We start from the raw sequence: 113,955 nt of genomic DNA, 5'->3' as shown, positions 1-113,955 counted from the left end.
GGAGCAGAGGTATCCGTTACCATGGCCCTAGCGCGCCGGCGACCCGAAGGCCCCGTCCCTGATGGTCTGCTCACGCGCCTGCGCCTCCCGCGACCGCAGCCGCTCGAGGTTCTCGCGGTGCGAAGCCTCGGTAATCGGGTAGAACAGCAGGATCAGCGCGCCCACGATCCACAGGGCTGCCGAAGCCGGAATGTAGTGGATCAGCAGGCTCTTCTCCATTGCAGTCGTGACGTCCGATACCGCGACCTGCTCCGGGAACTGCGACAGTTCGAGGACGATACCCGCAACCAGAATGCCAAGCCCGGTGGAGCACTGCTGCATGAAGCTGGAGGCGGCGAAGAACACCCCGGCAGTGTGCTGGCCGGTACGTACCGCGTGGTCCTCCACCACATCGGCAAGCATTGACGAGGTGTTGATGAGCGAAATCGCGATCATCGCCCCGTACACCGCCCCGATGAGGAACAGCGTCGGCAGCAGCATCGGATCGCCGGGCGCGAAGAACGCGTCGAAATAGGTAAGTACCAGCGGTGACAATCCTAGGAGAATGCCGAAGATTGCCATGAGCATCGAAGTGTTGCGCTTGCCGAGCCAAGCCGAAAACTTCGGCGCAAGCGGCGCAGCGATTGTAGCCGCGACGAGGCTGTCGAAGGTAAGCAGGGCTAGCTGGTCAGCCTCCAGCTTGAAGACGTAAGTGCCGAAATACAGCGTCGTTGCGGCGTACAGCCCGATCGCGGTGTATTTCAGAACGCCGAAGCCAAAAATGGAGAGGAAGCCGCGGTTGCGGAATGCGCTGAACATCTCTTTCAGGTGCGAGGGCGGGGTGGCTCCTTCGCCTAACTCGTCGCGTTGGCGCAGGTAAGGAACGCGTTTCAGCGTGCCGAACCCGCAGACGAGGATCGCGATGAAGATCAGCACACCGCCGAGCCAAGCGAATTTGACGTAGCCTTCGGGGTTGAGCTGGCCGCGCTCGAATTCTGGCGTGGCGACGAAGAAGACGGCGAGCGAGAACGCCGTGAAGCCGAACGTGCCGACGTAGCCGAACCAGTATCGGAGGCCGAAGAGCTTCGTGCGTTCAGAATAGTCCTCGGTCAGTTCGGGATTCATGGCGCTCGAGGGTATCTCGAAGGCGCTAATGGACATTCGGGTCAGCGAGGCGATGGCGAAAATCCAGACGCCCATCTGCAAGTCGGACAGGCCCGCAGGAGGAAACCACGCCAGCACGAAGAACGCGGCCGTGGGTAGAGCAGACCCGAAAATGAAGGGGTGACGGCGGCCGATGGGCGAACGCGTCACATCCGACCAGCGCCCGATGAACGGATCGGCCACGGCATCGATCAGCAGGGTCAGTGCAATCGCTCCCGATACGATTGCGGCGGGAACGCCCAGCACCTGGTTGTAGAAAAGCAGGAGGTAGGTCGAAAAGGCGGCGTTCTTGATGCCGTTCGCTACCGCTCCGAAACCGTAGCTGATGCGTTGGCCGCGCGTGATCGGGGGCATGGCCACCGCGCTTACTCCGCCGCCTCCATAAAATCCTCGACAGGATCGTACATGTCTTTCGCGCGCGCGCGCCGTTCGATCAGCGAGTAGTCCGGGAACATCGCATCCTCGACATCGCGATACTGACGCAAGTGCTGCTTTGCGACCGTGACCTTGTGCACCTCGGTCGGGCCATCGGCGATGCCCATGACCATAGAGCCGATGAGGCTGCCGACGAAGGGCATCTCGTTCGACACGCCGAGCGAGCCGTGAATGTGGATGCAGCGGTGCGCGATGTCATGATAGACCTTGGGCATCAGCGCTTTGATGGCGGCGATGTCTTTCCGAACCTTTCGGTAGTCCTGATATTTATCGATCATCCATGCGGTCTTGAGGACGAACAGCTTGAACTGCTCGAGTTCGATGTAGCTGTCGGCGATATGCATCTGCACCGCCTGGTAATCGGCGATCGTTCCGGTGCGTGTCTTGCGGCTGACGGCGCGGCGGCTCATCGCGTCGAGCAGCCGCCGGCAGTTGCCGACCGTGCGCATCGCATGATGGACGCGGCCGCCGCCAAGACGGGTTTGCGAGATGGCGAAGGCGCCGCCGCGTTCGCCCAGGAGATGGTCCGCAGGGACTCGAACGCCGCTATAGCGGATGTAGCTTTCCGAGCCCTCTTCCTGTCCGTAGACGCCGACGTTGCGGATGATCTCGACGCCCGGCGTATCGACCGGGACGATGAACATGCTCATGCGTTCGTGACGCGGAGCGTCCGGATCGGTCACGGCCATTACAATGAGGAAATCGGCCCACTTGCCGTTGGTGGAGAACCACTTCTCGCCGTCGATCACCCATTCCTCGCCGTCCTGCCGGGCCGAGGTGACGAAACTGGTGGGGTCCGATCCGCCCTGCGGTTCGGTCATGGAGAAGGCAGAAACGATCTCGTTCTGGAGCAGCGGCTGCAGATACCGCGTTTTCTGTTCCGCAGTTCCGTAATGCGCAATGATCTCGGCATTGCCGGTGTCGGGAGCCTGACAGCCGAAAACGATCGGCGCGAAACTGGCGCCGCCCAAAATCTCGTTCATAAGGCCTAGCTTGACCTGGCCGTAGCCCTGTCCGCCGAGTTCGGGACCCAGGTGGCAGGCCCACAAACCGCGCGCCTTGACTTCTTCCTGCAATGGCCGGACCAGCGCGTTCCGGCGCGGATTCTTTACGTCGTACGGGTGAATGCCGAGAAGCCCGAGCGGTTCGACCTTTTCCCGGACGAACTCTTCCATCCAGTCGAGCTTTTCCTGAAATTTAGGGTCGGTCTCGAAATCCCATGCCATCGCAAACTCTCCACATCGGCACGGTTTTCCGCGCTCGCCAAAGGAGCATACCTAATTTTCAGAACAGCACAAGGGATAGCGACGTATGCTACGCGCCGAAACTGGGTTGGGCTTGGGATGGAAGCGTTCAGGGAGATCGTATGGAGAGTGCCAAACCGATCTGCTCCATTTCGGCTGCGAGCGAAGAATACAGTGCAGCTTCTTCGAGTTCGGCAAATGCGGTCACTTGCGGCATTGACAACCCGACACGCATTGTTCCGCCCCATTCTCCACTCTCCGTACGGATGCAGCGCACTGGCTGACCGAGCCGCAAGCCAGACAACGCCAGCTTGCGGTGGAGCGCTTGTGCCATCTCTAATGTCCGGGAATGCGCGCGTCCCGACAAATTAAGAGTGACCAGCGTCTGCATCGCAAGCATATGGCGATCGGCCGCATCAACGCGGGTATGTTCTACGGAAGCAACGAGGGGCAATCCGAAGCGCCCCACCAGAACGTAGTGAACGGCTTCCTGAAACGCGGCGATAACGCTGGCGACCTTCTCGAACGCCAAAGCCTGAAACCGCTCAAGTTCAAAAATCGATGCTTCGAGCCGAGCGAGAAGTCCCAAATTCGGCTCATCCGGCAATATCTGTAGTCCCTTCCATTCGGAAGGAAGCTCTGCACGCGCGAATATCGTCGCCAGTCCGGCCGGGAAGGCGGCGACCCTCGCAAGGAGGCCTAACGGGAAGATAGCGAACCCGCTGAACGGAGGACCACCCATGAATTTCGAACCGGTGAGGAGCACGATGGCTCCGCGCTGCAGATAGGTTTGCAGCGACGCGCTCGTAATGCGGGCTTGGCAGGCATCGACGACCACCGTCATCCGATCGCCCCAACGTTCCTGAAGCCCGCCAAGGCCCGCCGCATCGGGCAGTATTAGGCCGGTCTTCGATCCATGGACTACGTGAACCAGCGTGTGTCTGTTGTCTGCTACAGCGGAGGTGAGCTGTTCGTCGATCGCCGCAACAATCTCGTCGCTGGTGCGGACGGCACCCTTAGCGGTCCTGACGGGAATATCGGTAAGTGTGACGTCTTCCAGCCCCCGGACAGGGGATCCTGGACCGGTCGAAACGCCGCGCGGCGTGCACGATGCGAAATAGCGCCCGTGCGCGGAATGGATGCAGCCGCTGCCGACTTCGTCCGCTCCGAGAAGAACGTTATGCACTTTGCCCGCGTACTCCGCATGCACGGCTGCGAGAGCGAGATATTCCAGGTCGGTCCCCGAAGCTGCGAATGCGACCGGGTACTGCGCGCTGAGCCCGTATGCAGCACGAATACGGGCGCGCAGGTCTTCCAGCGCGGTAGCATAATCGGTTTTTCCATCCCATGTCTTAGAAAGGTGCCTGAAGGCCGGAAGAGACAGGTCGTTTGCCGTCGATGAAGCGTATGCAAGAACGCTGGACGGGTAGGGCGCGGAAAAGTACTTGTTCAACCCCGCCGCCCGGTCGAGCACTATCCGCTCGTCCCCGCCTGTCGTCAGGATATCCGCCACTGCCGCGACCGGTTCGTCAGCGGAAACGCGTGGGGAAAGGTAGGGAAACGGTTGATTCGGCGTCATGTAACTTCCATTGGCGAAGATAGCAGAAGCCCTATCGGTTTCTCGTCTAAAAATTGAAAGAGAAGCACTTGTATCCTTCCGCAATTACGCCGCGGCAAATCGACGATCAGACCCGCGAACGCGTTCGTTTGCTCTTCATTGCGAAGCACGCGCTGGGCGATGGGTCGCTGCATCCGGACGACGGCAATCACGCAATCTACCACAAGGAAATAAGGACGATCCTTGAGGGGCTGGGATTGAACCTCATGCTTGCCGACCGGTTCGAGGTGCTGTTCGACAAACCCGAAGTCGATTTCGTTTTTCCGCTGCTCAACCGGGCGGGTTTCTTCAACTCGGAAATGCTCGGTCCCCTTCTTTGCCAGCGGCACGGCATCCCATTTCTCGGCGGAAGCCCAATCATCCGGGGGTTGGGAGACGACAAGCACCTGACCAAGCTTGCCGTCAGCGCTCGCGGGGTTCCGACCGCGCCGTGGGCGATCTATCGCCGCGGGGCAAAAGTTCTGGAAGATTACTGCCCGCCCGCCGAGCGATGGGTGGTAAAACCAAATGCCTCCTCGGCAAGCTGGGGCGTGACCGATGCGACCGACTGGAAGGGAGTCGAGGCGGGCGTCGCGGGCATCCATGACCAGGGACATGACGCGATTGTCGAACCGTTCGTGTCCGGTAGTGATGTGGAAGTTCCCTGCATCACCATCGGCGAACCGGTCATCATGCCGATGATGATTTTCCGTCAAGGTGATCCCGATCACCTGCGGACCTACTATGAGAAGCGCGATCTCGTTGATCGTGCAGGAAAATATTCGCTCGACCCCTTCGAGAACGACGCTGTGGCGCAGAAGATCGCCGAATATACAAGTAAGCTGTTCCGCGAATTCCATCCGTTCGATTACGGGCGTTTCGAATTTCGGGTGAACGAGGAAACCAGCGCAGTGCAGTTTTTAGAAGTCAACTTGAACTGTAACCTTTGGTCGGAGAAAGTCTTCGGACGCTCCGCCAAGCTCGCCGGCCTAACGCATCCGCAGCTTATCGAGACGATCCTCGCCAACTCGCTCGAACGGAACGGGGTTATCGCGTCCTAACACCGCAGTTTGAGAAAAATGGCTGGGGTGGCAGGGATCGAACCTGCGAATGCCGATACCAAAAACCGGTGCCTTACCACTTGGCCACACCCCAGCATGCCCGAACCGTGTCCAGGCGCGCTCCATATAACGCGGCGGGAGCGCATGTGAAGGGGGTGTTTGGCAGGGCGGCCGATTAGCGCTCCCGGCGCGTCAGGTCAGACGTCCTTGCCGTCGAAATCGGCCGCGGAATGGCGTTCCTGCAGCTGCGCGTTTTCGTCGCCCCACGTCTTGTTGACGATGCGCCCACGCTTCACTGCCGGGCGTTTTGCGATCGTATCGGCCCAGCGTTTCACATTCTCGTATTCGTGGATCGATAGAAACGTCTTCGCATCGTTATAGATATCGCCCGTCGTGAACGGAGCCATCCATGGGAAGGCAGCAATGTCCGCGACCGTGTATTCGCTGCCTGCGAGATATTCGCTTTCGGCGAGGCGCTTGTCGGCGACATCGAACAGTCGCTTCGTTTCCATTGCGTAGCGGTTGATGGGATATTCGAATTTCTCCGGTGCGTAGGCGTAGAAATGGCCGAAGCCGCCGCCGATGAAAGGCGCGCTTCCGATCTGCCAGAACAGCCAGCTGAGCGCTTCGGCGCGGGTCTTGCCCGCCGGCATGAAGGCGCCGAATTTCTCGGACAGGTAGAGCAGGATCGCGCCGCTTTCGAAAATGCGCACCGGCTCTTCGCCGCTGCGATCGAGTAGGGCGGGTATCTTGGAGTTCGGATTGACCGCGACGAAGCCGCTCGAAAACTGCTCGCCTTCCCCGATGTTGATCGTCCAGGCATCATATTCCGCGCCCGTGTGGCCCGCCTCGAGCAGTTCCTCCAGCATGATGCCGGCCTTCACCCCGTTGGGGGTGGCAAGCGAGTAGAGCTGGAGGTCGTGCTCGCCAACGGGCAGTTCCTTCTCTTCGCGCGCACCCGCAGTAGGCCGGTTTATGTTCGCGAACTTGCCGCCGTTTTCCGCATCGTGGGTCCAGACTTCGGGCGGGGTATAGGTGCTATCGGACATTCGCGGTTCCTTCGTTTTGCCTGTGCCAGTGCAGGTGGGAGCGCGGCTCAAATCCGCAAGTCCCGCTATTTCTCGGGAGCCGAAAGGCTGGTGCGGCGTTCGCTCAACATGGCCAGTCATCCTCCCAAACTGATTTTCGTAGATGACGATCTGCCCGGAATTACGCGCAAGCGGTCTGGGAAGGGCTGGTCATATTACGACGTGGAAGGCTATCTCATCAGAGACGCGGCAGAACGCAAACGGCTGAACGCCATTGCGCTGCCGCCTGCCTATACCGACGCATGGTACTGTCCCGCTGATAATGGCCATATTCTTGCGACCGGCATCGATGCGAAAGGGCGCAAGCAATATCGCTACCACCCGGATTTTCGCAGCTGGAAAGAAAGCGAGAAGTTCGACGGTTGCGCGGTTTTCGGAAACCTGCTGCCGCTCGTGCGCAAGCGGGTGGAGCAGGATCTGGCCGGACGCCTGCTGACCCGCGAGCGTGCGATCGCGAGCGTCGTGCGGCTACTCGACCTCGGGGCGGTGCGGGTCGGTAACGAAGGCTATGCGAAGCGCAACAAGAGCTACGGCGCAACGACCCTCCGCCGCCGCCATGCCGAAGTGACGGGCAAGACGCTCAAGCTTCGCTTCAAGGGCAAGTCGGGCAAGATGCGCGAGATGACGCTGACCGACAGCGCGCTGGCCTCGGTCGTGCGCAAGATGGAGGATCTGCCGGGACAGAACCTGTTCCAGTACGTCGATGACGACGGCGAACTGCACAAGGTCTGCTCGAGCGACGTGAACGACTATCTGTGCGAGACGATGGGTCAGCACTTCACCGCTAAGAATTTCCGCACCTGGCACGCGACCGTGCTGGCGTTCGAGATGCTCGCGGAAGCCAAGGAAAAGCTGACGATCAAGGCGCTGCTCGAACGGGTGGCCGAGCACCTCGGCAATACGCCTGCGGTTACGCGCCGAAGCTATATTCATCCGGCGATTTTCGAACTTGTCGACAGTCAGGAGAGCTGGCGCGAAGGCCTCCGCCTGCCGCGCACGACCAAGTGGCGCACGCGGGCCGAACGCGGGCTGATCGATCATCTGGAAAGCGCCCCGCCGGCCGAAGAACTCCTTGCGGCCGCCTGATAACGCTTCAGCAGATTTGCTGGCATCGGCAACACGCGTTAGGTGAAAGCCGTTTCCTCTCTTGGCCAAGGATCTGCCGCGAACATGAGCGATACGAAGGGTCACCCCTTTTACGACCTGCACACCCACGGTTTCGTCCGGGTCGCGACGAGCACGCCGAAGGTGCGCACGGCGGATGTGCGCTACAATGCGGACGGGATCATAGAGGAAGCGAAGCGGGCCGATGCAAAGCACGTCGACCTGCTGCTTTATCCCGAACTGTGCTTGTCGTCCTACGCCATCGACGATCTTCATCTACAGGCGGCGCTGCTCGATGCGGTGGAGAACGAACTGACGCGAGTCGTGAAGGAAAGCGAGAATATCGCAGCCGTGCTCGTCATCGGGGCGCCGCTGCGTCACAAGGGCCGCATCTATAATTGCGCCGTCGCCATCAAGGCCGGCCGTATCCTCGGCATAATTCCGAAGAGCTTCCTGCCCAACTACCGCGAATTTTACGAGAAGCGCTGGTTCTCGCATGGCCGCCATTGCAAGGGACTGGTGATGGAGGTCGCCGGGACCGAGGCTCCGTTCGGCACAGACCTGATCTTTTCGGCGACGGGCCATGCGGGCTTCACTTTCGGAATGGAGATCTGCGAAGACTTCTGGTCGCCGGATCCGCCTTCGACCCGCGCCGCACTCGCCGGCGCGACGATCCTGCTGAACCTGTCGGCATCGAACATCACGATCGGCAAATCTGACGAGCGGCACATGCTTTGCCGCGCGCAATCGAGCCGAACAGTCTCGGCCTATGCCTATTCGGCGAGCGGTTACGGCGAAAGCACCACAGACCTGTCCTTTGACGGACAGGGCATGATCTACGAGCTTGGCGAACTCATGGTCGAATCGGTGCGCTTCGATCACCACGCCGAACTTTGCGTTAGCGACATCGACACCCACCGCATCCTCAACGAGCGGATGCGCATGCAGACGTTCGGAACTGCGGCAGAAGCGATCGGCCGGCCGGAAGACTGGTACCGGACCATCTCGTTCGAGCACGACGTGACCCGCGGTGATGTCGGACTGATCCGGCCGATCCGCCGATTCCCCTTCGTGCCCAACCGACCGGAAAAACTGGATGAGGACTGCTACGAGGCGTTCAACATCCAAGTCGATGCGCTCATGCGGCGGATCGAAGCGACAAATGCGCAATCGCTGGTCATCGGCGTATCGGGCGGGCTCGATTCCACCCATGCCCTGATCGTCGCGGCGAAGGCGTGCGACCGGCTGGGCAAGCCGCGCAGTTTCATTCGCGGCTATACCATGCCGGGGTTCGCGACGTCCGATCACACGAAGGGCAATGCGTGGGACCTGATGCGCGCGCTCAGGATCACGGCCGAGGAAATCGACATTCGTCCCGCAGCCGAGCAAATGCTGAAAGACATCGGCCACCCGTTCGCGGGCGGAGAGCCGGTATACGATACGACGTTCGAGAATGTGCAGGCCGGCCTTCGCACCGATTACCTGTTCCGGCTCGCGGGGCACCACGGGGGCTTCGTGCTCGGCACGGGCGACCTCAGCGAACTCGCGCTCGGCTGGTGCACGTACGGGGTCGGCGACCAGATGAGCCATTACGCGGTCAACGCCGGGGTCCCGAAGACGCTCATCCAGTATCTCATCCGCTGGACCGAGCGCACGAACCAGTTCGATCCGGAGGCCGACAAAGCCTTGGACGCGATCGTCGATACCGAGATTTCGCCCGAACTCGTACCGGCGGGCGAGGAAGGCGAGATACAATCGACGCAGAGCATTATCGGACCGTACGAACTCAACGATTTCTTCCTTCACCACACCATCCGTTGGGGGCAGAAGCCGAGCAAGATCGCCTTCCTCGCTTGGCATGCATGGAAAAATAAGGACACGGGCGAATGGCCGCTGGAATTTCCCGAAGCGGCGAAGAATGCCTACGATCTCGATACGATCGCGCATTGGCTGGAAAAATTCTGCCAGCGCTTCTTCACCTTCAGCCAGTTCAAGCGTTCGGCGCTGCCCAATGGACCCAAAGTGTCGAGCGGCGGCGCACTTTCTCCGAGAGGCGACTGGCGCGCGCCCAGTGACGCGGTCGCGGATGTGTGGATCGACGAACTACGTGCCAACCTTCCCTAGAAAGGCTACCGTCGTGCCATCGGGCCGTTTCGCGACTGCCTCGCGAACACGAAAGTCATCATGGCCCGTATAAATGCAATCTCGACTGCTCTGCCCGCGCTAGATTTCGAGCAGGACTACCGCCGCTGGGCGCTCACGCGCCTTCTCGGCACCCGTGAGGCCCGTTTGTATGCGCGTATGGCACAGCGTTCGGGTATCGAGCACCGCTGGTCCGTGCTGTCCGAAGAAGACGCGAAGCTCAACGAGGGGCGGGGTCTGTACGGCGGACCCGATGCGCCGGGCACGGCAAGGCGTATGCAGATTTACGAGAAGGAAGCGCCGGAACTCGCTCTGAAAGCGGTGGAGGGCCTTCCCGATCTGGGGGACGTGACGCATCTGGTAGTAGCAAGCTGCACCGGCTTTGTAGCTCCGGGGATCGATCAGATCGTCGCGCGCAGGCTAGGGCTTTCGGCGAGCATCGAGCGCGTTCTGATTGGCTTCATGGGCTGCTATGCCGCCGTAACTGCGCTCCGCACGGCGCGGCACATCGTGCGTAGCGAGCCGGGCGCGCGGGTCCTCGTCATCACGGTCGAACTCAGCACGTTGCACCACCAGGACACCGTCGATCTGGAGCCGCTGCTTGCCGGCGCGCAATTCGGCGACGGAGCGGCAGCGGCGATCGTGACTGCGGGCGGAGAGGGGCTTGCCTTGGGAGAAGGGATCTCCGCCGCGCTGGGCGATAGCGAAGACCTCATCACCTGGGACATAAGCGATCACGGCTTCGTCATGCGCCTGTCCGGCGAAGTGCCAGGACGAATCGCATCAGCGCTGGCCGATCCGACAGTTCGCGCGCGGATAACGGGCGGCGAGCCGGCCGAAAGCATCGACGGTTGGGCCGTTCACGCCGGCGGGCGATCGATCCTCGATGGGGTGCAACACGGTCTAAACCTTGCACCCGGCGCATTGGACGATTCGCGTGAAATCCTGCGTAGCTGCGGCAACATGTCGTCATCGACGCTCATGTTCGTTCTGGAACGGATGATGCATAGCAAACCCGAGCGCGGGGTCGCCATCGCCTTCGGACCGGGGCTGGCGATGGAAGGGCTGCATTTCGGCTGGACGGAGGCGGCCTAGATCATGCTCGCGAGCCGCACCATTGCCGAGGAGCTGATGGATGACCCGGCGCTCGATCCACAGGTTTACGAAGCGGTCTTGACCGACCTTGCGCGCGTGAACCGAGTGACGATGGCGGCGCGTCCTACGCTCGCCTTCCTAAAACGTGCGGTTGGCGGCAAACGAAGTTTCCGGCTTCTCGATGTCGGCTTCGGCAATGGTGATATGCTTCGCGCTATCGCGCAATGGTCGGCAGTGCGCGGCATCGCCGCGGACCTCGTCGGCGTCGATTTGAACGAAAAGAGCTGCGAGGTCGCACGAAAGGCGACATCCGCTTTGCTTCCAATCACATATAGGACCGGCGACTATGCCGAACTCGCCGGACACCGGTTCGATTGCGTTGTCTCGAGCCTCGTCGCACATCACATGACCCGCAAGCAGCTAGTCACCTTCCTCCAATTCATGGACCAGGAAGCGAGCGCCGGATGGTTCGTCAACGACCTGCATCGGCACGGCGTTGCCTATACCGGCTACCCCCTCCTCGCAGCTGTTATGGGGGCACACCCGATCGTTAAGCATGACGGAAAGCTCTCGATCGCGCGCTCTTACCGTGCTGGCGAGTGGCCGCCGCTTCTAACGGAGGCGGGTGTTCACGGGGCGCGGGTCTTCCGCGCGTTTCCATTCCGCTTGTGCGTCGAGAAAATCCGGTGAGCGGCGGTCAAACGCCGCTAATCGTTGGTGCCGGACCGGCGGGTAACATGGCGGCAATTACGCTCGGCAGAGCAGGCGTGCGCGCCACTGTCATCGATCGGCAGGCGGAGGCCGGAGACGCGCTATGCGGCGGCTTTCTCAGTTGGCGTAGCGCGAAGCGGCTTCGTGATGCGGGCATCGACTTGGCGCGCATCGGTGCTCATCCCGTGCATAGGCTCGCATTGTTTGCAGGAGACCGGAGCGCGACCGCCCCTTTACCGGAAACCGCGTTCGGCTTGTCCCGGCGCGCGCTCGATACGGCGATGCGCGAACGGGCAGCGGTACTCGGCGCGCGGTTCGCGGTCGATACCGTGCGTAGTATCGCCGTTGGAACGGTTCAGGGCGAGCGGCACGACTACCGGACAGACGCTATCTTCCTTGCGACGGGCAAGCACGACGTACGGGGATTGTCACGCCCGCGTATCGCGGAGGATCCGGCGCTCGGCTTGCGCATCCGGATCGCACCGTCCTCAGAACTTAGGCGCCTGCTCGAAGGCAGGATCGAATTGCACCTGTTCGACAGGGGCTATGCCGGCATCGTCATGCAGGAAGGCGGTAGCGCGAATATCTGCCTCGCGGTTCGCAAAAGCCTGCTCGCCGAAGCTGGGGGAAGCCCTTGGGAGCTTTTGCAAATGCTCGGATCGGAAAATGAGGCTTTCGCCAACAGGCTTTCCTTCGCATCGGGCTGCGAAAAGGTCGATACGATTGGCGCGGTCCCTTACGGTTGGATCGCCGCGAAAACCGAACCCGGACTGTATCGCCTGGGCGATCAAGGCGCCGTCATTCCCTCGCTGGCGGGCGAAGGGATGGGTATCGCGATGCAAAGCGGTGAGATGGCGGCGCGCTGCTGGGTCGCGCACGGTAGCGGCGGTGCTGCCGAGTTTCAGAAAGCCTTGCGCGAGCGCGCGCAGCGACCGGTCAGGGCAGCCAGGCTGATCTGGCAGATTGGAGAACACCGGCGGCGAGGCGGGTTGCTGGTGCGTGCAGCTGCATTCGCCCCAATGCTCGCGCGCCTCGCCATGCAGGCAAGCCGGATTTAACCGACCTTCATCACCCACCCGTACTTGTCTTCGACTGTGCCAAGCTGAATGCCGGTGAGGCGCTCGCGCATCTTCGTTGCGATCTGCCCCGGACCGCCCGAGCCGATGGTGAAGCTGCGGTCCTTCCCAGTGACCTCGCCCACCGGCGTGACTACTGCTGCGGTCCCGCAAGCGAGCGTTTCCAGCAGCTTTCCGCTGTCGGCGTCCGACTGCCATTGGTCGATGCTGTAGAGTTCTTCGGATACCGTCAGACCTTCTCCGCGCAGCAGTTCGATCAGGCTGTCGCGGGTAATTCCCGGAAGGATCGTACCGGTCAGCGGCGGTGTCACCACGCGCCCATTATCCATGACGAAGAACAGGTTCATGCCGCCCAATTCCTCGACCCATTTCTTTTCGACCGCGTCGAGGAAAACCACTTGGTCGCAGCCATTCTCAATCCCTTCGGCTTGCGGAACGAGGCTGGCAGCGTAATTGCCGCCCGTCTTGGCAGCACCCGTACCTCCCGGTGCGGCGCGCACGTAATCGCTACTGATCCAGATTTTCACGGACTTGCTACCGGATTTGAAGTAATTGCCGACCGGTGAGGCTATCAGGATGTATTTGTACTGGCGCGCGGGGCGCACGCCGAGAAAGGCCTCGCTCGCGAACATGAAAGGCCTCAGGTAGAGCGCGCCGCCCTCGACGGTCGGCGCCCAGTCTCTGTCTTTCGAAACAAGCTGCCGGATGGAATCGAGGAACAGTTCTTCAGGCATTTCCGGCATTGCCATACGCTTTGCCGAAGCGTTGAAGCGCCTCGCGTTCTGCTCGGGACGGAACAGCGCGAGGCTGCCGTCCGCATGCTTGTACGCTTTCATCCCCTCGAAGATTTCCTGCGCGTAATGGAGCACCGCCGCTGCCGGGTCGAGGCTGATCGGCTCGCGCGGACCGAGCGTCGCTTTGTGCCACCCGCCTTTGTCCGCATCGTAATCGATCACGACCATATGGTCGGTGAAAAGCGTGCCAAAACCGGGGTCGGCGATCGCCTGCTGACGGCTTTCGCCGGGGACCGGGGCCGGGTGGGGGAGGTGCTCGAAATCCATGAGCGACCGGTTAGTATGTCTCCCAATCTTCCGCAAGCGCGCTCGAAATGGTGCTTTTCGCAATACAAATGAGAAGGGCGGCCCTCGCATATGCGAGACGCCGCCCTAAACATGGTCAGCGGCCGGAAGTGCCGCCGACGGAAACCTCTACTGCGTCGTTATCCGCAATAGTGCTCCGTCCGGAACTTTACCGACCCCCTTGCTGAACCATGAGACATCGGATCACCTCCTTTCGCGCTATTTAGCCAGAGCCTGCCGTTCACCGGGAGACCCAAGACCGCGTTCGCCGCTGATCTTGATATGTAATCTGGTTCGCTGCGCGCATATTCGCAAGACTTGTATTTCAGTTTTTCCACGTCACAATTGACGGCCCGCGGAAGCGCTTGGCGCGAAGCACTCAGCGGCAATCCTCGATCACGCGCGTAACCTCGGCCCAAGCCGGTAGGTAGAGCGTGGTCTCGCCCGGTGTTTCGATCGCGAACCTTCCCTTGCTAAGAGCCATCGCATCAAGCAGGGGATCGCGCGCCTGCAAGGTGGCGACGATCTGCGGTCCCCGCATCTGCTGGGCCTGCAACGTGCGATCGGCCGTTTCAGTCCGAATGGTCATCGCGGTAGAACTGCCATTCTCGACCGAGCGCATCAGCGAAATCTGTCCGTTCGTCCGGTCGCAGCGCAACGTAACATTTGCTGGGTCGAAAGAAGCGAGCGAACTGCCGCTCTCGCTACGATAAGTCCAGTCGCCCGGTGTCTGCGGAGCGTCCATCCAGTTGTCGTAGACGGGCTGAACAACTGTCGGGGGCGGCGGCGGAGCAGGCGCCGGAGTGGGAGTAGGGGTCGGAACCGGAGCGGGTTCGGGAGCCGAAGGAATACAGGCTGCAAGCGTGAAACTCAGCGCGAGCGCACCGGTAAGATGTAGATATATCGGTTTCATGGCCTCTCAATGCCCGCTAACGGCTTTCGGGTCCATGACCAAGAAGATGCGCCTCGACCAGATGCTTGTGGACCGCGGACTTGTCGAAAGCCGCACCCGGGCACAGGCGCTCGTCATGGCGGGGCTCGTGTTTTCAGGTGAGCAGAAACTCGCCAAACCCGGCCAACAGATTGCCGCTGACGCGCCGCTTGACGTTCGCGGGCGCGACCATCCCTGGGTCAGCCGAGGCGGCATCAAGCTGGCGCATGCGCTTGAGCATTTCAGCCTCGATCCGGCGGGGGTGACGGCCATGGACATCGGCAGTTCGACCGGCGGATTCGCCGACGTTCTGCTGCAAGGCGGTGCTGCGCATCTGTTCGCGGTGGATTCGGGCACCAACCAACTCGCATGGAAGCTGCGGCAGGACGAGCGGGTTACGGTGCTTGAGCAGACGAGCGCGCGCATTCTTACTCCGGACCTCATCGACCGACCCGTTGGCTGGGTGGTGTGCGATGCAAGTTTCATATCGCTTAAGAAGGTACTCGAGGTCCCGCTGTCGCTCGCGCAGAGACAATGCCGGCTGATCGCGCTCATAAAGCCGCAATTCGAAGTGGAACGTCACGAGGTCGGCAAGAAAGGCGTCGTCAGCGACCCGGCGCTGCATCAACGTGTATGTGACGAAGTGCGCGACTGGGTGGAACGCAAAGACTTCGCCGTGCAAGGCATCGTTCCCAGCCCGATCACGGGACCGGAAGGCAATGTCGAATTCCTCATTTCCGCCCTACGCAGCTAGCGCGCAACATTGACCTTTGCCGCTCCCTCTGCCTAACCGCCGGTAACTGAAGACAAACGGAGAGAGTATGTCCGCCAACATCGCCGAGATGGAACGTCGCCGCGAAGCTGCCAAGATGGGCGGCGGCCAGAAGCGGATCGACGCGCAGCATGCGAAGGGCAAGCTGACTGCCCGCGAACGGCTCGAAATCCTGCTCGACGACGAAAGCTTCGAGGAACTCGACACCTATGTCGAGCACGACAGCCACGATTTCGGCATGGAGGATCAGGTCATTCCGGGCGACGGCGTGGTGACCGGAAGCGGCACGATAAACGGCCGCCTCGTCTTCGTGTTCAGCCAGGATTTCACCGTATTCGGCGGGAGCCTGTCGAAACGCCATGCGGAAAAGATCTGCAAGGTCATGGACATGGCTATGAAGGTCGGCGCCCCGGTTATCGGCCTTAACGATAGCGGCGGCGCGCGCATTCAGGAGGGCGTCGCCAGCCTCGGCGGATACGCCGAGGTCTTCCAACGCAACGTGCTCGCATCGGGCGTCATCCCACAAATCAGCCTGATCATGGGGCCGTGCGCGGGCGGCGCGGTCTACTCCCCGGCCATGACCGACTTCATCTTTATGGTGAAGGACAGCTCCTACATGTTCGTGACCGGCCCGGAAGTCGTGAAGACGGTTACGAACGAGGAGGTCACGCAGGAGGAACTAGGCGGCGCGGTGGTCCATACGACCAAGACCAGCGTTGCCGATCTGGCGTTCGAGAACGACATCGAGACCTTGCTTCAGACGCGCAATTTCTTCGACTTCCTGCCGCTATCGAACCGTGAGCAGGTGCCAGAGCGCCCGACCAGCGATCCGTGGGACCGCGAAGAGCATTCGCTCGACACGCTGATACCCGACAATGCGAACCAGCCCTACGACATGCATGAGGTCATTTGCAAAGTGCTGGACGAGGGCGACTTCTTCGAAGTGCAGCCCGCTCACGCCGCGAACATTCTCTGCGGTTTCGGCCGGGTCGAGGGACGGACGGTGGGCGTGGTCGCGAACCAGCCGATGGTGCTTGCCGGCGTGCTCGACATCAATTCGGCGAAGAAGGCCGCGCGCTTCGTGCGCTTCTGCGATGCGTTCGAAATTCCGATCCTGACTTTCGTCGATGTGCCCGGCTTCCTTCCCGGTACGAGCCAGGAATTGGGCGGTATTATCAAGCACGGCGCTAAGCTGCTGTTCGCCTATGCCGAGGCGACCGTGCCCAAGATCACCGTCATCACTCGTAAGGCCTATGGCGGGGCATACGACGTGATGGCGTCCAAGCACCTGCGCGGCGACCTCAATTACGCCTGGCCGACGGCAGAGATCGCGGTGATGGGCGCGAAGGGCGCGGTTGAGATCATCTTCCGGCAGGACCGCGACGATCCCGAGAAGATCGCCGAGAAAACGAAGGAATACGAGGATCGCTTCGCCAACCCCTTCGTGGCGGCCTCGCGCGGCTATATCGACGAGGTCATCTACCCGCACTCGACGCGGCGGCGAATTGCGCTTGGGTTACGCAAGCTGCGGACAAAGCAGCTCGAAAACCCGTGGAAGAAGCATGATAATATTCCGCTGTGAGTAGGCTAAAACGCTCCACTCTCAAATGAACCGAGAGCATTCTTTTTCGATGAGGTTCGCTTTCATATCAAAATTAAGATTTAGTGCGGGAAAAATAGGTGGAAGCATGAAACTCGGACGTCTCAACCACATCGGCGTCGCGACGCCCTCGATCGCGGACAGCGTTGCCTATTATCGCGACATCATGGGTGCGACCCAGATTACCGAGCCGTTCGACCTGCCCGAACAGGGCGTGAAAGTCTGCTTCGTCGATACGCCCGATACTGGCGGAACGACCGGCGAGGGGACGCAGATCGAGCTGATCGAGCCGCTCGGTGAAAAGTCCACGCTCAACACCTTCATGGAAAAAAACCCGCTCGGCGGGCAACACCACGTTTGCTACGAGGTCGCGGACATCGAGGAGGCGCGGCGCTGGTTCGAAGAGAAGGGCAAGCGTATCCTCGGGCCCACCCGTATTGGGGCGCATGGCACGCCTATCTTCTTCCTCCATCCGAAGGACATGATGGGCCAGCTCACAGAGATCATGGAAACGCCAACCGAAGGCGCGCAAGTATGAGCGACTACGAACATATACTGATAAGCAAGGACGCTGCGGTCACGACCATCACGCTTAACCAGCCAGAACGCCTAAACGCTTGTCCGCCCGACATGGCGAACGAGATACGCGATGTCCTGGCAGAGCCGAGGGACACGCGCTGCTTCCTCGTAACCGGAGCAGGGCGCGCGTTCTGCTCAGGCGCGGACCTCTCGGGACGCGACAACGCAAAAGGCATGGGCGGGCGCGGTGCCTACGATTCGCTCTCGATGCGCTACAATCCGCTGATGGTCGAAATGGCGGAATGCCCGGTTCCGATCGTCGCGGCGGTGAACGGTCCGGCGGCGGGCATCGGCTGCTCGATCGCGCTTGCCAGCGACTTCGTAATCGCGGGATCAAGCGCATATTTCCTGCAAGCATTCGTCAACATCGGCCTCGTGCCGGACGGCGGAGCAAGCTGGATGCTGCCGCGGCTCGTCGGCAAGGCGCGCGCCACCGAGATGATGCTGCTCGGCGAGAAGATCGGCGCGCAAAAGGCCCAGGAGTGGGGGCTGATCTACAAGGCGGTTGCGGACGAGGCCTTGCTGGACGAAGCGAAAGCGTTGGCGCAGCGGCTGGCGAACGGTCCGACGATGGCGCTTGGCATAATGCGCGCGAACCTCATGCAGGCGCTCCAGACCAATTACGCCGCCGCGCTTCATGGCGAAGCCAAGGGACAGCGCAAGGCAGGCAGCAGCGAGGATGCGCGCGAGGGGGCGGTGGCGTTCCTGCAGAAGCGCAAGGCCGAATTCAAAGGCAAATAACGATCAGCATCCGCCGCTACGAGCGGATTAGGCCTACGGGAGAAACGAAGCGATGCTCTTTTTCGATAGTCCGAACCCGGCGCCGAACCCGCGCCGCGTTCGCATCTTCGCTGCCGAGAAGGGTATCGACCTGCCGACGCAGACCATCTCGATCCCCGACCGCGAACAGAAGTCCGAAGAATACCTCAAGCTGAACCCGCGCGGACAGACTCCGGCTCTTCAACTGGGCAACGGGACGGTAATCGCAGAAAGCGTCGCGATCATGCGCTATCTCGAAGCGCTGCAGCCCGAGCCGCCGATGTTCGGGACTACGGCTGAGGAAGTCGCCTTAATCGAAATGTGGATGCGCCGCGTGGAAATGGTTCTGATGACGCCCATAGGCCAAGTCTGGGTCCACACTCATCCGTTCACGACCCGGCTGCCGATCCGTAACACCGAGTGGGGCGAGACGAACCGGCCGCTAGTCGATGCGGCTTTCCGGTTCTTCGACACGTCGCTCGAAGGGCGGGAGTTTCTAGCCGGCGACACCTTCAGCGCGGCCGACATACTACTACTGACGGCTTACGACTTCGCGGAATTCGCCGGGTGCGCCGCTCCTGATGATTGCGAAAACCTGCGCGGCTGGCACGAGCGCGTGTCTGTTCGTCCGAGCGCAAGCGCCTGAACCTTCGCAACAGACAAGGATATTCGCGACCTGGAGTACTCGCCGACCAATTCATGTTAAGTCCGGGACCGAATGGGTGGGTCGGGTCATTGAAACTGGTGCATGGACTGGAATTCGATCTTTTTCGGCGGCTGGCCGGGACTGCTGCGTACGGTAATCGCATCGGCGACCGCATACGTCGGTCTGATCATCGTGCTGCGCGTAAGCGGCAAGCGTTCCTTGTCGAAATTGAACGTCTTCGACTTCGTTGTCACCGTTGCGTTGGGTTCCACGCTGGCCACGATCCTTCTGTCGCAGGATGTCGCTCTATCCGAAGGCATGACGGCGTTCGTCATGCTTATCGGTTTGCAGTGGCTGGTGGCGCGATTGTCGGTTCGCTGGAAGCCTTTACGTAGGCTCATCCGCTCCGAACCGCGGCTGTTGCTGCAGCACGGAACCTATAACCATACGACCATGAAGGACGAACGCATTACCGAGGTCGAGGTGGACGCCGCAATCCGTAAACACGGGTTGGGGGACCGCTCGGCCGTGGCTTGGGTCGTTCTGGAGAGCGACGGTTCGTTTTCGATTATCAGCGAAGATTCTGCCGGAAACGGGTCGGCCCTTGCTAGCGTTCCTGACGAGCCTCCACCGAAGGGCTAGTGAGCGATCAGTTGTTCGTCGAGGAAGGCGGCGATGTCTTCGAGTTCGACCGATTTATCGAGATACGCATCGCCGATCCCGCGCAGCAGTACGAAAGGCAGGGTGCCGCCGGTCATCTTCTTGTCATGCAGCATATGCGCCGCCAGCCGTTCGCCGCTGCATGACAAACCGAGCGCGCTAATTTCCGACGGTAACCCAGCCATGTCGACTGCCCGCGTAATGCGCTGCGCATCGCCCGTTGTTACGTTGCCGATCCGCGCGGAGTAACGGGCCGCCAGCACCATTCCGAGTGCGACCGCCTCGCCGTGGAGCAGTCTATCGCCGAACCCCGTTTCCGCCTCGAGTGCATGGCCGAAGGTGTGCCCCAGGTTCAACAGCGCCCGCGTTCCGCTAGTCTCGCGCTCGTCCTCTGCCACGATCCGCGCTTTCGCCTGAACCGACCGGGTCACTGCTTCTTGCAGCAGGTTTTCATCGCCAGCTAGGAGAGCCTCGCCGTTGTTCTCGCACCAACTGAAGAACTCGCGGTCGCCAAGCACACCGTATTTCAGAACTTCTGCATAGCCCGCGCGCATTTCTCGCTGCGGCAAGGTCGTGAGGGCGGTGATATCGGCGAGCACCAAGGCTGCCTGATGGAACGCTCCTACCAGGTTCTTGCCCGCCGCGGTGTTGATCGCCGTCTTTCCGCCGACCGAACTGTCTACTTGGGCAAGCAGCGTCGTCGGCAGCTGCACGAAACCGCAGCCGCGCTTCAGTATGGCTGCGGCAAAGCCGGTCAGGTCGCCCACTACGCCGCCGCCCAGCGCGAAGACATGATCGCCGCGTTCGACGCCTTGATCGAGCAGCCAATCGGTAAGCCGCGCCAGACTTTCCCAGCTTTTTGAGCCTTCGCCCGGTTCGACCGTATACCAGCGGGTCTCGTAACCTGCGGTAGCGAGCGAGCGTGACAGTCGCTCGCCATGTGCATCTTTCGCGTTGCGATCGGCTACGATGGGAACCGTCTTTTTCCCGAAGAACTGCCGTGCGTGCGCGGCTGCATCGTCGAGCAGTCCGGTTCCGACAACGACTTCGTAGCTTCGACCGGCGAGCGAGACCTGAACGCGGTTCGTTACGTTTAAAGCCATCGGTCGATCGCTTCCAGAATGTTGAGTGCGGTTTTCGCGTGGGGGGCGTCCGAAGTTCTCACGTGAACCGGTGCCTCCGCATAGATCGGTGCTCGGTCCTCGTACAATTTGCGCAGGATCGCTTCGGGATCGCCATCTTTCAGAAGCGGGCGCGTATCGCGGCGCGCGGTCCGTTCGACCAGCGTCCTGATGTCGCAGTCGAGCCATACTGCAATGCCGCGTTCGAGTATCAATTCTCGGGTTTCGGCTTGCATGAATGCACCGCCTCCGGTGGCGATGACACCCGGCTCCTCCTCCATCAGCCGTGCGATGACCCGCCGCTCTCCGTCACGAAAATACGCTTCCCCGAACTCGGCGAAAATCTCGGAGATGGACATCTGCGAAGCCTCTTCGATTTCCGTATCGGCGTCGCAGAAAGTGCGTTCCATGAGATTTGCAAGGCGCTTTCCGACCGTGCTCTTACCCACCCCCATCAGGCCGATCAGGACAACAGGTTTGTCGATCCGGTCGCAGATTGCCGCGATTTCGCTCGGTCCCGGCGGCGCGACATGTAGGAATTCGTCTGGTTTGCGGGACTTGGACATTGCCCGTTCGCCTATAGATCGGCTAGACGCGGCGCAAGTGATGCATGGGTATGGTTGGCCGGGATGAGTAAGCGGATATGGTCCGGATGGACAGCCGGACGTATAGCGCTGGTTCTGACGGGTCTTGTGTTTCTGATACTGTTCCTTGCATGGCTCGACGGGGGACGGGAGCCAATCCGTCCGGTTGAAAGGACCCTTGAACTGCCTGAGCAAGACGGCACAGTTCCCGTCGTGCCGGGTGAGGGGCAGACTGCGCTTGGTCGAGCTGGTTAGGGAAGTTTGGAAATGATGCGGAAATGGCGAAGCTTTGCGATGATCGGCGCAGCCGGTGCTGCTTTGCTGGCTGCGAACGGCGGGCTGGTGATGGCGCAGGATGCGCCTACGTCGCTACTGCCGCCCGGTTTTGGAAATCCTTCGCCGAGCCCGACAGCCGCACCGGCACCAGCGCCGAGCCCATCGTCGCCCGAAGTGCAACGTTCGCCCGTTCCCTCGCAGGGCGGCGCGGTCGTCCAGCCGATACCGTCACAGCCGAACGAGGCGTCCCCGGCGCCTGCTCCTTCGCCACCGTCTACGGATATTCCGGACGACCTGCTGGACCGGTTACCGAGCGCTGCAGAACTCGAGAACCTGTCGACCGACGAGCTGGACGAATTGCTTGGCCTGAGGCCGAAGTTCGATATTCCGCCCGCTGCGCGCCGCTCGCTGACGCGCGTTGGCGTGACTGGAACTGATGCCGGCGGGCTGCCGAGCCAGACATTCGCAGGTCAATCGCCGGAGCTCGTAAGCGCAATCCTGACAGGCATTCGCGAACCGCTCGTATCGCGCTGGGGGCATATCTTGCTGCGGCGGGCTCTGACGAGCCGGCTGGCCGCGCCCCAAGAAATGGACCCCGTCCAGTTCGCCGCGCTGCGGGCGGGGGTCCTCAACCGCATTGGCGAGTTTGTTCCGGCACGTTCTCTCGTTCAGTCGGTCGATGCGGGTGAATGGAACGCAGCCATGACCGACGTCGCGATCGACGCCTATGTCGGCACCGCCGACCTGATCGGGATTTGCCCAGCCGTAACCCTTCAGGGCACCTCGCGCGAAGATGCGCAGTGGCGGATGCTCCAATCGATCTGCAACGCTTTCGCAGGCGAAGAAACCCGCGCGCAGACGGATTTGCAGCGCTTGATGCGGGGCGGCAACGCGGAACGTATCGATGCGTTGTTGGCGCAGCGTTATGCCGGTGCGGCGGGACGCTCGCGCCGCGCGGTCAATGTAGAGTGGGACGGCGTGGAGACCCTCACTCCGTTCCGTTATGCCCTGGCCGTCGCAGTCGGCGACGAAATACCCGAGGGGCTCGTCGAAGGTGCTGGTCCATATTATCAGCGCGTCGCGGCACGCGCACCGATGCTTCCCGCAGAACAGCGGCTGGCGGGTGCATCGCTGGCGGCAAAAGAGGGCATTCTTTCCTCGCAGGCTCTGATCGATCTGTATGCACAGGCCTATGCCTTCGGATTGACCGACGAGGGCGCGACCCAAACCGCGCAGACGCTTCGCAACGCCTACGTCGCTTCGGCACCTGCCGCAAGAATGGAGGCATTGCGAACGATTTGGACCAGCGACGCGGTCGGCATCGTGGACGACAGCTACGCGCGCTTCGTACTTACGGCGTACGCGGCGGCGCGCCTGCCGGTCTCGCCTGCCTTTGCTCAGGACGCCGGGTCGCTGATTGCAGCCATGCTGTCCGCGGGGCTCGACCGCAATGCGATCGCCTGGTCCGATGTCGTCGACGACGGGAGCCAAGCCTGGATGCTGCTCGCGGCAGGAGCGCCCGGCGACCGCTCTGTAAGCTCAGGCGATGTGGACAGCTTCCTAGACGAAGACGGAAGCGCTGCGCAGCGCAGATCGAAATTTGCCGTGGCCGCACTGGCAGGGCTGGGACGGCTTGACGAAGGCGATGCAGCTGACTTCGCCGAACGGCTCCAAATGACGCTGGGCGGCGATACGAAGTGGGTCCGCCTTATCCAGCAAGCAGCGGCGACCGATAACCGCGGAATGGTGATCTTGCTTGCCGCACTAGGAATGCAAGGGGAAAGCTGGGAACGGATGACGCCGCGTCACTTGTTTCATATCGTGCGCTCGCTCGATCAGGTCGGGCTCAATGCCGAGGCCCGGATGATCGCTGCCGAAGCGATTGCCCGCGCCTGAGCACTTCGTCTTGAAAGGTTGCCGGTGAGCACCGCGGCGATCGGCGATTTCCTCGCCATGCTTGCATCGGAACGCGGAGCGTCTGCCAATACGATCGCGGCCTACGGACGGGATTTATCGCAGGCAGCTGAAATCGTCGGTAATCTCAGGTCGGTCGATGCGAGAGAGCTGGGCGCGCTCCCTCACGCTTGGCGCGAACTGGCGCCGTCGAGTGTGGCACGCAAGATTTCTGCGCTTCGTCAGTTCTATGCCTTTCTTCAGGATGAAGGATACCGTGGCGATGACCCGAGCGCATCGTTGGAGCGCCCGCAAATGCGCCGATCGTTGCCAAAAATACTGTCGGTCGCGCAAGTCACTCGTCTCCTCGAACAGGCCGAGGCCGAGGCCGAAAGCGAGCAGCCGGCGAAGGTCCGGCAACTTGCCCTAATCGAACTGCTCTACGGTTCGGGTTTGCGCGCCAGCGAACTCGTTTCGCTTCCAGTATCGGCTGTACCGCGCGACGCTCCGCTGCTGACCGTGACCGGGAAGGGTGGACAGTCGCGGCTGGTGCCGGTCAGCAACCGCGCCGTGAAAGCCCTGTCGCGCTGGCTGGCGGTAAGAGAGGGAACGACGCGGTTCCTCTTTCCCTCGCGGAAGTCGCATCTGAGCCGCGTACGCCTGTTCCAGTTACTAAAGGAACTTGCGGTGCGCGCCGACCTTCCTCCGTCGAAGGTCAGCCCGCACGTTTTGCGACACGCTTTCGCCACCCATCTGCTGGAGGGCGGGGCGGATTTGCGCGCTCTGCAAGCCATGCTCGGACATGCAGATATCGCGACCACGCAAATCTACACCCATGTTGATTCGGCTCGTCTGGTCGCGATCGTAAACGAGCGCCATCCGCTGGCCGACCGGTCACTTGCGCAAAAAGATGCGAGGCCCTAGCGAGCGAGCGATGAACGGATATCTCGAATTCGAAAAGCCGGTCGCGCAGCTCGAAGCGCGTATCGCAGAACTTCGCAGCAGCGCCGAAGACGATAGCGTCGATATTTCCAGCGAGATCAGCCGCCTGGAAATCAAGAGCGCGGCTTTGCTCGCATCGACTTATGCTTCGCTCACCCCGTGGCAGAAAACGCAGGTTGCTCGGCATCCTAGGCGCCCGCATTTCCGCGACTATGTCGAGCATACGTTCGATGATTTCCTGCCGCTCGGCGGGGATCGTTACTACGGCGAGGACGAAGCGATTCTCGGCGGGTTCGCGAAGCTCGGCGATCGCCGCGTCATGCTGATCGGACACGAGAAGGGCCATGATACCGAAAGCCGTTTGAGGCATAATTTCGGGATGGGCAAACCCGAAGGCTACCGAAAAGCGATCAGGTTGATGGAACTAGCCGGACGGTTCGGCCTTCCGGTCATAACGCTGGTCGACACCTCGGGAGCCTTTCCGGGAATCGAAGCCGAGGAACGGGGGCAGGCCGAAGCGATCGCCCGCTCGACCGAAGCGTGCCTCGCTTTGCCGGTACCAATGGTGGCCGCAATCGTTGGCGAAGGCGGTTCGGGCGGAGCGGTTGCACTAGCCAGCGCGAACCGGGTCCTGATGCTGGAACACGCTGTCTATTCTGTCATATCGCCCGAAGGGTGCGCCTCGATCCTTTGGCGAACGGCGGAAAAGGCCTCGGACGCAGCACAGGCGATGAAAGTCACCTCGCACGATCTCGAAAAGCTCGGCGTGATCGATCGGATTGTGATGGAACCCTCGGGCGGAGCGCACCGAGACCATACGCTGGCCGGCGAGTTGCTGGGCGAAGCGTTGGAGACGGAGCTCGCCTCGCTCGCGGCCATGTCGAGCGAACAAGTGATACGGCAGCGCGAAGATCGTTTTCTGTCGATTTCCGGTTAGGTGAAAGCACCCGCCCGCGCGTCTCGCGGGAACCAAAAAGCGCGAGCGACACTGTTTCCCTAGACATTCTATGCGCCTAGGCGCGGGATTTGCCATGTCTGTTCATGGCGCGTTCCGGCGCTCTGCGCGAAACGGGAGATTGCCATGACCACTATCCGTAAAATTGCGCGCAAATCGACTATACTCGCGGCCGCTTCAGCCTTGCCGCTGGCACTTTCTGGATGCGCGATGGGCGGGCCGATCCCGGATTCCTCAGCACCGATCACCCAGAGCGAGGCGCAGCAGGGCGCCGAGTATCATCCGCAGCTACTTGCCGAGTTCGGCGGGCGCATGACAGGACCGCAGGCGGCCTATGTCGAACAGGTCGGGCAGAATATTGCGGTCGAATCCGGGCTTGCGAACGCGCGGACCGATTTTACGGTCTCACTCGTCAATAGCCCGATTAACAACGCTTTCGCGATACCTGGTGGTTACGTCTACACCACTCGCCAGCTCGTCACACTCATGAACAACGAGGCGGAACTTGCCGCGGTTCTCGGACATGAAGTCGGGCACGTCGCGGCACGCCATTCGCAGCGGCGACAGCAGCGCGCCCAGCGTAATTCATTGCTCGGAGCCGCGGGTGCAATCTTGTCGGGCGTCTTGCTCGGTAACAACCCGCTAGGCGACACGCTGTCGCGCGGTTTTCTCCAGGGTTCGCAACTGTTGACGCTCAGCTACTCGCGTAGCCAGGAACTCGAGGCCGATACGCTCGGCATCCAGTATCTCGACAGTGCGGGATACGATCCCAAGGCAATGAGCACCGTGCTGCGCTCGCTAGCGCTGCAAAATCAACTCGATGCGCAGCTTCAGGGCCGCGGCGATGCCACATTGCCCGAGTGGGCCTCGACGCACCCCGATCCGGCCAGCCGCGTGCAGTCCGCACTTCAGAAAGCGCAAGGGCTTGGCGACGGCATTACGAACCGCGACACGTTTCTGACCCGCATCGACGGACTCACTTATGGAGACGATCCGGACCAGGGCGTGATCGAGGGGCAGCGCTTCATTCACCCGGATTTGCGACTGACCTTCACTGCGCCGGACGGGTACTACATGGTCAACTCGACTACGGCGGTAGGTATCAACGGCCAGACCGGCCAAGCGCAGTTTACGCTCGCGCCTTACAACGGCAATCTCGAAAACTACGTTCGCTCGGTCTTCGCGAAGATCGGCGGCGAGCAGCAGCAGCTTGCCCCGCAGAGCATTCAGCGCACCACCGTCAACGGCTTGCCCGCGGCGTATGGTACCGCGCGTGTCAATAATGGTCAGACCCAAGTCGACCTCGTCGTTTTCGCCTATGAATTTTCGGACGATAGAGCCTATCACTTCCAGGCGGTCACGCCGGCGGGCCGCTCGAACGTGTTCGGATCACTGTTCAATTCGATGCGCCGCATCAGTCAGAACGAGGCGGCCGGTGTGATTCCACGCGTTCTCGACGTCTACACGGTGAAAGCGGGCGACACCGTCAGCGAATTGGCTCGGCGTATGGCATACGACCGTGGACAGGTAGAACGGTTCCGGGTCCTTAACGGTCTGACGGCGGACCAGCAATTGCAGGTCGGTCAGAAGGTCAAGCTGGTCGTCCGCGGCCAGTAATTTCCGGCAGCCTCGGGACCGGCAGCATGTTGCCGCCGGTCTTGAGCAATCTGAGTGCTCGCAATCGCCTCAGCTTCTTCGACTTCGAAGAAGGCAGGCTGCAGTCTTGGCGGTTCGTCTGCTGCGTATTTGCCGGTTTGCGCTTGAGCAATCGGCGCCAAACGTTCGCTAAGTAAGGTCTCTATGCTTTCCAACGCCGGCTGGAGCGACAGGGCGATGAATCCGATCAGGAGACCGAGCTCGTAAGCCGCTTGGCCGTTTTGGTCGCGAAGTAGCCTACCAAGTAAACTCATACCAATTTCCCAACTGCGATGATGATTACGTTGGGAATTGATTACCGGCGCAGCCCTGTCGAACGCGTAAGCAACGGGATACGTAAAATTACTTACCGCGCGTTTTTACGGGACACAAAAAAGCGGCCGGGGTTACCCCCGACCGCTCGGTGTTCGTATAAGCTAGACTTATGCGCCTTCGTCGCCGCTTTCGCCAGCGTTGTTAGCGGTTTCCATTTCACCCGAAACGGTGTTGAAGGTGTTGCTGAGGTTGTTGCCGAGAGCGCCCATGGCGGTGATGGCAGCGACTGCGATAAGGGCAGCGATCAGGCCGTATTCGATTGCCGTTGCGCCGTCTTCGTCGCGGATCAGTTTCTGAAAAATCGTCATATTTAGTCTCCTGGTTCTGGTCTTCTTACCCGGCTGTTTTCCGACTGGTCGGATCAAGCAAGATTCGTTCTAATTCGTACCCGTTTAGAAAATCCTAATTGCGAATCTTCGTTACGACTTTGCCTTTTCGGTCGCTGCGATGATGGTATTGCTGCTACCGTTCCACATATTGGCGGCGGCGGTTCCGGCGTTTGAAAACGCTACGAGTGCTGCGATACAGATCATCGCCAATATCAGCCCGTATTCGACTGCCGTCGCACCGGATTCGTCTTGGCGAAAACTCTTCAAAATTGTTTTCATGTGCCCGTTGCTCCAAACGTCCTCGAACTGACGAGAAGCAAATTACGGCTTGATCCGTTAAGAAAATCTTGAGCGAGTATGGTAAACTGGAAAATATTCCGACATTCCTGACTGTCGTCGCCGCAGCGCTGATAAGGCAAGACGGCAGGTTTCTCTTGCAGAAGCGGCCGCCCGGGAAAGATCATGCGGGGCTTTGGGAATTTCCCGGTGGGAAAGTGGAAGCTGGCGAAACGCCGGCAGGAGCGCTGGTCAGGGAGATTAAGGAAGAGCTCCAACTCGATCTCATTCGACACAATTCAATCCCAGCCGGCTTCGCGGAGAGTAACCGCGAGAACGTCCGAGTGCCGATTGTCATACTTCTTTACATATGCCGAAGCTGGCTCGGCGAACCCGAGCCGGTGCCGGGCGCCGAAATCGGATGGTTTTCCGTGGCGGAAGCAGGTCGGCTGGAAATGCCGCCGCTCGATGGCGCGCTTCTTAAACAGATCGCTGCGCGGACCGACTTGTCATTAATGCCATGAAAGTCACCTCTAGCCCTTGCCAACACAAAGGGACCTTTCTATGTGCCGCCTTCCAAGCGCGCCCGTAGCTCAGCTGGATAGAGTACCTGACTACGAATCAGGTGGCCGGAGGTTCGAATCCTTCCGGGCGCGCCAACTTTCCCTACAGTTTCCGGTTTCGGTCGAACCGTTAACGTGGCTCGTCTTCGAGACGATGCATGTCTTCGTCGCTGAAGCCGAAGTGATGCCCCGCTTCGTGGATGACGATATGCCGAATGAGATGGACCAGATCCTCGCCGGTCGCTCGGTGCTCGGCCAGGATCGGCTGTCGGAAAAGCCAGATACGCGGTGGAAGGTCGCCGCTGGCCCAAACCGATTGCAGCGAGACCGGGTGGCCTTGGTACAGGCCGCTCAGATCCCACTTGTTCGACAGGCCGACCGCCGAAAGCTGTTCGGTGGTAGCGAAATCCTCAACCTGCAGCACGATATCGCCGAGATGCTCGAGAAACGTATCGGGCAGTGAAAGCAGCGCCCGGCGTGCGATCGCTTCCATTTCCTCGACGCTTGGCATGCTTGCGGGCTTTTCCATCACTTCGATATGATAGTGGCGCTTGGTCCGCGCAAGGCACGGAACCGCGATCGGGCTGACCTGTTGAAGAGGAAACGATAGGCCTAGAACAGGGAATTACACATGGCAGGTTCGGAAGACATATTTGCACGTCTGAAAGAGGATCACGATACGCACCGCGAGCTTCTGTCTAAACTTATGGACACCAGCGGGGAGAGCGACGAACGCTCGTCGTTGTTCGAATCGCTGACGAAGGAGCTTAAAAGTCACGCTGCGGCGGAAGAACAGGCATTGTACTCGACCATGCTGCGTAAGCCGCCTACCACGGACGAAACACGGCACTCCGTTGCGGAGCACCATGAAATCGAAGAAGCCCTTAACGATCTGGCCGCTACCGACATGTCGTCAAGCGCATGGATGACGAAGTTCAAGCAGTTGGATCATGACTACCGCCATCATATCAACGAAGAAGAAGAAGACCATTTTCCGGATTTCGAAGAGCATCTGACCGACGAAGACCGCGAGCACATGCGCAGCGTCTTCAATCGCCGCAAGGAAGAGGAAGCGGAAGAAGCAGAAGTTACACCGGAAAAGAAAGAGGACGCAAAGGAGTAGGGGCGTAGCTAAGGAAACGCCGGGGGGCGAAACTCACAAGACGGACAAGAACGTAACCCGGCTCGAACATAGCGTCGAGCCGGGTGTCTGGCGTTACGAAAAGGCAGACCGCGCCCGCGTCATCATTGATGCGGCGGACTACTTTTCCGTCATGCAGGCGGCGATGCTGCAGGCGCGCAAACGTATCCTGTTGATCGGATGGGACTTCGACACGCGCATCCATCTCACGCAGGGGCGCAGATGGTGGCAGAAGACGTACCGGCGCAAGTATCCCTCGCGCCTCGGCAGCTTCGTTCTGTGGCTCGCGCGCCATAACGACGATCTCGAGATCAAGATCCTCAAATGGAGCGTCGGGGTACTCAAATTCGTGTCGCGCGGCTCGATGACGGTGGACCTGATGCGGTGGTTCCCCAACCGGCAGATCGATTTCAAGTTCGATACGGCGCATCCGATCGGCTGCAGCCATCATCAGAAGATTGTCGTGATCGACGACAAGCTGGCGGTCTGCGGCGGGATCGACATGACGACGCACCGGTGGGATACGCGCGAGCACCTGGAACATGACGAGCGGCGCCGCCGGCCCCGCGGGACATCCTACGGACCGTGGCACGACGCGACGATGATGATCGAGGGCGATGTCGCCAAGGCCTTGAGCGAACTCGGCCGGGACCGCTGGATAAGGGCCGGCGGCAAGGATCTAGGTCCGGTCGAAAGCGAACAGGAAAGTCTGTGGCCCGAAGGACTCGATGTGGGGTTCGAGAATGTCGAGATCGGCATCGCCAGAACGCGGGCGAAACACCGCGACTGGGAGGAGGTCATGGAAGTCCGCGACCTCTTCGTCAGGCATATTAAGCGCGCTAAGAAATTCATTTACGCCGAAAGCCAGTATTTCGCCTCGCGCGTGGTTGCCGAAGCCATCAGCGAACGGCTGGAAGAAGACGACCCGCCCGAGATTTTCATAGTCCATCCGCAGAACGCAGACGGCTGGCTCGAACAGCAAGCGATGGATCACGCCCGTGCACAGCTGGTGTCGGCCTTGCGCGAGACGGACAAGCACGGACGCTTCACGATCTGGAACCCTTATTCCGGTATCACGCCGATCTACGTCCATGCGAAGATCATGATCGTCGACGACGAGATTCTGCGGATCGGCTCAGCGAACATCAACAACCGCTCCCTTGGGCTCGACAGCGAATGCGACCTGTTCATCGATGCCGAGCGCCCGGCCAATGCACATTGTAAGGAGCAGATACGGGGGCTGCGGCTTTCGCTGCTCGCCGAGCATAATGGCCTCGAGATCGATGAGGTAGCAGAACTGCTCGACAAGCACGGCTCGATGGCGGCGATGGTCGATTCACTCGACATGTCGCGCAACCGGACCTTGCAGATCTACGAAGTGCCCGAACTCAGCGACACGGAAAAGACACTGGCCGAATCGGCCATTCTGGATCCCGAAACACCTGGTGAGATGTTCGAGCCCTATTCGAAGGGCGGACTCTTTCGTAAGGGCGGGCGGCTGCGGAGGGCGCAGCAGAAGATCAAACGGAGGCTTGGAAGATGAGCAGTATCGTCGGACCCGACGAAGACAGGTCCCGCGGCAAGCCGCCGGTGCCGGACAATGTGCAGGACGCGGTGCGTACGCTGATCGAATGGGCGGGTGACGATCCGTCGCGCGAAGGCTTGCTCGATACGCCCTCGCGCGTGGCGCGCGCGTGGAAGGAATACTGCCTCGGTTACGAGGAGGATCCGGCCCGCCATCTCGACCGGGTGTTCGAAGAGGTCGGCGGCTATGACGAGATCGTGCTGCTGAAGGACATTCCGTTTCAATCGCACTGTGAGCATCACATGGCGCCCATCATCGGGAAGGCCGCGATCGCTTACCTGCCGAACAACCATGTCGTCGGCATCTCGAAGCTGGCGCGGGTGCTGCATGGATTTGCGCGCCGACTGCAGATTCAGGAACGGCTCACTGCGGAAGTCGCCGAGTGCATCTGGGAGCACCTCAAGCCCCATGCGGTCGCCGTCGTGATCGAGGCGAGCCACGCCTGCATGACGGCGCGCGGCGTACGGACTCCGGGCGTGCAGATGGTGACGAGCCGGATGATGGGGACCTTCCGCGACGACGAGCGGAGCCGGAAGGAAGTGCTCAGCCTGATGGGGTACTGAAGCGCACCTAAAAGGGGTCTAACGGCACCAAGCGCCTATTTGCGGGTAAACAGCCGGTCGATCAGCGGGGCTTTGCGCCGCGCGGGTGCGGTTTCGCCGGTCACGTGGAACAGGCTGTCGGCAAGTTGGATCGCCTGCGTCTTGCTTAGGAAGAGGATCGTCTCGCTCACTTCTTTTTCGCGCGCACCGTCCGCGTCGAGCGTTTGAAGGCGCAGCGAAACCCGCTCACCCATATTGGTCGGGTTCCAGCCAAGCAGAACCTTGTATTCGACGCGCTCCGGCGTGCCGGTCGGCGCATCGGGGGCGCTCGTCTTGTCGTTTCGGTCAGCCATGGTGCTGGCAGCGATAGGACACGCCGCGCGGAGGCTCAACCAGCCATTGTCGCTCCGGCGCGTCTCTATCTGCTCGCGCGGCGCGAATTACATCTGTTCGAGCATGTGTTCCGCGCTGCTCACCGAGTAATCGCCCGGTTGTTCTACGTTGAGCTGCTTCACGACGCCGTCGTCGACCAGCATCGAATAACGCTGGCTGCGCTGGCCGAGGCCGAAGCCCGAACCGTCCATCGTCAGGCCGAGCGCTTCAGCGAAGTCGCCATTGCCGTCGGCTAGCATCGTAACTTCCTTCGCGCCGGTGTGGTCTTTCCACGCGCCCATGACGAAGGGATCGTTGACCGATACGCAGGCGATCTCGTCGACGCCCTTTTCCTTCAGCGAGGAAGCGTTTTCCTCGAAGCTGGGCAGGTGCTTGGCCGAGCAAGTCGGCGTGTAGGCGCCCGGGACGGCGAACAGGGCGACCTTGCGGCCCTTGAAAAAGTCCGAGGACTGAAGCTTTTCCGGACCGTCGGAGGTCGGCTTGATCAGGGTCGTGTCGGGGATTTTGTCGCCTACGGAAATGCTCATGATGTGGTGCCTTGCATGTTGTTAAAGCCGCAGCCGAGATAGGCGCTACCCGTATCAAAGCAAGCGTTCGGGCCGCGGTGTGCTGCCCCCGCGCCGAAGCTAGGATGGTTAAGCCGCGCAAACTTTCTCTGTTTAAGAATCCCTAAACGAAATGCCCGACTTTGGCTGTGAGCGGGGAACAGGAGCCTCGCCCAAGCGAAATTGCCCGAAAATTCACCGGGCTACGGGGAGACTACGAAATGGGGACTATCTCGAAACTTGCCGCCGCTGCCGCCGCGATGACCATGCTCGTCACGCCCATCGGCGCGTCGGCCGAAACCGACCTGAAGACGGCGGAAAACATCCGCAAGCTCGACATCATGCTGATGGTAACGAGCCTGCGCTGCCGCACCGGAAAGGACGATTTCCAGGCCGATTACCGCAAGTTCACTGCCGCTCATCTCTCGACGCTGAACCTCGCGGGCCGGCAGATGCGTTCGAGCCTGCAGGCCAAGCACGGCAACAAGGGCGCGATGCGGCAACTCGACCGGCTCAGCGTCGGCATGGCGAACGAGTACGGACAGGGGCATCCGTGGCTCGAATGCGGCGAACTCAAGAAGGTCGCGCAAGGCCTTGCGAAGGAACGCGACCCTACTCGTCTGGCAGATGCAGCCGGCGAACTGCTCGGCAAGCGCCGCTCGACCAATCTGGCCTTCGCCGGACTGTAAGCTACGGCAAGTCATCACAAGGAGCGTCCGACGCCGTCGGTTGCCCTTCCATACGCAAACGTCTAGGGGCGGCGCCATAACGGCGCGGCCCCTTTTCACGTTCAACCGGCACGCGCTGATCTTCTATCGACACAACGTCAGACAAGGATTGCTTCGTGGCCGACTTCAACGATTACGTCATCAAGGATATTGCGCTCGCCGATTACGGCCGCGCCGAGATCGCCATCGCCGAAACCGAAATGCCGGGCCTCATGGCGACGCGCGAGGAATACGGCGAAGCGCAGCCGCTGAAGGGCGCACGCATCGTCGGTTCGCTCCACATGACCATCCAGACCGCCGTCCTGATCGAAACGCTGGTGGCACTGGGCGCCGAGGTGCGCTGGGCGACCTGCAACATCTATTCGACGCAGGACCACGCCGCGGCGGCGATTGCTGCGCAGGACATTCCGGTGTTCGCCGTTAAGGGCGAGAGCCTCGCCGAATACTGGGACTATGTCGGCCGCATCTTCGACTGGTCGAGCGAGGCTGACGAAGACCTGACCGCCAACCTCATCCTCGACGATGGCGGCGATGCAACGATGTTCGCACTGTGGGGCGCGCGGATCGAAGCGGGCGAGGAAATGCCCGAGCCGCAGAACGCCGAAGAAATCGAGATGCAGCGGGCGCTCAAGGAATTCCTGAAGAAGAAGCCCGGCTACCTCACGCAGTCGGTCAAGAACATCAAGGGCGTGTCCGAGGAAACGACGACCGGCGTCCACCGCCTCTATCACCTTGCCAAGCAGGACAAGCTGCCGTTCCCGGCGATCAACGTGAACGACAGCGTGACGAAGTCGAAGTTCGACAACCTCTACGGCTGCCGCGAATCGCTGGTCGATGCGATCCGCCGCGCGACCGACGTCATGCTGTCGGGCAAGGTCGCCTGCGTTGCGGGCTACGGTGATGTCGGCAAGGGCAGCGCGCAGTCGCTCCGCAACGGCGGCGCGCGCGTCCTCGTCACTGAAATCGATCCGATCTGCGCGCTGCAGGCGGCGATGGAAGGCTTCGAGGTCGTCACGATGGAAGACGCGGTCAAGCGCGCCGATATCTTCGTGACAACGACCGGCAACGAGGACGTCATCACCGCTGAGCACATGAAGGCGATGAAGCCGATGAGCATCGTCAGCAACATCGGCCACTTCGACAGCGAGATCCAGATCTCGGCGCTCGACAATTACGAGTGGACCGAACTCAAACCCGGCACCGACCTCGTCAAGTTCCCCGACGGCAAGGAAATCATCGTTCTCGCCAAGGGCCGGCTCGTGAACCTCGCCTGCGCGACGGGCCACCCGAGCTTCGTGATGAGCTGTTCCTTCACCAACCAGGTGCTGGCGCAGATCGAGCTGTGGAAGAACGCGGGCGACTACAAGAACGACGTCTACGTACTGCCCAAGCACCTCGACGAGAAGGTCGCTGCGCTGCACCTCGACAAGCTCGGCGTGAAGCTGACCAAGCTCAGCAAGAGCCAGGCCGACTACATCGGCGTTCCGGTCGAAGGGCCGTTCAAGCCCGAACACTACCGTTACTGATCGCTGACGGGCGAGGGGCCGGGGCATTGCATTGCCGCGCCTCTCGCAATAGCGGTTGAGCGATGGAAATTGCGCCCACCGCACTGGCGTTGATCGGATTGTTGCTGGCCGCGTGGACGGCCGGTGCGGCCTGGCTTGTGCTGCGGGCAAACACGCGCGCCCGGTCGGCCGAAACGGGCAAGAAACTCTCGCGCCGCCTGTCCCGAATGCTCGAGGAATCGCCCGCGGTTCCGCTTCTCGTGCGGACCGACGGGCGGATCGAGGCGCCCGACCGGCTCGCGCGGTGGCTGGGCCTTGCGCAAATGCCGTCCTACCTCAGCGAGCTTTCCGCCTCGCCCGACCGCGGCCTGACCGAAGACCAGGTCGAGGAAATGACCGCGATGGTCCGGCGCACGCAGAAGACGGCGGCACCATTCTACACGGCGATGAAGCCGGTCGGATCGAAGCGCAGCCTCGCGTTCAAGGGCGGGCTCGCCAATCCCGAGGTTTCACCGTCCGGGGCGGCGCTCATCTGGGTGTTCGATTTCACCGCGAGCGAAGAGGAACTGATTAAGCTCCGCAAGGACGCGGCCCGCGCGCGAGACGATTTCGCCGCGTTGGTCGGCCTTATCGAGGCGGCGCCGAGCCCGATGTGGTTCCGCGGCAGCGATGCGAAGCTGCGGCTGGTGAACGGTGCCTATGTCGCGGCGGTCGGCGCGAACAGCGCCGATGCGGTCGTGTCGGAGCAGATCGAACTCGTCGAGCAGGTCGACGGCCTCTCGGCTTCCGAAGTCGCACAGCAGGCGGCGGAGCGGCGCGTTCCGATCGAGCGGATCGTCAATGCGACGATCAATGGCGAGCGGCGCTCGCTGCGCGTAACGGACCTGCCGTTGATCGGCGAGGGGATCGCGGGCTACGCGGTCGATATCGAGGAGATGGAGGAACAAGCGCGCCAGTTTCGGGCGTTTCGCAATGCGCAGCGCCAGATGCTCGACCAGCTCTCCATCGGCGTGGCGCAGTTCAATTCGGAGCGCCGCCTGACCTTCGCCAACCAGCCGTTCCACCGCGTTTTCTCGCTTCCGCCGGGCGTCGTCAACGAGCGGACCGATTTCGAGCGCGTGCTCATGGCGGCGCGCGAGAATGGCCGCATCCCCGAAGTGCGCGATTTCCCCGTCTGGCGCAAAGAACTCTCGCGCTGGTTTCTTGCCGGCGAAACGCAGGAAGAGGCCTGGCCGCTTCCCGACGGAACGCATCTGCGCATCGTGGCGCAGCCGATGCCCGACGGCGGCCTCGTCTTCATCGCCGAGGACCGGACCGAGCAGCTGGCGCTCTCCGCGACCCGCGACACGCTGTTGAGGACGCGGACCGCGACTTTCGACAATCTGTTCGAGGCGCTGGCCGTGTTCGCTCCAGACGGGGATCTCGAAATCTGGAACCGCAGTTTTGCGGGTGCTTGGGGCTTGGAGGAAACCGCGCTCGACGGGCATCCCGATGCCGAGGAACTGCTGGCGCTGATCGGACCGAAGCTTGCCGACCCGAGCCGCGCCTCGGCGATCGGGAACACCATCCGCGCCGCGACGCTCGACCGCAAGAAGCGCGACGGGCGCGTGATGCTGTCCGACGGGCGGACGCTCGAATATGCAGGCGTGCCCCTGCCTGACGGAAACGGGCTGCTGACCGTACTCGACGTGACCGCGGCGCATCATGCGGAAGAGGCCCTGCGCGAGCGCAATCGCGCGCTCGAGGAGGCAGACGCGGTCATGAACCGGTTCCTTGCGAACATGTCCTACGAGTTCCGCACGCCGCTCACCTCGATCGGGGGGTTTGCGGAACTGCTCTCGTCCGGTGTCGCGGGCGAATTGCCGGATCAGGCCCGCGAATATGCCGATGCGATCCGCGAATCGGTCACCCGTTTGATCGAACAGGTCGAAACCGTTCTGAACCTCTCGCAGAGCGAAGCCGGGCTGCTGCCTATCTCGAAGGAGCCGATCGATCTGCTGCCGTTCGTGACCCAGATCGTGCGCAGCCGCGAACAGGCGATCGTCGATGCGGAGCTGACGCTCGACCTGCGCGGCGACAAGAAACTGACGGTGAACGCGGACCCGCAGCAATTGCGGAGGGCGATCACGCACCTGCTCGAGAACGCGATTACGGCGACGCCGCCGGAGGGCAAGCTGCTCATCGATTTGAAACGGCGGGGGAAGGCCACGCATATCACGATTTCCGACAACGGTCCGGGAATGGAGGCGGAGCAGCTGTCGAGGGCGCTCGGCGGGCTGCGAATGTCGGAGGACGGCAGCGGTCTCGAACGGCGCAAGGGGCTCGGCATTCCGATCGCGCGCGAGATGATCGAGGCGCATGACGGCACGCTCGAGATCGTCTCGCGCAAGGGCGAGGGCACGACCGCGACGATCACGCTGCCGTGAGCGGCGCAGGCGAAATGCGCGAGGAACTGCCCGATCTTTCGGCGATGGAGACGTTCGGCAGCCGTATCGCCGCCCGGCTGCAGGCGGGCGACGTCGTGGAACTCGAAGGCGATCTCGGCGCCGGCAAGACGACGCTGGCGCGCGCGATCGTCGCGGCATTGGGGCACGCAGGCGAGGTGCCGTCCCCCACCTTCACGATCCTCGAAACCTACGACGGAGCAGACCTGCGCTTGCCGGTCGTCCACGCCGATTTCTACCGGCTTGAGCAGCCTGTGGAAGCCGAAGAACTAGGTCTCGAGGACTACCGCGAGGGCGCAGCGTTACTCGCCGAATGGCCGGACAAGGCCGGCGGCTTCGCGCATGAGGAAGCCTGTCTGACCGTAACTCTGGAAAAACGCGGCGAAGCGGGGGGCGATGGCCGCATCGCTCTTGTGCGGGCAGGTGGGGCTTGGCTAGGCAGGCTGCCATGAGCGACATTCCGGCGGGAACGCACGAATTTCTGCAGCGCGCCGGGTGGGGCGATTCGAAGCTCGATCCGCTGCCCGGCGATGCATCGTTCCGGCGCTATTTCCGCGTGAAGCGCGGCGATGATGAAAGCGCGATGCTGATGTATGCGCCGCCGCCGCACGAAGACCCGAAGCCGTTCATCGATGTCGCGCGCTGGCTCGGTGCGAACGATTTGCGTGCGCCCGAGATCCTGGCTGCGGAACCCGATAGGGGATGGGTGCTGATCGAGGATTTCGGCAACGACCGGGTGCGCGAACACCTCGACCGAAATCCGCACGCGGAACGCGACGTCTATCGGACTGCGGTCGACGCGCTCGCAAAACTCCACCGCCTGCCGCCCGGTCCGTTTCCGCCATACGACATGGAGACCTATCTGCGCGAGGCAATGCTGTTCTCCGAATGGTATTGTCCGGCAGCGGGTCTGAAGGTCGATGCCGATGCCTTTGCGGCCGCTTGGCAGAACGTCCTCGGCCCGCTTATCGCGCGGCAGACACCGGGCGTTACGGTACTGCGCGACTACCATGCGGAAAACATCATGCTGCCGCCGGACGGCTCACAGGGGCTGATCGATTTCCAGGATGCGCTGGTCGGGCACCCCGCTTACGATCTCGTGTCGATCCTGCAGGACGCGCGGCGCGACGTGTCCCCTGACCTGGAGCAGGAAATGCTCGCGCATTACCAGGCCGTTGCTGCGTCCGGCAAGGACTTCGAGGCGGATTACGCAGTGCTCGGCGCGCAGCGCAACGCGAAGATCGTCGGCATCTTCGTGCGGCTCGCGCGGCGCGACGCGAAGCCGCATTACCTCAGCCTCATTCCGCGCGTCTGGGACCTGCTCGAACGCGACCTGAAGCATCCCGCGCTCGCCCCGGTGGCGGCGTGGTTCGATGCCAACATCCCGGCGGAATGCCGCAGGACCGGCGGCGGAGACCTCCATGCCTGACGCTGGCCTCGTCAGCGACACCGCGATGGTCATGGCGGCGGGGCTTGGCAAGCGGATGCGCCCGCTGACCGCCTCGCAGCCCAAGCCGCTGGTGCGCGTCGCAGGCAAGGCACTGATCGACCACGCACTCGATCACCTTGCCGACGCCGGGGTCGCGAAGGCGGTGGTGAACGTCCACTACCTCGCCGATGCGCTGGAGGCGCATCTGAAGGAGCGCAAGGCACCGGCCATCACCATTTCGGACGAGCGCGCCGAATTGCTCGAAACCGGGGGCGGCATGATCAAGGCGAAAGACGCGCTGCCCGATCCGTTCTTCTGCCTCAACTCGGACAACATCTGGCTCGACGGTCCGCGCAACGCCTTTGCCGATCTGAGCAGGCAATGGGACGCGGAAGCGATGGACGCGTTGTTGCTGCTCGTCGAGCACGGTCATGCGGGCAATTTCCGCGGCGAGGGCGATTTTCACATGGACCCGCGTGGCAGCCTGTCGCGGCGCAAATCGGGCCGGATCGCGCCGTTCATCTACACCGGCATCCAGCTCGTTTCGCACCGGCTGCTGCGCGAAGCGCCCGAGGGCAAGTTCTCGACCAATATTCTGTGGAACCGTGCGATCGACGAGGGACGGCTTTACGGCGTATGCTTCACCGGCGAATGGTTCGAGGTCGGCACGCCCGAGGCGATCCGCCCGACGGAGGAAGCGCTGAAGCGTGGCTGACAGCCTGCGCGCTTCGGCGAGCCAGCCCGAAATCTATTCGATCGCCGCGCACCGCGGCTTCGCCGATGCGCTGGTTGCAGGGCTGGTGCCGCGCTATGCTGAGGAGGATTTCGGACTTGCGCGGCTGACGCTGCTTCTGCCGAGCAGCCGCGCCCGCCGCACCGTGACCGAAGCGTTTACGCGGCATTTCGGCAATATCGGGGCGGAGGGAATGCTGCTGCCGCGCATGGCGGTGGTCGGCGATCTCGATCTCGACGAAGCGCTCGGCAGCCTGCTCGATCCGCTCGGCGCGCCGGAAATTCCGCCGGCGGTCGATCCGACGCGGCGCTGGCTCGCGCTCGCGGCTTTGCTCGAAGAGGAGTTCGGCAAGGATGCGCCCGAAGGCGCGGCGCGGCTGCGGATGGCGCGCGACGTCGCCGCGGCGATGGACCGGCTGCTGGTCGAGGAGATACGTCCCGAAGAACTGACCGGCGATGCCGTGCTCGACCTGCTCGGCGATCTGGCGGAACACTGGCAGGTTTCCTTGCGGATATTCGCACGGATGCAGGCGCGATGGCTCGCGACACTGGGGGAGTGGGGGCGGGTGGACAGCGCGACGCGGCGCAACCTGCTGTTTGATCACGCGCGAAAGGCATGGGAAGCGGAGCCGCCGCAAACGCCTCTCGTGGCGGCGGGTGTAACGAGTGCGTCACCGGCGCTCGCGCGGATGCTGCGGACCATTGCCTTCCTGCCGCGCGGCGCGGTGATCCTGCCCGACTTCGACCTGACGATGCCGGATGACGTGTGGGACGAACTCGGGCGCGCCGGGAACGCCCCCGAGCCGGGCGACACGCCTTTCGCGAAGGGTGATGCGATCACTCACCCGCAGTATCATCTCAAGCTGCTGCTGAACCGCATGGGCATAGCGCGTGAGGAAGTACGCGCATGGCACCGGCGCGGCGATGCTGCCGGTCCGCCGGCGCGCAGCCATGCGATCGCCTCGCTGTTCCTGCCGCCCGAAGCGAGCCGGGTCTGGGCCGATCTTCCGGCGGACAGGCGGCGGCTCTCTGGCGTGACCGTGATGGAAAGCGCAAATCCTGAAGAAGAAGCGCAGGCGATCGCGCTGCTGGTGCGCGAGGCGCTGGAAGTGCCGGAGAAGCGGGTGGCTGTCATAACGCCCGACCGCGGGCTCGCGCGCCGCGTCGTCCAGCATCTGCGCCGCTGGCACATTGAGGCGGACGATTCCGCCGGACAGCCGCTGTCGCAGACGGCTGCCGGACGCGCACTGCTGCTGCTGGCCGAAACGATGGCGGAGGATGCCGCTCCGGTCGCGCTGATGGCGCTGCTGTCGCATCCGTTGGCGAAGGGTTCGATGGAGCGCGGCGCGTGGCTGTCGCGCGTGCGGCGGTTGGAGCGCGGCCTGCGCGGGCCGCGCCCTCGCGGCGGGCTGGAGCCGCTACGCGCTCTGGTCGAGAAGCAGTCGAAAGATGACCGCGATGGAGGCTACCGCGCTTGGTGGGCGGAAGTCGAAGCGATGCTCGAGCCACTGCTGGCGCCGACCCGCGACGACGCGAACCAGTCGCTAGCCGAAATGGTGAACCTGCTCGCGGCGCAGGTCGAAAGCCTGTGCGGGACCGAGGTCTGGGCCAAGGAGGATGGCCGCGCGCTGGCGGCGTTCGTCGAGGACTTGCGCCTTCACGCCGCAGAAGCGGGCACCCTACTCGATCCGCGCGACCTTGCGGCAGTGCTGCAAGACGGGATGGAGCCGATCGCAGTACGCCCCCCGTACGGCGGCCATTCGCGGGTGGCGATCTACGGCCTGCTCGAATCGCGGATGAGCCGCGCGGACCTGATGATCTGCGGCGGGTTGAACGAGGGGGTCTGGCCGGGCGGAGCATCGCTCGATCCGCTGCTCGCGCCGCCAGTGCTAAGGGCGCTAGGCGTTCCGGGAGGCGACTTCCGCATCGGCCTGTCCGCGCACGATCTCGCGGGTGCGCTCGGTGCGCCCGAAGTGCTGCTCAGCCGCGCGATGCGCGACGAGAGCGGGCCGACCATCCCCTCGCGCTTCCTGCTCCGCGTCAAAGCGTTGCAGAACGACCAGCGCTCCGAAATTGCGCGGCAGCAGCCGGTCGAGTGGGCGCGTGCCATCGATGCACCGACTGAGGACGCGCGCGAAACCTATCCGCGCCCGCAGCCGATGCCCGATGCAGCGCAGCGTGACGTGCCGATTGCGGTGACCGCGCTCGACCGGCTGCTCGGCGATCCGTACCAGTTCTACGCGTCCTCCATCCTCGGCCTGCGCGCGCTCGACCCGCTCGATGCAGAGCCGACCGCGGCGTGGCAGGGCAGCCTGGCGCACGCAATTCTCGAGCAATGGCACAAGGAACGCGCGAGCGATCCGGCAGCGCGGCTTGCTCCGGTTGCCGAGCGGGTGCTGACGCAGATGGATGCGCATCCCTTGACACGCGGGCTGTGGAAACCGCGGCTGATGGCAGCGCTCGAATGGGTCGAGGACGCGATCCGGGCCGAACCCGACCGGCAGGTGATCGCAGTCGAGCGGAAAGGCGAGATGATCGTGGACGGCGTCCGCATCCACGGGCGCGCGGACCGGATCGACCGGCTGGAAGACGGCTCGCTCGCCATCGTCGATTACAAGACAGGCTCTCCGCCGAGCGCGAAAATGGTCGAAGCCGGCTTTGCCTTGCAGCTCGGCCTTATCGGCATGATCACGGAGCGGGGCGGGTTCGAGGGCGTTTCGGGCGAGGCGAAGACGTTCGAATACTGGTCGCTGGCGAAGAACCGCGACGGCGAGTTCGGCTATACGGACACACCGCTCAAGGTCGGCAGGAAGCGCAGCGGGATTGAGCCGGACGCGTTTCTTCCGACGACCGCACAATTTCTGGATCGCGCCATTTCGGATTTCATCAAGGGCAGCGAGCCGTTCACCGCGCGCCTCAATCCCGACTTCCCCGCCTATGCCGATTACGACCAGCTCATGCGGCTGGACGAGTGGCTGCCGCGCCTCGACGGAGACGGCGCATGAGCGGAGCGGTCTATCCGCTGCTCGGCGGCCAGCTCGACGCGGTCGATCCGCGCGAAAGCGTGTGGCTCTCGGCCTCCGCCGGGACAGGCAAGACACAGGTGCTTTCCGCCCGGGTGCTGCGCCTACTGCTGCGCCCCGATACGCGGCCGGAGGAGATCCTCTGCCTGACTTTCACCAAGGCAGGGGCCGCGGAAATGGCGGTGCGGGTCAATGATGTGCTGGCGCGCTGGGTCCGGCTGCCTGCCGAGCGGCTCGGGCGCGAACTTGCACATATCGGCGCACCGGCTACCCCCGAAAGCCTGGCGCGGGCACGGTCGCTGTTCGCCAGCGTGCTCGATTGTCCCGGCGGCGGGCTGCGGATCGATACGATCCACGCCTTCGCGCAATATCTGCTCGCCAGCTTTCCTGAAGAGGCACGCCTCGCGCCCGGAACGCGGGCGATGGAGGACCGCGAGCGCGACCTTCTGAGCCGGCAGGTGCTGGGCGAAATGCTCGCCGAGGCGGAGCGAACCGGCGACGAAGCCACGCTCGGCACGATCGCCGACCTCTCGCGGCGCAAGGGCGCGGATACGGTGCTCGGCTGGCTGATGCGCTGCGCCGGAGCGCACGATTTGTGGACCGGAGCGGGCGCATGGTCGCCGCCGATGGGCGGACGGGCGCGGCGACTGCTCGGGCTTTCGGCGGAGGCGCGGCGCGAGGATGCGGCGGCGCTTTGCGAGGACGATAGTTTCGCGGCGTCGGAGCTCAACCATGCGCTGGCAATCGCGCGCGACTGGAACACCGCGACGGGGCGGAAAGCGGCGGACTTCACGAGTCATTGGCTCGCGCTCGATCCCGCCGGAAGGCTGGCGGAACTGGACGGCTTCTACGGCACTGCACTTACCAAGACGGGCACGCCGCTCGCTGCGCTGGTGAAGCGCGACCCGAATTATGGCGACGCGATGGGAGCAGTTGCAAAAAGCTTGGGCCGGGTTCGTAGCTACTGCGCGCTGGTCGATCTGGCGGACTACCTCGCGCCGATGCTGGAACTCGGGCGCACCTTCTCGCTGCGATGGGAAGAAGCAAAAGCGCGGGAAGGGCTGATCGATTTCGACGACCAGATCCGCCGCGCTGCGCAGCTTCTGACGCAGAAGGAAATGGCGCCGTGGATCCGATACAAGATGGACCGGCGCTTCGACCACGTGCTGATCGACGAGGCGCAGGATACGAATGCGGACCAGTGGGCGATCGTCTTCGCGCTTATCGACGATTTCTACGACGGGCTTGCCGCCCACGAGGGCAAGGCGCGCACGATCTTTACCGTCGGCGATTACAAGCAGGCGATCTTCGGCTTCCAGGGGACTTCGCCCGAGAATTTCGAGGTCGCGAAGACCCGCGTCGCGAAACGCATGGGCGAGGCAGCGGTGAATGCGGCGGACCTGCGCGGCGGACCCGATGCACGCAGCCTCCGCGAATACGGGCTCGGCCAGTCGTTCCGCACCTCCGCCCCAGTGCTCGACTTCGTGGACAAGGCGATCGCGGCGATCGGATCGGAAGCATTCGGCCTGCCGCGCGAGGCGGAGCCGCATGTAGGCGAGACGCGTCCGGGCCTCGTGACGCTGTGGAACACGGTCAGCGCCCCCGAAGGCAGCGACGACGAGGACGATGAGGGCGGCGAACAGGGCTGGCTCTCGCGGCATGACCGGCAAATGGCGGAACGGATCGCCCGGCAGGTCGCGCGCTGGATGAAGGATGGCTTCCCGCTGCACAAGGGCGGGGCGCGCAATGCAGGACCGGGCGATGTTATGGTGCTCGTGCGCAAGCGGCGCGAGCTTGCCTCGTTGATTGTTGCGCGGCTCTATGCCTATGGCGTGCCGGTGGCCGGTGTGGACCGGCTGCGGCTCGGAAATCCGCTGGCGGTGAAGGACCTGATGGCGGTGCTTCGCTTCGCCGCGCAGCCGCTCGACGACCTGAACCTCGCCGCGCTACTGGTGTCGCCGCTGATCGGCTGGAGCCAGGAGGATCTCCTGCGGCTTGCTTACCGGCCTGCGAACGTGCGGCTGTGGGAACACTTACGGACGAGCGAAGACGCGCAAGCCAGCGAAACCGCTGCCGCCCTGCGCGAGATACTGCGCCGCGCCGACTACGAAACGCCTCAGGCGCTGCTCCATTACGTGCTGGTCGGTCCGCCAAACGGCCGCCGTCGCCTGATTGAGCGGCTCGGGCGCGAGGCGGGCGATCCGATCGACGAGCTTTTGAACGCCGCAAACGCCTATGCTTCCAGCCACGTCGCAAGCCTGCAGGGCTTCATCCAGTGGTTCGATGCGGGCGATGGCGAACTCAAGCGCGAGGCGGGCGAGGGCGGGGACCAGGTCCGCGTGATGACCGTTCACGGCTCCAAGGGATTGCAGGCACCGATCGTCATCCTCGCCGACGCGGCGGGCCGGCCGAGCGCGCCGGGCGCGCTGGCGCTGCGCGAGGACGTGCCGGGGCAGTACGCACCAAACATCGTGCCGCTGCCGGGCCTTTCTAAGGACCAGCGCGTGGGGCTGGTCGCGGCGGCGCATGAGGCCGCGGCGCGGGCCGAAATGCAGGAGCACTGGCGGCTGCTCTACGTCGCCATGACCCGCGCGGAAGAGGCGCTGTTCATCGGCGGCTCGCTGTCGCCGCGCGAGAAGGGCGAGGCGCATGAGGACAGTTGGTACGCGCGGCTGCGCCCGCTGTTCGGCGAGGACGCATTGGAGGACGACATCTGGGGCGGCCGGTGGGAGTTCGGCGTAAAGCCGGAGCCCGTTTCGGACGGCGCTTCTAAGGCGTCTACGCTTGCGCTCGCTTTGCCGGAGTGGGCACGCCGCCCGGTCGGGGAAGAGCCGCGCCCGCCGCGGCCGCTCGCTCCCTCGGCCATGGGCGAATTCGAACCGGCCGACCCGCCGCTCGCCGCCGATCGACTGGCGATTGCCGCGCGTTGCGGGGTGCTGATTCACGCGCTGCTCGAACGCCTGCCCGCGGTAGCGGCCGACCGGCGCGAAGAAGCGGCGCGGGCGTGGCTGGCGCGGCAGGCGGACGATCTGGGAGAGGACACGCGAGCAGAAATTGCGCGCAGTGCGCTGGGCGTAATCGCCGAACCCGATTTCGCCGATGTGTTCGGAAGGGATGCGCTTGCCGAAGTGCCGTTCTCGGCGATCGTCGGCGGGCAGGTCGTTGCCGGGACGGTCGACCGCCTGCTCGTTACGCCGACGAAGATCACGGTGGTTGACTTCAAGACTGCGCGCCGCCCGCCCGAAACGCTGGCCGATATCCCCGACGCGACGGTGATGCAGATGGCTGCTTATGTCGCCGCGCTGGAGGCGATCTATCCGGGGCGGGAGGTCGCTGCCGCCGTGCTCTACACTCAGACCCCGCAGCTTTTTCCGCTTCCCGCCGAGATGCTTGCCGCCGCCAAAGCGCGCTTTGCCTGACGCGCAGCAAAGCTTGTGCGCACGGCGCGCTTGAGTCCGCCGCGATCCGTCCTAGATTGAATTGAGCACAGTAATCCGAAGGAGAGCCGCGATGGCCACCACCGCCGTAACCGATTCCAGCTTCCAGTCCGACGTCCTCGAAAGCGACAAGCCCGTGCTCGTCGATTTCTGGGCCGACTGGTGCGGCCCGTGCAAAATGATTGGCCCGGCGCTGGAGGAAATCAGCGACGAACTGTCCGAGAAGGTCACGATCGCGAAGATGGATATCATGGAAAATCCCGATACGCCGGGCAAGCTGGGCGTGCAGGGCATTCCCTACCTCGCGCTTTACAAGAACGGCGAGATCGTGGCCGACATGCGGGGCGCAGCGCCCAAGAGCCAGCTCAAAGGCTGGCTCGAACAGCAGCTTTAACCGATATCGCCGCAGCGCGCGGCGAGTTCTTCCCATAGACGCGGACTGGATGCGCCAAGCATTCCGGTCCGCTCGTCGTTTACGCGGTAGGGCGAACCGTCCGGTCGGGCGACTTTTCCGCCCGCTTCGTTGAGCCATAGCGCGCCGGCCGCATGGTCCCATGCAAGCGTACGCTGGAAGATTGAGACGTCGTTGATGCCGAGCGCCAGGCGCGGATATTGCTCCGCCGCGCAGCGCGGGATATCGACGAGCCGGTAATGCGGAGCGACGCGCTCTTTCACGGCTTCGCGTTGTTCCTCGTGCATGAAGACAAGGGAGATCGCCGCAACGGGCGGGGTTTCGCCGCTTTCCCGCGCGGTAATGCGTTCGCCATCGAGGAAGGCGCCTTCGCCTTCGTGGACCGAACAGAAGCGCCCGGTCAGGCAGTCGTAAATCCAGCCCGAACGCGCGACGCCGCCGCTCGCGCGGGCGAGCAGAATGCCGAAGGGCGGCTTCCCGAGCGCGAAATTGTTCGTCCCGTCGAGCGGGTCGACGATCCAGCAATCGCCGTTCAGTCCTTCGAGCACGCCCGGATCGGCGAATGACGCCTCCTCGCCCACGATGGCGATGCCGGGCTCGAGCTTCGCCAGCCCTTCGGTCAGGATTTTCTCCGAGGCATGGTCGGCGACCGTTACGACGTCGTCGCTGGCCTTGTTGGTGATCTCGTCCGCATTGAGATCGCGGTAGTGCGGCATGATCGCCTCTTCGCTCGCCTTCTGCATCAGGGCGCGGATGGCTTGGTCCAGAATAGCACTCACGAACGGTAATCCGCGTTGATGTCGATGTAGCCGTGCGTCAGATCGCAGGTCCACACCGTAGCACGCCCGCTTCCGAGGCCGAGATCGATTTCGATGCGCACCTCGTCGCCTTTCAGATATTCGGCCACGGGCGCTTCGTCGTAATCGGGCAGCGGCTGTCCGTCCTTCGCCGCCCAAGTTCCGCCGAAACCGATCGAAAGGCGGTCGCGGTCTGCCGGTTCGCCCGCCTTGCCGACCGCCATGACGATCCGTCCCCAGTTCGCATCGCCGCCGGCGATCGCCGTCTTCACGAGCGGGGAATTCGCGATGGCGAGCCCGATCCTGTGCGCGCTTTCGTTCGAGGCGGCTCCTGTCACCGCGATTTCGATGAACTTGCTCGCTCCTTCGCCGTCGCGCACGACAAGCTGGGCAAGCTGGCGGCATAGGTCCGTAAGCGCCGCGGCGAACGCATCGGCACCGTCGTCATCGTAGGACGCGAGCGGTGTTCCGCCCGCCTTGCCGGTTGCGAAGGCGAGCACGGTATCGCTCGTCGACGTGTCGCCATCGACCGTGATGCAGGAGAAAGTCTCGGCGTTGGCGCGCGCCAGCAGCTCTTGCAGAAACTGCGATTCGACTGCCGCATCGGTGAAGATGTAGCCGAGCATCGTCGCCATGTCGGGCGCGATCATGCCCGAACCCTTGATGATGCCGACCAGCGTAACCGTCTTGCCTCCGACGAGCGCGCTGGTGGTCGCAGCCTTGGGGAAAGTGTCGGTTGTCCCGATCGCATGGGTCGCCGCTTCCCAGCTGGCCGGCTCGCTTTTCAGCGCCGCCTCTACCCCGGCACAGGCCTTGTCCTTCGGCAGCGGCACGCCGATCACGCCGGTCGAGGATACGAACACCTGAGCCGGTTCACAGCCCAGATGCGCGGAGACTTGTCCCACGATTTGCTCGATCGCTTCGCGTCCGCGGTATCCGGTGAAGGCGTTGGAATTCCCGGCGTTCACGATCAGCGCACGCGCGCCGGAAGCCGGTACCTGCTTGCGCCCCATCTCGACCTCTGTGGAGGCGCAGGCGCTTTTAGTGAAAAGCCCGGCGACACTGGTCCCTTCCGCCAGTTCGACGAAGGTCAAGTCGGCGCGGTCCCAATCCTTGTAGCGGGCATTGGCGACCCGGCAGGTTACTCCTGCAATGCCTGGCAGATCGGGAAAGGGGCGAGCGAGCGGCGAGCGGGCGAGGTCCATGGACCAGTGCCATAAGTTGCGAAGCTTGCGCGGTAAACAAGGCTGTGCATCAGTATATATGGACCATTAATCTCTTGCGTGATACACACCCGCCCACGATGCTCAAGCGGCTGCTCACCTGCCTTGCCCTATTGACCGGCCTTACCGCGGCCGGCGTACCGGCGCAGGCGCAGTTCGTCGAAACGCTGACCGCGCATCTGTCTAACGACGGGAAGGCTTCAGCCATTCAGCGCGGACAGGACTGTGTCTGCACGAAGCCATCGAAAAATCCCCTGAAGATCGAGCGGCAGAACGACGTTTGCCGTCCCGCCAGGCCGGTGACGATCTTCCTTCCGACGGTACAGTTCGGCCCCGACCGCGCTTTCGAATAGCGCGCTTCCGTTCATTTCCGATAGCTGGCCGAGGCTGGCTTTTCTCCGCGTTCTCTCGGCGAGAGCAGCGGTCCGCAACCTCCATTTCATACGCGCCGGAAAGGCACGCTTCACCATGATGAACGCTATTTTCAAGTCCATGTTCGGCTCCTCGAACGATCGCTACGTTCGTTCGATGGGCAAGATCGTCAACCAGATCAACGGTTTGGAAGAACAGATCCAGTCGCTGTCCGACGAAGAACTCGCTGCGCAGACCGACAAGTTCCGCGACCTTCTGGCGGACGGCAAGACCCTGGACGACATCCTGCCCGAAGCTTTCGCCACCGTCCGCGAGGCATCCTCGCGCGTACTCGGCATGCGGCATTTCGACGTGCAGATGATTGGCGGCATCGTCCTTCACCGCGGAGAGATCGCAGAGATGCGGACCGGCGAGGGCAAGACTCTGGTCGCGACGCTGGCGACCTATCTTAACGCAATTGAGGGCAAGGGCGTCCACGTCGTGACCGTGAACGATTATCTCGCCCCGCGCGACGCGGAGTGGATGGGCCGCATCTACAAGTTCCTTGGCCTGACGGTCGGCGTCATTATTCCGAATCTTCCGGAGCATGCGCGCCGCGAGGCCTACAACGCTGACATCACCTACGGCACGAACAACGAGTTCGGCTTCGACTATCTGCGCGACAACATGAAGCACAGCCGCGCGGACATGGTGCAGCGTCCCTTCAATTTCGCGATCGTCGACGAGGTCGACTCGATCCTTATCGACGAGGCGCGGACGCCGCTGATCATTTCGGGTCCGACCGAAGACAAGGCGGAACTCTACGTCCAGATCGACGAGGTGGTGAAGACCATTCCCGAAGACTGGTACGACAAGGACGAGAAGACAAAGCAGATCTCGCTCACCGAAGACGGGATCGAGGAAGTCGAGAAACTGCTCGCCGAAAAGGGGCTTCTCGAGACGGACAACCTCTACGACGTCGAGAACACGCAGGTTGTCCATCACCTCGACCAAGCGCTGCGCGCGGTCCACATGTTCAAGCGCGACACCGACTACATCGTGAAGGACGACAAGGTCGTCATCATCGACGAGTTCACCGGCCGCATGATGGAGGGGCGCCGCTGGTCCAATGGTCTGCACCAAGCGGCCGAGGCCAAGGAAGGCGTGAAGATCGAGCCGGAAAACCAGACGATGGCTTCGATCACTTTCCAGAACTATTTCCGCATGTATCCCAAGCTGTCGGGCATGACCGGTACCGCCGCCACGGAAGCGGCCGAGTTCTGGGAAATCTACAAGATGAACGTGGTCACCATACCGACCAACCTGCCGGTGCAGCGGATCGACGAGGACGACCAGTTCTTCAAGAATACCAAGGACAAGTTCCAGGCCATCGCCAAGGCCATCGCCGAGAAGAACGCGACCGGGCAGCCGGTGCTGGTCGGTACGGTCTCGATCGAAAAGTCCGAGCTGCTCTCGAACTTCCTCGATCAGGAAGGCGTGAAGCACGCCGTCCTCAACGCGCGCCACCACGAGCAAGAGGCGCATATTGTCGCACAGGCCGGACGGCTCGGAGCGGTGACGATCGCCACCAACATGGCCGGACGCGGAACCGACATCCAGCTCGGCGGCAACCTCGAGTTCCGGCTTGAGGAAGAGCTTTCGCACCTGCCCGAAGGTGACGAGCGCGACGCAGCGGTCGCGAAGATCAAAGACGAGATCGCCGCCGAAAAGCAGCAGGTTCTCGACGCGGGCGGACTGTTCGTGCTCGGTACGGAGCGGCACGAAAGCCGCCGGATCGACAACCAGCTCCGCGGCCGTTCGGGCCGGCAGGGCGACCCCGGTCTCTCGCGCTTCTACCTCTGCCTCGAAGACGATCTGCTGCGCATCTTCGGACCCGACACGCTGTTCTCGAAGATGATGAATTCCAACCTCGAAGACGGCGAGGCGATCGGCTCCAAATGGTTGTCGAAGGCGATCGAAACCGCGCAGCGCAAGGTCGAATCGCGCAACTACGAAATGCGCAAGCAGGTCGTGGAATACGACGACGTCATGAACGACCAGCGCAAGGTCATCTACGAGCAGCGCGCCGAAATCATGGACAGTGAGCAGGTCGACGATGTCGTCCTGTCGATGCGTTCGGACGCGATCGCCGCGATGGTGGTCGAAGCCTGCCCCCCTGGGTCCTATCCCGAACAGTGGGACATTGAGGGCCTCAAGACGCGCCTTGACGAGGTGCTCGGCATCCAACCGCCGATCAATGACTGGATCGAGGAAGACTCGGTCGAGCCGGAAATGATCGAAGAGCGCATTGCGGCCATCGTCGAGGACGAGATGAATGCGAAGGTCGCCATGGTGGACGAAGGCCGCTGGCGGCAGTTCGAAAAGAGTTTGCTCCTGCGCCGTCTCGATCACCACTGGAAGGAACATCTCTCCACGCTCGATGCGCTGCGCCAGGTGGTGTGGCTCCGTGCGCATGCGCAGAAGCAGCCGATCAACGAGTACAAGCAGGAAGCCTTCAGCCTGTTCGAGCGGATGCTGGATACGTTGCGCGAAGACACAACCGGCGAACTGATGAAGGTCCAGATCAACCAGCCGGAGCCGATCCGGATGGAGAAGCTGCCCGACCTTCCCGATTTCCTCACCGGTCACATCGATCCGCTTACCGGCATCGACAACAGCAACGACGGCGACGGCTCCGAACGCCGTGCCGATCTGTTCGGATCGCTTGCCGGCAGCCCGCGCGCCGCCGCCAGCCCCGGCGGGCGCAACGCAGACAATCCTTACTCCGACCAGGAAATCAGCCGCAACGCTCCGTGCCCCTGCGGTTCGGGTAGCAAGTACAAGCATTGCCACGGTGCAGTGGGAAGCAAGGCGCTGGCCGAGTAAGTGTGCACAGTTTGAGTAGGCTCGCCGGGACAAGAGCGTGATCTGGCTCGCAGCCGCGTTCTTCCTCACCGCTTTACTTTACGCAGCGGTGGGCTTCGGAGGCGGCTCGACCTACAGCGCTCTGCTGGCGCTGTCGGGGATAGATTACCGCGTTCTCCCGCTGATCTCGCTCGCCTGCAACATCGTGGTGGTCACGGGCAGCACGATCCGCTTCGCACGCGCGGGCGTTACGCCGTGGCGCGGAGCGATCCTGCTGACGGGACTGGCCGCGCCAGCGGCATTCCTTGGCGGTCTGACTCCCATCAATCAGGCCGCATTTTTGCTGCTGCTCGGCGCGAGCTTGGTGCTTACCGGCGTGACGCTCCTCGTGCCCTTCCGAAACCGCGAGGCGGAAGATGCTCCCGAGGGTGCGGGCTGGGGCGCCAAGGCAATGCCTTTCGCTGCGGTGCCGCTGGGCTATCTCGCGGGTCTGGTGGGCATCGGCGGAGGCATATTCCTGGCTCCGCTGCTGCATCTGGTCCGCTGGAGAAATGCACGGTCGATCGCCGCGACGGCGAGCCTGTTCATCCTCGTCAATTCGCTGTTCGGTCTCGCCGGCCAGCTTCTGAAAGGCGGCCCGGAGCGTTTTGCCGCTGCCGTATCTTTTGGTCTGCCGATGCTGATAGCCGTAGCGATCGGCGGTCAGATCGGCAGCCTGCTCGCCGTCCGCTTCCTGCCGGTAAGCTGGATCAGGTGGCTTACCGCTGCACTGACGATCTGGGTAGGCGGGCGACTTTTGACCGGTACCTGACGAACTTTTGCCGGAGGTGTTCATCACTCATCACTTGGCGCGTCGCAGTTCTAGGTTCTGTCCGTTCTATCGGCTCCGAGCCACCCCGACAGGTCTCGGTCGAGCATCGACTGTAGCTTTTCTACGGATGGACGATAAAGTTCATAAGCGTCGGCACGCTCTTCCTCGGTCAGTTCATATTTGTCGCCATCGACGGCAAAGAGAAGTTCTCGGCGCTTCAGAAGGATCGCATTGCGCGCCCGAGCCGGAAGGTGGGGATAGGCAAGGCTGAATATTCGATCGAACCCGCGAATAGTTCGATGATATTTCGGATATTTCGTCAGGTTCGTCGTCTCGGGTTTGCGATATTCGAACCGCGGATCAACTCCGATGTGCTCGCATATATCCGACAGGACTTTCGAGCGGTTCTCTCTTATATCGCCGAAAAATACGACGAGCACACGGTCCCGGCCGAATATGTCGAAAAAAGTGGGCAGGTGGTCGGCGTAATTTCCCATTTCGAACATCTTTTCGTCGCGGATGAATTCCGAAAACGACATGGGATTTCCCGCCCCATTGGGCATGTAAGGACCCATCCGGCTGAACGAATAGTTATAATGCGACCTTGCCCGTTCGACCGGGTCGCGCAGGCAGAAGATCAGTTTCAAATCTGGGTTGTCGGCCGCCATCAACGGGGCGACGTGTTCGGCCAGATGGAGATAGTAGGTCGAGCCTTCGCCCGCGACCTGATCCTCCACCTTTTGTGCGAATAGCGCGGTGTATTCCGATCGCGACATTCGCGGGCCCATAACTTTTCTGTCGAGTGCTTCGGATGCGTAGAAATACGGCTCCTTCGGCGATGAAAAGAACACGCCGGGATGCTGGCCGAGATAATTGGCAACCGCCGTCGTGGCGCACTTCGGCGCACCGCCAATACAAAAATCTATCATCAGGAAACGCTAGACACAGCGGAGGGAGCGAAACAACCCTTTCCGTTATCGGAACGTCGTTCTTGCGCCGAAAAATCGAGCCACGACATGCAGATGGCAAGAAGAACGTGGCTCCCCGAGTTGGATACGCACTACACTCCGAATTAACCTGTTTTCTTATAAAGAAGGTGGAAATGATGAATGTTCAAATGGTCTTATTTCTGCTCACCTGCCATTGAGGCTGAACGCGGGCGGGCAGTTGGCATCGGGTGCCGCCAATGATTATTGGTGAAAATAAGCTGGCGTGTTCACTGTGCCGAGCCGAAAACCCATGTGCGTGACACGATCCATATCAGCAGCGGTATGCATAGGGCGATTATGAAGGTTGATGTCAGGAAGCTTTGCTGAAAAAAATCCATGACGATAAAAACTATTAGGTTGGTCAAGGCATAGACGAGTACGCTCACGGCCAAAAAACGCAGCCCCTTCTCGCGGTGTGGCGCGGTAGAGCGGAAGGTGAAGACCCCGTGCCCAAAATAAGAAACCACGGCGCTGGCAACATAGGCTATCGTCGAACAGGCGTAGGTTGGCCAACCGACCCGGTTAGCTAGCATACTTACCGCTACATAGGTCAGCGTCGCGCACACCCCCACCGCGCCGAACCGCATAGCTTCGCGCGCGGTGGCGGCGAAATTTTGCTGGGTCATTTGGAGGCGGGGCGGCATACCGCGCACAGCGACAGGCCGATAGGTAGGCCGCCCCATTGTAGCAACCGGCGCTCCGCCGCGAAAATCCGGGTCAGCAGCCAGTTGATAGGAGCGGGCGGGACTGCGCTGCCATCCTTCGCCGCGCCTCGCGAAAACCGGCTTGCTAATCGCTGCAGCAGCGCAGCGGGAAAAAGCAGGCTGTTGAAGTAGCTGATATAGTCCACCCGTAATCCGGCCGATTCTAGCGTTTCGGTAAATTGCCAGCGGGTATAGCGACGGTGGTGATGGTGTAGCCGGTCATGGTCCGACCATAAAAATGGTAAGGCGGGAACGGTGATGATCAAAGTGCCATCTTCGGCTAGCCGGGCAGCCAGCGCACGGATAGCGGCGCGATCGTGTTCAACGTGTTCGAGCACATCGAACAGGCCGATCAAGTCGAACGTGCCTGCAATATGGTCTATGCCGTCGGGCAGCGATCCGGGCACGACATCCACCCCGGTTGCAGCCTTTGCGTGCTGGCGGGCATCGTCGTCGTGCTCGAAGGCGGCCACTTGTCCGAACTGTTCTAGCAGCGCCAGATTGCCGCCGGTACCGCAACCCGCTTCCAGAATGTGCAGGTTCTTCCGTTGACCAACATGGGTTTCGATCAGTGAGCGGATGATGGCGCGCCTGCCCACGAACCACCAATGGCGGTTTTCGGTCGCCGCCATGACCCGATAAACGTCGCGGTCCAACTCACAAACCCCTAGTGGATTCGACGATGAACAGCGGCCGGCCACGCACCTCGATGGCCACGCGCCCGAGATATTCACCAATCAGCCCGAGGCTCAGCAGGTTAAGCCCGCCTAACATTAGCACCGCCACCATGGTCGAGGCATAACCGGGCGTATCGATGCCGGTGGTGAAAGTGTAGATCACCAGCCATGTGGCGTAACCCATTGAAAGCAGAGCGATTAGTCCGCCAATATAGGTCCAGATACGAAGCGGGAGGGTGCTTGACGTGGTAATACCATCAGCGGCAAGCGCCCATAATCTGGGGAAGGTCCACTTCGTCGATCCGGCAGCGCGTTCAGGCCGGGCATACTCTACCGTCGCGACACGAAACCCGATCCATGAAAACAGGCCCTTGTTGAACCGAGTATTCTCGCTCATTTGGTTGAGAACATCCACTGCCTTGCGGTCCAACAGACGGAAATCACCAACATGCTCATGCACGGGGTGGTCGGATATTCGGCGCAGCAGCCAGTAAAATACTTTCGCGCTGCACCGCTTGAACAGGCCATCTCGGCTGCGGTCGGTGCGTCTGGCGTTGACCACCTGTGCCCCGGCCTGCCATTCGCGGATCAGGGCCAGCATGATTTCTGGCGGATCCTGCAGATCGACATCCAACGGCACTACCGCATCGCCCTGTGAATAGTGCAGGCCTGCAGACAAAGCCGCCTCCTTGCCGAAATTGCGGGAAAGATTGACCAGCTTAATGCTCGTGTCCTGCGTTGCAAAGGCCTCGATGACCTGCCTTGAGCCGTCCGAACTACCATCGTTGATGAAGACGAGTTCCATGGATGAATTCGCGCCGAGCGAGTCCAGCACCTGCGAGCGAATTTCATTCATCCGCTTCAGAAAGATCGGGATCACGTCGGCCTCGTTGAAGACGGGGACAACGAGACTGAGATACTTATGCCTCAAGGAAGATCCTTTAACAACTTGGTGAATTCGTCCGTATATCTTCGTCGAAGTGATTTAGTCACAGTAAGGATCGATAGTTTGATTTGGTTAACGGAATCTTACAGGTATATCGCCCTAGTAATAGCGACAATGGTGGTTGCCGCACTGTTTTATCCGCAATTCTCTCTCAATCACGATAGCAGTTGGTATCTAGTGGCTACACGCATGTGGTTGGATGGCGAACGGCTTTACGTCGGCATCATTGAAATCAATCCGCCGCTCGCCTTTTATCTCACTGCCCCAGCGCTGTATTTTGCCGGCTCGGTGGGTCTTGCTCCGACCACGGGCTTCTACCTTTACACGGTGGTTTTATCGGGCGCTTCGTCGCTGTGGCTGATGCGCATCGTGTTGCGGGCCAATTTGTCCACCGGAGCCCAGATGGCGCTGCTGATCGGCGGGATAGCAGGCGTGTTCGTGATGCCGGTGCGCGAGTTCGGGCAGCGCGAACATATTATGCTAATTCTGGCCTTGCCTTATCTTTATTACCTGATCCTTGGCGATAGAGGGGCGCCTATAAAGCTGGCGGAGCGGATAGCGCTAGGCGCTGTGGCTGCGATAGGCTTGGCGCTGAAGCCTCATTTCCTGCTTATCCCGGCGCTAATCGTGCTCGTTGCCCCGTTGAGGGACCTGTTCTCTCGTATGATTGATCCCGCCAATCTGACGCTGGGCACAATGCTGGTCGCTTATGCCGTTTTCATCGCGGCAGTACATCCGGAATATCTGTCGCAGATCGTACCGGTGGCGACGCAGGTTTATAGCAGCTATGGCGGTGGCTGGGTACAGGTGCTGCTGCGCCGGGAAATGTTCGCGCTACTGTGTTTTGTGGCTCTGTGTTGCTGCCGGGGGAAGTTAGCGGATGGCATATCACTGCGTCTGCAAGGTGCAATAGCTGGCGCGCTGATGGCCTACCTTCTGCAGTTCAAGGGATGGAATTACCATGTCCTGCCCTTCTCGTTCCTGCTCATGCTAGGCAGCGTTTGGCTGTTTTGGGCAAGGGGAGCATTTGTCCGGCGCGACATGTTGGTGGGAGCATTGGCGATTGTCGTTTTGGTGCTCACCTTGGGGCGCCAGGTCGAACTTGGCCCCTATCGTGCGCCTACCACCGCAGCCTTTGCGCCCTTCATCGAGCGACCTGACATGCCGGTCTTGGTGCTATCTAGTAATGTCTTTGCCTCGTTTCCCTTTATTAACGAAGTGCAGGCCCGCTGGTCAAGTCGGTTCCCCGCACAATGGTACATCCCCGGCGCAATGGTGGGCCTTGCCCAGGCGGATTGCCCCCGCGAGCCGCAACAATGCGCGAGGTTCGATGACATACTGTTCCGCGCACGCACGGCGATAATCGAGGATATCGCGCGGAACCGGCCGGAACTACTGTTCGTCGATGTCAGGCGCGAAAAAAGCTACTTCGAGGGGTTAACGTTCGATTATCTCGCTTTTTTGCAACGGGACCCTGCCTTTGACCCGCTATTGGCGTCCTATCGAAAGGTGGGACATGCTGCTGGATACGAGGTGTGGCGCCGCCAAGGCGATTGAGCATGAATGCCTGCTGTACTTATCGGGTCAGTTGTTTGGATAGTGACGCAAATTCCGCCGCACATTTCTGAAGCCGTTAGCGTTTCTTATCGCCATCCTTTGCAGGCTTATCTTTTGCCGGATCAGGCAATTTGGAAGTCGAGGGCTTGCGCGGTCCTTTATCACTCTCCGCACCATCGGAAGTGTGAATGGTTTTCGTGTCTATATCCTCTGGCATTGTCAGTTTCTTTTCTAGCAGTGCAGATCATGGTCGATCGAAACTTAGATACGGTCAAAAACCGCATGAGCGGTGGAACACCGAAAGTGCTGCCAGACTTGTGGCCATAGGGGCGCGCATATCAACCCAGTCGAGAGTTAACTTTTTATTGAGAGGAACCACAATTCTAGCCGCTTAATTAGTCGTATTCGATGTGTATGGAGGCCGGATTTGTGATCGTCGCGCCAGTGAGAAAATTGGTAGCTTGTTCCCTGGTACCGAAAAACGCGAGGGTATCGAGGGTATGCTTTCTTAAATCGCGACATTGGTCGGGAAATTCCTCCGTGAAGGAAAACACGTCTTCTTGTGCCCGCACTATGCGCTCCTTGCGGATGTCCTCTGCTAGATAAAGGACTTTGTTTGCGAGCGCCTGGAAGCCAATTTCTAGTGCCCCCTTCAATATCACTCGCCTTATCGGCACGCGAAGTGATGCGCGGTCATCAGCCTCAACTGTTAAGACGATGCGTTCATCTGCCCACAATTTCCCGTCGAAAGTCTTCCCACGATCGAAGTGAGCAATTGCCTTTCTGCGTAAATCGACAAACTTTTTGTGAAGTTCGAGTTCCTCCCGAGATAAAGGTTGCCTGACTTGAAGACTACGCCTCTGACCTCCGCTCTCGGTAGAGCGGACGTAGAGCGATGTTGCTTGATGGAGGCAGGCCCCTCGAACCGACTGGCTGAATGATGTGCTCGGCTCTACTGAATGACTGTGGTTATCTTTGGCCAGTTCAGCGAGCAAATCGTGAACGCAAACTAGGTCCGCATGAGCAAGCATCGACAGCTAACTGTAGCGAATTAGCGAGCCTCTTGCTCTCTCAATCTGGATAGAGCATTTGCGAAAGAATTTAGGTCAAACGCATCAGGAAGGATCGGCATCGATGTTACCTATACGTTACCTTGTTCTGCGGTAGGTATCGGCTAACTTATTGAAAGCGTGGCTCCCCGAGTTGGATTCGAACCAACGACCAAGTGATTAACAGTCACCTACTCTACCGCTGAGCTATCGGGGAACAGCCTCGCTTCAGGGGTGCGCCTATATGAAGCGCATGCGCCTTTGGCAAGCGCTCGATTGCAAAAATGATCCCAGCGTCCGCGTGCCGTGCCGGTCACACCATGAATTGTTCGGCCACGATGCGTTCGTCCAGCGCGTGTCCCGGATCGAACAGCAACTGCAATGCCCGTTCGCGCGAGATGGCGATCGTGACCTCGGCGACATCGCGCACTTCTTTCTGGTCGGCGACCACGGAGACGGGGCGCTTGTCGGGTTCCAGCACGCGCAGGGTCACGCGCGAGCGGTCGGGCAAGATCGCGCCGCGCCAGCGCCGGGGACGGAAGGCGCTGATCGGGGTCAGTGCAAGCAACTGCGAATCCAGCGGCAGGATCGGGCCGTTGGCGGAAAGGTTGTAGGCGGTCGATCCGGCAGGCGTCGCGAGCAGGATGCCGTCGCAGACCAGTTCTTTGATCCGCACCCGGTCGTCGACCTCGATCGCGATCTTGGCCGTCTGCCGCGTCTCGCGCAGCAGCGACACTTCGTTGATTGCCGAGTGCGAATGGGTGTTGCCGTCCTGCGTCGTGGCTTCCATCCACAGCGGCGCGATGTCTACGGCGCGGGCGCGCTCGAGCCGGCGCAGCAGCTTGGCGGGCTCGCGGAAGCGGTTCATCAGGAAACCGACGGTGCCGAGGTTCATGCCGTAGACCGGGATTACCCGGCGGCCGGTAAGCATTGCATGGAGTGTGTGAAGCATGAAGCCGTCGCCGCCCAGGACGACGGCGGCATCGGCCTCTTCCACATCGACCCAAGGATGGATTTCACGAAGTTCGCGTGCTGCCTCCTGCGCCCGTTCCGTATCGGACACGAGCAGTGCGAGCTTGTCGAACCTCTGGGTCATGGTGCGCCTTGTTCTCCCGCTACCCGTGCCAAAGCGGCACCGCTGCGCCGGGACACGTAGATTTCACCAGCTTGTTTGGCAACGCGCTTGGGAGTATTGCTGGCAGCGCGCATTACCGGCGGAGGGGTTGGTGGCGCCAAAAAGAGGGTCATTTGGCAACCAAACCGATTCCTATGGAGGGCGGACTGCGCGATCCTCTGACCGGACTGGCAAACGCGGACGACGTCCATGCGACGCTTGCGGCTTGGCAGGCGAATGCAGCGCGGCGCGGGTCGAGCACGATCATCCATGCGATGATGGTCTCGCTACAGAGGATCGATACAGTCAACGTCGCTTACGGCGAAAGCGCGGGCGACGGCGCACTTATCGAAACGGCGCGGCGCATTACCCATTTCGCGGACGACGAGCTTTCCGCGGGCGGCTGGATCGCGGCACGGATCAGCGGCGGCAATTTCCTCGTTGCCTCGCTCGAGCGGTGCAGCCGCGAACGCTGGCAATGGCTGGCGGAAGCGCTGGCCGATGCTGTCGCCCTTCCGGTCAAGAATATCGGCGGAGACGGAACTGCGCGCCTGTGGCCGCGCATCACGCTGCTACGGGCGGAGGGTGAGACGTCGGGCGCTATACTCGACCGGCTTGCGGGGGCTTTCGCCGAATCCTTCGAGGGGCAGGCCCGGCGCATCGCCTGGGTGAACGGGGTCATGCCCCTTCACGGGCGAAGCAACGCGCAGCTCGAAGCGGACCTGATCGCCGCGATCGACCGCGACGAGATCGAGATCGTCTATCAGCCGCAATATGCGGTGGAGGGCGACAGGCTGATCGGGGCGGAAGCGCTTGCTCGGTGGCAGCACGGAAAGCTCGGACTGGTCGGGGCGGCAACGCTCTTCACTCTCGCCGAGCGGGCCGATCACGTGGCGCAGCTATCGCGGCACCTGTCCGAAAAGGCGCTCAGCGAAGCGTCGAGTTGGCCGTCCAGTTTACGCCTCTCGCTCAATATCACGCCGACAGATCTCGCCTCCGCCAACTTTGCGCGCGACTTCCTTTCGATGCTTGGCGAAAGCGGGTTTTCGCCCGATCGGCTGACGCTGGAAATTACCGAGCAGATGCTGCTCGCCGATCTCGATCAGGTCGCCACGACGCTTGAGGCACTGAAAGCGCAGGGGGTGAACCTGGCCCTCGACGATTTCGGAGCCGGTTTCTGCAATTTCCGTTACTTGAAGGTGCTGCCGATCGACCTGCTGAAGCTCGACCGCTCGATGATTGATGGCATCCTGAACGACCAGCGCGATTTGAGCGTGTTTCGCGCCATTCTCGCCATGGCGCAGGCACTCGACCTCTCGGTTCTGGCGGAGGGTGTGGAAAATGAGGCACAGCGCGACCTCATCGCACGCGAGGGATGTGCCTATTACCAAGGCTTCCTGCGCTCGAAGCCGATGACTGCGTTCGAATTCGCCGCGCTGGGTTAAGCTTACCGCCAAGCAGCGGCGAGCGATCAGGCCGCAGCTTTCTCTTCCTTGTCAGCCTTGCGCGCGATGCGGCTCAATCCCTTGGTCAACTGGAACAGGCCGTTCAGACGCGATTGCGGATCGTTCCAGGCGCGGCTGATCACCAGCTTCATGTCGGGCCGCAGCTTGGCGGTACCCTTTAGCCGGTCGACATAGGCAATGAGGCCGGGTCCGTCGGGGAAATTGTCTTCGTGGAAAGTGACCAGCGTTCCGGCATTGCCGACATCGATCTTGGCGATGTTTGCCTCGATCGCCTGGTGCTTGATCTCGATCAGCCTCACTAGGTTCGAGGTCGCATCGGGCAGGGGGCCGAACCTGTCGATGATTTCCGCTGCGAGCGCCTCGATCTCCGACTTGCTCGACGCATCGTTGAGCCGCCGGTACAGCGCCATTCGCACTGCCAAGTCCGGGACGTAGTCCTCGGGGATCATGATCGGCGCGTCGACGGTAATCTGCGGGCTGAGATTGCTGCGGTCCTTTTCGAGGCCGGCATTGCCGGCCTTGGCTGCGAGGATCGCGTCCTCCAGCATCGACTGGTAGAGTTCGAAACCGACTTCGCGGATGTGGCCCGACTGCTCGTCGCCGAGGAGGTTGCCTGCCCCGCGAATGTCGAGATCGTGGCTGGCGAGCTGGAAGCCAGCGCCGAGCGTATCGAGATCGCTCAGCACTTTGAGGCGCTTTTCAGCGACTTCGGACAGCGCCGTGTCGGCGGGGTAGGTGAGGTAGGCGTAGGCGCGCAGCTTGCTCCGCCCGACCCGGCCGCGAAGCTGGTAAAGCTGGGCGAGACCGAAGCGGTCGGCGCGGTGGATGATGATCGTGTTCGCACTCGGAATATCGAGTCCGCTTTCGACGATTGTCGTGGACAGAAGAACATCGAACTTGCGCTCGTAGAAGGCGCCCATGCGCTCTTCGACTTCGGACGCGCCCATTTGTCCGTGCGCCGTCACGAACTTAACCTCGGGCACGTTCTCCTTCAGCCATTCCTCCAGCTCTTCCATGTCCGCGATGCGCGGCACCACTATGAAGCTCTGTCCGCCGCGATGATGCTCGCGCAGCAGCGCTTCGCGGATCACCATGTCGTCCCACTCGCTGACGTAGGTGCGCACAGCAAGCCGGTCGACCGGCGGCGTCTGGATGGTGGAGAGTTCACGCAGGCCGGTCATCGCCATCTGCAACGTGCGCGGGATGGGCGTCGCGGTCAGCGTGAGCATGTGAACGTCGGCGCGCAATTGCTTCAGCTTCTCCTTGTGGGTGACGCCGAAGCGCTGTTCCTCGTCGACGATCACGAGGCCGAGATCCTTGAACTGGGTCGATTTGGACAGGATCGCGTGCGTGCCGATGACGATGTCCATGTCGCCGCTGGTAAGTGCCTCGCGCGTTTCCTTCATCTCCTTCGACGGGACCAGCCGCGAGAGCCGCCCTACCTTGAGCGGAAAGCCAGCGAAGCGTTCGCTGAAATTGGTGTAGTGCTGCCGCGCGAGCAGCGTGGTCGGCGCGATGACCGCGACCTGCTTGCCGTTCATGGCCGCGACGAATGCGGCGCGCAGCGCTACTTCGGTCTTGCCGAAGCCGACGTCGCCGCACACGAGGCGGTCCATCGGATTACCGCTTTCGAGGTCCCGCAGCACGTCGGCGATGGCGCGGTCCTGATCGTCGGTTTCGGCCCAGGGGAAGCGGTCCACGAACTGATTGTAGGGGCCTTCCTCGGCTTCGAGGGCGGGGGCCTTGCGCAAGGCGCGTGCGGCCGCGGTCTGCATGAGTTCGCCCGCGATCGCCTGAATGCGTTCCTTGAGTTGCGCGCGGCGGCGCTGCCATGCCTCGCCGCCCAGCCGGTCGAGCCGCACGGCTTCCTCACTGCTGCCGTAGCGCGACAGGACGTCGATGTTCTCGACCGGAATGTAGAGTTTGTCGCCGCCTGCGTATTCCAGCATTACGCAGTCGTGCTCGCTCTTGCCGGTCTTGATCGGTTCGAGGCCTAGGTATTTCCCGATGCCGTGATCGGTATGGACAACGAGATCGCCGGTCGCGAGCGCGCTAAGTTCGGCGAGGAAAGCGTCGGCGCTCTTCTTGCGTTTCTGGCGGCGGACGAGCCGGTCGCCGAGCACGTCCTGCTCGGTCAGCAGTTCGAGTTCGTCGTTGGCGAAGCCGGTGTCGAGCGGCACCACCAGCACGGCGGTCTGCCCGTTCTTGGACGCGCCGAGTCCTTCCTGCCAGCTTTCTGCGGTGACCGTTTTGAGGCCCGCCTCGGACAGGATCGAGGCGATCCGCGCCCGGCTGCCTTTCGAATAGGCGGCGAAGAGAGGGCGCTTGCTCGACTTGGCGACGCTCTGAAGGTGCGCGGCCGCTGCTTCGTAGACATTCTCGCCGCGGCCGCGTTCGGGCGCAAAGTCGCGCGCGGAAGAGAAGCCGAAATCGAGCGACCCTTCGCTGTCCGGCTGGTCGAAGATGACGCTACGGTGGATCGGGACGTCCGTTAGCGCCTCGTTGTATTCGTCTTCAGAAAAATACAGCGCGTCCTTGGGGAGGGGGCGGTAGCTGCCCGCCGACTGGCTCGCGGTATCGGTCCGTGCGGCGCGGAAGTCGGCAATGTCCGACAGCCGGTCGCGGCCCACCTGGATTGCGGCCTGATCGATGACCGTAACATCGCCGTCGCCGAGGTAGTCGAACAGCGTCGCCATCTTGTCTTCGAACAGCGGGAGCCAGTGCTCCATTCCGGCTTGGCGGCGGCCTTCGCTGACCGCCTGATAGAGCGGGTCTTGGGTGGCGTTCGCGCCGAATTTCTCGCGGTAGCGGCTGCGGAACCGCTTGATGCTGTCGTCGTCGAGCAGCGCTTCGCTGGCCGGCAGCAGCAGATGCGACTTGCGGATGCCGGTGCTCATCTGCGTCGCAGGATCGAAGGTGCGCAGGCTTTCGAGCTCGTCGCCGAAGAAGTCGAGCCGCAGTCCCTCCTCCAGGCCGCTTGGGAAGATATCGACGATCGAACCGCGGATCGCGTATTCGCCGGCGTCGATTACCGTGTCGCTGCGCGAATAACCTTGCCGCTGGAGCAGGGCGGCGAGGCTTTCGCGCCCGATCTCGATGCCCGGCTTGAACTCGCGCACGCTTTCGCGAATGCGGAAGGGCGTGAGCACGCGCTGGAGAACGGCGTTGACCGTCGTGACGAGCAACTGCGCGCCCGATTTTCCGACCTGCAGCCGGTGCAGGGCCGACAGCCGCCGCGCGCTGATCGACAGGGCAGGGCTTGCGCGGTCGTAGGGAAGGCAGTCCCATGCCGGAAACTCGACGATCTCGAGTTCGGGCGCGAAATACTGCGCGGCATCCGCGACGCTGCGCATCGCTGCTTCGTCCGGCGCGATGAATACGGCACGGCCCTTTGCAGCCCGGGCGAGATCGGCCATGACGAGCGGCTGCGAACCCTTCACCACGCGGGCGAGGGTCAGCGGCTTGCGTGCGGACAGTATCTTGGAGAAATCCGGCATCAGTCCCTAACAGCGTTTGATCCGCCGGACGGTTTCCTGCCGGCGATAAATCCTATTTCGAGGCAGCTTCGCCTGCAGCTCGATTGCTGGCGGCAGGCCCGATCGTGACGTAATCGAGGCGTTGCATAAGCGCGATCTGCTCGCCATCCAGGGCAGGCGGGACCGGTGCGGTCTTCAGCGCCCAGGCCATGACGTCGACATCGTCTTCTTCGAGCAAGGCTTCGAACCATGCGAGTTCGCTTTCCGACCACTCGCTTGCGTAGCGGTCGAAGAATCCGCCGATCATGTAATCCGCCTCGCGCGTTCCGCGGTGCCATGCGCGGAATTTGGCGCGGGCGCGGCGCGCTTCGATAGTCGGTTCTGCTTCCATGGAAAGAGGCCGGTACGGCACTCGCCATGTACGCGCAAGACGGTATAGAGGCGGGGTCATGCGCCCCGACATTCTCAATCCCCTGTTCGCCGAAACGGATACGCTGGACGGGGTCGGACCGAAGCTGAAGAAGCCGCTCGACCGGCTCGGGCTGACGCGGCTGCGCGATGTCGTTTATCACCTCCCCGAACGCTTCGTCACGCGCCGGGCGATTTCGAACCTCGACGAAGCGGAAGTCGGAGAGCAGGTGGTGCTTGCGCTCACGCCGACACAGCATCTGGGGAGCACGGGGCGGGGGCCTCACCGGGTGCTGGCAGAGGACGCGACCGGTAACGTCTGCGCGCTCGTGTTCTTCGGTCGTGCGTCCTATTCCGCGAAGAAGCAGCTTCCGGTCGGCGAGCTGCGCTGGATCGCGGGCCGCGTCGACCGCTATGGCGACATGCTGCAGATCGTTCACCCCGATCACATTCTGGAGCGCAGCGACGCCTCGCTCGGCCGGCTGTGCGAGCCGGTCTATGCTCTTTCGGAAGGACTGACGCAGCCGCGCGTGGCCGGGCTCGTGGAGCAGGCGCTGGCGCGTACGCCGCAGCTGCCGGAGTGGATCGAACCCGGGCTGCTCGAAAAGGAAGGCTGGCCTGATTGGCGCGATGCGCTGGTCCTGGCGCATAAGGGCGAGAACGAGCGCGCCCGCGACCGGCTGGCCTATGACGAGCTTCTCGCGAACGGTCTCGCGCTGATGCTGGTGCGGGCGGACAACCGGCGCCGAAATGGATTGTCGCTGCAAGGCGACGGCAGGCTGCGCGACAAGCTCGACCTGCCCTTCGCGCTGACCGGAGCGCAGGCCCGCTCGATCGGCGAGATCGAAGGCGATCTGGCGCAGGAATCGCCGATGCTCCGCCTGCTGCAGGGCGATGTCGGAGCGGGCAAAACCGTGGTCGCCCTGTCCGCCATGCTGATCGCGGCCGAAGCGGGAGCGCAGAGCGCGATGCTCGCGCCGACGGAAATTTTGGCGCGCCAGCATTACGAGACGCTGCGGCGCATGGCGGCACCGACCGGAGTCAACATCGCGCTGCTTACGGGGCGCGACAAGGGCCGGGCGCGCGAGTCCACCCTAATGGGGCTGATGGACGGTAGCATCGACATCCTCGTCGGCACGCACGCGATCTTTCAGGACAGCGTCGCCTACAAGAACCTGGCACTGGTCGTAATCGACGAGCAGCACCGCTTCGGCGTAGCGCAGCGTCTGATGCTGGCGAGCAAGGGCAAGCGCGCGCCGCATACGCTGGCGATGACCGCGACGCCGATCCCGCGTACGCTGACGCTGGCGCAGTATGGCGAACTCGATGTCAGCAAGCTCGACGAACTGCCGCCGGGCAGGCAGGCAATCGATACGCGTGTCGCCTCTACCGGGCGGATGGAAGAGATCGTTGAGGGGGTCGCACGTCACCTCCAGACCGGGCAGCAGGCGTATTGGGTCTGTCCGATGGTCCGCGAGAGCGATTACGCCACCGAAGACATTGCCGCTGCCGAAGCGCGCTTCGCTACGCTCAAGGAACGGTTCGGGGAGGCTGTCGCGCTTGTCCACGGGCAGCTCGCGCCCGAAGTTAAGGACGCGAACATGCAGGCCTTCGTTCGCGGCGATGCGAAGCTGCTCGTCGCGACGACGGTCATCGAAGTCGGCGTGGACGTCCCGAACGCAACGCTGATGGTGATCGAGCAGGCCGAGCGGTTCGGCCTCGCACAACTGCATCAGCTCCGCGGACGGGTCGGGCGCGGAGCGGAGAAGTCGGTCTGCCTTCTATTGCGCGGGGATGAACTGTCCGAAACTGCGCGCGACAGGCTGGCGCTGATGCGCGAGACGCAGGACGGCTTCCGTCTCGCCGAGGAAGACCTGCGCCTGCGCGGCGGGGGCGAACTGCTCGGCACGCGTCAGTCGGGCGACAACGCGTTCAATGTCGCGAGCCTCGAGCAAATTACGCGGCTTTTGCCGAAGGCACATGACGATGCACGGCTGCTGATCGAACGCGACGGCGGCCTTACCGGCGAGCGGGGCGAGGCGGCGCGGGTACTGCTCTACCTCTTCGAACGCGACTACGGCGTGCAATTGCTGCGCGGCGGCTAGAAACCGAGCGTATCGAGGTCGCGCATGGCCGAACCTTCGTATCCGCCCCCGAATAGGCGCACGTGGATGAGCCAGATCCACAGTCGGTAGATCGGCTGGCGCTTCTCCCATCCCGGTTCGAGATCGAGCGCGTCGAAGAAGGCCTGTGCCGGACTATCGAACACTGTCAGCGTCGCGGCATCGACTTCCCGGTCGCCGTAGTAGGCATTGGGGTCGATCAGGCTGATGTTCTTACCGCTAACGAGGATGTTTCCGCCCCACAGATCCCCATGTAGCAGTGCGGCCGGCGGCGAGGCGGGAAGGAGATCTGGCAGAGACTTCGCCAGCGCTTCGATCCGGCGCGCGAGGGCGCTCTCAAGATGCGGGACGTGGCATAAAAGGCGCCGCTCCGCCCAGAATGTCGGCCAATCCTCGGCGCGATCGTTCTCTACCGCTACATGGCGCAGCGCATAGTCTTCGTTCCAGCCGTATTGCGCGCGCGTAGGTTGGCGCAGCTTCGTCAGCGCTTCCGCGAGCGAGATCCATGCATCGCCCGACAGCGCGCCGGCGCCGGTTACGTAGTCGATTAAAAGCACGTCGTTCTCGCAGGCTAGTACCCGCGGCACCGGTGCGCCGGCCCGGCGCATTGCTTCGAGCATCCGGCTTTCCTCGGCCACCACTGGCCCGCTCTTGGCGACGATCATGGTGCCGTCTGCGAGTTTGACCTTGCTCGCGCCCGAGATGTCGCCGCCCGCGAAGCGCTCTACCGAAGTAACGGCCTGCCCGGTCAGGCGCTTGGCAAGATCCTCAATCGCTGCCATCGCGCAATTCGGCGACGAGCGCTTTCGCCGCTTCGTCCACGAGTTTCCACGTCAAGGCGAACATGTCCGCGCCGTCGTGATAGGGATCGTCGACTGCCGAGCCCTTCCGGGTGGGAACCTGGTCGAGCAGCAAAGCGATCTTCGCCGTCGAGTTCGCGGGTGCGCGCTCTCTGATATCGGCGAGGTTGCTGTGATCGAGCGCCAGGATATGGGTGAATCGCGTGTAGTCGTCTGCCGACAACTGCCGGCCTCGGTAGCCCGATATGTCAATACCGTGATTGGCGGCTTCCGCGATACTGCGCAAATCGGGCGGTTCGCCAATATGATAGCCGGCGGTTCCGACGCTGTCCGTCTCCACGTCGAGCCCCGCTTCCTCGGCGCGCGCACGAAAGGCGGCTTCGGCTAGCGGCGAACGGCAGATATTGCCGAGGCAGACGAACAGGACGCTTGGTTTTTGGCTCATGGGCTGGGCCTACTGGACCGGGACGCCGCGGCGCAATAGGGAATACGGCAACAGACAGGAGAGAGCCCTTGAAATCCATTCTCGCCGCGCTGGCCATGTCCACCGCCGCTTCCACTATCCTCGTATCCGGACCCGCCGCCGCGCAGTCGCAGGAAGCCGTTTCGCCCGAGGCGAGCCGGTATGAAGCCTTGCGCGAGGAAATCTGGCAGTGGACGCTCGATAACAGTCCCTACCTCGCCACTTCGGTCGGCGACCGGCGGGGGGACGGTAAGCTGGGCGACCTGTCCATCGCCGGATACGAGCAGGAGATCGCCGACAAACGCGCGTTCGTGCAGCGCCTCGATGCGATCGACGAAAGCGCGCTGACGGACAATCTGCGGGTCGATTACGCGATTTTGAAGCGCAGCCTTGAAGACGATATCGCGGGCGCGGCGTTCGATCAGTCGCGCTATATCCTGTTCACCAATCGCGGCGGCTGGTTCCAGTCGGTTTCCTCGCTTCCCTACCGCTCTCCCTTTTTCACGCTTGCCGACTACGAAAGCTACGTAGGGCGGCTCGAAGCTTACGGCGCCTACAACGCGCAAGGCATCGCCCGTTCGCGCGAAGCCGTGGCGCGCGGTTTGACGCAGCCCTGCGGCCCGATGGAAGGCTTTGCCGAAAACCTCGCGAAGAACATTGCCGACGATCCTGAGGAGACGGCATTCTGGCAGCCGTTCGCGGAAAAGCCGTCCACCATATCGGACAGCGAATGGAGCGCCTTGCAGTCGCGCGCACGGACTGCGCTCAATGACGGCGTTTTCCCGGCCTACCGCGAGTTCCTGGACTTCTACGAAAACGAATACGCGCCGAAGTGCCGGACCGGCGCGCCGGGCATTCTGGAAACACCGGGCGGGGACGATTATTACGCCTACCGGGTCGCGAGCTTCACCACGACCGACATGACGCCGGACGAGATCCACCGGCTCGGCCTGTCTGAAGTCGCCCGCATCCGTGCGGAGATGGAAGAGGTGGCGAAGGAAGCGGGCTACGATACGCGGGAAGCCTATATCGAGCACCTTCGGACCGACCCGCAATACTACGCGAAGTCGTCCGAAGAATTGATGGAATATGCGGGCGCGCTCGCGAAAGAGATCGACGGCTGGATGCCCAAGCTGTTCGGCACCCTGCCGCGCCAGCCTTACACGGTCCTGCCGATCCCGGCCGCGCAGGCGCCGGGAAATACGACAGCCTATTACGAGCCGGGTTCGCTCGCGAGCGGCCAGGCGGGGATCTACCGCGTCAACACGACCGACCTCGACCAGCGCCCGCTTTACGAAATGCCTGCGCTCGGCGTGCACGAGGCAGTTCCGGGGCACCACCAGCAGATCGCACTGCAGCAGGAACTCGACATGCATCCGCTGCGGCAGAACGGCACATTCTTCACCGCCTTTGTCGAAGGCTGGGGCCTGTATTCGGAGCGGCTCGGCATCGAGATGGGCCTGTACGACACGCCGGCCAAGCAGATGGGGCGCCTGTCTTACGAGATGTGGCGCGCAACCCGGCTCGTGGTCGACACGGGAATGCATGCGAAAGGCTGGTCGAAGCAGCAAGCGGTCGATTTCATGACCAAAAACACGGCGCTGAGCGCTGGCAACATCGATGCCGAGGTCAACCGCTACATCACCTGGCCGGGTCAGGCGCTGGCCTACAAGATCGGCGAGCTCAAAATACGAGAATTGCGCGAACGGGCGACCGAGGCACTGGGCGCGAAGTTCTCGCTACGCGACTTCCACGATGCCGTGCTGGAGAACGGCGCAGTCCCACTCGACGTGCTGGAAGCGCATATCGACCGCTGGATCGCGGAGCAGCAAACCGCAAACTAAAACAGAGGTTAAGAACCGCTATTTTAAATTGCATGAGTTCGCAAGGCGGCGGAGTAGAATAGTTAATAAAATATGAATTAACTGTTTGCATCTGCCGTCAGGCCGTTACGTTCCATCCTTATCAGGGTCGCCGAGTCGTTATTTTCGAAAGTTGAGCTGACCCTTCAAATCCGATGATAAGGGGACGCTCATGCTGGATTATATACAACTTCGCCGCAATCTCGTCGCAGCAACTTCGCTTGGTGCACTCGCTGCTGCTATGCCTTTGGCTGCGCAAGACAATGACGTAAGCGTCGCGCCGGGCAGTGGCTCCTACGACGGGAAAACGATTTCGATCGAATTGAACCTTGGCGACGACCCGTATGATCCCTCGATCATTACCCGCGACGATATCGATCCCAATACAGACAATCCCGACGGAAGTCTCGATATCGATGGCGTCAACGGCATCGGTCAGATGATTATCTGGAATGGCAACGGATCGGTCGGACTATGTACGGGAACCTTGATCAATCCGCGCACCGTCTTGTTCGCTGCACACTGCGTGAATAGCCGTCCCGAAGAGGCGTATGGAGCGGACACCGGCGGAACGCCCATCGGTTTCGGGTTTGAGCAGAACGCACGTCCGGGCGCTATTTCCTGGATCAACAACGGCTTCAATACGGTCGAGAGTCGCTCGTTCTATAATTCCAATTACATTTGGTACGACGAGCGATCCTTGGAATTCGGGTTCCTGGAAGCGGATATTGCGCTCGCCACGCTCGATACGCCTGCGTTCGACGTGCCTACGTGGGCAATGCTGTTTACGCCGCTTGATGATCAAGAGCATGTGACCATTTCTGGCTACGGCGGTGCAGGCACGAACGCACTCGGTAATCAGGGCATCGACTTCCGCCGCAGGTCTGCGGAAAACTTCGTGTCCTTCCTCGGTTCTTTGGACGATTATGACGAGGGCCTTTTCGGTTCCCGCAGCGGTCTGGAGCAAAACCTTTATTGGACCTCGTTCACTGATCCAGAGGGTATCTACGACACGACGCAGCTTCGGCTCGATTTTGGCGTGTTCGGCACCGACGACGTCTCCCTTCCGCGCGAAGGTACTACAGCCGGCGGCGATAGCGGCGGTCCGCTGATCCTTGACGAAAAGTATGACCTCGATCTCGTCCTGGGCGTATTGTCGGGCGGCGGTAGTATCTTCGGCGCTGCTGCATTTGGCGATGCTTACGGTTCTTACAGCTTTTACCAGCCGCTTCATGCGTTCTGGCAGGTCATCGTCGCGAACAATCCCTACGTTTATGCGACGACCAAGGGCGAGAACGGTCAGTGGACCGATCCCGATCACTGGGTTCAGGCAATGGACCCCAATTACTACGTCGCGCTCGACGGCGAGCTGATAAATCGGCTTCCGGATGCGCCCGGTGCCGAGCTCAGCGGCGAAGGGGCAAAATACGGCCAGGTTTGCGGCATCGTCCTATCTCCGCCCTTCCTGCAAACTGGCGAATGCCAAGAGTTCGACCAGGACCCGATCGTAGGAGCGAGCGGCGACCAGTATTTCGTCGAAGGCGGGCCGGGCACGGAAAACTTCGTTCCGAACAACTTCTCGGGCGACGTGCAGAACAGGATCAAGCCGCGCTACTACGACGTGACCCTGTACGAGGGCATCACGACGCTGTCGGATGCGGATGTCACGATTGACCGCCTGACGATGGAAGGTGGTGTGCTCGACATTACGCAAGACGCATCGCTGACGACGCTTGGCGACTGGACGCAGATCAGCGGCTGGACGAATGTCGACGGTCTGCTCAGCACCGGCGAGGCGTTTATGCTCAGCGGTCTGCTCTCGGGCACCGGAACCTTCGAAACCCCGTTCCTCACATCGGTAGCCGGGATCGTCGCACCGGGCGGTGCTGACGAGATCGGAACGCTTACCGTCGATGGTAACGTCATCCTCGCATCGGGTTCTGCGCTCTACATCGACGCGAGCCGTTCTGGCGCCGACCTTTTCGAAGTCACGGGCGTTCTTTCCTTGTCGGACCCGGACGATCCCGACGCGCCAGGAGCTTCCGTCGTCTTCAACAAGCCCATCGGCGGGAAAGCGCCGAAGCCGCGCGACGGCGACGAGTTCGTCATTGCTACGGCAGCCGGCGGGATCCAGGGCACTTTCGGGAATATTTATTCCTTCCAGGGCGTCCTCCGGCCCGACCTCACTTATACGGACACCAGCGTCATCGCCGAACTGCGCGCCGGCAAGTTCGTGGAGATCATCGGAAAGAATAACCCCACGGCTCGGGCGTTTGCAGAGGCACTCGATACGCTGCGGGGCAAGTCTTACAACTCGCTCTACAACCTCTACGGCACGATCGACCTGATGGACGCGAGCTCGCTGACGAACATGTTCAACAACCTCGCGCCCACGGTCAACGAGGAAGCGGATCTCCTGCGCTATCAGCAGTCCTCGACGCTGCTCGGCAATGTGACCGACCGCCTTTCGATGATGGGGACCGCCTCCGACGGTTCGCTAAGCATTACCGGTTCGGCAGCTGCGCTTGCCGGCGCAGTCGAAGAGCAGTCCGCTTCGGTCCGCAACGGCTTCTCCAGTCTTGCTCCGAGCCGGGTCCAGCAGCTCGCCTTGCCCGAAGGGTTCAGCGGGTTCGTATCGGGCGGCGTCATTGCAGCACAGAACAGCAATGGAGCGACGAATGACTTCAACGACCGTCAGCAGTCGCGGCACTTCGGAATGGGCATCGAACATGCCGTCAGCGACCGGCTTACGGTCGGCGTCGGCTATGGTTATGCCAGCGGCTTGACCAACGCAGGTCTCGGTAATGCCGAAAGCGAAATGAACCAGGTTTCGGCCTACGGTTCTTACCGCATGAGCGGCGGTTTTTACGCCGGTCTGGCCGGTAACTACCAGCTTGCGGAAACGGAAACCTTGCGCGGAGCCTTCGATGGCTCACGGCAGTTCGATCTAGCTGGCGATATGTCGAGCGAGCGCATGTCCGCCGTAGCCGAAACGGGCGTGAACCTGGGCGTAGCCAAAGGACTGACGCTGACACCCCGCGCGCAGGTTTCCTACAGCCGCGAAACGGTCGATGGCTATACCGAGGCAGGCGGCGAAACCGCGCTGGCGATCGATTCCTATGCGATCGAGCAGGTTGAAGCACGTCTCGGGGCGAAGCTCGCCGGTTCGCACGATCTGGGGAGCGGCTGGCAGTTCGTCCCTCAGATGCAGGCGAACTACGTCCATATGCTCAATGGAGCGGACCAGGGTATGACGGTGCGCTTTGCAGCCGCGCCGGATGTGCCGATCCTGCTGCCGGTAGGCGAGGGCGACACGAGCTGGGCTGAACTTAAGGGCGGCCTGAAAGTGACGCGCGGCCTGATGAGCGTCGGCGCCGGTTTCGAGACGGCCCTTGGGCGTAACACCTTGCGCGCTGACCGAGCCGTCGTCGACCTCAACATCCAGTTTTGATCTGATCCATAAGTAAAAAGGGGCTGCGGTTTTCACGCGGCCCCTTTTTTGCGTCTGGCTCGCGTTCTAACCGCAGCGGAAGCGAACGGCGCGGTCCTGACGGTCGAGTTCGATATTGATCCGGCCAGTCAAATAATCCATCGAAACAGGATCGCCGGGCCGGATGACCCGAACCTCTTTCGCGCCGGCGTCGTCAAAGGCCGCGTTCTTCATGGCATCGGAATAAGGTTCGCCGACCCAGTGCTGCATTGCCGCGGGCTTACAGGCGGCGAGTGCGTCCTCAAACAACCGGACGTTGCGCTCCGCTTCGCTCAGCGGCGCATCGTCCTCGGCTTTCTGCGGCGTGGTGCAGCCAAGCGTAGCCGCTGGTAGCAGCAGAGCCGCGAGCAACCTCACGCTTCGTCTTCCGGAGCAGGGTTCTCGGCGAGCACTTTCGTTACGGTGCGGCGCAGGTCGACTACCGCTTTGAGGCGCGCTCCGAGCAGTGCAGTGCCGCTGATCTTACGCTGCACGAACAGGGTTTCGACGGGCGGTACGTGCCAACTCTCGCGATCCTGCGCGATTTCCATGCCCTCGTCGCGCAGGATCGGCACGAAAGCGCGATCGCCGAAGTCAAATGTCTCCTTACTCGCAAGTTCGGTGACGATGATGTCGACCATCCGCTCGATCCGCTGGCGGTGGCTGTCGACGGTGCTCTGCTTGACGAAGCCTGCCGCGACCGCTTCGCGCAGCGCCGTCTCGCGGTCCTGAGCCAGTCCGGCTTCGACGAGCTTGCGGTAGGAGGCCGCAATCTCTGGTGCGACATCGCGCGTCGCGCCGAAGTCGAGCAGCACGATCTCGCCGGTCTCGGGCCGGTAGCGGTAGTTGGCGAAGTTCGGGTCGGTCTGCATCACGCCGAATGCGAATAGCTCGCGCGCGACGAGATCGAGCTGGCGCGAGAACACCGTATTGCGCACCTCTGCGGGTTCATCCGCGAGGCTTTCGATCGGCACGCCTTTCTCGAACGACATCGCGAGCACCTTGCCGGTGGTGAGTTCGCGGTGAAGCTCTGGGACAACGAACCCGTCGATGCTTCCGAGCATTGCAGCATACCGCTCCATCTGCTCTGCTTCGCGAAGGTAATCCGCCTCTTCGTGCAACTGCTCTTTCGCGGCGGCAAGCAGAGGAACGATATCGAGCTCTTTCGGCAGCAAGCCCGACAGGCGCAGCAAGCCTGCGACGTTGTCCACGTCGCTGTCGATGCTGCGCGCGACGCCGGGATACTGAACCTTGATCGCCAGCATCTGGTCGTCCCGCAACAGGGCGCGGTGGACCTGCCCGATCGAAGCGGCGGCGATAGGGCGCGGCTCGAACCGGCGGAACTGCTTGCGCCAGTCCATGCCCCATTCGTCCGCCAGCACCTTGTCGAGCTGTTTTGGCGGCATGAAGCTCGCATTGTCGCGCAGGCGCGCAAGGATGTCGGACAGCTCCGGTGGCAGTACGTCGCCCGCATCCATGCTGATCATCTGGCCGAGCTTCATCGCTGCGCCGCGCAGATGCGAGAGCCGGTCGGTGAGGCGTTTCGCATTGCCGGGCGTAAGCAGCATGTCCTGCATCCGCGGCCGCTCGCCGGCAGAGATGCGCCGCGCGCCCTCGGCCATCATGCCCCCGGCGACGCCTCCTGCGAGACGGCCGAAGCCGGACAAGCGAGAGAGTCGCCCCGATGGCACGGCGCGGTGGCGGTTCTTTTCGTCGCTGTCACTCATGACAAGGATATGGGGCGCGGGCGTGGAGGCGCAATCGCCTGAACGCATAGAGGCGATTGAAAGGACTTAAGCTGATGCCGTCGCGCCGAGCGCTAAAGGATCGTCAGCTTTAGCAACCTTTTCAACAAATGCAGACTGTCTGCTTATGACCCGATTGCGGCCATCCCATCAGTCTACTAGCCTGCACTCAATGGCAGAGAAATCCGGCAGGCAACGTGCATTTGGTTGCGCCATCTTGGCAGCGGCGATAGCTATTGCTGCCGTCACCCTTACCCCAATAGGTCCGCTCTTTGTCTATGGCTGGCTGGTGCCAATAATCAGCCCGGCAATTCCGAAGCCAGAAAGCGTGCCTTCGCGGGCGGGCGCGCAGTTTCATTGGAAGGGTTTCGGCCTGGTCTGGTATTGGGAGGATCGCCTGACAAACGGATGTGCACGCTGGTTTGCAGCCGAGGGGCCAAGCGGGCCAGTTCGCGGACTGGATGTCTTCGAGGGCGTTGCAGGCTGCGATGGCGGAGAGAGGACCATCAGCCGCCTATCTTTTGAAAACCACTCGATATTCGGGAATGGCGCAAACGATTGGCCTTACGAAGACTGTCCTTTTGATCTCAGCTCTGCGTCCATCAGAAAGCATCTCGCACATATTAGCAGTTTGAAAGCCGCAAATTCAGGAGAAATTGAGAACCGGATGCTCGAGGAAATGCAGTTGGAGATCGAACAGATTGAGCGGGTTGGATTGCGTGCCCAGCAATACGGTTGCAGGCTTGGCGCCGGATAAAGGTCAGTCCGCTTCCCACCCCAATTGCAGACGTTCGTAGCACGGTCTCGCAAAACCGGATCAAGCCATCGAAGGTTCAGCGCTTCGCGGTAGCGTAGGTCTAAAAGTTTCGAGAGTTGGACGGCGTTCATCCGCCCCGGCGCGTCTGGATCACTGATCATTGCTTCAAAGAATGAACAACAATGGTCGGGAAGAGAGGATTCGAACCTCCGGCCCCCGCCTCCCGAAGACGGTGCTCTACCAGGCTGAGCTACTTCCCGTGCCCTGACGCTGAAGGCATTGTCATGCCGTCGCGATAGAGGCGGGCCTATAATCGTGACATCGCGGGGTGGCAAGCGCGCTTTTGCAACCTATACCCCGGCGGATGGCCAACGCCCCGATTCCCGCCGATACGCATCCCGAGCAGCAGTATCTCTCGCTTATGCAGCAGGTGTGGGACGAGGGCAGCGAGCGGAGCGACCGCACCGGCATCGGCACGCGCTCCATCTGCGGAGCGATGCTGCGCTACGATCTGGCGAGCGGGGCAATGCCGCTCATCACTACGAAGCGAGTCTACTGGAAGACCGCGACGCGCGAGCTTCTCTGGTTCCTCACCGGCGAAACCAATATCCGGCCGCTCGTGCTGCAGGGCGTGAAAATCTGGAACGAGTGGCCACACGCCCGTTACGTAAAAGAAACCGGGGACGAGATCGCGCTGGACGAGTTCGTCACGCGCATCGCCGAGGACGAGGATTTCGCGAAGCGTTGGGGCGATCTTGGCCCGGTCTACGGCAAGCAATGGACCAATTGGCCGACCTATCGCTACCGCAAGGACGGTCTTTATGAGAAGGGCGAGGGCATCAACCAGGTCGCCGAGGTCGTGGAATCGCTTCGCACCAATCCGGGCAGCCGCCGGCACATTATCGAAGGCTGGAACGTGGCGGAGCTGGACCGGATGGCGCTGCCGCCGTGCCACAAGACCTACCAGTTTCACGTCGCGGCGGGGCGGCTTAACTGCCTGCTGTATCAGCGAAGCTGCGATGTGGCGTTGGGCCTTCCGTTCAACCTTTGGTCCGCGGCGCTGCTGACGCGCATGATGGCGCAGCAGACTGGGCTGGAGCCGGGCGAACTTGTCTGGATGGGCGGCGACGTGCATCTTTATCTCAACCATCGCCACCTGATCGAAGAGCAACTGTCGCGGGAACCGCGCGGCAGACCATCGCTTGAAATAATACGGACGCGCGCGTCGATCTTCGAATACGAAATCGGGGATTTCGCCGTTCGCGACTACGATCCGCTGCCGCCAATCAAGGCACCGGTCGCGGTATGAACGGTCGCGGTTGACCCCAGAGACGTGTTGAAATAAAATAACGCCGCCGCGAAAGATTTCTAAAACGAGGCGGCCCGCGATTTCGAGTGTCGCCAAGGGAGAAAAGCGCGCATGGCCGATCGGCCCGACAATTCCGCCTTCGATGGCAGCAACAAGCCGCAACTTGCGCTGCACGTGCCGGAGCCCAAGTATCGGCCCGGCGATACCGTCGATTTCACCGACCTCAACGTACCGCCTGCGGGTGAGCAGGCTCGCCCGGACGAGACCTGCGACCCCAAGGAAACCGCGCCGCTGTGCCATGACCTCGTGCGCGTGCTCGGCGACGACGACAAGGCGCACGGTCCGTGGGACCCGAAGCTATCGCCCGATGTGCTGCGCACCATGCTCGGCCATTTCGCCACGGTCCGCGCATTCGACGAGCGGATGTTCCGCGGGCAGCGGCAGGGCAAAACCAGTTTCTACATGAAGTGCACCGGCGAAGAGGCGACCAGCGTCTCTGCGGCGATGGCGCTCGCATCGGACGACATGGTGTTCCCCTCCTACCGTCAGCAAGGGGTGCTCATCGCGCGCGGATATCCGCTGATCGAGATGATCAACCAGATCTACTCGAACAAAGGCGACAAGCTGAAGGGCCGCCAGCTGCCGATCATGTATTCGAGCCGCGAGCACTCGTTCTTCTCGATCTCCGGCAATCTCGCGACGCAGACGCCGCAGGCCGTGGGCTGGGCGATGGCGAGCGCGATCAAGGGTGACAGCCGGATTGCCGCCACCTGGCTGGGCGAGGGCAGCACTGCGGAAGGTGACTTCCACTCGGCCTGCACCTTCGCGGCGGTGTATAATGCACCCGTTATCCTCAATGTTATCAACAACCAGTGGGCAATCTCGAGCTTCAGCGGCTTTGCCGGGGCAGAGCGGACGACGTTCGCCGCACGGGCGCTCGGCTACGGGCTTGCCGGGCTACGCGTCGACGGCAACGATCCGCTGGCGGTCTATGCCAGCCAGAAATGGGCCGCCGACCGCGCGCGCGCCAATGCCGGGCCGACCCTGATCGAATATTTCACCTACCGGGCCGAGGGGCATTCGACCTCGGACGACCCGAGCGGTTATCGCAGCGCGCAGGAGCGCGAGGAATGGCCGCTTGGCGATCCCGTCATGCGCCTCAAACGCCACCTTATTGCGCTGGGCGAATGGGACGAGGACCGGCAGGCGGAAATGGACGAGAACGCCGCCACCCACGTCAAGCAGACTACAAAGGAGGCCGAGAAGAACGGCATTCTCGGCCACGGCCTTCACCATCCCTTCCGCACCATGTTCGAGGACGTGTTCGAGGAACTGCCCTGGCACCTTAAGGAGCAGGCCGAGCAGGCTGTGCACGAGCGCGAAGTCAAGTTTCCCGAAGGATTGCCGAACCGATGAGCGAGACTGCGCAAAAGGATGCCAAGACCGCCGACAATGATGTCGAGCGGCGGCTCAACATGATCGAGGCGATCAACGACGCGCTCGATATCATGCTGGACCGCGATCCCGATGTGATCGTGATGGGAGAGGACGTCGGCTACTTCGGCGGCGTGTTCCGCTGTACGGCGGGACTGCAGGAAAAATTCGGCAAGACCCGGGTGTTCGACACGCCGATCTCCGAATGCGGCATCATCGGCGTGGCGGTCGGCATGGGCGCCTACGGTCTGCGGCCCGTTCCGGAAATCCAGTTCGCCGACTACATCTACCCTGGTCTCGACCAGCTTATCTCCGAAGCCGCGCGGCTGCGCTACCGCTCGGCGGCGGAATATATCGCGCCGCTGACCGTGCGCTCGCCCTTCGGCGGGGGCATCTTCGGCGGTCAGACGCACAGTCAAAGCCCCGAATCGATCTTCACCCATGTCTCCGGTCTGAAGACGGTCATTCCCTCGACGCCTTACGATGCGAAGGGGCTGCTGATCTCCGCGATCGAGGATAACGACCCGGTCATCTTCTTCGAGCCGAAGCGCATCTACAACGGCCCGTTCTCAGGCTATTACGACAAGCCGGTCGAGCCCTGGAAGAAGCACGAGCAGTCCAAGGTTCCGGAAGGCTACTATTCCATCCCGCTCGGCAAAGCGCGCACGGTGCGCGAGGGCGGCGAGATGACCATCCTCGCCTACGGCACGATGGTTCACGTGGTCGAGTCGGTCGCGCGCGAGAAGGGCGTGGATGCGGAAATTCTCGACCTGCGCACGCTCGTTCCGCTCGACATCGAAGCGATCGAGGCGTCGGTCAGAAAGACCGGCCGCTGCATGATCGTGCACGAGGCGACCCGCACGTCGGGTTTCGGAGCGGAGCTTTCCGCGCTGGTGCAGGAGCGCTGCTTCTACCATCTCGAAGCGCCGATCGCGCGTGTGACCGGCTTCGACACGCCCTATCCGCATAGCCTCGAATGGGCCTATTTCCCCGGTCCCGTCCGCATCGGCGAGGCCATCGACAAGCTTTTGAGCGAGTAATCCTGCATGACCAAGTTCACCTTTAATCTGCCCGATATCGGCGAGGGGATTGCCGAAGCCGAGATCGTCGAGTGGCACGTCAAGGTCGGCGATACGGTCGAGGAAGACGGCCAGCTTGCGGACATGATGACCGACAAGGCGACGGTCGAAATGGAAAGCCCGGTGTCTGGCACGATCGTCGAAGTCGCTGGCGAAGTCGGCGACACGGTAGCGATCGGCTCGATGCTGGTCGTGATCGAGGTCGCGGGCGAAATTCCCGACGAGGTCGCCGAGGAGAACGAAGCGGCTGCGGAAGCGGCGCCGGAAAACGGGGAGGAAAAGCCCGCGCCGGCACCAAAAAGCGACACTGTCGAAGAGCGGATCGAGGTCGAGAATTCCGACGCTTCCGATGCCGATGATGCGATGGCGGCCGATCCAGAGCCCGCGCCGAAGCAGCCGACCGGAAAGGCTCCCGAGCCGCGCCAGGCGGACCGCAAGGTGCTCGCCTCTCCCGCCGTTCGCAAACGCGCGAAGGATCTCGGCATTGACCTGGGCGAAGTCAGCCCGTCCGAAAGCGGGCGGGTACGGCACGGCGATCTCGACCAGTTCCTTTCCTACAACTCGGCTTTCACCGGCGCGGCGAAGACGCGCCAGGACGAGACGCAGAAGGTCATCGGAATGCGCCGCCGCATCGCCGAGAACATGGCCGCCTCCAAGCGCAACATTCCCCACTTCTCCTATGTCGAGGAAGTGGACGTGACCGCGCTCGAAGAAATGCGCGCCGACCTCAACGCCAATCGCAGCGACAAGCCGAAGCTGACGATCCTGCCGCTGCTGATTACGGCGATCTGCAAGACGCTGCCCGAATTCCCGATGATCAATGCCCGCTACGATGACGAGGCGGGCATCGTGACGCGGCACGGCGCGGTTCACCTCGGCATGGCGACGCAGACCGATGCAGGTCTGATGGTCCCCGTGATCCGCGATGCGCAGGCGAAGAACCCGTGGCAGCTCGCGCGCGAGATCGTGCGGCTTGCCGAGGCGGCGCGCGAGGGCAAAGCGAAGTCGGAAGAGATGCAGGGCGGCACGCTGACCGTGACCTCACTCGGTCCGCTTGGCGGGGTCGCGACCACTCCGGTCATCAACCGGCCCGAAGTCGCGATCATCGGTCCGAATCGCATCATCGAGCGGCCGATGTACGTGCCCGACGGCAATGGCGGCGAGCGGATCGAGAAGCGCAAGCTGATGAATATCTCGATCAGCTGCGACCACCGCGTCGTGGATGGATACGACGCTGCGAGCTTCGTTCAGAAGATGAAGAAACTCATCGAAACGCCGGTTTTGCTGCTGTCGGATTGAGCATATTTCGGGCTGCCGACAGGCAAGGCGAATTTTGCTTCGCTGCGCCATTGACAGCCCTGCCGCGCTGCCTTAGTGGCGCGGTTCCCAAGAGGCGCTACCAGCGTAAATGCGCGGGTGTAGCTCAGTTGGTTAGAGTATCGGCCTGTCACGCCGAGGGTCGCGGGTTCAAGTCCCGTCACTCGCGCCACTTGGGACCTTTTCTTTCTTGCGAAGCATTGAGCCGCGGCATTTGCCCGCGGCGTGTCGCGCACTTATTCCTGATGCGTGTCGCAGTGATAGGCGCTGCGACCGCCGATGGTCTGCTTCACGATCGAGCCGCTGCATAGCGAGCAGTCAGCACCGATCTTACGGCCGTGGATTAGCCAGTCGTTCGGCAGTTCGCTGTAGACCGCATGCACCTTCAGCACCTGTCTGAGAATGTCCTGAAGCGCGCCGTGCATCTCCGCCAGCTTGGCTTCGGAAAGGTCGGTGCCGTCCCGGTCGGGCAGTATCCCGGTCCGATAAAGTACCTCGTCCGACCAGAGGTTGCCGACCCCGGCGAGCTTGGTCTGCGATATCAGTGCGGATTTGACCGCCCCGCGCGAGGAACCGATCGCTTCGGTGAACTCCTCGCAGGTGATCTTTAAGGCATCGGGGCCGAGCTTTTTGTCGGCGATAAAGCTTTCCGGATCGTCGATGACGGTCAGTGAGCCGAGTTTCCTCGGACAGCGAAACGCCAGCCGCCGGTCGCCCTCGAACGCAATCAGGAACTTGGTGTAATCGGGCGGATCGTCCGGCGCGTCGAACGCGACGAGCTTGCCGGACATGCCGAGGTGGACGACGATCCACGGGCCGGTCTTGCTGCCCGCAAAGATGTATTTCCCGTGCCGTGTGGTTTCGGTGAACTGGCGCCCGATAAGCCGGCCGCGCTCGTTGTCCCCCGGCAAATCGATGTAGCCCGTATCGCTGCCGAGCTCGGCGCTTTCGATCGTGCGATTGAGACACTGCTCCTCGATCACGCGGCGGGCCTGATCGGATTCGGGAAGTTCTGGCATATTGGGCGAACGCGGGCGCACTCGCCGCAGTTCCAAGGAGACTATTTCCCTGGCGCGCTCCAGCGGCCGGTTTCCATCCAGATGAGAAAACGCCGAAGCGGCAGCAGCCACAGCACGCCGAGTACGATGTAGACGAGTGTTTGCGCCAGCGCCGGCCAGTCGCCAATGATGCTGGGTGCGTAGCGCGCGATGACGATGCCGTAGATTGCGAGGCCGACCAGCAGGCCGAGAATGCCTACCGGAATGCGCCAGGTCGGTTCGGTCCGCATCAGTGAAGCGTCTCCTTTGCGAAGGGCCCGTACATCCGTGTCGGCGTGATGACGGCATCGAGGGCGTAGTCATGCGCTTCTAAGGGAAGATCGTCCACCGCCTGCACGTCCCAGCCAAGCCCGATGGCGAGCGTGTCCGGGTGCGCTTCGAGCCAGCGGTCGTAATGACCGCCGCCCTGGCCGAGCCGCGCGCCGTCTCGCGTGAAGCCGACGAGGGGTACGAACAGCACGTCCGGGATCATCGCCGCGGCTTCTGCCGCGGGTTGCATCAGGCCGAACGGTCCGGGTTCGAGATCGCTTTCTCCAAAAGGTTCGGTGAAGGCGGCAAAGTGCATATCCGCGCCGCGCGAGAGGAAGCGCGGCAGGGCCAGAGAATGGCCGCGCTCGGCGAAGAACCTCGCGTAATGCGCTGCCGGGGCCTCGTGTGGGTTTGCACGGTAGAGACCGATAGTCGCGCCCTCCGGAATAAGGTCCAGGATGGCGGCCGGGGGACGCAGGAACAGCAGCGCGCGGATGCCTTCCGGCTGCGCGGCGACGTGCTCGCGCCGCGCGCTACGCAGAGTTTTCCTGAGTTCGTCCTTGGTCATCGCCTTCTCTGCTTTCGAACTAATAACGGGCCCGCTGACCCGCAAGGCCGACCGGCCTCCCGCAGCAAAGGGGCCGCGCGAAAGCCAGTGCGCTCAAGCAGCGAAGCGGTAGCGCGAAAGCCAGTGCGCTCAAGCAGCGAAGGGGACGCGCGAAGCCAGTGCGCTCAAGCAGCGAAGGGGACGCGCGAAGCCAACGCGCTCAAGCAGCGAAGCGGTAGCGCGTAAAAAGAGTGGCGGAACCACCATGGGTCGTTGCCAGGAGATCCTCTGACGCCTTCACGTCAGGTGGGCGCCGTATACCCCGGCCTTCCGGGCGAACCGGCAAACCAGGGCAGGGACAGCTCCCTAGGATTGCTTATAGCCTCAGGGATGTTCAATGGCTCGTGCCGGGCAGTCCCGCCGGTTACCGATGTAAGGTGCGAGAGCACTGCGCTCAAGAGGCTACGGCGGTTTTGTTGGTCTCCAGCCGCTCGGCCGTCTGTTCGAGATCGGCGGCGAGGGTTTCGAGCTGGTCGGCGAGCTTGCGTTCCTGCTCCGACAGCGCGCGGTTTGCCGCCACGCCGAAAGTCAACGTCTCGGACCCCGTTTCGGCATCTTCCAGCTTCTTCTCGAGCTTCTCGCGCGCTTTCTTTTCCTGGCGGACTTCCTCCTGCAGGCGGGCCAGCTTCTCCGCGTAGCCTTCCGGCTTCTTGGACGAACCGGGAATCGAAAGATTCGCCTCGTGCAGTTCGTCGGCCAGGACGAGGGCTGCGAAAAGGAGGTTCTTGGCCTCGTTCTGCGGCTGCGTCGCACCGAGTTTCGTCAGGCGCGCATCGACGATACCGGCCATCTTGGTGACATGCGCTTCTTCGCCATCGGCACAGTGAACCTTGTAGCGGCGACCGCCGACGGAAAGATTGAGAGAGCTCATTCCTCCAGCCTTTCAATGAGTTCGTCTAGCCGCGCAAGACTGCGCGTCACCTCCGCCTGCAAGGCGGCATGACGTTCCGGCAGATCGGCGAGGTCGTGGGGAGGGGCGCCAGCACCAGCTTCCGGCACCTCCGCAGCGGAAATGCGCTGGCGTGCGCGTTCGATGCGCGCGACCGCGTCCCAGATCCTTTCTCGGTCCATGCGTGCGGATTTACCAAGAATTGCCTTTTGCGGCAAAATCTTCGCGGCGCCTGTTCACAGCTATCCACAACTACGCGGCCCGCCCGTATGGTTTGTGGACACACGAAGCGAAGCCTGCGGGCCACCGGCTTGACCTGAAAGGCGCTGTCCGCGAAGGCTTTGGCGCGTACCGCGAATCGTGCCGATGGCCATTGGCGGCGTCCATTTTCTGCGAACAGACGGGCGGCAATGGGCGCGCCTGCCGGAGCACCACAGATGAATTCCACCACAGCGGCTTTCTCGGACCTAGCCAACGCCATTCGCGCGCTCTCCATGGATGCGGTGCAGTCAGCGAATTCCGGGCACCCCGGTATGCCGATGGGCATGGCCGACGTTGCTACCGTGCTGTATTCCGAGTTCCTGAAATTCGACCCCTCTGCCCCCGACTGGGCGGACCGTGACCGCTTCGTGCTGTCGGCGGGGCACGGATCGATGCTCGCCTACGCGCTGCTGCACCTGACCGGCTATGCCGAGCCGACGATCGAGGACATCCGCAACTTCCGGCAGCTAGGCAGTCCTTGCGCGGGCCACCCGGAGAACTTCCTGCTCGACGGCGTGGAGTGCACGACCGGGCCACTTGGACAGGGTCTCGCGATGGCGGTCGGCATGGCCATCGCGGAGCGGCATCTCAATGCGAAGTTCGGCGACGATCTGGTAGATCACCGCACCTGGGTGGTCGCCGGCGACGGGTGCCTGATGGAAGGGATCAATCACGAGGCGATCGGGCTTGCAGGGCACCTGAAGCTCAGCCGGCTCAATGTTCTCTGGGACGACAATACGATCACCATCGACGGTACGACGGCGCTTTCGACGAGCGAGGACATCGCCGCGCGCTACGAGGCGACCGGCTGGCACGTCACGCGCTGCGACGGCCACGATCCCGAAGATATCCGCCGGGCGCTCGCCGAAGCGCGGGACAGCGACCGGCCTTCGCTGGTCGCCTGCCGCACGATCATCGGCAAGGGCGCGCCGAACAAGCAGGGCACTTCGGGCGTTCACGGCTCACCGCTCGGCCCGGACGAGATCGCGCTGGCCCGCGAGCAGCTCGGCTGGGAATATCCGCCGTTCGAAATTCCGCAGCACATCGCAGCCGGCTGGCGCATGATGGGTGAGCGGGGCAAGGAAACGCGGCTTGCCTGGGAAAAGCGCCTGAATGCGGACAGCGACGCGCGCGCGGCGTTCGAGAACGGCACGTCCAGCGGCAGCGATCTCGCCGGTCCGGCGGTCGAGCACCTGATTGCCGAACTCGCCCGAGAGCCGCAGAAGGTGGCAACGCGCAAGGCTTCGGAAATGGCGCTCGGCGTGCTGACCGAGGCGATCCCGAACATGATCGGCGGCAGCGCCGACCTGACCGGTTCCAACAACACGAAGACCAAGGCCACCGATCCGCTCACTGCCGACAATTACGGCGGGCGTTACATCTATTACGGCATTCGCGAGTTCGGCATGGCCGCCGCGATGAACGGCATGGCGCTTCACGGCGGCATTATCCCCTACGGCGGGACGTTCCTCATCTTCAGCGACTACTGCCGCAACGCCGTGAGGCTGTCGGCCTTGCAGCAGGCGCAGGTCACTTACGTGTTCACGCACGATTCCATCGGTCTCGGCGAGGACGGACCCACGCATCAGCCGGTCGAGCAGGTGATGAGCCTGCGTCTCATTCCCAACCTCAACGTCTATCGCCCGTGCGATGCGATCGAGACTGCGGAATGCTGGGCGCTCGCGATTGCGAGTCCGAAGACGCCTGCCGCCCTTTGTCTGACCCGCCAGAACCTGCCGCAGATGCGCGGCGAGGGCGATGCCGACTGGAGCGCCTCGTCCAACCGCTCGGCCAAGGGCGCGTACCGGCTGAAGGCGGCAGAAAACACGCGCAAGGTCATCCTGCTTGCGACGGGCAGCGAAGTTCATCTGGCAAGCGAAGTCGCCGCGAAACTCGAGGCGGAAGGTATCGGCGCGGACGTGATCTCAATGCCGTGCTGGGAGCTTTTCGAAGAGCAGGACGATGCCTACAAGGCCGACCTTCTCCCGAACGTCTCGCCGGACGAAATCCTGCGGGTCTCGATAGAGGCAGGCGTAACGCTCGGCTGGGAGCGCTACACGATGGCGAACGGGCTCAACATCGGTCTCGACCGGTTCGGCGCATCGGGACCGGCGGAAGACCTGTTCGAGAAATTCGGCTTTACTGTGGACGCGATCGTGCCGCAGATCATGAACAAGATTAAATAATTAGCAGGAGTTACTGACATGGCGACGAAGGTTTCGATCAACGGTTTCGGACGTATCGGGCGGCTGGTGGCGCGCGCGCTGCTGGAGGGGGACGATCACGATTTCGAACTCGTCGCGATCAACGACCTTGCCGATGCGAAGGCCAATGCTCTCCTGTTCGCGCATGATTCCACGCACGGCCGCTTCCCCGGCAAGGTAACCTCCGACGGCGACAGCATCACGGTCGACGGGAAGAAGATCGCCGTCACCTCGGAACGCGAGCCCGGCAAGCTGCCGCACAAGGAAATGGGCATCGACATCGTGCTCGAATGCACCGGCTTCTTCCAGTCGGACGAAGCCGCCCGGCCGCATATCGAGGCAGGTGCGAAGCGAGTCATCATCTCCGCCCCGGCCAAGGGTGTCTCCAAGACGATCGTATACGGCGTCAACCACGAGACGCTGACCGCCGAGGACGACATCATTTCGAACGCGAGCTGCACTACGAACTGCCTCGCGCCGATCGCGAAGGTCCTGAACGACACGGTGGGTATCGAGCGCGGCTTCATGACCACGATCCACAGCTACACTAACGACCAGCGGATGCTCGACCAGATGCATTCCGACATGCGGCGTGCGCGGGCGGGTGCGCAGAACATGATCCCGACGACAACCGGTGCAGCGCGCGCGGTCGGCCTTGTGCTCCCCGAACTCAACGGCAAGCTTGATGGCTCCTCGGTCCGCGTGCCGACGCCGAACGTCAGCCTCGTCGATCTCGTCTTCGTGCCTGGCCGCGATACGAACGCGGATGAGCTGAACGAAGCGCTGAAGAAGGCGGCGGACGGCCCGATGAAGGGCGTTCTCGACTTTACCGACCAGCCGCTGGTATCGAGCGACTTCAACCATCAGCCGGCAAGCTCGACCGTCGACAGCCTCGAGACAAGCGTCATGGAAGGCAAGCTCGCCCGCGTCGTCAGCTGGTACGACAACGAGTGGGGCTTCTCCAACCGGATGATCGACACTGCGGGTGTCATGGCGAAACTTCTCTGAAGCACGTTACGGCAGGAATTTACATGAGCGATTTCAATACTCTCGACGATCTTCCTGCCGATCTTTCGGGACAGGTCGCGCTCGTCCGCGTCGATCTGAACCTGCCGATGAAGGATGGTTCGGCGACCGACGTCACACGCGTCGAAGCCGCGAAGCCAACCATCCTCGAACTGACTGAGAAGGGCGCGAAGGTGCTTCTGCTCGCCCATTTCGGCCGGCCGAAGGGGCAGCGGCACTCGACCATGTCGACCAGCTTCGTGCAGGGCGACGTCGAACAGGTGCTCGGCAACGAATTGATGTTCATTTCCGAGGTCAGCGGTCCCGTCGTCGAACAGTCGCTCGGCATCATGGAAGACGGCAATATCGGTCTTCTTGACAATGTCCGCTTCTGGCCGGGCGAAGAGGCGAACGACCGTGACTTTGCTGCGGCAATTGCGGCGCATGGCGACTTCTACGTTAATGACGCCTTTTCCGCCGCCCATCGCGCCCATGCCTCGACCGAAGGGCTGGCGCATATCCTGCCGGCCTATGCCGGACGCGCGATGGAAGCCGAGCTTAAGGCGCTCGACGCGGCGCTCGGCAATCCGGAAACGCCGGTCGCGGCAGTCGTCGGCGGGGCGAAAGTGTCGAGCAAGCTTGCCGTGCTGGAGAACCTCGCAACCAACGTGCAGCACCTCATCATCGGCGGCGGCATGGCCAACACCTTCCTCGCCGCACGCGGGGTGAAGGTCGGCAAGTCGCTGTGCGAGCACGATCTCACCGACACGGCAAACGCAATCATGAACGCGGCGGACCAGTCGGGCTGCACGGTGCATCTTCCCTATGACGTCGTGGTGGCGAAGGAGTTTGCGGAAAACCCCGCGTCGCTGCGGACCTGCAATGTGCACGAGGTCGGCGAGGACGAGATGATCCTCGATATCGGTCCGCTGGCGACCGAGGCGCTGGCTGACGTCTTGAAGACCTGCCGCACGCTCGTATGGAACGGCCCGCTCGGCGCCTTCGAAACCCCGCCGTTCGACGAGGCGACGGTGGCTCTTGCGCGCACGGCGGCGGCACTGACACAGGAAGGCTCCCTCGTATCGGTCGCGGGCGGCGGGGATACGGTCGCGGCGCTGGCTCACGCAGGTGCGGCGCAGGACTTCACCTATGTCTCGGCTGCGGGCGGCGCGTTTCTCGAGTGGATGGAGGGCAAGCGGCTTCCCGGCGTGGCGGCACTGCAGCGCTGAACGGGGCCGCTTCGGCAGCTCGCGTGACGGCTTCGCGCCGAATATGTGCCGTAAGCGCACAGCGCTGCTTTTGCATGTCTTTTACGTCCCGTACCGGTTGCCGCAGTGCAGCGAGCCGGTTAAGGCGACAGGCACACGCATACGAATGCACGGCCTGTCGCGGGCCGGCGAAAACGAAATCGAAGGACGCTTATGAACACGCAGGAAATGACCGACCGCATCGCCAACGGCGAAGGCTTCATCGCCGCACTCGACCAGTCGGGCGGGTCGACCCCGAAGGCGCTGAAGGCATACGGCGTAGCGGACGATGCCTGGTCGGGCGACGAGGAGATGTTCGCCGAAATTCACAAGATGCGATGCCGTATCGTGACCTCGCCCAGCTTCGGGGGCGGCAAGGTCATCGGCGCGATCCTGTTCGAAAAGACGATGGAAGGCTGCACCGACGACGGCTCGCCCATCCCCGAGCTGCTTTCCCGCCGAGGGATCGTGCCCTTCCTGAAGGTCGATAACGGAATGCACGATACCGAGAACGGCGCGCAGCTGATGAAGGACATGCCGAACCTCGAAGCGCGCTGCAAACGTGCGAAGGAACTCGGCGTATTCGGCACGAAGATGCGCTCGGTCATTCACGAAGCCGACGGTGCCGGCATCAAGGCGAATGTCGCGCAGCAGATGGATTACGGTCTGCAGATCCTCGATTACGGACTGATGCCGATCCTCGAGCCGGAAGTCTCGCTGAAGAGCGAAAGCCGTCCGCAGGCCGAGGCCCTGCTGCTGACCCACATGCTCGACGAACTGAACCGCGTCCCCGAAGGCAAGAGGGTCATGCTGAAGCTTACGCTGCCGAGCGAGCCGAACCTCTACAAGCAGCTTGTCGATCATCCAAAGGTGCTCAAGGTCGTCGCGCTGTCCGGCGGTTACAGCCGCGAGGAGGCATGCCGCGAACTGGCCAAGAACGACGGGATGATTGCCAGCTTCAGCCGCGCGCTGCTCGAAGTGCTGCAGGCCGACATGGACGACGGCGAATTCGACACCGCGCTGGGCAAAGCCATCGACGAGATTCAAGCAGCCTCGATGCAGCCAGCCTGACGCTTTTCAATTTCGCATAGAAAACCCGGCGAGGGTCAAACAACTCTCGCCGGGTTTTGCATTTCTGAGGACGATCAGTCTTCGCGTTCTTCCTGGATCGCGTGGCGGGTTTTCGGACCCTTCTGCGCATCGTCCGCTGGGTTATCGGAGCCGATTTCCGGCTCGCGGTTGTCGGGATCCTTTGCGCGGTTCTGTTCCCCGCGTTTACCGACCCGGCGATTGACCTCGCCTCCTGCCGAACCCTGATGTCCGGGTGTGGGGTTCTCGCTCATCTCGTCGATGAGTTCGTTGTCGGGATGCATGGATTGGCGCTCGGGCATAGTATTCTCCTTTTGCCTATCCAACGCGGCGCGGCGCGGCTGCGTTCCGCGATTTATCCTGCGTAACAGGTTCGCGCATACGACGAGGGCGCCGCTTCATTACGAAGCGACGCCCTTGCGTCAGTCAGTTGCCGAAAGGCCTGGCTTCAGCAGTTGCCTTCTACGCCGTCGACGCAATCGGCGGCGGAATCGACGTCTTCACCGACGCCGTCGATCGTGTTGCATGCTGACAGGAGGAATGCGGTGCTGCCGAGAGCCGCGATGATCTGCTTTTTCATGTGCCTTCTCCGTTTGTGCGGCCGACGACGCTCCGCTGTTACGTCGGTTGATGCAAAACGGAAGGGGATGGAACTGGTTCCGGAGCCCCTGGGCCGCCGGGTCGGTAATCAAAGCCGCTAGATCAGTCCCAGTTTCTGGAGTTTGCCCGCCAGCTTGCCGGGCATGAGATCGCCGATCTCCTCGCCTTCTTCGAGGTCGCGGGGTGGCTCGCCCTTCAGATAGCGCCAGCCCTGGTGCGCGCGTTTCGGGCGGGGGAGCACGGGAATGAGCTGCGGTTCGAGGTGAATCCACCAGCGCCCGCTATCCTGCTGCTCGAAGCCGGTGATGGGCGAGCGCGCGACGAGGTTGTGCTCGTGAATCCAGTAGAGCGAGCCGCCTACCAGTTCCTCGTGCCGGGTCGGACGATAGCGCGTGTTGACCGACAGGCGCGGGCGGTTCGCGAACCAGCTCTCGATATCGGCATAACTCTGCGCGCCGAACGCGATCTTGGTCATGTTGAGCGGCATCGCCCCTCAAGATAGTGCGGCGCGCTTTTCGCTCAAGACGTAAGGCCCGACGCGACGGCAAGGCCCAGAAAGGCGAAGAAGCCCATCGAATCGGTAATCATCGTCACGAAGACGCTGCTCGCGACCGCCGGGTCCTGCTTCAACCTGTCGAAGATGACCGGAACGAGCACGCCGGCGAGGCCTGCCGTCACTACGTTTATGACCATCGCCGCGGCGATGACCACGCCGAGGGTGGGCGTGAACAGGGCCCCGGTCGCAAATCCGATCAGGACCGCGATCGTGACCCCGTTGAGAGCGGCGACCGTGAATTCGCGCATCAAGATGCGGCCGGTGTTCGCCCGGGTGAGCTGGTTGGTGGCGATGGCGCGCACCGTCACCGCCATCGTCTGCGTGCCGGCATTGCCGCCGATGCTCGCCACGATCGGCATGAGCACGGCGAGCGCCACCAGCCGCTCGATCGCCGCGCCGAATGCGGCGATGATGAGGCTCGCGATCAGCGCCGTGCCGAGATTAGCGATTAGCCAGCGCACGCGCGCCTTGTAGGCGTCGCGCAGCGGCTCGTTGATGTCGCCTTCACCTGCGCCCGATAGCAGCATGACGTCCTCACCCGCCTCTTCGGAGATGATGTGCACGATGTCGTCCACCGTCATCTGGCCGACGAGCCGGTCGTTCTCGTCCACCACGGCGGCGGAGATCAGGCCGTATTTCTGGAACATCAGCGCGACCTCTTCCTGGTCGAGCATGACGGGGATGAGCGTCTGGTCGCGCTTCATCACGTCCGCGAGAGCGATGGTGCGCGGGGTGCGCAGGATCCACGATAGCTGACAGGTGCCGACCGGGTGATGCATGTGGTCGACCACGAAAATTTCGAAGAAGTCGTCGGTCAGGCCGCTGTCTTCGCGCAGAAAGTCGATGAGATCGCCCACCGTCATATGTTCGGGCACGGCCACGAAGTCGCGGCTCATCAGCCGCCCGGCGGTCTCCTCGGGATAGGAGAGCGCCTGCTCGATCGCGTGGCGGTCTTCCGCATCGAGTTCAGCAAGGATCGCGCGCTGATCCGACCGGTCGAGATCCTCGATCAGCTGCACCGCGTCGTCGGTTTCGAGCTGTTCGGCAATGGACGCCACGGCGGAGGCGGGCAGCGCCTCCATCATGTCGTCGCGTACGTAATCGTTGAGTTCGGCGACGACCTCGCTCGACATAAGGTCGGTGATTGCGCCTGCGAGTTCGTGCCGCACGTCGCGGTCGAGCAGTTCGAGCAAATCGGCGATGTCGGCGGGGTGAAGCGGCTCGACCAGCGCGTATACCGCGTCCGCATCGCCCGCTTCGAGCTCGCTGCGGACCGCGTTCACATACTCGGCCTTGAGCGTGTTTTCCTCGTCGTGCCGCTCGTCGTCGATGCGGTCGTCGGGGCGCGCGTCTTCCTCCGCCTCCTCCTCCGGCGCGGGAGCCAGCATCAGCTCTTCTTCGTCGAGGCGGGTGTCTTCGGCCATTGGGCTCGCTCTAGGGCGGGGCGGGCGAAAAGCAAGCCGATCGGGGCAGGGGCAGGGCGTGACTCTGCGCGCGTCCTCTCTATATGGGCTCCGAACGCAAATTCAGGAGACACGCGATTATGGCCGACCAGAAACTGACGCTGACCCTCGACACCGGCGACGGCGCAAACAAAGACGTAGTCATCAAGCTGCGCCCCGACCTCGCGCCGGGCCATGTCGAGCGGATTACCGAACTTGCCGGCGAAGGTTTCTACGACGGCGTCGTGTTCCACCGCGTGATTCCCGGCTTCATGGCGCAGGGCGGCGACCCGACCGGCACCGGCATGAGCGGTAGCGACAAGCCCGACCTCAAGGCTGAGTTCAACAGCGAACCGCATGTTCGCGGCACGTGCTCGATGGCACGCACGCAGGTTCCCGACAGCGCGAATTCGCAGTTCTTCATCTGCTTCGACGACGCGCATTTCCTTGACGGGCAATACACCGTTTGGGGCCAGGTCGAGGAAGGTATGGAGCACGTCGATGCTCTTCCGAAAGGCGAGCCGCCCGCGAACCCCGGCAAGATCGTCAAGGCGACCGTCAGCTAATGAAGCGCGCTGGTTGCTTGCGGGGTTTCTGTCATCACTTCCAGCGACCAAGCAACAAACGTTAATTGCTAATGATTATCAATACTAAGTAATTGTTTTTGCTACTTTTTTGGAACATTAGGCTCGGCATCTCATTGAGTTGGTAAGAACACCGATCAGGAGAAGCGCCATGCAGTGTGCAGAATGCAAGTTTTACAATGATAATCAAAGCGAATGCCGTCGGTATGCACCGTCACCCGCGGAAGGCGACAAGAAGGCGCATTGGCCAACGGTCGCATCAGACGACTGGTGCGGTGAATTCGTACCGGAAGAAGAGCAGCGCGCCGTAGCATAGATCTTCTGCATATATTAAAACGGGCCGGGGCACTGCTCCGGCCTTTTTTATGCGCCCTGATCTCCAGTGGTTGACATTCGGCTAGTTGCATATCATTCTCAATAGCAGATTGAGAGGTATCACAATGATCGAAGAATTTCGCACGATCTGGCATGGTTGCCATGCCCATTCTCACAGTGAATTCGGACGCGGCGCATCCGCGCAAATCGCGAAATGGTCGCTCGAACGCGCCGAGTCCGTGCTGAAATATGCGGCGCGAGGGCCCGTACGAATTGCTCCTCCCGAAAGCGAAGCCGTCACACCGCACGAGCGCAGTCTCGAGGCGGTTGCTCGCAATCTGGCGCAAGGGGACCGATCGCAAGCACGCCTGCATGCGCAGTGGCTAGTTCGTCCCCAGGCTGTCGAACAGCTTTTGCGGGCGCTTGATCCGATCGCTACCGGCCCTGCGAAACTGATCCGGGCCGCCTGATCGCTCCCGCACGTGCCAACCATATAAACTTTATTAATTCCTGGGTTCCTCAGCGAGCCTTGTGCGTTAGAACGCCATGCTCGACACACTTTCCGTAAAAGATCCGGATACCGCCCGCCGCACATTCGAAGACCACATTCGCGAACCCGACTTTCCCTGCGTCGGTGCGAAGTCGGCGCTTGCGAACGGCCGTCTGGAGGTGCGCCACGCTCGTGACCTGCTGAGCGGCTGGAACGACCTCAAGATACACGAAGCGCTGCTCGAATGGGCCGACCGTGACGATCCGCCGAGCGCGTTTCGGAGCCTCGCGGTGATATTCGAAGGGCCTCTCAACCTGTCCGAAGAGGCTTTTGAGAAGGCGATGTGGCAACGGCTGCAATCTCTTTCCGACAAGGATGCCTGGCTCGGTCAGCCGTATGACGAGAGCGTCGGGGCCGATCCCGCCAAACCCGACTTTTCCCTCAGTTTCGGCGGTGAGGCCTTTTTCGTCGTCGGACTGCATCCCAATGCGTCGCGTCCGGCGCGGCGCTTCGAACGTCCGATCCTGGTCTTCAACCTGCACAACCAGTTCGAATGGTTGCGCGCCGAGGGCCGGTACGAGCGTATGCGTGAAGCGATCCTCTCGCGCGATTTCGATCTCGCCGGCAGCCTCAATCCGATGCTTGCGCGCTTCGGCGAAAGCAGCGAGGCGCGGCAGTACAGCGGGCGGGAAGTCGGAGAGGACTGGACCTGTCCCTTCCGCGATCCGCGCGCATGACCGGCAAGCAGCGCATTCCGCCGCGGTCGGGGACCGCTTTCGAACTCGGGAAAGGACAGCGGCTTACCGTAATCGATCCGGAGGGGGCGCAGGTCTCCGATCTTCTCGCCTATGGATTGGACGACGTGCGCGAGGTCATCTCGAACGGGCGGACCTTCGATTACGAACAGACGATCAAGCTGACCGCCGGCAACACCCTATGGTCGAACCGGTCGAACGGGATGCTGAAGATCGTCGAGGATACGGCCGGCACACATGACTTTCTGCTTACGCCGTGCAGCACCGCGACATTCAAGCATTTCTATCCCGACAAGCCGGTTCACCGCGGATGCTTCGGAAATCTCGCCGAGGCGCTGTCGCCCTGGGGCATTGGCGAAGACGACATTCCGTGCGCTTTCAACGTGTTCATGAACGTGCCGGTCGATGGTTCGAGCGGCAGGCTGTCGGTCGAAACGCCGCCGAGCGAGGCGGGGGACCGGGTGGTCTTCGAGGCGCTGATGGACTGCGTTATCGGGCTCACCGCGTGCTCCGCCTATGCCTCGAACGGGGGCAGCTTCAAGCCGATCGACTACCGGATCGATTAGCGCGAGGTCGGTTGCGAGGCGCGCGCGAATGGCTTAGAGGGCGCGCTTCGCATGACACAGGCAAAATCCCCCAAGACCTTTCGGGTCAAGAGCTTCGGCTGCCAGATGAACGTCTACGACGGCGAGCGCATGGCCGAACTGCTCGGCGAGCAGGGCATCGCGCCCGCTGCGGAAGGGGAAGAGGCCGATCTGGTCGTTCTCAACACCTGCCACATCCGCGAAAAGGCGGCAGAGAAGGTGTATTCCGACATCGGCCGCATCACCAAGCGGGGCCGCAAGGCGGGCAAGGAGCCGCTGATCGCGGTCGCCGGCTGCGTCGCGCAGGCCGAAGGCGAAGAGATCATGGCGCGGGCTCCGGCGGTCAGCATGGTCGTCGGCCCTCAGGCCTATCACCGCCTGCCCGATATGCTCGCAAAGGCAGTGCGCGGCGAGCGGGCGAGCGATACCGATATGCCGGCAATCGCCAAATTTGCCGCCCTGCCTCAGCGCAAGCGGATCAATCCGGCGGCCTTCGTCACGATCCAGGAAGGCTGCGACAAGTTCTGCACCTACTGCGTCGTTCCTTACACGCGCGGGGCGGAAATCTCGCGGCCTTACAGCGACCTCGTCAGCGAGGCGCGCAAACTGGTCGAGGCGGGGGCGAAGGAAATTACGCTGCTCGGCCAAAACGTCAGCGCATGGTCCGGCGAGAACGAGGCAGGACGAAGCGTGGGGCTGGGCGGCCTTATCCGCGCGCTCGCGAAGGTCGATGGCCTCGCGCGTATCCGCTACACCACCAGCCACCCGGCCGATATGGACGACGACCTGATCGCCGCGCACGGCGAGGTGGACAAGCTCATGCCCTACCTCCACCTGCCGGTGCAGTCGGGTAGCGACCGCGTGCTTAAGGCCATGAACCGGAGCCATACGGCGGAGAGCTATCTGAAATTGCTCGACCGGTTCCGCGCAGCACGGCCGGACTTGGCGCTGAGCGGCGACTTCATCGTCGGTTTCCCGGGAGAGAGCGAGGCGGAGTTCGCCGACACGCTCGCGCTGGTGGAATCGGTCGGTTACGCGCAGGCCTTCAGCTTCAAATATTCGCCGCGCCCCGGCACGCCTGCCGCTACGATGGACGACCAGATTGCGCCCGAAGTGATGGACGAGCGGCTTCAGCGCCTCCAAGCCGCCCTCCGCCGCGACCAGCTGGCCTTCAACGAAGCAAGCGTGGGCGAGCGCTGTGAAGTCCTTGTCGAGCGTCGCGGCAAGCTGGATGGACAATGGCTCGGCAAGTCGCCGTGGCTGCAATCGGTACATTTTACCGGCGACGTAGGGATCGGCGATCTGGTGACTGTCGACCTCGCTTCCGCCGGTCCGCAATCGCTCGGCGGCGTTTTGTGTGAGCCGGCAATCGCCTGAACGACCTTTTCTCCACGTCCGAAATGCCGCCCCCTTCTTGCGGGTCGCGAATAATGGCTTATCCTTGGCTGACTTAGCATAAGGATATCGATGGCCAGAAAACCCCCGAATGGCAGCAATCGGACAGCCGCCAACAACGAAGCCGCAGACCCGGTCTTGTCGCCGCCGCCGCAGCCGCGCCGCGAAATACGCCGCGCGAAAGCGGATATCGCATTCGACAATCAGGCGCTGCTCGGCGAACTGTTCGGCCAGTTCGATGCCAATCTCGTGCAGGTCGAAAACCGGCTTGGCGTATTCATCGCAGCGCGCGGAGACACGTTGCAGATAGAAGGTCCGGAAGATGCGGTCGCGCGGGCCCGCGAAGTTCTCCAGACCATGTACGACCGCCTCGCGCAGGGGCAGGATCTCGACGCGGGCGCGATCGAGGCACTGATCGCCATGTCGAACGAGCCTGTGCTCGACGGGATAATCTCGGACAAGGCGGAGGGCGCGAAGGGTCCGCCGATCATGATCCGCACGCGGCGCAAGACTATCGTGCCGCGCTCCGCCACGCAGGCGACTTATATGCGCAGCCTGGTGCGCGACGACATCATCTTCGCGCTCGGCCCGGCGGGAACCGGCAAGACCTATCTCGCCGTTGCGCAGGCGGTAAGCCAGCTTATTTCCGGCAGCGTGCAGCGGCTAATACTCTCGCGCCCGGCGGTGGAAGCGGGCGAGAAGATTGGCTTCCTGCCCGGCGACATGAAGGAGAAGGTCGATCCCTTCCTGCGTCCGCTATACGATGCGCTGTACGACTGCATGCCGCCCGAACAGGTGGAGCGCAGGCTTGCCAGCGGCGAAATAGAGATCGCGCCGATCGCCTTCATGCGCGGCCGCACGCTGGCTGATGCATTCGTCATCTTGGACGAAGCGCAGAACACCACGCGCGAGCAAATGAAGATGTTCCTGACCCGCTTCGGCCAGAACAGCCGGATGGTAGTGTGCGGTGACCCGCGACAAGTGGACATCCCCGGCGGCAGCGGCATGAGCGGGCTCAACGATGCAGTAGAGAAGCTCGAAGGCGTCGACGGTTTCGGCACGATCCGTTTTACGGCAGCGGACGTTGTGCGGCACCCGATCGTGGGCCGTATCGTCGAAGCGTATGAGGGCAAGGCAGAGTAGAACAGGTCGGTCCTGTTCCTTCAAAGGCTTAACCCCTTCCCGTTCCCTACCCAAAGTACGTGTGTCAGTGTGGCACGGTGTTGGATTCGCGCAATACAAGCTTGCGCGGTCTGATAGTTAAAGAAGCGTTAACTCTTGAAGGACGACTCGCAGAAGTCGCCACGGGTCGCGATCCGCAGAGCCGACATACGTTACTTTTTTTGGAGGATTACCGTGCGCAAGACACTCACATTAGCAACATTGGCGGCCGCTGCAGCGGTTGCCGTTCCGGCGAATGCCGCCGTCATCATCTACGACGGTGCAGGCGAAGTTCAGCCGGACGAAAACGTTCTCTTCGATGTTGAGCAGGAACCTGGGATGTCGGTTATCGGAACGACCAACCAGACCAACACGACCGTGAATTTCACGAGCAACGAAATGCTGACCGTAGCAGCGTCGCAGGGTCAGGCCCGTATCGAAGGTGTCGACGGAAGCCTCGACAACCTGACCGTGACGCTGGCCGATGCGATGCTTAGCTTTACCGAGTTCGAGTTCAACCTGTTCGACTCGCTCGACAACACGACCAGCGTTACGATCACGCTCAGCGACGGTACGATGCAGACGTTCGACCTCAGCCGTAATGGCCAGAACTTCTTCGGCATCCGCGCGACTGACGGTGACACGCTAACATCCGTTTCATTCGCGACGAATGGCACCGGCGTCGGCGACGTTCGCCAGGTTCGCATCGGCGGCATCAGCGAAATGACCGCTGCTGTGCCGGAACCGGCTACCTGGGCTCTTCTGCTGCTGGGCTTCGGCTTTGTCGGCGGCATGATGCGCAAGACGAAACCGGCACACGTCCGCGTCCGTTACGCATAACTAACACGCTACAGAAAATGAGCGCCGCTGGCCGAGAGGCTGGCGGCGTTTGCTTTTCAGGGCGCAAGATATCTGCGGAAGCAGTGTTGCGAGAGGCCCTACGTCGCCGACGACCCTCCGCGACCAAAATGAAATTCCTATTCAGGCACAGTAATTTGCGTATCTACTTGTGACTTTGAAGTAGCATACGTCTGCAGTTCATGTTTTATCGTAAGCAATGAACAGCGAATCGGACTTCGTCGACTATTACGACACGCTCAAGGCGGACTTTTACGCCGACGCCCGAACGCTGGAGATCGCGTATCACTTCTACGCGAAGATGTTCCACCCTGACAACGCCGCCACTGCCGACGTAGATAAGTTCGGGGAAATCGTCGCAGCTTACGAGGTCCTGCGGGACGCAGATCGGCGTGCGGACTACGATCTGAAGTATATCGAGGTTTTCGGGCGTCCGCCTGACCCGGATGCTCCGGAGGCTGAGTTCTTCGTCGATCAGGAGACTGCATCCCGCGACGACGAGATTCACGCCGAAATTCTGTTCGCCCTTTACAAGCGGCGCCGGGCAAAGGCTTCGGACCCCGGCGTTATCGGATGGATATTGCAGGAAAAACTCGGTTGTACGGAAGACCAGTTCGAGTTTTACGTCTGGTACTTGAGATCGAAAGGCTATCTCGAGGTGACCCAGGAAGGCTCGCTCGCCATCACGATCCTGGGCGTGGAGCATGTCATTGCGATGTCGCGGGAATCGGTAAAGGAAAAGCTTTTGCTGTCTCACGCGGCGAACCAGTCCGATGGCGCGGGAGCCATGCCGCGGGCCTGACCGATCGGCCGGACTTGCGGTCGGCGGCGGGGTTCCTCGTCCTAAACTTTCCTAACACCGCGTCGGGCGGTAACGTCATGCCATGATCACCCGCGTATCTTCTGAAACTGCCGCGTGCATCGCACGATCTGCGTTTGCACGAGGCGGAAAACTTCTTTCTCTTGTACCCCGTTCCATGTGTTCCAAGCGTGCCTTAGCGGCGACGAACGGAGTGGCGGCGTGAACCTCGACCTCGTGGTCGAGGGCTGGCCGGAAGGCGAGTGGGATGCGCTCGCTGACCGCGCGGCCGAAGCGGCGGCAGGCGTCGAACCCCTGCTCGCCAATGCGCGGCTGATGACGAGCGTGCTCTTCACCTGCGACGAGGAAGTCCACGCGCTGAACCGCGAATGGCGGGACCGCGACGAACCGACCAATGTCTTGAGCTTCCCGATGCTACTACGCGAGGAACTTGAGGACTTGGACGTGGACGGGCCGCCCGAAATGCTCGGCGACATCGCGCTCGCCTGCGAAACCTGCGCTCGGGAAGCACAGGAGAAGGGCGTCAGCCTTGAAGATCACGTCGCACATCTGCTCGTTCACGGCTTCCTGCATCTTGCCGGGCACGATCACGTGAACGACGACGCCGAGGCTGACGCGATGGAGGCGCTCGAAATTAAGGCGCTCGGAACTATGGGAATCGGCGATCCGTATCGCTAGATATGGCGCTACGCGAAACAACGGAGTATCGACAAAGGGCCATGCCCGACACCGACAACGAACGAAGCTCTCCAGCCGGAGAGTCAGAGAGTAGCAGCGGGCTGTGGCCCGCGATCAGGCGTCTGATGGGCGCCGAGGATACCGACCGGTCGCTTCGCGCGCAGCTCGAAGAGGCGATCGACGAGCACGAGGGCGAGCAGCCTGAGGACGAAGGTGAGACCCGGCCCAATGGCGATCTGTCCTTCGTCGAGCGGCAGATGCTGCGTAACCTCCTTCACTTCAGCGAGCATGATGCGGACGATGTGGCAGTGCCGCGCAAGGAAATCGTCGCAATGTCGGCGGACAGCGACTGGGCGCAGCTCGTCGCTACGTTCTCCGAACACGGCCACTCGCGGATGCCGGTTTACCGCGAAAACCTCGACGACGTGATCGGCATGATCCACATCAAGGACGTGTTTCCGTTCTTGGCATCGGGAGAGGCGCCACCCGCTGACTGGACGACGCTGATGCGTCAGCCGCTCTACGTGCCCCAATCGCGCAACGCGCTCGACGTGCTCGCCGACATGCGGCAGCAGCGAATGCACCTTGCCGTGGTGCTCGACGAGTTCAGCGGGACGGACGGTATTATCACCATCGAGGACCTGGTCGAAGAAATTGTCGGCGAGATCGAGGACGAACACGATGATGCGCCCGAGCAGCTCATTACCTCGATCGGCGAGGGAATGTGGGACTGCGACGCGCGCGCCGAACTCGACGACGTCGCCGACGCGATCGATCCGAGGCTCGCAGAGGTCGAGGAATCGGTGGATACGCTCGGCGGGCTCGCCTTCATCCTGGCGGAGCAGGTTCCGCCCGTGGGCGAAGTGCTCGAACATCCCAGCGGATGGCGGATCGAGGTAACGGCGGGCGACGAGACTCATGTAACGCGCCTGCGTCTCCATGCTCCGCCGGAGGAAGTAGACGCGTGACGGACACCCGGTAGCAGCGAGCGAGACCTCGGAACCCATGCAACGCCGTCTGCCCCCTCTACGCGCGCTTGAAGCGTTCACGCGCACCGTGCGGCTCGGCTCCGCGCGGTTGGCGGCGGAGGAACTCGCGCTCAGCCCGTCGGCGCTTTCGCGGCGGATCGGCACGCTGGAGGAGTTCGTTGGGCGCAAGCTCTTCACCCGCGCGCGGCAGTCGATGCAGCTCACCGATGAGGGGCAGGCGTTCTACAATGCGGTCTCGCCGCACCTTGATGCGTTGGCGCGTGCGGTCGAGGGGCAGTCGGACAATCTCGCGCTCAGCCGCTTGCGGCTGGGAGTGCTCCCGCTCTTCGGAACGCAGCGGTTGTTCCCGAAACTGGCTGACTTGCGGCGGCGTCATCCGCAGCTTCACATCGATATCGACACCGGCCCGCATCTGGAAGACCGGGTCGGCGATACGCTCGATGCTGCGATCATTCTCTCACGCGGGCCGAAGCAGGGACTGCATGCGGTGCGGCTCGACCACAACATGGTGCACGCCATCGTCAGCCGCGATCTTGCCAGCGAAATCGAGCGGAGCGGGAAGGGAGAGGAAGCAGCCGATGCCGAGGCATTGGCCAGACAGACCTTCCTCATTCACAATGAACTGCCTGCGAGCTTCGAAGCGTGGAAGGACGCACTGGGTCTCGAAAACTTTGAACCGGCCGCGATCGATCATTACGATTCAGGTCAGCTCATGCTTGAAGCGGCGGCGCAAGGGCTGGGCATCGCGATTATGCATGACGATCATTTCCGAAGGTCTCAAGACGGGCGGCTCGCGCGCTTGTTCGACGTGCCGGTAGAGAGCCCGTACAGCTACTGGTTCGTTTGCAAGGTTTCAGCGCTGGAGGACAGACCCGTCCGCCAGTTCCACGACTGGCTCATCGGTGCGGACCTGTAACCCGATCGCCTGAGCTTTTCGCGCGCTGGAGATTAGCCGGAAGCACCGGCTCCATCCGTCTCCGCGCCTCTTCGCCGATCGCCTTGCGTCCGGCGAACTCGGAGGGGTCGAAGGGTTCGAGGAAGTGAATACGTAGCGGGAAGGTTCCGCGCCGCGCCAGAACGCGCTTGGCATTTTCGGCGCCGGTTTCATCACCCGTCCAGCCGATCCATTCGGCCAGCGCGCCGTAATCGACGATTACCGGCTGTACCATGACGCCGGGTGGCGGCGGTTCCAGGACCTTGAGCATTGCGGTCTTGAACGGAAGCAAGGACTGACCGCCCCCGGTCGTGCCTTCCGGAAAGACGGTCAGTGACATATCGTCGGTCAAGGCGCCACGAACGGCATCAATTTGGCTCGAAACATCCATCCGGTTCTCGCGCGCGACGAAGATCGTCCGGTTGAGCGACGCAAGCCAGCCGACAAGGAATGTGTCCCTTACTTGCGATTTCGCGACGAATGCAGTTCCACTGGTGCCGGCAATCGCAAGAATGTCGAGCCAGTTGACGTGGTTGGCGAGCATGAGGACGCGCCGCTCTTTCGGCTGACCGATCCGCTCGACACGCGCGCCCATGATGCGCGCAGAATATTTGAGAAAGTACCTTGGTACCGGCGAGCGCCCCCAAAACAAACGAAATGCATAGTGAAGCGGGACGCATACAAGAAGCAGACAACTTGCCGCGAAAAGCCGGACTGTCAGCCTGAACCAACCCGCAACAGAGATCGGCGGCGGATTGCCGTCCCTGATCGCCAGGCGCTCGGCAGAGAGGCCGGCCCGACGCGCATCGGTGTCAGTCGTCACGGCCCAGGCGGACGCCGTAAAGCTCCATTCGGTGATCCACCAGACGGTAGCCCAGCTTCTCCGCTATTTGCTTTTGAAGCGCTTCGAGTTCGGGATCGACGAATTCCACGACCTTGCCGGTTTCGACGTCGATCAGGTGGTCGTGGTGCGCTTCGGGAGCGGCTTCGTAGCGGGCGCGGCCATCTCCGAAATCATGCCGGTCGAGAATTCCGGCTTCCTCGAACAATCGCACGGTGCGGTACACCGTCGCGATCGAAATCTTCGGATCGATGGCCGATGCGCGGCTGTGTAGCAGTTCAACATCCGGATGATCGTCGCTATCGGACAGGACCTTGGCGATAACCCGCCGCTGCTCCGTAATGCGGAGTCCCCGATCTGCGCAAAGCTGTTCGACGTCGATCCGGTTGGTCAATTCCTGCCCCTGAAGCTAGGTGGAAGCCGCGTGATAAGTGCGGCGTTCGGTCAGTGTTAGAGACCGTGCGCGCCGCACTCAAGCATTCCGGTAAAAGTAGAGGCGATCATTCGGCTTTCTTGCGGCGCCCACGCTTTTGCCCGGGCTGCCGACCGAGGCCAATTTTCTTGGCCAAGTCGCGCCGCGTTTCCGCATATGCCGGTGCAACCATCGGATAATCGGCTCCGAGATCCCAGCGCTCGCGGTACTCGGCCGGCGTCATGTCGTGCTCGGTTGCAAGATGCCGCTTCAGCATCTTCATCTTCTTACCGCAATCAAGGCAGACGATGTTGTCTTTCTTTACCGAAGAGCGAACGGATACAGCCGGTTCGGGACGTTCTTCTTCAGTCGTTTGCTCGCCGCCGACATTAGCCAGCGCCTGATAGACGTTTGTAATGAGGGTCGGGACATCTTCGACTGCGACGCTGTTGTTGCTTACGTGAGCAGCAACAATATCGGACGTCAGCGTAATAAGCGTTTCGGCCATGTCGCTCTGCATGTTTTCCATTCTCTCGTCGTTCCTTATCTTTTAGTGACGTGTGCAACCCTGTCTTGGGACATGACAAGATGCGCCGCATATCGTGCATGTAGTGCGGAAATTCAAGAGAGACAGTGCAGTATCTTGTGTCTCGAAATGAAAGTTATCCGGGTAACTTCTTGGAATATGTAATGGCGTCGGCTTTTTCTCGACTTTTCAAAGTATAATAGTTCGCGCGCCGGCCTATCGGCGTAAATCCGTTGGCTTCGTAAAGCGACCGCGCCGGGTTGTTATGCCGCATCTCCAGAAAGAGTTCGCTTGCGCCTCGTTCCCGTGCGGCAGTGCAGAAGCGCTCAATCAGTTTCGAACCGAGGCCGCGCCCTTGATATTCGCGCCGAACGGCGACGAGCAGCATTTCTTCTTCTCCCGCGATGCATCGCGACAGGAGAAAGCCCGCTGCCGGCTCGCCCGACTTCGGTGTTTCGCCATCGGCAGCGATGAGCAGGTAGTGCGTCGCAGGCGAAATTAAGCTGTCCGAGAGCTGCCGCCTGTTCCATGCTTCGCCCCAATGCGCATCGAAAGCGTCTTCCATCACCGACATCATGCGGTCGACGTCGTCTTCCTGCTCGGCTTTAAGGAGCGGCAAATTCATGCCGGCACCTTCGCATCGGGAGCGCGTCCGTAAAGCGGCGCAAGATTTTCGGTAAGCAAGGAAGGGGGCAGCAAGTCGAAGAGCCGTGCGTCTGGATGTGCTTCAAGGGCCGTGCCGTAGCCGCGTGCTTCGATCAATGCGCTGGCTTTCGTACCGGCCACCAATTCGTCCGCCATTACTGCGACCGCGTCGTCTGATGTGCGCGAGCAGTGCGCTGCGCGCGGAAGCCCGCTCTCGTCGAACGATTGCACGAACCATTCCCCATGCCCGCCGTTCATTGCCACCGCCACGGCCTGACGCTTCCCTTCTGTGCGAGCATTCGCGGCAACGAGTGCGAGCGTCGGGAAACCAAATACCTCGCTTCTCCATGCGATTCCGAGCGAGCGTGCCGCCGCAATGCCGATGCGGCTTCCCGTGAAGCTACCGGGGCCGAGCGACACGCAGATACGCTCCGCCCGGCCCTTGCCAGGCAGGTCAGAGATCATGGGGACGAGATGTTCCGCATGGCCCCTGCCAAAAACGCGGTGGTCGCTACCAAGCAGCGCGTCATCCTCGAACAGGGCAATCGAGCAAGCTTCGGTCGCGGTTTCGATGACCAGGGTCCGCATGAACTTGCTTTCCCGGTGTCAGATCACGCGGTTGAACTTATCGAAGTCCGGCCGCGGACTGCGGTCGAATATCGTCGTTTCGTCGCCGTATCCGATCGAGCAGATCCAGTCGGCGCGGTACTTTGGCTCGTCGGCGAAGAAGTCCTTCGTGACTGCATCGAGATCGACCCCCGACATGGGTCCGCAGTCCAGCCCGATCGCGCGTGCGGCAATCAGGAGGTAAGCGCCCTGCAAGGCGCTATTCCGCGATGCGCCTTCCTTGCGGCCATCCTCGTCGCCTTCGAACCAGCTCTTCGCATCGGTGTGCGGGAAGAGCCACGGCAGATGCTCGTGGAAATCGATGTCGTAGCCGATGATCACGCAGACGGGCGCCGTGCGGACCTTGTCCTTGTTATTGTCGGATGCATGCTCGGCGAGCCGCTCTTTCGATTCCTTTGACTTGCACCAGATGAACCGGCCGGGCTGCATATTGGCGGAAGTCGGACCCATCTTCAGCAGCTCGTAGATATCGGCAATCTGCTGTTCGCTCACGTCCTTGTCGAGCCATCCGTTGTAGGAGCGCGCTTCGCGGAAAATCTGGTCGAGCGCATCGTCGCTGAGAACGTGGTCGTGGAATTTGATCGGCATGAAGGGTCCTTGTGCTTTCGAATTGTCCGTCCGTACCGTTCAATACTGCCGGCGTGGGCAAAAGTGCCGAAAGCGGCGGTTTTCAGCCAGCGGCGCGCACTTCGGTGACTTCGGGGATGTAATGTTTGAGCAGCCCCTCGATGCCGTGCTTCAGCGTCGCGGTGGAGGACGGACAACCCGAGCAGGCGCCCTGCATGGTGAGGTAGACTACGCCGTCCTTGTAGCCCCGGTAGGCGATGTCGCCGCCGTCGCCGGCGACGGCGGGACGCACGCGCTCGTCGAGGAGATCGTTGATCTGCTCGATGATTTCCTTGTCGGCGGGATCTTCCTCGACCTGCATTTCCGCTTCCGGCGGGACGGAAATACCCGCCGCCGTCCCGGGCGCGAAGAGCGGTGCCTGCGAGGCGTAATGGTCGAGCAGGATCGAAAGTACCTGCGGTTTGAGCGTGCTCCAATTGACCCCGGGGGCGGCGGTGACGGATATGAAATCGCCGCCGAAGAAGACGTTCACGACCTCTCCCGTGTCAAAGAGCGCTTGTGCGAGCGGGCTCGCTTCGGCCGCCTCGGGCGAGGCGAACTCGCGCGTGCCGGAAGGCATGACCTGCTGTCCGGGAAGAAACTTCAGGCTCGCGGGATTGGGCGTCGTTTCGGTCTCGATAAACATGCGCCAAATGTAGGCACGCCAGAGTGCTGCTGCAAGACGCAGCGGAGCGGCGCAAAAAAGCCTCTGACATTCACTACACCTTCACCTGCCCCCAACCTATATGCGGCCCATGAGCATACGTCCGCGCGCAGTCGCCTGTCTTTCGCTATTCCTTCCCTTCGTCCTGCCCATGCCGATCGCGGCGCAGGACGTCGTTCAACTCGAGCAAACCGAGAGCGAACCGCTCGCTCCCCCGCCGCAGGCGCTGCAGACCGGCGATGAGGAAACGTGGCTCTACGAGGGCAGCGATATCCCGGTCGACCGGGAGTGGCTGTTCGGCGAAATGGACAACGGTTTGCGCTATGCGGTGCGCCACAACGGCGTTCCGCCGGGACAGGTCGCCATTCGTATCCGGATCGACGCGGGCTCGCTCCACGAGCGCAACAAGGAACGCGGGTTCGCGCACTTCCTCGAACATCTGTTGTTCCGCGAAAGTAAATATCTTGGGCCCGGTGAAGCCATTCCGATGTGGCAGCGCCTTGGCGCGACGTTCGGCAGCGACACCAATGCCGAGACAAGCTTCACCCATACGGTCTACAAACTCGATCTGCCGAATGCCTCGCCCGAGAAGGTGGCAGAGAGCTTCAAACTGCTGTCGGGCATGGTCCGCGAACCCAAGCTGACGCAGTCCAATCTTGCTGCCGAATTACCGATCGTACTTGCCGAAAAGCGCGAGCGGGGTGGGGCGGGAGAGCGCGCTGCGGAACAGACGCGTACGACCTTGTTCGCCGGACAGCGGCTTGCCGAACGACTGCCGATCGGGACGCCCGAAACATTGTCGGGCGCTACGCCTGAGACGTTGCAGGAATTTCACCGGCGCTGGTACCGGCCCGAGAACACGGTCATTTCCGTTGCTGGCGACATCGACCCGATGCTCTTCGCCGGTCTGATCGAAAAATGGTTCGGCGACTGGCAAGCCGAGGGCAAGCACGTGGAGGCACCAGATTTTGGCGATCCGGTCGCTCCCAAAGGCGCCAAATCCTCCAATCCGGTCGGCGAGACGGCCGTGATTGTCGAACCCGATCTGCCGCGCAGTTTTACCTATGGCGTCATGCGGCCATGGCGGCCGGTCGTCGATACGATCGAGTACAACGAAGGGTTGCTCGTCGATGCCATCGCGCAGGCGCTCATCAACCGGCGGCTCGAAGCGCGGGCGCGCGCGGGCGGCGAATATCTCTACGCGCAGGTCCAGCAGGACGACATAAGCCGAAGCGCGGATGCGACCTTCGTCAGCTTCGCGCCGCTCGGGGGAGACTGGCAGGGCGCGCTCGACGATGTCCGCGGCGTGATCGCCGATGCGCTCAAGACGCCGCCTTCGGATGAGGAGATCGCCCGCGAGATCGCCGAGTTCGATGTCGTCTTCCAGAGCAGCGTGGAGCAGGCTTCGGTTCAGTCCGGAGCCGAGCTTGCCGACAACATCGTCGAAGCGGTCGATATCCGCGAGACGACGGCATCGCCCGAAACGGTGCTGCAGGTGTTCCGCGGCATGACCGAAAAGATCACGCCTGCGCGCGTGCTCGAACATACCAGGGCGCTCTTCGACGGTACGGTCATCCGCGGGGCCTATCTGACCCCCGATGCAAGCGAAGCCAAGCCGGCAACCGTCCGGACGGCTTTGTTGAAGAAAGTCACCGCGGATGAGAATGCGCGCCTTGCAGCGAGCACCATCAGCTTTGCGGACCTGCCGCCAATTGGCGAGCCCGGCGAAGTCGTCGCGCGCCAGCCTACCGGGCTGTTCGGCATCGAGCAGATCCAGTTCGCGAACGGCGTGAAGGCGCTGCTCTGGGCGCACGGTTCCGAGCCGGGACGCGTGTCGGTCAACGTCCGGTTCGGCTCGGGCTTCCAGGCCTTCGATGCGGCTGACGGACCGTATATCAACTTGGCGCAGGGCGCTCTCGTAGGGTCGGGTATCGGCGAACTGGGCCAGGAAGAGATCGACCGGATCACCACCGGACGTAAGATGGGGTTCGATTTCGAAGTGGACGAGGGCGCGTTCGTATTCTCGGCTCAGACGCGGAAAGAGGATCTCGCCGACCAGCTCTACCTGTTCGCCGCGAAGCTCGACATGCCGCGCTGGGACCCGAACCCTGTGCAGCGCAATATCGCCGCCGCGCGGATCGCCTACGAAAGCTACGAGACGAATCCCGGCGGCGTGCTGAGCCGCGATCTCGAATATCTGCTGCGCGACAAGGATACGCGTTTCGCGACGCCTACTCCGCAAACGCTCGCAGGGCTGACGCCCGAAGGCTTCCGCGAAACCTGGGAGCCGGTGCTGGCGGAAGGGCCGGTCGAGGTCATCATCTTTGGCGATTTCGATGCGGATGCAGCGGTTGCGGACCTTTCACGGACCTTCGGCGCGCTTGAGCCGCGGGAAGTCGATGCGGACCTAGAGGCGAGCGAGATCGCTTTCCCCGCTGCCCAGGAAGCGCCGACGGTCCTGACGCACCGCGGCGACCCCGATCAGGCTGCGGCGGTCGTCGCATGGCCGAGTGGAGGCGGGGTCGATGATCTGCGCCTGTCGCGGCAGCTCGAAATTCTCACCCAGCTGTTCAACAACCGGCTGCTCGAAGCGATGCGCGAGAGGTCGGGCGCGAGCTATGCGCCCAACGTCTCGTCCAACTGGCCGACCGATGTCGATAGCGGCGGACGCATCACTGCATTCGCGCAGCTGAAGCCTGAAGACGTGCCGATCTTCTTTGAAGAGGCTGACCGGATCGCGGCGGAGCTTGCCAGCACGCCGGTCGAGGCGGACGAACTTGCCCGCGTGACCGAGCCGCTTCGCCAGCTGATCAACCGGGCCTCGACCGCAAACCAGTTCTGGCTGTACCAACTCGAAGGCGCGACGCGGGACCCCCGGCTGATCGGTCTTACCCGTTCGCTGATGGCGGATTACTCAAGGACTACGCCCGAAGCCATGCAGGCGCTGGCCGCGCGCTTCCTCGATCCGGCAAAGGAGTACAAGATCGCTGTCATTCCCGAAGGTCAGCAACTTTCCACGCGGCGGCCGGAGGTCCAGACCGGCCGGTAACAGGGCAGCTTGCGCCGCTTAAAGATTACATGGACGACGGTAACGGCGAACCTATGTTAGGGCGAGCGCACCCTAGAAGGGGTCAAAGCGGGCAGAACAGCAGGAAAGACGTTTGCAGTGACGGGTCAATGGACGAAGGATAGCTGGAAAGATCACGAAGCGCGGCATCTGCCGCGTTACGAGGATCAGGACGCGCTGACCGATGCGGTCACGACCCTCGCGAGCTACCCGCCGCTGGTCTTCGCCGGCGAAGCCCGCGCGCTGAAAGCCGAGCTTGCCGAAGTCGCGAGCGGCAAGGGCTTCCTGCTCCAAGGCGGCGACTGCGCCGAAAGCTTCGCCGAATTCCACCCGAACAACATCCGCGACACCTTCCGCGTGCTTTTGCAGATGGCAGTCGTGATGACCTTCGCGAGCAAGCGACCGGTCGTGAAGGTCGGACGCATGGCCGGGCAGTTCGCCAAACCGCGCAGTTCGGACACCGAAACCAAGGACGGCATCACGTTGCCGAGCTATTTCGGCGACAACGTCAACGGGATCGAGTTCGGTGCGGAAACCCGTCGCAACGATCCGGCGCGAATGGTCCGCGCCTACTCGCAGGCCGCGGCGACGCTCAACCTGCTGCGCGCCTTTGCTGGCGGCGGCTATGCCAATTTACGTCAGGTCCACCAGTGGACGCTCGATTTCATGGGTCGCTCGCCCTGGGCCGACAAGTTCGCGCTGACCGCCGACCGCATCGGCGAAGCGCTCGACTTCATGGAAGCCTGCGGAATCGACCCCGCTACCGTCCCGCAGCTTCAGGGCACGAGCTTCTACACCAGCCATGAAGCGCTGCTGCTGCCGTACGAGGAAGCGCTGACCCGGCAGGATTCGCTGACCGGCGAATGGTACGACACGAGCGCGCACATGGTGTGGATTGGCGACCGCACCCGCTTCGAAGGGAGCGCGCATATCGAGTTCGCACGTGGCATCGGCAATCCGCTCGGCATGAAGTGCGGACCGAGCCTCGAGCCGGACGCTCTCCTGAAGTTGCTCGACACGCTCAATCCGAAGCGCGAGCCGGGCCGGATCACGCTCATCAGCCGGTTCGGACACGACAAGGTAGAGGCAGACCTGCCGAAGCTGGTACGTGCGGTGAAGCGGGAAGGGCACCCCGTCGTCTGGTCGTGCGATCCGATGCACGGCAACGTCGTCAAATCCGAGAGTGGCTACAAGACCCGGCCGTTCGACCGGATCCTGTCGGAAGCCAAGGGCTTCTTCGCGGTTCATCGGGCCGAAGGGACCCATCCTGGCGGCATCCATGTCGAGATGACCGGACAGGACGTGACGGAGTGCGTCGGCGGGGCGGTAGCAATTACCGACGAAGCGCTGGGCGACCGTTATCACACGCATTGCGACCCGCGCCTCAATGCGGCGCAGTCGCTCGAATTGGCGTTCCTGCTCGCAGAAATGCTAAACAGCGAGATGGAATTGGCGCAAGCGGACGCGGCTTAAACCTGACCGCTAAAGCGTTTTCGGGAACGAAGCTTGGGACCGGGCACTATTCTGGTTATGCTACGTGCCATGCATACCCCTGATCCGGCGCCTCTGCTGCGCAGTAAATTGTGAACGCGCCGATCCAGCGTCCTCGCCCGTCATCCGACGGGGCAGTGAGGAGCGGCCGGCAAGCGGACTGGACAAGCGGCGATACAGCTACGGCCTTCGCCGGTGTGCGCGCATTGTCCGAAGAACTGGCGCAGCCGCTGTCCGATGCCGATGCGACGATCCAGTCGATGGAAGACGCTTCGCCTACGAAGTGGCATCTTGCACACACGACATGGTTCTGGGAGACGTTCCTTCTGCGTGATCATGCGGAGGGCTACACGCTCTTCGACGAGAAATGGCCGTTCCTGTTCAATTCCTACTACGAGGCGGAAGGCGAGCGCATCAACCGGTTCGCGCGGGGAATGCTGTCGCGTCCCTCGCTCGAGGAATGCGTCGCATACCGCCATCATGTGACCGAAGCGATGGAGCAATTGCTGGGACGCGAGGATCTTGCGCCGCTCATTCGCCTGGGCCTCGCTCATGAACAGCAGCATCAGGAATTGCTGCTTACCGACATCAAGCATGCGCTTTTCCAGAACCCGCTCGGTCCGGCCTATCACGATACTTACGGCCCATCCGCCAGCCCTGCGGCAGAAATAGAATGGCACGAACACCCCGGCGGCATTGCCATGATCGGGCACGACGGCGACGGCTTCGCTTACGATAATGAAGGGCCGCGCCACCGCGTCATTCTCGAACCCTTCGCGATCGCCGACCGGCTCGTCACCAATATCGAGTGGCAGCAGTTCATCGACGAGGGTGGATACAGCGACGCGGCGCTATGGCTGTCCGATGGATGGGCGTGGGTCAACGAAGAGAAGATTACCGCGCCGCTCTATTGGGAAGATGAGCGCGCCTTTACGCTTGCCGGTTGGCAGAAGCGCGATCCGAACGCTCCCGTGACGCACATCTCCTATTACGAGGCCGATGCCTACGCGACATGGGCGGGAGCCCGACTTCCGACCGAATTCGAATGGGAAGCCATCGCGCGCGGACAGGACAGCGCCGCCGCCTCGCCGGCGCACGACGCTCATGCGGGAAACCAGCTCGACCGGCTCGCCGACATGGACGGCGCGCCGCACCCTCGCGGCAGCAGCGGACTGTTCGGCGATTGCTGGCAGTTCACCCGGTCCGCCTACCTGCCCTATCCGCGGTTCCAGATCGCCGAGGGCGCAGTAGGCGAATACAACGGCAAGTTCATGAGCGGGCAGGTGGTCCTGCGCGGAGCGAGCTGCGCAACCGCACGCGGGCATTCGCGCGCATCCTATCGCAACTTCTTCTACCCGCACCAGCGCTGGCAGTTTACCGGCCTGCGCCTCGCAAAAGATATATAATAACAGGGGCTTGGTTATGAACAAGGCGCAGGGGATTGCCCTGGTCGAGCGCGACGCGGACGGGGTCGATCGCGCTTTCCGCAAAGACGTGCTGGAGGGAATGCGGGGTGAGCAGAAAGCCATTCCCGCGCGCTGGCTTTACGACGACGCCGGCTCGCAGCTGTTCGAGGACATCACCGAGGTCCCTGAATATTATCCGACGCGTTCGGAAACCGAAATTCTGGAATCGCAGTCGCGGGACTTTGCCGATCTGATCGGTAGCGGCCGCGCCGTGGTGGAATTCGGCTCCGGCAGTTCGGTGAAGACCCCGCTGCTGCTGAGCGCGATCGAGCCCGCCGCCTACGTGCCGCTCGATATTGCAGGTGATTTTCTGCGTGCAGCGGCCGATCAATTGCAGGGCAAGTTTCCGAACCTGCCGATCTATCCGGTCGAAGCCGATTTCATGCGGCGCGTCGAATTGCCGGCCGAAGTCTCTGATATGCCCAAGCTCGGCTTCTTCCCCGGATCGACGATCGGCAACATGATCGCGAGCAGCGCAGTGGACCTCCTCCGCTCGATGCGTGCGACCCTGCTCGAAGGGCAAGAACATTCGGGCGATCGTACCGCGCCGATGCTCTTGATCGGCATGGATCTCGTGAAGGATGTCGAGGTTCTGAAAGCCGCATACGACGATGCGGCCGGCGTCACCGCAGAATTCAATCGCAATGTGGCGCGGCGCATGAACCGCGAACTCGACGGCGACATTCCGGTCGATGCCTTGCGGCACGAAGCACGTTGGAACGACGAAGTCGCGCGGATCGAGATGCATCTGGTCGCGACGCGGGAAATCGCCTTCACCCTGTCGGGCGAGCGTTTCACGATGCTCGAAGGCGAGACCATCCATACGGAGAACAGCCACAAGTTCACGGAGCGCAGCAGCAATCTGCTGCTGATGTCCGGCGGGTGGTCGCCAGTAAAACGCTGGACCGACAGCGAAGACCGTTTCTCGCTCATTCTCGCCCGCTCGATGGAGCCGCGTAAGGCGCCGTGAACCCCAATTCTTCGTTCAGCGAGCGATAAAGCGAGGTCCGCTAAAAGCCGCATATGGAATTCAGTGAAATCTGGGACCGGGCAAGCGCCGCGATCGAAGCGGTGCCCCGCAGCGACCTGCTCATGGTTACGCTCGCCGCGATGGTGGCAGGCTGGTTCGGCACAGCACTGCTGCGCAAGCGGGTTGGTTTCGGACGCGTCATATCGACTGCGAGCACGATCATTCTGGCTGCGGTTCTGGCGACGGTGGTGCTGCAGCTCTCGCGGCTTGACCCGCGCATCGATCTGGCCGTTCCGGGTCTCGACTTGCCGGAACAGGTCGTCGAAGGCGGCGAGACCCGGATCGAACTCTCCCGCGACGGGCATTTCTGGCTGCAGGCCTCGATCAATGGCGAGGATGCTGCGTTTCTGGTCGATACCGGCGCCACGCTGACTGCGGTCTCGCCGGATCTGGCGCAGCGCGCGGGGCTGGAGCCGCGGTCGGGGGGCATTCCAATACAGCTCGAAACCGCCAACGGCGCGATCCTCGCCG

106 protein-coding genes, 5 tRNA genes and 1 other RNA gene (2 of these 112 cut by a window edge) are annotated in these 113,955 nt (G+C 62.1%); 64 read left to right on the top strand and 48 right to left on the bottom strand.

The features are described from left to right. The 4 genes from HUV48_RS04460 to HUV48_RS04445 all read right to left on the bottom strand — a co-directional run. Positions 1–23: the start of an MFS transporter gene (locus HUV48_RS04460; RefSeq protein WP_176266523.1), read on the bottom strand. Its footprint begins 1,453 nt before the window's first position; 23 of the gene's 1,476 nt are visible here — the first part of the coding sequence; the start codon lies at positions 21–23; its stop codon lies off the left edge, out of view. Positions 24–27: 4 nt separating this feature from the next. Beyond that, complete coding sequence (locus HUV48_RS04455; protein ID WP_176266712.1) at positions 28–1,497, bottom strand: MFS transporter; 1,470 nt, start codon at positions 1,495–1,497, stop codon at positions 28–30. An 11-nt stretch (positions 1,498–1,508) separates the two neighbouring features. Then, positions 1,509–2,804 carry an acyl-CoA dehydrogenase family protein gene (locus HUV48_RS04450; RefSeq protein ID WP_176266522.1) on the bottom strand — a complete coding sequence of 432 codons (1,296 nt, stop codon included), beginning with the start codon at positions 2,802–2,804 and terminating at the stop codon, positions 1,509–1,511. Between the two features lie 127 nt (positions 2,805–2,931). Next, on the bottom strand, positions 2,932–4,401 hold the full coding sequence (locus HUV48_RS04445; RefSeq protein ID WP_176266521.1) for a hypothetical protein: 1,470 nt from the start codon (positions 4,399–4,401) through the stop codon (positions 2,932–2,934). Between the two features lie 68 nt (positions 4,402–4,469). Here HUV48_RS04445 and HUV48_RS04440 point away from each other — a divergent pair, with 68 nt between their 5' ends. Further along, complete coding sequence (locus HUV48_RS04440; RefSeq protein WP_217906661.1) at positions 4,470–5,480, top strand: D-alanine--D-alanine ligase family protein; 1,011 nt, start codon at positions 4,470–4,472, stop codon at positions 5,478–5,480. A 19-nt stretch (positions 5,481–5,499) separates the two neighbouring features. On the opposite strand, the gene HUV48_RS04435 is transcribed toward HUV48_RS04440, so the two are convergent. Next, positions 5,500–5,574 (bottom strand) — tRNA-Gln (locus HUV48_RS04435). 103 nt (positions 5,575–5,677) lie between these two features. Then, positions 5,678–6,529 carry a glutathione-dependent disulfide-bond oxidoreductase gene (gene yghU, locus HUV48_RS04430; protein WP_176266520.1) on the bottom strand — a complete coding sequence of 284 codons (852 nt, stop codon included), beginning with the start codon at positions 6,527–6,529 and terminating at the stop codon, positions 5,678–5,680. A 108-nt stretch (positions 6,530–6,637) separates the two neighbouring features. Here yghU and HUV48_RS04425 point away from each other — a divergent pair, with 108 nt between their 5' ends. The 5 genes from HUV48_RS04425 to HUV48_RS04405 all read left to right on the top strand — a co-directional run bounded on the left by HUV48_RS04425 (position 6,638) and on the right by HUV48_RS04405 (position 12,678). Further along, positions 6,638–7,654, top strand: a complete 1,017-nt coding sequence (locus HUV48_RS04425) for a DNA topoisomerase IB (RefSeq protein ID WP_176266519.1) — start codon at positions 6,638–6,640, stop codon at positions 7,652–7,654. 84 nt (positions 7,655–7,738) lie between these two features. Then, entirely contained in the window at positions 7,739–9,796 is a 2,058-nt protein-coding gene (locus HUV48_RS04420; RefSeq protein WP_176266518.1) for an NAD(+) synthase, read from the top strand. A 60-nt stretch (positions 9,797–9,856) separates the two neighbouring features. Then, the gene (locus HUV48_RS04415; RefSeq protein WP_176266517.1) at positions 9,857–10,909 is read left to right on the top strand and encodes a type III polyketide synthase; all 1,053 of its coding nucleotides are present in this window, start codon (positions 9,857–9,859) and stop codon (positions 10,907–10,909) included. Beyond that, on the top strand, positions 10,910–11,599 hold the full coding sequence (locus HUV48_RS04410) for a methyltransferase domain-containing protein (RefSeq protein WP_404799916.1): 690 nt from the start codon (positions 10,910–10,912) through the stop codon (positions 11,597–11,599). Beyond that, a complete protein-coding gene (locus tag HUV48_RS04405; RefSeq protein WP_217906660.1) occupies positions 11,596–12,678 on the top strand; it encodes an NAD(P)/FAD-dependent oxidoreductase in 1,083 nt (360 codons plus the stop codon). The genes HUV48_RS04410 and HUV48_RS04405 overlap by 4 nt, the downstream gene beginning before the upstream one ends. Here HUV48_RS04405 and HUV48_RS04400 read toward each other — a convergent pair. Both HUV48_RS04400 and HUV48_RS04395 read right to left on the bottom strand, forming a co-directional pair. Further along, positions 12,675–13,757, bottom strand: coding sequence for a branched-chain amino acid aminotransferase (locus tag HUV48_RS04400; RefSeq protein WP_176266515.1), 1,083 nt, complete (start codon positions 13,755–13,757; stop codon positions 12,675–12,677). The two genes, HUV48_RS04405 and HUV48_RS04400, sit on opposite strands and share 4 nt — an antisense overlap. Before the next feature lie 397 nt (positions 13,758–14,154). Further along, complete coding sequence (locus HUV48_RS04395) at positions 14,155–14,688, bottom strand: hypothetical protein (protein WP_176266514.1); 534 nt, start codon at positions 14,686–14,688, stop codon at positions 14,155–14,157. A 34-nt stretch (positions 14,689–14,722) separates the two neighbouring features. On the opposite strand from HUV48_RS04395, the gene HUV48_RS04390 reads away from it, so the two are divergent. The 6 genes from HUV48_RS04390 to HUV48_RS04365 all read left to right on the top strand — a co-directional run bounded on the left by HUV48_RS04390 (position 14,723) and on the right by HUV48_RS04365 (position 19,704). Then, entirely contained in the window at positions 14,723–15,460 is a 738-nt protein-coding gene (locus HUV48_RS04390) for a TlyA family RNA methyltransferase (RefSeq protein ID WP_176266513.1), read from the top strand. 67 nt (positions 15,461–15,527) lie between these two features. Then, the gene (locus HUV48_RS04385) at positions 15,528–17,060 is read left to right on the top strand and encodes an acyl-CoA carboxylase subunit beta (RefSeq protein WP_176266512.1); all 1,533 of its coding nucleotides are present in this window, start codon (positions 15,528–15,530) and stop codon (positions 17,058–17,060) included. 106 nt (positions 17,061–17,166) lie between these two features. Then, positions 17,167–17,616, top strand: coding sequence for a methylmalonyl-CoA epimerase (mce, locus tag HUV48_RS04380; protein WP_176266511.1), 450 nt, complete (start codon positions 17,167–17,169; stop codon positions 17,614–17,616). Continuing rightward, positions 17,613–18,398 (top strand): enoyl-CoA hydratase-related protein, encoded by a 786-nt coding sequence (locus HUV48_RS04375; RefSeq protein ID WP_176266510.1) that lies wholly within the window; start codon positions 17,613–17,615, stop codon positions 18,396–18,398. Before mce ends, HUV48_RS04375 begins: the two co-directional genes overlap by 4 nt. 52 nt (positions 18,399–18,450) lie before the next feature. Beyond that, complete coding sequence (locus HUV48_RS04370) at positions 18,451–19,062, top strand: glutathione S-transferase family protein (protein WP_176266509.1); 612 nt, start codon at positions 18,451–18,453, stop codon at positions 19,060–19,062. Positions 19,063–19,164: 102 nt separating this feature from the next. After that, positions 19,165–19,704: a DUF421 domain-containing protein gene (locus HUV48_RS04365; RefSeq protein ID WP_176266508.1), complete on the top strand. Its 540-nt coding sequence runs from the start codon at positions 19,165–19,167 to the stop codon at positions 19,702–19,704. Here the strand turns inward: HUV48_RS04365 and aroB are convergent. Both aroB and HUV48_RS04355 read right to left on the bottom strand, forming a co-directional pair. After that, on the bottom strand, positions 19,701–20,825 hold the full coding sequence (gene aroB, locus HUV48_RS04360) for a 3-dehydroquinate synthase (RefSeq protein ID WP_176266507.1): 1,125 nt from the start codon (positions 20,823–20,825) through the stop codon (positions 19,701–19,703). The genes HUV48_RS04365 and aroB overlap by 4 nt on opposite strands. After that, the gene (locus tag HUV48_RS04355) at positions 20,816–21,409 is read right to left on the bottom strand and encodes a shikimate kinase (protein WP_176266506.1); all 594 of its coding nucleotides are present in this window, start codon (positions 21,407–21,409) and stop codon (positions 20,816–20,818) included. Before HUV48_RS04355 ends, aroB begins: the two co-directional genes overlap by 10 nt. Before the next feature lie 285 nt (positions 21,410–21,694). Between HUV48_RS04355 and HUV48_RS04350 the strand changes: the two genes are divergently transcribed. From HUV48_RS04350 to HUV48_RS04335, 4 genes are all read left to right on the top strand, one after another. Beyond that, positions 21,695–23,599, top strand: coding sequence for a hypothetical protein (locus HUV48_RS04350; RefSeq protein WP_225871504.1), 1,905 nt, complete (start codon positions 21,695–21,697; stop codon positions 23,597–23,599). Positions 23,600–23,656: 57 nt separating this feature from the next. Further along, positions 23,657–24,520 carry a tyrosine recombinase gene (locus HUV48_RS04345; RefSeq protein ID WP_263970485.1) on the top strand — a complete coding sequence of 288 codons (864 nt, stop codon included), beginning with the start codon at positions 23,657–23,659 and terminating at the stop codon, positions 24,518–24,520. A gap of 10 nt (positions 24,521–24,530) precedes the next feature. Next, positions 24,531–25,475, top strand: a complete 945-nt coding sequence (locus HUV48_RS04340) for an acetyl-CoA carboxylase carboxyltransferase subunit alpha (protein ID WP_176266504.1) — start codon at positions 24,531–24,533, stop codon at positions 25,473–25,475. A 144-nt stretch (positions 25,476–25,619) separates the two neighbouring features. Beyond that, positions 25,620–27,110, top strand: a complete 1,491-nt coding sequence (locus HUV48_RS04335) for a M48 family metalloprotease (protein ID WP_176266503.1) — start codon at positions 25,620–25,622, stop codon at positions 27,108–27,110. 461 nt (positions 27,111–27,571) lie between these two features. On the opposite strand, the gene HUV48_RS04330 is transcribed toward HUV48_RS04335, so the two are convergent. Together HUV48_RS04330 and HUV48_RS04325 are read right to left on the bottom strand one after the other, a co-directional pair. Continuing rightward, positions 27,572–27,772 (bottom strand): Flp family type IVb pilin, encoded by a 201-nt coding sequence (locus HUV48_RS04330; protein WP_176266502.1) that lies wholly within the window; start codon positions 27,770–27,772, stop codon positions 27,572–27,574. 111 nt (positions 27,773–27,883) lie between these two features. Then, the gene (locus HUV48_RS04325) at positions 27,884–28,072 is read right to left on the bottom strand and encodes a Flp family type IVb pilin (protein ID WP_176266501.1); all 189 of its coding nucleotides are present in this window, start codon (positions 28,070–28,072) and stop codon (positions 27,884–27,886) included. A 68-nt stretch (positions 28,073–28,140) separates the two neighbouring features. Between HUV48_RS04325 and HUV48_RS04320 the strand changes: the two genes are divergently transcribed. Beyond that, positions 28,141–28,593: a (deoxy)nucleoside triphosphate pyrophosphohydrolase gene (locus HUV48_RS04320; RefSeq protein ID WP_176266500.1), complete on the top strand. Its 453-nt coding sequence runs from the start codon at positions 28,141–28,143 to the stop codon at positions 28,591–28,593. A 58-nt stretch (positions 28,594–28,651) separates the two neighbouring features. Beyond that, positions 28,652–28,728, top strand: a tRNA-Arg gene (locus HUV48_RS04315). 34 nt (positions 28,729–28,762) lie between these two features. On the opposite strand, the gene HUV48_RS04310 is transcribed toward HUV48_RS04315, so the two are convergent. Continuing rightward, entirely contained in the window at positions 28,763–29,161 is a 399-nt protein-coding gene (locus tag HUV48_RS04310; RefSeq protein ID WP_176266499.1) for a metallopeptidase family protein, read from the bottom strand. A 102-nt stretch (positions 29,162–29,263) separates the two neighbouring features. On the opposite strand from HUV48_RS04310, the gene HUV48_RS04305 reads away from it, so the two are divergent. The 3 genes from HUV48_RS04305 to folE all read left to right on the top strand — a co-directional run bounded on the left by HUV48_RS04305 (position 29,264) and on the right by folE (position 31,921). After that, positions 29,264–29,755, top strand: coding sequence for a hemerythrin domain-containing protein (locus HUV48_RS04305; protein WP_176266498.1), 492 nt, complete (start codon positions 29,264–29,266; stop codon positions 29,753–29,755). A gap of 163 nt (positions 29,756–29,918) precedes the next feature. Further along, positions 29,919–31,316, top strand: coding sequence for a phospholipase D-like domain-containing protein (locus HUV48_RS04300; protein ID WP_225871503.1), 1,398 nt, complete (start codon positions 29,919–29,921; stop codon positions 31,314–31,316). Beyond that, positions 31,313–31,921, top strand: a complete 609-nt coding sequence (gene folE, locus HUV48_RS04295; protein WP_176266496.1) for a GTP cyclohydrolase I FolE — start codon at positions 31,313–31,315, stop codon at positions 31,919–31,921. Before HUV48_RS04300 ends, folE begins: the two co-directional genes overlap by 4 nt. 35 nt (positions 31,922–31,956) lie before the next feature. Here the strand turns inward: folE and HUV48_RS04290 are convergent, their stop codons facing one another. Then, positions 31,957–32,253, bottom strand: a complete 297-nt coding sequence (locus HUV48_RS04290; RefSeq protein WP_176266495.1) for a hypothetical protein — start codon at positions 32,251–32,253, stop codon at positions 31,957–31,959. Between the two features lie 87 nt (positions 32,254–32,340). Further along, the gene (locus HUV48_RS04285; RefSeq protein WP_176266494.1) at positions 32,341–32,820 is read right to left on the bottom strand and encodes a peroxiredoxin; all 480 of its coding nucleotides are present in this window, start codon (positions 32,818–32,820) and stop codon (positions 32,341–32,343) included. A gap of 239 nt (positions 32,821–33,059) precedes the next feature. On the opposite strand from HUV48_RS04285, the gene HUV48_RS04280 reads away from it, so the two are divergent. The 9 genes from HUV48_RS04280 to trxA all read left to right on the top strand — a co-directional run bounded on the left by HUV48_RS04280 (position 33,060) and on the right by trxA (position 46,530). Then, positions 33,060–33,527, top strand: a complete 468-nt coding sequence (locus HUV48_RS04280; RefSeq protein ID WP_176266493.1) for an S-adenosyl-L-homocysteine hydrolase — start codon at positions 33,060–33,062, stop codon at positions 33,525–33,527. Between the two features lie 155 nt (positions 33,528–33,682). Then, positions 33,683–35,092 (top strand): adenosylhomocysteinase, encoded by a 1,410-nt coding sequence (ahcY, locus tag HUV48_RS04275; RefSeq protein ID WP_176266492.1) that lies wholly within the window; start codon positions 33,683–33,685, stop codon positions 35,090–35,092. A 62-nt stretch (positions 35,093–35,154) separates the two neighbouring features. Beyond that, entirely contained in the window at positions 35,155–37,497 is a 2,343-nt protein-coding gene (locus HUV48_RS04270; RefSeq protein WP_176266491.1) for a PAS domain-containing sensor histidine kinase, read from the top strand. 14 nt (positions 37,498–37,511) lie between these two features. After that, positions 37,512–37,967 carry a tRNA (adenosine(37)-N6)-threonylcarbamoyltransferase complex ATPase subunit type 1 TsaE gene (gene tsaE / locus HUV48_RS04265; protein WP_176266708.1) on the top strand — a complete coding sequence of 152 codons (456 nt, stop codon included), beginning with the start codon at positions 37,512–37,514 and terminating at the stop codon, positions 37,965–37,967. Then, complete coding sequence (locus tag HUV48_RS04260; RefSeq protein ID WP_176266490.1) at positions 37,964–38,944, top strand: aminoglycoside phosphotransferase family protein; 981 nt, start codon at positions 37,964–37,966, stop codon at positions 38,942–38,944. The genes tsaE and HUV48_RS04260 overlap by 4 nt, the downstream gene beginning before the upstream one ends. Then, positions 38,937–39,659 carry a nucleotidyltransferase family protein gene (locus HUV48_RS04255; RefSeq protein ID WP_176266489.1) on the top strand — a complete coding sequence of 241 codons (723 nt, stop codon included), beginning with the start codon at positions 38,937–38,939 and terminating at the stop codon, positions 39,657–39,659. The genes HUV48_RS04260 and HUV48_RS04255 overlap by 8 nt, the downstream gene beginning before the upstream one ends. Further along, positions 39,652–42,681, top strand: coding sequence for a double-strand break repair protein AddB (gene addB, locus HUV48_RS04250; RefSeq protein ID WP_318656039.1), 3,030 nt, complete (start codon positions 39,652–39,654; stop codon positions 42,679–42,681). The genes HUV48_RS04255 and addB overlap by 8 nt, the downstream gene beginning before the upstream one ends. After that, positions 42,678–46,118, top strand: a complete 3,441-nt coding sequence (gene addA / locus HUV48_RS04245; protein ID WP_176266488.1) for a double-strand break repair helicase AddA — start codon at positions 42,678–42,680, stop codon at positions 46,116–46,118. The genes addB and addA overlap by 4 nt, the downstream gene beginning before the upstream one ends. A gap of 91 nt (positions 46,119–46,209) precedes the next feature. Beyond that, positions 46,210–46,530, top strand: a complete 321-nt coding sequence (gene trxA / locus HUV48_RS04240) for a thioredoxin (RefSeq protein WP_176266487.1) — start codon at positions 46,210–46,212, stop codon at positions 46,528–46,530. On the opposite strand, the gene HUV48_RS04235 is transcribed toward trxA, so the two are convergent. Both HUV48_RS04235 and argJ read right to left on the bottom strand, forming a co-directional pair. Next, complete coding sequence (locus tag HUV48_RS04235) at positions 46,527–47,327, bottom strand: inositol monophosphatase family protein (protein ID WP_318656038.1); 801 nt, start codon at positions 47,325–47,327, stop codon at positions 46,527–46,529. The two genes, trxA and HUV48_RS04235, sit on opposite strands and share 4 nt — an antisense overlap. Continuing rightward, on the bottom strand, positions 47,324–48,550 hold the full coding sequence (gene argJ, locus HUV48_RS04230; RefSeq protein WP_176266486.1) for a bifunctional glutamate N-acetyltransferase/amino-acid acetyltransferase ArgJ: 1,227 nt from the start codon (positions 48,548–48,550) through the stop codon (positions 47,324–47,326). Before argJ ends, HUV48_RS04235 begins: the two co-directional genes overlap by 4 nt. Positions 48,551–48,624: 74 nt before the next feature. On the opposite strand from argJ, the gene HUV48_RS04225 reads away from it, so the two are divergent. The 3 genes from HUV48_RS04225 (at position 48,625) to HUV48_RS04215 (ending at position 52,595) form a co-directional block, all read left to right on the top strand. Then, positions 48,625–48,921, top strand: coding sequence for a hypothetical protein (locus HUV48_RS04225; protein ID WP_176266485.1), 297 nt, complete (start codon positions 48,625–48,627; stop codon positions 48,919–48,921). A gap of 115 nt (positions 48,922–49,036) precedes the next feature. Beyond that, on the top strand, positions 49,037–51,805 hold the full coding sequence (gene secA, locus HUV48_RS04220) for a preprotein translocase subunit SecA (RefSeq protein ID WP_176266484.1): 2,769 nt from the start codon (positions 49,037–49,039) through the stop codon (positions 51,803–51,805). Between the two features lie 37 nt (positions 51,806–51,842). Beyond that, complete coding sequence (locus tag HUV48_RS04215; RefSeq protein ID WP_176266483.1) at positions 51,843–52,595, top strand: sulfite exporter TauE/SafE family protein; 753 nt, start codon at positions 51,843–51,845, stop codon at positions 52,593–52,595. Between the two features lie 50 nt (positions 52,596–52,645). Here HUV48_RS04215 and HUV48_RS04210 read toward each other — a convergent pair whose 3' ends face one another. The 4 genes from HUV48_RS04210 to HUV48_RS04195 form a co-directional block, all read right to left on the bottom strand. Beyond that, positions 52,646–53,371 (bottom strand): sulfotransferase domain-containing protein, encoded by a 726-nt coding sequence (locus HUV48_RS04210; RefSeq protein WP_176266482.1) that lies wholly within the window; start codon positions 53,369–53,371, stop codon positions 52,646–52,648. A 440-nt stretch (positions 53,372–53,811) separates the two neighbouring features. Continuing rightward, a complete protein-coding gene (locus tag HUV48_RS04205) occupies positions 53,812–54,210 on the bottom strand; it encodes a GtrA family protein (protein ID WP_176266481.1) in 399 nt (132 codons plus the stop codon). After that, the gene (locus HUV48_RS04200) at positions 54,207–54,944 is read right to left on the bottom strand and encodes a class I SAM-dependent methyltransferase (protein WP_176266480.1); all 738 of its coding nucleotides are present in this window, start codon (positions 54,942–54,944) and stop codon (positions 54,207–54,209) included. Before HUV48_RS04200 ends, HUV48_RS04205 begins: the two co-directional genes overlap by 4 nt. Position 54,945: 1 nt before the next feature. Then, a complete protein-coding gene (locus tag HUV48_RS04195) occupies positions 54,946–55,896 on the bottom strand; it encodes a glycosyltransferase family 2 protein (RefSeq protein ID WP_217906659.1) in 951 nt (316 codons plus the stop codon). A gap of 78 nt (positions 55,897–55,974) precedes the next feature. Here HUV48_RS04195 and HUV48_RS04190 point away from each other — a divergent pair, with 78 nt between their 5' ends. Beyond that, positions 55,975–57,468 (top strand): hypothetical protein, encoded by a 1,494-nt coding sequence (locus HUV48_RS04190; protein ID WP_217906658.1) that lies wholly within the window; start codon positions 55,975–55,977, stop codon positions 57,466–57,468. Positions 57,469–57,863: 395 nt separating this feature from the next. Here the strand turns inward: HUV48_RS04190 and HUV48_RS04185 are convergent, their stop codons facing one another. From HUV48_RS04185 to HUV48_RS04175, 3 genes are all read right to left on the bottom strand, one after another. Next, on the bottom strand, positions 57,864–58,463 hold the full coding sequence (locus HUV48_RS04185) for a hypothetical protein (RefSeq protein WP_176266478.1): 600 nt from the start codon (positions 58,461–58,463) through the stop codon (positions 57,864–57,866). Between the two features lie 196 nt (positions 58,464–58,659). Then, positions 58,660–58,734: transfer RNA gene (locus HUV48_RS04180), tRNA-Asn, on the bottom strand. 96 nt (positions 58,735–58,830) lie between these two features. Then, positions 58,831–59,613 (bottom strand): NAD kinase, encoded by a 783-nt coding sequence (locus HUV48_RS04175; protein ID WP_176266477.1) that lies wholly within the window; start codon positions 59,611–59,613, stop codon positions 58,831–58,833. Between the two features lie 152 nt (positions 59,614–59,765). On the opposite strand from HUV48_RS04175, the gene HUV48_RS04170 reads away from it, so the two are divergent. Continuing rightward, positions 59,766–61,076: a GGDEF domain-containing phosphodiesterase gene (locus tag HUV48_RS04170; protein WP_225871502.1), complete on the top strand. Its 1,311-nt coding sequence runs from the start codon at positions 59,766–59,768 to the stop codon at positions 61,074–61,076. A 26-nt stretch (positions 61,077–61,102) separates the two neighbouring features. Here HUV48_RS04170 and mfd read toward each other — a convergent pair whose 3' ends face one another. Both mfd and HUV48_RS04160 read right to left on the bottom strand, forming a co-directional pair. Then, entirely contained in the window at positions 61,103–64,594 is a 3,492-nt protein-coding gene (gene mfd / locus HUV48_RS04165) for a transcription-repair coupling factor (protein WP_176266476.1), read from the bottom strand. A 52-nt stretch (positions 64,595–64,646) separates the two neighbouring features. After that, on the bottom strand, positions 64,647–64,964 hold the full coding sequence (locus HUV48_RS04160; protein WP_176266475.1) for an FAD assembly factor SdhE: 318 nt from the start codon (positions 64,962–64,964) through the stop codon (positions 64,647–64,649). Positions 64,965–65,022: 58 nt separating this feature from the next. Between HUV48_RS04160 and recG the strand changes: the two genes are divergently transcribed. Continuing rightward, positions 65,023–67,086 carry an ATP-dependent DNA helicase RecG gene (gene recG / locus HUV48_RS04155; RefSeq protein WP_176266474.1) on the top strand — a complete coding sequence of 688 codons (2,064 nt, stop codon included), beginning with the start codon at positions 65,023–65,025 and terminating at the stop codon, positions 67,084–67,086. On the opposite strand, the gene HUV48_RS04150 is transcribed toward recG, so the two are convergent. Then, entirely contained in the window at positions 67,083–67,886 is an 804-nt protein-coding gene (locus tag HUV48_RS04150; protein WP_176266473.1) for a fructosamine kinase family protein, read from the bottom strand. The genes recG and HUV48_RS04150 overlap by 4 nt on opposite strands. After that, positions 67,873–68,349, bottom strand: coding sequence for a low molecular weight protein-tyrosine-phosphatase (locus tag HUV48_RS04145; RefSeq protein ID WP_176266472.1), 477 nt, complete (start codon positions 68,347–68,349; stop codon positions 67,873–67,875). Before HUV48_RS04145 ends, HUV48_RS04150 begins: the two co-directional genes overlap by 14 nt. Positions 68,350–68,444: 95 nt before the next feature. Here HUV48_RS04145 and HUV48_RS04140 point away from each other — a divergent pair, with 95 nt between their 5' ends. Continuing rightward, positions 68,445–70,211: a DUF885 domain-containing protein gene (locus HUV48_RS04140; protein WP_176266703.1), complete on the top strand. Its 1,767-nt coding sequence runs from the start codon at positions 68,445–68,447 to the stop codon at positions 70,209–70,211. Positions 70,212–70,401: 190 nt separating this feature from the next. Next, positions 70,402–73,680 (top strand): autotransporter domain-containing protein, encoded by a 3,279-nt coding sequence (locus tag HUV48_RS04135; RefSeq protein WP_176266471.1) that lies wholly within the window; start codon positions 70,402–70,404, stop codon positions 73,678–73,680. 66 nt (positions 73,681–73,746) lie between these two features. On the opposite strand, the gene HUV48_RS04130 is transcribed toward HUV48_RS04135, so the two are convergent. Both HUV48_RS04130 and HUV48_RS04125 read right to left on the bottom strand, forming a co-directional pair. Continuing rightward, positions 73,747–74,076, bottom strand: a complete 330-nt coding sequence (locus HUV48_RS04130) for an I78 family peptidase inhibitor (protein ID WP_176266470.1) — start codon at positions 74,074–74,076, stop codon at positions 73,747–73,749. Next, complete coding sequence (locus tag HUV48_RS04125; protein WP_176266469.1) at positions 74,073–75,425, bottom strand: ABC1 kinase family protein; 1,353 nt, start codon at positions 75,423–75,425, stop codon at positions 74,073–74,075. The genes HUV48_RS04130 and HUV48_RS04125 overlap by 4 nt, the downstream gene beginning before the upstream one ends. 190 nt (positions 75,426–75,615) lie before the next feature. Between HUV48_RS04125 and HUV48_RS04120 the strand changes: the two genes are divergently transcribed. Further along, positions 75,616–76,200, top strand: a complete 585-nt coding sequence (locus HUV48_RS04120; RefSeq protein ID WP_176266468.1) for a hypothetical protein — start codon at positions 75,616–75,618, stop codon at positions 76,198–76,200. A 183-nt stretch (positions 76,201–76,383) separates the two neighbouring features. Here the strand turns inward: HUV48_RS04120 and HUV48_RS04115 are convergent. Then, a tRNA-Pro gene (locus tag HUV48_RS04115) sits at positions 76,384–76,460 on the bottom strand. A 104-nt stretch (positions 76,461–76,564) separates the two neighbouring features. Here HUV48_RS04115 and thyA point away from each other — a divergent pair. The 5 genes from thyA to HUV48_RS04090 all read left to right on the top strand — a co-directional run bounded on the left by thyA (position 76,565) and on the right by HUV48_RS04090 (position 81,511). After that, positions 76,565–77,509 (top strand): thymidylate synthase, encoded by a 945-nt coding sequence (gene thyA, locus HUV48_RS04110; RefSeq protein WP_176266467.1) that lies wholly within the window; start codon positions 76,565–76,567, stop codon positions 77,507–77,509. A 111-nt stretch (positions 77,510–77,620) separates the two neighbouring features. Then, entirely contained in the window at positions 77,621–78,925 is a 1,305-nt protein-coding gene (locus HUV48_RS04105; protein ID WP_176266466.1) for a 3-methyl-2-oxobutanoate dehydrogenase (2-methylpropanoyl-transferring) subunit alpha, read from the top strand. Next, complete coding sequence (locus HUV48_RS04100) at positions 78,922–79,983, top strand: alpha-ketoacid dehydrogenase subunit beta (RefSeq protein WP_176266465.1); 1,062 nt, start codon at positions 78,922–78,924, stop codon at positions 79,981–79,983. The genes HUV48_RS04105 and HUV48_RS04100 overlap by 4 nt, the downstream gene beginning before the upstream one ends. Positions 79,984–79,989: 6 nt before the next feature. Further along, the gene (locus tag HUV48_RS04095; protein WP_176266464.1) at positions 79,990–81,321 is read left to right on the top strand and encodes a dihydrolipoamide acetyltransferase family protein; all 1,332 of its coding nucleotides are present in this window, start codon (positions 79,990–79,992) and stop codon (positions 81,319–81,321) included. A 113-nt stretch (positions 81,322–81,434) separates the two neighbouring features. Beyond that, positions 81,435–81,511 (top strand) — tRNA-Asp (locus HUV48_RS04090). A gap of 64 nt (positions 81,512–81,575) precedes the next feature. Here HUV48_RS04090 and HUV48_RS04085 read toward each other — a convergent pair. From HUV48_RS04085 to HUV48_RS04060, 6 genes are all read right to left on the bottom strand, one after another. Next, complete coding sequence (locus HUV48_RS04085) at positions 81,576–82,358, bottom strand: DNA-formamidopyrimidine glycosylase family protein (protein ID WP_176266463.1); 783 nt, start codon at positions 82,356–82,358, stop codon at positions 81,576–81,578. Between the two features lie 41 nt (positions 82,359–82,399). Continuing rightward, entirely contained in the window at positions 82,400–82,627 is a 228-nt protein-coding gene (locus HUV48_RS04080; RefSeq protein WP_176266462.1) for a DUF2842 domain-containing protein, read from the bottom strand. After that, positions 82,627–83,214, bottom strand: a complete 588-nt coding sequence (locus HUV48_RS04075; RefSeq protein ID WP_176266461.1) for a 5-formyltetrahydrofolate cyclo-ligase — start codon at positions 83,212–83,214, stop codon at positions 82,627–82,629. Before HUV48_RS04075 ends, HUV48_RS04080 begins: the two co-directional genes overlap by 1 nt. Before the next feature lie 232 nt (positions 83,215–83,446). Then, a non-coding RNA gene (gene ssrS / locus HUV48_RS04070) (6S RNA) lies at positions 83,447–83,614 on the bottom strand. Between the two features lie 33 nt (positions 83,615–83,647). After that, positions 83,648–84,124: a cell division protein ZapA gene (locus HUV48_RS04065; protein WP_176266460.1), complete on the bottom strand. Its 477-nt coding sequence runs from the start codon at positions 84,122–84,124 to the stop codon at positions 83,648–83,650. Continuing rightward, positions 84,121–84,324 carry a hypothetical protein gene (locus HUV48_RS04060; protein WP_176266459.1) on the bottom strand — a complete coding sequence of 68 codons (204 nt, stop codon included), beginning with the start codon at positions 84,322–84,324 and terminating at the stop codon, positions 84,121–84,123. The genes HUV48_RS04065 and HUV48_RS04060 overlap by 4 nt, the downstream gene beginning before the upstream one ends. Positions 84,325–84,579: 255 nt before the next feature. Between HUV48_RS04060 and tkt the strand changes: the two genes are divergently transcribed. The 4 genes from tkt to HUV48_RS04040 all read left to right on the top strand — a co-directional run bounded on the left by tkt (position 84,580) and on the right by HUV48_RS04040 (position 89,930). Then, positions 84,580–86,589 (top strand): transketolase, encoded by a 2,010-nt coding sequence (gene tkt, locus HUV48_RS04055; RefSeq protein WP_217906657.1) that lies wholly within the window; start codon positions 84,580–84,582, stop codon positions 86,587–86,589. Between the two features lie 18 nt (positions 86,590–86,607). Beyond that, on the top strand, positions 86,608–87,615 hold the full coding sequence (gene gap / locus HUV48_RS04050) for a type I glyceraldehyde-3-phosphate dehydrogenase (protein WP_176266457.1): 1,008 nt from the start codon (positions 86,608–86,610) through the stop codon (positions 87,613–87,615). Positions 87,616–87,638: 23 nt separating this feature from the next. Then, on the top strand, positions 87,639–88,841 hold the full coding sequence (locus HUV48_RS04045) for a phosphoglycerate kinase (RefSeq protein WP_176266456.1): 1,203 nt from the start codon (positions 87,639–87,641) through the stop codon (positions 88,839–88,841). A gap of 192 nt (positions 88,842–89,033) precedes the next feature. Next, positions 89,034–89,930 carry a fructose bisphosphate aldolase gene (locus HUV48_RS04040; protein ID WP_176266455.1) on the top strand — a complete coding sequence of 299 codons (897 nt, stop codon included), beginning with the start codon at positions 89,034–89,036 and terminating at the stop codon, positions 89,928–89,930. Positions 89,931–90,004: 74 nt separating this feature from the next. On the opposite strand, the gene HUV48_RS04035 is transcribed toward HUV48_RS04040, so the two are convergent. The 4 genes from HUV48_RS04035 to mgtE form a co-directional block, all read right to left on the bottom strand. Next, positions 90,005–90,250, bottom strand: a complete 246-nt coding sequence (locus HUV48_RS04035; protein ID WP_176266454.1) for a hypothetical protein — start codon at positions 90,248–90,250, stop codon at positions 90,005–90,007. Positions 90,251–90,396: 146 nt separating this feature from the next. Further along, entirely contained in the window at positions 90,397–90,528 is a 132-nt protein-coding gene (locus HUV48_RS04030) for an entericidin EcnA/B family protein (RefSeq protein ID WP_176266453.1), read from the bottom strand. 117 nt (positions 90,529–90,645) lie between these two features. Further along, a complete protein-coding gene (locus tag HUV48_RS04025; protein ID WP_176266452.1) occupies positions 90,646–91,035 on the bottom strand; it encodes a DUF1489 family protein in 390 nt (129 codons plus the stop codon). A 32-nt stretch (positions 91,036–91,067) separates the two neighbouring features. Next, a complete protein-coding gene (gene mgtE / locus HUV48_RS04020; RefSeq protein WP_176266451.1) occupies positions 91,068–92,528 on the bottom strand; it encodes a magnesium transporter in 1,461 nt (486 codons plus the stop codon). 119 nt (positions 92,529–92,647) lie between these two features. Between mgtE and HUV48_RS04015 the strand changes: the two genes are divergently transcribed. From HUV48_RS04015 to HUV48_RS03965, 11 genes are all read left to right on the top strand, one after another. Continuing rightward, positions 92,648–93,112, top strand: a complete 465-nt coding sequence (locus tag HUV48_RS04015) for a peptidylprolyl isomerase (protein ID WP_176266450.1) — start codon at positions 92,648–92,650, stop codon at positions 93,110–93,112. A 419-nt stretch (positions 93,113–93,531) separates the two neighbouring features. After that, positions 93,532–93,915: a hypothetical protein gene (locus HUV48_RS04010; protein WP_176266449.1), complete on the top strand. Its 384-nt coding sequence runs from the start codon at positions 93,532–93,534 to the stop codon at positions 93,913–93,915. A gap of 76 nt (positions 93,916–93,991) precedes the next feature. After that, complete coding sequence (gene gntA / locus HUV48_RS04005) at positions 93,992–94,672, top strand: guanitoxin biosynthesis heme-dependent pre-guanitoxin N-hydroxylase GntA (RefSeq protein ID WP_176266448.1); 681 nt, start codon at positions 93,992–93,994, stop codon at positions 94,670–94,672. Continuing rightward, positions 94,669–95,256, top strand: coding sequence for a DUF1989 domain-containing protein (locus tag HUV48_RS04000; protein WP_176266447.1), 588 nt, complete (start codon positions 94,669–94,671; stop codon positions 95,254–95,256). Before gntA ends, HUV48_RS04000 begins: the two co-directional genes overlap by 4 nt. 51 nt (positions 95,257–95,307) lie before the next feature. Then, the gene (gene miaB, locus HUV48_RS03995) at positions 95,308–96,651 is read left to right on the top strand and encodes a tRNA (N6-isopentenyl adenosine(37)-C2)-methylthiotransferase MiaB (protein WP_176266446.1); all 1,344 of its coding nucleotides are present in this window, start codon (positions 95,308–95,310) and stop codon (positions 96,649–96,651) included. 90 nt (positions 96,652–96,741) lie between these two features. Further along, positions 96,742–97,812 carry a PhoH family protein gene (locus HUV48_RS03990; RefSeq protein WP_176266445.1) on the top strand — a complete coding sequence of 357 codons (1,071 nt, stop codon included), beginning with the start codon at positions 96,742–96,744 and terminating at the stop codon, positions 97,810–97,812. Between the two features lie 213 nt (positions 97,813–98,025). Then, positions 98,026–98,670 carry a PEPxxWA-CTERM sorting domain-containing protein gene (locus HUV48_RS14590; protein WP_318656037.1) on the top strand — a complete coding sequence of 215 codons (645 nt, stop codon included), beginning with the start codon at positions 98,026–98,028 and terminating at the stop codon, positions 98,668–98,670. 217 nt (positions 98,671–98,887) lie between these two features. Further along, entirely contained in the window at positions 98,888–99,490 is a 603-nt protein-coding gene (locus HUV48_RS03980; protein WP_176266444.1) for a J domain-containing protein, read from the top strand. Between the two features lie 219 nt (positions 99,491–99,709). Continuing rightward, complete coding sequence (gene ybeY, locus HUV48_RS03975) at positions 99,710–100,186, top strand: rRNA maturation RNase YbeY (protein ID WP_176266443.1); 477 nt, start codon at positions 99,710–99,712, stop codon at positions 100,184–100,186. A gap of 41 nt (positions 100,187–100,227) precedes the next feature. Further along, entirely contained in the window at positions 100,228–101,154 is a 927-nt protein-coding gene (locus HUV48_RS03970; protein WP_176266442.1) for a hemolysin family protein, read from the top strand. A gap of 37 nt (positions 101,155–101,191) precedes the next feature. Further along, complete coding sequence (locus tag HUV48_RS03965; protein WP_176266441.1) at positions 101,192–102,091, top strand: LysR substrate-binding domain-containing protein; 900 nt, start codon at positions 101,192–101,194, stop codon at positions 102,089–102,091. On the opposite strand, the gene HUV48_RS03960 is transcribed toward HUV48_RS03965, so the two are convergent. From HUV48_RS03960 to HUV48_RS03930, 7 genes are all read right to left on the bottom strand, one after another. Further along, on the bottom strand, positions 102,072–102,704 hold the full coding sequence (locus HUV48_RS03960; RefSeq protein ID WP_225871500.1) for a lysophospholipid acyltransferase family protein: 633 nt from the start codon (positions 102,702–102,704) through the stop codon (positions 102,072–102,074). The genes HUV48_RS03965 and HUV48_RS03960 overlap by 20 nt on opposite strands. A gap of 217 nt (positions 102,705–102,921) precedes the next feature. Beyond that, a complete protein-coding gene (locus HUV48_RS03955) occupies positions 102,922–103,344 on the bottom strand; it encodes a Fur family transcriptional regulator (protein ID WP_176266439.1) in 423 nt (140 codons plus the stop codon). A gap of 106 nt (positions 103,345–103,450) precedes the next feature. Continuing rightward, positions 103,451–103,891 (bottom strand): Ros/MucR family transcriptional regulator, encoded by a 441-nt coding sequence (locus tag HUV48_RS03950; protein WP_176266438.1) that lies wholly within the window; start codon positions 103,889–103,891, stop codon positions 103,451–103,453. 133 nt (positions 103,892–104,024) lie between these two features. Continuing rightward, entirely contained in the window at positions 104,025–104,513 is a 489-nt protein-coding gene (locus HUV48_RS03945; protein WP_225871499.1) for a GNAT family N-acetyltransferase, read from the bottom strand. Continuing rightward, positions 104,510–105,121 carry a tRNA (adenosine(37)-N6)-threonylcarbamoyltransferase complex dimerization subunit type 1 TsaB gene (tsaB, locus tag HUV48_RS03940; RefSeq protein WP_176266437.1) on the bottom strand — a complete coding sequence of 204 codons (612 nt, stop codon included), beginning with the start codon at positions 105,119–105,121 and terminating at the stop codon, positions 104,510–104,512. Before tsaB ends, HUV48_RS03945 begins: the two co-directional genes overlap by 4 nt. Positions 105,122–105,139: 18 nt before the next feature. Next, the gene (locus HUV48_RS03935; RefSeq protein WP_176266436.1) at positions 105,140–105,748 is read right to left on the bottom strand and encodes a malonic semialdehyde reductase; all 609 of its coding nucleotides are present in this window, start codon (positions 105,746–105,748) and stop codon (positions 105,140–105,142) included. A gap of 82 nt (positions 105,749–105,830) precedes the next feature. Then, positions 105,831–106,412: a NifU family protein gene (locus HUV48_RS03930; RefSeq protein ID WP_176266435.1), complete on the bottom strand. Its 582-nt coding sequence runs from the start codon at positions 106,410–106,412 to the stop codon at positions 105,831–105,833. Between the two features lie 109 nt (positions 106,413–106,521). Here HUV48_RS03930 and HUV48_RS03925 point away from each other — a divergent pair, with 109 nt between their 5' ends. The 5 genes from HUV48_RS03925 to HUV48_RS03905 form a co-directional block, all read left to right on the top strand. Continuing rightward, a complete protein-coding gene (locus HUV48_RS03925; RefSeq protein WP_176266434.1) occupies positions 106,522–109,479 on the top strand; it encodes a M16 family metallopeptidase in 2,958 nt (985 codons plus the stop codon). A gap of 117 nt (positions 109,480–109,596) precedes the next feature. Then, positions 109,597–110,970 (top strand): class II 3-deoxy-7-phosphoheptulonate synthase, encoded by a 1,374-nt coding sequence (locus HUV48_RS03920; RefSeq protein ID WP_176266433.1) that lies wholly within the window; start codon positions 109,597–109,599, stop codon positions 110,968–110,970. Positions 110,971–111,125: 155 nt separating this feature from the next. Next, positions 111,126–112,394: an ergothioneine biosynthesis protein EgtB gene (egtB, locus tag HUV48_RS03915; RefSeq protein WP_176266700.1), complete on the top strand. Its 1,269-nt coding sequence runs from the start codon at positions 111,126–111,128 to the stop codon at positions 112,392–112,394. A gap of 16 nt (positions 112,395–112,410) precedes the next feature. Then, positions 112,411–113,424 (top strand): L-histidine N(alpha)-methyltransferase, encoded by a 1,014-nt coding sequence (gene egtD / locus HUV48_RS03910; protein WP_176266432.1) that lies wholly within the window; start codon positions 112,411–112,413, stop codon positions 113,422–113,424. Positions 113,425–113,477: 53 nt separating this feature from the next. Beyond that, positions 113,478–113,955, top strand: the 5' portion of a protein-coding gene (locus HUV48_RS03905; RefSeq protein ID WP_176266431.1) for a retropepsin-like aspartic protease family protein. Its footprint extends 185 nt past the window's final position; only the first 478 of its 663 coding nucleotides appear in the window; the start codon lies at positions 113,478–113,480; the stop codon falls past the right edge of the window.

This window comes from Qipengyuania atrilutea (genome assembly GCF_013370205.1).
In the GTDB taxonomy this organism is placed as follows: Bacteria; Pseudomonadota; Alphaproteobacteria; order Sphingomonadales; family Sphingomonadaceae; genus Actirhodobacter; species Actirhodobacter atriluteus.
The sequence above is the reverse complement of the archived record's forward strand: the minus strand, read 5'-3'. Positions and strand labels throughout refer to the sequence as shown.

Excerpts from the sequence above, each read along its gene's own strand:
- yghU (WP_176266520.1), bottom strand. The coding sequence starts at position 6,529 with ATGTCCGATAGCACCTATACCCCGCCCGAAGTCTGGACCCACGATGCG.
- addA (WP_176266488.1), top strand. The coding sequence starts at position 42,678 with ATGAGCGGAGCGGTCTATCCGCTGCTCGGCGGCCAGCTCGACGCGGTC.
- gntA (WP_176266448.1), top strand. The coding sequence starts at position 93,992 with ATGCTCGACACACTTTCCGTAAAAGATCCGGATACCGCCCGCCGCACA.
- HUV48_RS03970 (WP_176266442.1), top strand. The coding sequence starts at position 100,228 with ATGCCCGACACCGACAACGAACGAAGCTCTCCAGCCGGAGAGTCAGAG.
- HUV48_RS04325 (WP_176266501.1), bottom strand. The coding sequence starts at position 28,072 with ATGAAAACAATTTTGAAGAGTTTTCGCCAAGACGAATCCGGTGCGACG.
- HUV48_RS04370 (WP_176266509.1), top strand. The coding sequence starts at position 18,451 with ATGCTCTTTTTCGATAGTCCGAACCCGGCGCCGAACCCGCGCCGCGTT.
- HUV48_RS04395 (WP_176266514.1), bottom strand. The coding sequence starts at position 14,688 with ATGAAACCGATATATCTACATCTTACCGGTGCGCTCGCGCTGAGTTTC.
- HUV48_RS04135 (WP_176266471.1), top strand. The coding sequence starts at position 70,402 with ATGCTGGATTATATACAACTTCGCCGCAATCTCGTCGCAGCAACTTCG.
- secA (WP_176266484.1), top strand. The coding sequence starts at position 49,037 with ATGATGAACGCTATTTTCAAGTCCATGTTCGGCTCCTCGAACGATCGC.
- HUV48_RS04255 (WP_176266489.1), top strand. The coding sequence starts at position 38,937 with ATGCCTGACGCTGGCCTCGTCAGCGACACCGCGATGGTCATGGCGGCG.
- thyA (WP_176266467.1), top strand. The coding sequence starts at position 76,565 with ATGGCCAACGCCCCGATTCCCGCCGATACGCATCCCGAGCAGCAGTAT.
- HUV48_RS04365 (WP_176266508.1), top strand. The coding sequence starts at position 19,165 with ATGGACTGGAATTCGATCTTTTTCGGCGGCTGGCCGGGACTGCTGCGT.
- HUV48_RS04340 (WP_176266504.1), top strand. The coding sequence starts at position 24,531 with ATGAACGGATATCTCGAATTCGAAAAGCCGGTCGCGCAGCTCGAAGCG.
- HUV48_RS04025 (WP_176266452.1), bottom strand. The coding sequence starts at position 91,035 with ATGCCGCTCAACATGACCAAGATCGCGTTCGGCGCGCAGAGTTATGCC.
- HUV48_RS03945 (WP_225871499.1), bottom strand. The coding sequence starts at position 104,513 with ATGAATTTGCCGCTCCTTAAAGCCGAGCAGGAAGACGACGTCGACCGC.
- trxA (WP_176266487.1), top strand. The coding sequence starts at position 46,210 with ATGGCCACCACCGCCGTAACCGATTCCAGCTTCCAGTCCGACGTCCTC.
- argJ (WP_176266486.1), bottom strand. The coding sequence starts at position 48,550 with ATGGACCTCGCCCGCTCGCCGCTCGCTCGCCCCTTTCCCGATCTGCCA.
- recG (WP_176266474.1), top strand. The coding sequence starts at position 65,023 with ATGCGCCCCGACATTCTCAATCCCCTGTTCGCCGAAACGGATACGCTG.
- tsaB (WP_176266437.1), bottom strand. The coding sequence starts at position 105,121 with ATGCGGACCCTGGTCATCGAAACCGCGACCGAAGCTTGCTCGATTGCC.
- HUV48_RS04335 (WP_176266503.1), top strand. The coding sequence starts at position 25,620 with ATGACCACTATCCGTAAAATTGCGCGCAAATCGACTATACTCGCGGCC.
- HUV48_RS04140 (WP_176266703.1), top strand. The coding sequence starts at position 68,445 with ATGTCCACCGCCGCTTCCACTATCCTCGTATCCGGACCCGCCGCCGCG.
- HUV48_RS04175 (WP_176266477.1), bottom strand. The coding sequence starts at position 59,613 with ATGACCCAGAGGTTCGACAAGCTCGCACTGCTCGTGTCCGATACGGAA.
- HUV48_RS04330 (WP_176266502.1), bottom strand. The coding sequence starts at position 27,772 with ATGACGATTTTTCAGAAACTGATCCGCGACGAAGACGGCGCAACGGCA.
- tkt (WP_217906657.1), top strand. The coding sequence starts at position 84,580 with ATGAATTCCACCACAGCGGCTTTCTCGGACCTAGCCAACGCCATTCGC.
- HUV48_RS04030 (WP_176266453.1), bottom strand. The coding sequence starts at position 90,528 with ATGAAAAAGCAGATCATCGCGGCTCTCGGCAGCACCGCATTCCTCCTG.
- HUV48_RS03965 (WP_176266441.1), top strand. The coding sequence starts at position 101,192 with ATGCAACGCCGTCTGCCCCCTCTACGCGCGCTTGAAGCGTTCACGCGC.
- mgtE (WP_176266451.1), bottom strand. The coding sequence starts at position 92,528 with ATGGCCGAAGACACCCGCCTCGACGAAGAAGAGCTGATGCTGGCTCCC.
- HUV48_RS04445 (WP_176266521.1), bottom strand. The coding sequence starts at position 4,401 with ATGACGCCGAATCAACCGTTTCCCTACCTTTCCCCACGCGTTTCCGCT.
- HUV48_RS04160 (WP_176266475.1), bottom strand. The coding sequence starts at position 64,964 with ATGGAAGCAGAACCGACTATCGAAGCGCGCCGCGCCCGCGCCAAATTC.
- HUV48_RS04345 (WP_263970485.1), top strand. The coding sequence starts at position 23,657 with ATGCTTGCATCGGAACGCGGAGCGTCTGCCAATACGATCGCGGCCTAC.
- HUV48_RS04145 (WP_176266472.1), bottom strand. The coding sequence starts at position 68,349 with ATGAGCCAAAAACCAAGCGTCCTGTTCGTCTGCCTCGGCAATATCTGC.
- HUV48_RS04040 (WP_176266455.1), top strand. The coding sequence starts at position 89,034 with ATGAACACGCAGGAAATGACCGACCGCATCGCCAACGGCGAAGGCTTC.
- HUV48_RS04385 (WP_176266512.1), top strand. The coding sequence starts at position 15,528 with ATGTCCGCCAACATCGCCGAGATGGAACGTCGCCGCGAAGCTGCCAAG.
- HUV48_RS03950 (WP_176266438.1), bottom strand. The coding sequence starts at position 103,891 with ATGGAAAACATGCAGAGCGACATGGCCGAAACGCTTATTACGCTGACG.
- aroB (WP_176266507.1), bottom strand. The coding sequence starts at position 20,825 with ATGGCTTTAAACGTAACGAACCGCGTTCAGGTCTCGCTCGCCGGTCGA.
- HUV48_RS04095 (WP_176266464.1), top strand. The coding sequence starts at position 79,990 with ATGACCAAGTTCACCTTTAATCTGCCCGATATCGGCGAGGGGATTGCC.
- HUV48_RS04060 (WP_176266459.1), bottom strand. The coding sequence starts at position 84,324 with ATGGACCGAGAAAGGATCTGGGACGCGGTCGCGCGCATCGAACGCGCA.
- HUV48_RS04035 (WP_176266454.1), bottom strand. The coding sequence starts at position 90,250 with ATGCCCGAGCGCCAATCCATGCATCCCGACAACGAACTCATCGACGAG.
- HUV48_RS04075 (WP_176266461.1), bottom strand. The coding sequence starts at position 83,214 with ATGACCAAGGACGAACTCAGGAAAACTCTGCGTAGCGCGCGGCGCGAG.
- HUV48_RS03935 (WP_176266436.1), bottom strand. The coding sequence starts at position 105,748 with ATGCCGATCAAATTCCACGACCACGTTCTCAGCGACGATGCGCTCGAC.
- HUV48_RS04105 (WP_176266466.1), top strand. The coding sequence starts at position 77,621 with ATGGCCGATCGGCCCGACAATTCCGCCTTCGATGGCAGCAACAAGCCG.
- HUV48_RS04210 (WP_176266482.1), bottom strand. The coding sequence starts at position 53,371 with ATGTCGCGATCGGAATACACCGCGCTATTCGCACAAAAGGTGGAGGAT.
- HUV48_RS04305 (WP_176266498.1), top strand. The coding sequence starts at position 29,264 with ATGGCAGGTTCGGAAGACATATTTGCACGTCTGAAAGAGGATCACGAT.
- HUV48_RS04425 (WP_176266519.1), top strand. The coding sequence starts at position 6,638 with ATGGCCAGTCATCCTCCCAAACTGATTTTCGTAGATGACGATCTGCCC.
- egtD (WP_176266432.1), top strand. The coding sequence starts at position 112,411 with ATGAACAAGGCGCAGGGGATTGCCCTGGTCGAGCGCGACGCGGACGGG.
- miaB (WP_176266446.1), top strand. The coding sequence starts at position 95,308 with ATGACACAGGCAAAATCCCCCAAGACCTTTCGGGTCAAGAGCTTCGGC.
- HUV48_RS04065 (WP_176266460.1), bottom strand. The coding sequence starts at position 84,124 with ATGAGCTCTCTCAATCTTTCCGTCGGCGGTCGCCGCTACAAGGTTCAC.
- HUV48_RS03930 (WP_176266435.1), bottom strand. The coding sequence starts at position 106,412 with ATGTTTATCGAGACCGAAACGACGCCCAATCCCGCGAGCCTGAAGTTT.
- HUV48_RS04120 (WP_176266468.1), top strand. The coding sequence starts at position 75,616 with ATGGCAGAGAAATCCGGCAGGCAACGTGCATTTGGTTGCGCCATCTTG.
- HUV48_RS04310 (WP_176266499.1), bottom strand. The coding sequence starts at position 29,161 with ATGGAAAAGCCCGCAAGCATGCCAAGCGTCGAGGAAATGGAAGCGATC.
- folE (WP_176266496.1), top strand. The coding sequence starts at position 31,313 with ATGAGCAGTATCGTCGGACCCGACGAAGACAGGTCCCGCGGCAAGCCG.
- HUV48_RS04420 (WP_176266518.1), top strand. The coding sequence starts at position 7,739 with ATGAGCGATACGAAGGGTCACCCCTTTTACGACCTGCACACCCACGGT.
- HUV48_RS04280 (WP_176266493.1), top strand. The coding sequence starts at position 33,060 with ATGGGGACTATCTCGAAACTTGCCGCCGCTGCCGCCGCGATGACCATG.
- HUV48_RS03925 (WP_176266434.1), top strand. The coding sequence starts at position 106,522 with ATGAGCATACGTCCGCGCGCAGTCGCCTGTCTTTCGCTATTCCTTCCC.
- HUV48_RS03990 (WP_176266445.1), top strand. The coding sequence starts at position 96,742 with ATGGCCAGAAAACCCCCGAATGGCAGCAATCGGACAGCCGCCAACAAC.
- HUV48_RS04000 (WP_176266447.1), top strand. The coding sequence starts at position 94,669 with ATGACCGGCAAGCAGCGCATTCCGCCGCGGTCGGGGACCGCTTTCGAA.
- HUV48_RS04290 (WP_176266495.1), bottom strand. The coding sequence starts at position 32,253 with ATGGCTGACCGAAACGACAAGACGAGCGCCCCCGATGCGCCGACCGGC.
- HUV48_RS04355 (WP_176266506.1), bottom strand. The coding sequence starts at position 21,409 with ATGTCCAAGTCCCGCAAACCAGACGAATTCCTACATGTCGCGCCGCCG.
- HUV48_RS04045 (WP_176266456.1), top strand. The coding sequence starts at position 87,639 with ATGAGCGATTTCAATACTCTCGACGATCTTCCTGCCGATCTTTCGGGA.
- HUV48_RS04085 (WP_176266463.1), bottom strand. The coding sequence starts at position 82,358 with ATGCCAGAACTTCCCGAATCCGATCAGGCCCGCCGCGTGATCGAGGAG.
- HUV48_RS04125 (WP_176266469.1), bottom strand. The coding sequence starts at position 75,425 with ATGAGTGACAGCGACGAAAAGAACCGCCACCGCGCCGTGCCATCGGGG.
- tsaE (WP_176266708.1), top strand. The coding sequence starts at position 37,512 with ATGCGCGAGGAACTGCCCGATCTTTCGGCGATGGAGACGTTCGGCAGC.
- HUV48_RS04400 (WP_176266515.1), bottom strand. The coding sequence starts at position 13,757 with ATGGATTTCGAGCACCTCCCCCACCCGGCCCCGGTCCCCGGCGAAAGC.
- gap (WP_176266457.1), top strand. The coding sequence starts at position 86,608 with ATGGCGACGAAGGTTTCGATCAACGGTTTCGGACGTATCGGGCGGCTG.
- HUV48_RS04390 (WP_176266513.1), top strand. The coding sequence starts at position 14,723 with ATGACCAAGAAGATGCGCCTCGACCAGATGCTTGTGGACCGCGGACTT.
- HUV48_RS04100 (WP_176266465.1), top strand. The coding sequence starts at position 78,922 with ATGAGCGAGACTGCGCAAAAGGATGCCAAGACCGCCGACAATGATGTC.
- HUV48_RS04300 (WP_225871503.1), top strand. The coding sequence starts at position 29,919 with ATGCTGCAGGCGCGCAAACGTATCCTGTTGATCGGATGGGACTTCGAC.
- mce (WP_176266511.1), top strand. The coding sequence starts at position 17,167 with ATGAAACTCGGACGTCTCAACCACATCGGCGTCGCGACGCCCTCGATC.
- HUV48_RS04285 (WP_176266494.1), bottom strand. The coding sequence starts at position 32,820 with ATGAGCATTTCCGTAGGCGACAAAATCCCCGACACGACCCTGATCAAG.
- HUV48_RS04080 (WP_176266462.1), bottom strand. The coding sequence starts at position 82,627 with ATGCGGACCGAACCGACCTGGCGCATTCCGGTAGGCATTCTCGGCCTG.
- HUV48_RS04375 (WP_176266510.1), top strand. The coding sequence starts at position 17,613 with ATGAGCGACTACGAACATATACTGATAAGCAAGGACGCTGCGGTCACG.
- HUV48_RS04415 (WP_176266517.1), top strand. The coding sequence starts at position 9,857 with ATGGCCCGTATAAATGCAATCTCGACTGCTCTGCCCGCGCTAGATTTC.
- HUV48_RS04350 (WP_225871504.1), top strand. The coding sequence starts at position 21,695 with ATGATGCGGAAATGGCGAAGCTTTGCGATGATCGGCGCAGCCGGTGCT.
- mfd (WP_176266476.1), bottom strand. The coding sequence starts at position 64,594 with ATGCCGGATTTCTCCAAGATACTGTCCGCACGCAAGCCGCTGACCCTC.
- HUV48_RS04015 (WP_176266450.1), top strand. The coding sequence starts at position 92,648 with ATGGCCGACCAGAAACTGACGCTGACCCTCGACACCGGCGACGGCGCA.
- HUV48_RS04450 (WP_176266522.1), bottom strand. The coding sequence starts at position 2,804 with ATGGCATGGGATTTCGAGACCGACCCTAAATTTCAGGAAAAGCTCGAC.
- HUV48_RS03980 (WP_176266444.1), top strand. The coding sequence starts at position 98,888 with ATGAACAGCGAATCGGACTTCGTCGACTATTACGACACGCTCAAGGCG.
- HUV48_RS04205 (WP_176266481.1), bottom strand. The coding sequence starts at position 54,210 with ATGACCCAGCAAAATTTCGCCGCCACCGCGCGCGAAGCTATGCGGTTC.
- HUV48_RS03960 (WP_225871500.1), bottom strand. The coding sequence starts at position 102,704 with ATGGGCGCGCGTGTCGAGCGGATCGGTCAGCCGAAAGAGCGGCGCGTC.
- HUV48_RS04260 (WP_176266490.1), top strand. The coding sequence starts at position 37,964 with ATGAGCGACATTCCGGCGGGAACGCACGAATTTCTGCAGCGCGCCGGG.
- HUV48_RS04150 (WP_176266473.1), bottom strand. The coding sequence starts at position 67,886 with ATGGCAGCGATTGAGGATCTTGCCAAGCGCCTGACCGGGCAGGCCGTT.
- HUV48_RS04270 (WP_176266491.1), top strand. The coding sequence starts at position 35,155 with ATGGAAATTGCGCCCACCGCACTGGCGTTGATCGGATTGTTGCTGGCC.
- HUV48_RS04455 (WP_176266712.1), bottom strand. The coding sequence starts at position 1,497 with ATGCCCCCGATCACGCGCGGCCAACGCATCAGCTACGGTTTCGGAGCG.